General features: G+C 75.5%; 71 protein-coding genes and 1 pseudogene. 41 read left to right on the top strand and 31 right to left on the bottom strand.

Features of this window, described 5'->3' with window-relative positions:
* Window positions 1-136: 136 nt before the first annotated feature.
* Together AC069X_RS06390 and AC069X_RS06385 are read right to left on the bottom strand one after the other, a co-directional pair.
* Window positions 137-781: a class I SAM-dependent methyltransferase gene (locus AC069X_RS06390; RefSeq protein WP_478725695.1), complete on the bottom strand. Its 645-nt coding sequence runs from the start codon at window positions 779-781 to the stop codon at window positions 137-139.
* A gap of 69 nt (window positions 782-850) precedes the next feature.
* Window positions 851-2,395, bottom strand: a complete 1,545-nt coding sequence (locus AC069X_RS06385; RefSeq protein WP_478725788.1) for an IucA/IucC family protein — start codon at window positions 2,393-2,395, stop codon at window positions 851-853.
* A 112-nt stretch (window positions 2,396-2,507) separates the two neighbouring features.
* Here AC069X_RS06385 and AC069X_RS06380 point away from each other — a divergent pair, with 112 nt between their 5' ends.
* On the top strand, window positions 2,508-4,046 hold the full coding sequence (locus AC069X_RS06380) for an IucA/IucC family protein (protein WP_478725693.1): 1,539 nt from the start codon (window positions 2,508-2,510) through the stop codon (window positions 4,044-4,046).
* Window positions 4,047-4,181: 135 nt separating this feature from the next.
* Window positions 4,182-4,970, top strand: coding sequence for a GntR family transcriptional regulator (locus AC069X_RS06375; RefSeq protein ID WP_478725691.1), 789 nt, complete (start codon window positions 4,182-4,184; stop codon window positions 4,968-4,970).
* A gap of 89 nt (window positions 4,971-5,059) precedes the next feature.
* Here the strand turns inward: AC069X_RS06375 and AC069X_RS06370 are convergent, their stop codons facing one another.
* A complete protein-coding gene (locus tag AC069X_RS06370; RefSeq protein WP_478725689.1) occupies window positions 5,060-5,389 on the bottom strand; it encodes an AsnC family transcriptional regulator in 330 nt (109 codons plus the stop codon).
* Between the two features lie 205 nt (window positions 5,390-5,594).
* Between AC069X_RS06370 and AC069X_RS06365 the strand changes: the two genes are divergently transcribed.
* The 3 genes from AC069X_RS06365 (at window position 5,595) to AC069X_RS06355 (ending at window position 9,634) form a co-directional block, all read left to right on the top strand.
* Window positions 5,595-6,563, top strand: coding sequence for a SigB/SigF/SigG family RNA polymerase sigma factor (locus AC069X_RS06365; RefSeq protein WP_478725687.1), 969 nt, complete (start codon window positions 5,595-5,597; stop codon window positions 6,561-6,563).
* Window positions 6,564-6,779: 216 nt separating this feature from the next.
* Window positions 6,780-7,841 (top strand): quaternary amine ABC transporter ATP-binding protein, encoded by a 1,062-nt coding sequence (locus AC069X_RS06360; protein ID WP_478725685.1) that lies wholly within the window; start codon window positions 6,780-6,782, stop codon window positions 7,839-7,841.
* Complete coding sequence (locus AC069X_RS06355) at window positions 7,841-9,634, top strand: ABC transporter permease/substrate binding protein (protein WP_478725683.1); 1,794 nt, start codon at window positions 7,841-7,843, stop codon at window positions 9,632-9,634. Before AC069X_RS06360 ends, AC069X_RS06355 begins: the two co-directional genes overlap by 1 nt.
* An 87-nt stretch (window positions 9,635-9,721) precedes the next feature.
* Here AC069X_RS06355 and AC069X_RS06350 read toward each other — a convergent pair whose 3' ends face one another.
* On the bottom strand, window positions 9,722-11,878 hold the full coding sequence (locus AC069X_RS06350; RefSeq protein ID WP_478725681.1) for an MMPL family transporter: 2,157 nt from the start codon (window positions 11,876-11,878) through the stop codon (window positions 9,722-9,724).
* 304 nt (window positions 11,879-12,182) lie between these two features.
* Here AC069X_RS06350 and AC069X_RS06345 point away from each other — a divergent pair, with 304 nt between their 5' ends.
* From AC069X_RS06345 to AC069X_RS06330, 4 genes are all read left to right on the top strand, one after another.
* A complete protein-coding gene (locus AC069X_RS06345) occupies window positions 12,183-13,364 on the top strand; it encodes a sensor histidine kinase (protein ID WP_478725679.1) in 1,182 nt (393 codons plus the stop codon).
* Window positions 13,361-14,029, top strand: coding sequence for a response regulator (locus AC069X_RS06340; RefSeq protein ID WP_478725677.1), 669 nt, complete (start codon window positions 13,361-13,363; stop codon window positions 14,027-14,029). The genes AC069X_RS06345 and AC069X_RS06340 overlap by 4 nt, the downstream gene beginning before the upstream one ends.
* 142 nt (window positions 14,030-14,171) lie before the next feature.
* Complete coding sequence (locus AC069X_RS06335; protein WP_478725675.1) at window positions 14,172-14,423, top strand: hypothetical protein; 252 nt, start codon at window positions 14,172-14,174, stop codon at window positions 14,421-14,423.
* A 101-nt stretch (window positions 14,424-14,524) separates the two neighbouring features.
* A complete protein-coding gene (locus AC069X_RS06330; protein ID WP_478725673.1) occupies window positions 14,525-14,866 on the top strand; it encodes a hypothetical protein in 342 nt (113 codons plus the stop codon).
* A gap of 28 nt (window positions 14,867-14,894) precedes the next feature.
* Here the strand turns inward: AC069X_RS06330 and AC069X_RS06325 are convergent, their stop codons facing one another.
* The gene (locus tag AC069X_RS06325) at window positions 14,895-15,632 is read right to left on the bottom strand and encodes a hypothetical protein (protein WP_478725671.1); all 738 of its coding nucleotides are present in this window, start codon (window positions 15,630-15,632) and stop codon (window positions 14,895-14,897) included.
* A 104-nt stretch (window positions 15,633-15,736) separates the two neighbouring features.
* Entirely contained in the window at window positions 15,737-17,047 is a 1,311-nt protein-coding gene (locus AC069X_RS06320; RefSeq protein ID WP_478725669.1) for an MFS transporter, read from the bottom strand.
* A gap of 113 nt (window positions 17,048-17,160) precedes the next feature.
* Between AC069X_RS06320 and AC069X_RS06315 the strand changes: the two genes are divergently transcribed.
* The 3 genes from AC069X_RS06315 to AC069X_RS06305 all read left to right on the top strand — a co-directional run bounded on the left by AC069X_RS06315 (window position 17,161) and on the right by AC069X_RS06305 (window position 20,378).
* Complete coding sequence (locus AC069X_RS06315) at window positions 17,161-18,276, top strand: AI-2E family transporter (protein WP_478725667.1); 1,116 nt, start codon at window positions 17,161-17,163, stop codon at window positions 18,274-18,276.
* An 18-nt stretch (window positions 18,277-18,294) separates the two neighbouring features.
* Window positions 18,295-18,540, top strand: a complete 246-nt coding sequence (locus AC069X_RS06310) for a DUF6158 family protein (protein ID WP_478725666.1) — start codon at window positions 18,295-18,297, stop codon at window positions 18,538-18,540.
* A 314-nt stretch (window positions 18,541-18,854) separates the two neighbouring features.
* Complete coding sequence (locus AC069X_RS06305) at window positions 18,855-20,378, top strand: MFS transporter (RefSeq protein ID WP_478725664.1); 1,524 nt, start codon at window positions 18,855-18,857, stop codon at window positions 20,376-20,378.
* 30 nt (window positions 20,379-20,408) lie between these two features.
* Here AC069X_RS06305 and AC069X_RS06300 read toward each other — a convergent pair whose 3' ends face one another.
* Window positions 20,409-21,770 carry a helix-turn-helix domain-containing protein gene (locus AC069X_RS06300; RefSeq protein ID WP_478725663.1) on the bottom strand — a complete coding sequence of 454 codons (1,362 nt, stop codon included), beginning with the start codon at window positions 21,768-21,770 and terminating at the stop codon, window positions 20,409-20,411.
* A 175-nt stretch (window positions 21,771-21,945) separates the two neighbouring features.
* Here AC069X_RS06300 and AC069X_RS06295 point away from each other — a divergent pair, with 175 nt between their 5' ends.
* A complete protein-coding gene (locus tag AC069X_RS06295) occupies window positions 21,946-23,292 on the top strand; it encodes a M64 family metallopeptidase (protein ID WP_478725661.1) in 1,347 nt (448 codons plus the stop codon).
* Between the two features lie 114 nt (window positions 23,293-23,406).
* Here AC069X_RS06295 and AC069X_RS06290 read toward each other — a convergent pair.
* A pseudogene (locus AC069X_RS06290) lies at window positions 23,407-24,849 on the bottom strand (carboxylesterase/lipase family protein); the annotation flags it as partial.
* Window positions 24,850-25,219: 370 nt separating this feature from the next.
* Between AC069X_RS06290 and AC069X_RS06285 the strand changes: the two are divergent.
* A complete protein-coding gene (locus tag AC069X_RS06285; RefSeq protein WP_478725659.1) occupies window positions 25,220-26,443 on the top strand; it encodes a hypothetical protein in 1,224 nt (407 codons plus the stop codon).
* Window positions 26,444-26,519: 76 nt separating this feature from the next.
* Here the strand turns inward: AC069X_RS06285 and AC069X_RS06280 are convergent, their stop codons facing one another.
* The 3 genes from AC069X_RS06280 to AC069X_RS06270 form a co-directional block, all read right to left on the bottom strand.
* On the bottom strand, window positions 26,520-27,545 hold the full coding sequence (locus AC069X_RS06280) for a PHP domain-containing protein (RefSeq protein ID WP_478725657.1): 1,026 nt from the start codon (window positions 27,543-27,545) through the stop codon (window positions 26,520-26,522).
* Window positions 27,546-27,613: 68 nt separating this feature from the next.
* Window positions 27,614-28,420: a VOC family protein gene (locus AC069X_RS06275; RefSeq protein WP_478725786.1), complete on the bottom strand. Its 807-nt coding sequence runs from the start codon at window positions 28,418-28,420 to the stop codon at window positions 27,614-27,616.
* A gap of 104 nt (window positions 28,421-28,524) precedes the next feature.
* Complete coding sequence (locus AC069X_RS06270) at window positions 28,525-29,073, bottom strand: HPP family protein (RefSeq protein WP_478725656.1); 549 nt, start codon at window positions 29,071-29,073, stop codon at window positions 28,525-28,527.
* Between the two features lie 273 nt (window positions 29,074-29,346).
* Between AC069X_RS06270 and AC069X_RS06265 the strand changes: the two genes are divergently transcribed.
* From AC069X_RS06265 to AC069X_RS06220, 10 genes are all read left to right on the top strand, one after another.
* Window positions 29,347-29,847 carry a cupin domain-containing protein gene (locus AC069X_RS06265; protein WP_478725654.1) on the top strand — a complete coding sequence of 167 codons (501 nt, stop codon included), beginning with the start codon at window positions 29,347-29,349 and terminating at the stop codon, window positions 29,845-29,847.
* Window positions 29,848-30,028: 181 nt separating this feature from the next.
* Complete coding sequence (locus AC069X_RS06260) at window positions 30,029-30,994, top strand: isopenicillin N synthase family dioxygenase (protein ID WP_478725652.1); 966 nt, start codon at window positions 30,029-30,031, stop codon at window positions 30,992-30,994.
* Window positions 30,995-31,041: 47 nt separating this feature from the next.
* Window positions 31,042-31,575 carry a GNAT family N-acetyltransferase gene (locus AC069X_RS06255; RefSeq protein ID WP_478725651.1) on the top strand — a complete coding sequence of 178 codons (534 nt, stop codon included), beginning with the start codon at window positions 31,042-31,044 and terminating at the stop codon, window positions 31,573-31,575.
* Window positions 31,576-31,720: 145 nt separating this feature from the next.
* Complete coding sequence (locus AC069X_RS06250) at window positions 31,721-33,082, top strand: FAD-dependent oxidoreductase (protein WP_478725649.1); 1,362 nt, start codon at window positions 31,721-31,723, stop codon at window positions 33,080-33,082.
* Window positions 33,083-33,322: 240 nt separating this feature from the next.
* A complete protein-coding gene (locus AC069X_RS06245; protein ID WP_362458472.1) occupies window positions 33,323-33,526 on the top strand; it encodes a cold-shock protein in 204 nt (67 codons plus the stop codon).
* A 127-nt stretch (window positions 33,527-33,653) separates the two neighbouring features.
* Window positions 33,654-35,060, top strand: coding sequence for a VWA domain-containing protein (locus tag AC069X_RS06240; protein WP_478725784.1), 1,407 nt, complete (start codon window positions 33,654-33,656; stop codon window positions 35,058-35,060).
* A 135-nt stretch (window positions 35,061-35,195) separates the two neighbouring features.
* Window positions 35,196-35,960, top strand: coding sequence for a hypothetical protein (locus tag AC069X_RS06235; RefSeq protein ID WP_478725646.1), 765 nt, complete (start codon window positions 35,196-35,198; stop codon window positions 35,958-35,960).
* Complete coding sequence (locus AC069X_RS06230; RefSeq protein WP_478725644.1) at window positions 35,957-36,328, top strand: peptidase inhibitor family I36 protein; 372 nt, start codon at window positions 35,957-35,959, stop codon at window positions 36,326-36,328. The genes AC069X_RS06235 and AC069X_RS06230 overlap by 4 nt, the downstream gene beginning before the upstream one ends.
* An 85-nt stretch (window positions 36,329-36,413) precedes the next feature.
* Complete coding sequence (locus tag AC069X_RS06225) at window positions 36,414-37,058, top strand: HutD/Ves family protein (protein ID WP_478725642.1); 645 nt, start codon at window positions 36,414-36,416, stop codon at window positions 37,056-37,058.
* Window positions 37,059-37,112: 54 nt separating this feature from the next.
* Window positions 37,113-37,985, top strand: a complete 873-nt coding sequence (locus AC069X_RS06220; protein WP_478725641.1) for an RNA polymerase sigma-70 factor — start codon at window positions 37,113-37,115, stop codon at window positions 37,983-37,985.
* Window positions 37,986-37,989: 4 nt separating this feature from the next.
* Here AC069X_RS06220 and AC069X_RS06215 read toward each other — a convergent pair whose 3' ends face one another.
* Window positions 37,990-38,562 carry a YdeI/OmpD-associated family protein gene (locus AC069X_RS06215; RefSeq protein ID WP_478725639.1) on the bottom strand — a complete coding sequence of 191 codons (573 nt, stop codon included), beginning with the start codon at window positions 38,560-38,562 and terminating at the stop codon, window positions 37,990-37,992.
* A 217-nt stretch (window positions 38,563-38,779) separates the two neighbouring features.
* Between AC069X_RS06215 and AC069X_RS06210 the strand changes: the two genes are divergently transcribed.
* The 3 genes from AC069X_RS06210 (at window position 38,780) to AC069X_RS06200 (ending at window position 43,651) form a co-directional block, all read left to right on the top strand.
* Window positions 38,780-39,739, top strand: a complete 960-nt coding sequence (locus tag AC069X_RS06210; RefSeq protein WP_478725637.1) for a PLP-dependent cysteine synthase family protein — start codon at window positions 38,780-38,782, stop codon at window positions 39,737-39,739.
* A 91-nt stretch (window positions 39,740-39,830) separates the two neighbouring features.
* The gene (locus AC069X_RS06205) at window positions 39,831-42,389 is read left to right on the top strand and encodes an ATP-grasp domain-containing protein (protein ID WP_478725635.1); all 2,559 of its coding nucleotides are present in this window, start codon (window positions 39,831-39,833) and stop codon (window positions 42,387-42,389) included.
* Window positions 42,386-43,651 carry an MFS transporter gene (locus AC069X_RS06200; RefSeq protein ID WP_478725633.1) on the top strand — a complete coding sequence of 422 codons (1,266 nt, stop codon included), beginning with the start codon at window positions 42,386-42,388 and terminating at the stop codon, window positions 43,649-43,651. The genes AC069X_RS06205 and AC069X_RS06200 overlap by 4 nt, the downstream gene beginning before the upstream one ends.
* A gap of 119 nt (window positions 43,652-43,770) precedes the next feature.
* Here the strand turns inward: AC069X_RS06200 and AC069X_RS06195 are convergent, their stop codons facing one another.
* Window positions 43,771-44,676, bottom strand: a complete 906-nt coding sequence (locus AC069X_RS06195) for a carbonic anhydrase (RefSeq protein WP_478725631.1) — start codon at window positions 44,674-44,676, stop codon at window positions 43,771-43,773.
* A gap of 123 nt (window positions 44,677-44,799) precedes the next feature.
* A complete protein-coding gene (locus AC069X_RS06190) occupies window positions 44,800-45,033 on the bottom strand; it encodes a DUF6296 family protein (protein WP_478725629.1) in 234 nt (77 codons plus the stop codon).
* Between the two features lie 100 nt (window positions 45,034-45,133).
* Here AC069X_RS06190 and AC069X_RS06185 point away from each other — a divergent pair, with 100 nt between their 5' ends.
* Window positions 45,134-45,571: an MmpS family transport accessory protein gene (locus AC069X_RS06185; protein WP_478725627.1), complete on the top strand. Its 438-nt coding sequence runs from the start codon at window positions 45,134-45,136 to the stop codon at window positions 45,569-45,571.
* A gap of 81 nt (window positions 45,572-45,652) precedes the next feature.
* Here AC069X_RS06185 and AC069X_RS06180 read toward each other — a convergent pair whose 3' ends face one another.
* Entirely contained in the window at window positions 45,653-46,945 is a 1,293-nt protein-coding gene (locus tag AC069X_RS06180) for an amidohydrolase (protein WP_478725625.1), read from the bottom strand.
* 155 nt (window positions 46,946-47,100) lie between these two features.
* Here AC069X_RS06180 and AC069X_RS06175 point away from each other — a divergent pair, with 155 nt between their 5' ends.
* Entirely contained in the window at window positions 47,101-47,274 is a 174-nt protein-coding gene (locus tag AC069X_RS06175; protein WP_007268044.1) for a thiazolylpeptide-type bacteriocin, read from the top strand.
* A 132-nt stretch (window positions 47,275-47,406) separates the two neighbouring features.
* Here AC069X_RS06175 and AC069X_RS06170 read toward each other — a convergent pair whose 3' ends face one another.
* The 11 genes from AC069X_RS06170 to AC069X_RS06120 form a co-directional block, all read right to left on the bottom strand.
* Window positions 47,407-49,371, bottom strand: coding sequence for a TOMM precursor leader peptide-binding protein (locus AC069X_RS06170; RefSeq protein ID WP_478725623.1), 1,965 nt, complete (start codon window positions 49,369-49,371; stop codon window positions 47,407-47,409).
* Window positions 49,368-50,123, bottom strand: a complete 756-nt coding sequence (locus AC069X_RS06165) for an ABC transporter permease (RefSeq protein ID WP_478725621.1) — start codon at window positions 50,121-50,123, stop codon at window positions 49,368-49,370. The genes AC069X_RS06170 and AC069X_RS06165 overlap by 4 nt, the downstream gene beginning before the upstream one ends.
* On the bottom strand, window positions 50,120-51,088 hold the full coding sequence (locus tag AC069X_RS06160) for an ABC transporter ATP-binding protein (RefSeq protein ID WP_478725619.1): 969 nt from the start codon (window positions 51,086-51,088) through the stop codon (window positions 50,120-50,122). Before AC069X_RS06160 ends, AC069X_RS06165 begins: the two co-directional genes overlap by 4 nt.
* Window positions 51,089-51,138: 50 nt before the next feature.
* Window positions 51,139-52,227, bottom strand: a complete 1,089-nt coding sequence (locus AC069X_RS06155; RefSeq protein ID WP_478725782.1) for a peptidase M50 — start codon at window positions 52,225-52,227, stop codon at window positions 51,139-51,141.
* Between the two features lie 14 nt (window positions 52,228-52,241).
* On the bottom strand, window positions 52,242-53,297 hold the full coding sequence (locus tag AC069X_RS06150; RefSeq protein WP_478725617.1) for a lantibiotic dehydratase C-terminal domain-containing protein: 1,056 nt from the start codon (window positions 53,295-53,297) through the stop codon (window positions 52,242-52,244).
* Window positions 53,285-56,059: a lantibiotic dehydratase gene (locus AC069X_RS06145; protein WP_478725615.1), complete on the bottom strand. Its 2,775-nt coding sequence runs from the start codon at window positions 56,057-56,059 to the stop codon at window positions 53,285-53,287. Before AC069X_RS06145 ends, AC069X_RS06150 begins: the two co-directional genes overlap by 13 nt.
* Window positions 56,060-56,090: 31 nt before the next feature.
* The gene (locus AC069X_RS06140) at window positions 56,091-57,647 is read right to left on the bottom strand and encodes a SagB family peptide dehydrogenase (RefSeq protein ID WP_478725613.1); all 1,557 of its coding nucleotides are present in this window, start codon (window positions 57,645-57,647) and stop codon (window positions 56,091-56,093) included.
* A gap of 48 nt (window positions 57,648-57,695) precedes the next feature.
* Complete coding sequence (locus tag AC069X_RS06135; protein ID WP_478725611.1) at window positions 57,696-59,606, bottom strand: TOMM precursor leader peptide-binding protein; 1,911 nt, start codon at window positions 59,604-59,606, stop codon at window positions 57,696-57,698.
* Window positions 59,596-61,800, bottom strand: coding sequence for a TOMM precursor leader peptide-binding protein (locus tag AC069X_RS06130; protein ID WP_478725609.1), 2,205 nt, complete (start codon window positions 61,798-61,800; stop codon window positions 59,596-59,598). Before AC069X_RS06130 ends, AC069X_RS06135 begins: the two co-directional genes overlap by 11 nt.
* Before the next feature lie 88 nt (window positions 61,801-61,888).
* Window positions 61,889-63,598, bottom strand: coding sequence for an AfsR/SARP family transcriptional regulator (locus AC069X_RS06125; RefSeq protein WP_478725607.1), 1,710 nt, complete (start codon window positions 63,596-63,598; stop codon window positions 61,889-61,891).
* A 501-nt stretch (window positions 63,599-64,099) separates the two neighbouring features.
* Entirely contained in the window at window positions 64,100-64,720 is a 621-nt protein-coding gene (locus AC069X_RS06120; protein WP_478725605.1) for an L-threonylcarbamoyladenylate synthase, read from the bottom strand.
* Window positions 64,721-65,030: 310 nt separating this feature from the next.
* Between AC069X_RS06120 and AC069X_RS06115 the strand changes: the two genes are divergently transcribed.
* From AC069X_RS06115 to AC069X_RS06105, 3 genes are read left to right on the top strand one after another with little or no spacing between them, the layout of a single operon-like run.
* The gene (locus AC069X_RS06115) at window positions 65,031-66,464 is read left to right on the top strand and encodes a L,D-transpeptidase (protein WP_478725603.1); all 1,434 of its coding nucleotides are present in this window, start codon (window positions 65,031-65,033) and stop codon (window positions 66,462-66,464) included.
* 11 nt (window positions 66,465-66,475) lie between these two features.
* A complete protein-coding gene (locus AC069X_RS06110) occupies window positions 66,476-67,816 on the top strand; it encodes an MFS transporter (protein WP_478725601.1) in 1,341 nt (446 codons plus the stop codon).
* 10 nt (window positions 67,817-67,826) lie between these two features.
* Complete coding sequence (locus AC069X_RS06105; RefSeq protein WP_478725599.1) at window positions 67,827-69,011, top strand: anhydro-N-acetylmuramic acid kinase; 1,185 nt, start codon at window positions 67,827-67,829, stop codon at window positions 69,009-69,011.
* Here the strand turns inward: AC069X_RS06105 and AC069X_RS06100 are convergent.
* On the bottom strand, window positions 68,929-70,737 hold the full coding sequence (locus AC069X_RS06100) for an asparagine synthase-related protein (RefSeq protein ID WP_478725597.1): 1,809 nt from the start codon (window positions 70,735-70,737) through the stop codon (window positions 68,929-68,931). The two genes, AC069X_RS06105 and AC069X_RS06100, sit on opposite strands and share 83 nt — an antisense overlap.
* 5 nt (window positions 70,738-70,742) lie before the next feature.
* A complete protein-coding gene (locus AC069X_RS06095; RefSeq protein WP_478725595.1) occupies window positions 70,743-71,885 on the bottom strand; it encodes a 3-dehydroquinate synthase family protein in 1,143 nt (380 codons plus the stop codon).
* Between the two features lie 141 nt (window positions 71,886-72,026).
* Here AC069X_RS06095 and AC069X_RS06090 point away from each other — a divergent pair, with 141 nt between their 5' ends.
* The 3 genes from AC069X_RS06090 to AC069X_RS06080 all read left to right on the top strand — a co-directional run bounded on the left by AC069X_RS06090 (window position 72,027) and on the right by AC069X_RS06080 (window position 75,320).
* Window positions 72,027-72,695, top strand: coding sequence for a response regulator transcription factor (locus tag AC069X_RS06090; protein ID WP_478725593.1), 669 nt, complete (start codon window positions 72,027-72,029; stop codon window positions 72,693-72,695).
* Window positions 72,696-72,908: 213 nt separating this feature from the next.
* Window positions 72,909-75,011: a sensor histidine kinase gene (locus AC069X_RS06085; RefSeq protein WP_478725591.1), complete on the top strand. Its 2,103-nt coding sequence runs from the start codon at window positions 72,909-72,911 to the stop codon at window positions 75,009-75,011.
* A 51-nt stretch (window positions 75,012-75,062) separates the two neighbouring features.
* Entirely contained in the window at window positions 75,063-75,320 is a 258-nt protein-coding gene (locus AC069X_RS06080) for a hypothetical protein (protein WP_478725590.1), read from the top strand.
* Between the two features lie 76 nt (window positions 75,321-75,396).
* Here the strand turns inward: AC069X_RS06080 and AC069X_RS06075 are convergent, their stop codons facing one another.
* Both AC069X_RS06075 and AC069X_RS06070 read right to left on the bottom strand, forming a co-directional pair.
* Window positions 75,397-77,304, bottom strand: coding sequence for a glycoside hydrolase family 15 protein (locus tag AC069X_RS06075; protein WP_478725588.1), 1,908 nt, complete (start codon window positions 77,302-77,304; stop codon window positions 75,397-75,399).
* A gap of 160 nt (window positions 77,305-77,464) precedes the next feature.
* Window positions 77,465-78,571, bottom strand: a complete 1,107-nt coding sequence (locus tag AC069X_RS06070; RefSeq protein ID WP_478725586.1) for an ADP-ribosylglycohydrolase family protein — start codon at window positions 78,569-78,571, stop codon at window positions 77,465-77,467.
* A 204-nt stretch (window positions 78,572-78,775) separates the two neighbouring features.
* On the opposite strand from AC069X_RS06070, the gene AC069X_RS06065 reads away from it, so the two are divergent.
* The 6 genes from AC069X_RS06065 (at window position 78,776) to AC069X_RS06040 (ending at window position 88,063) form a co-directional block, all read left to right on the top strand.
* Window positions 78,776-80,248, top strand: coding sequence for a multicopper oxidase family protein (locus AC069X_RS06065; RefSeq protein WP_478725584.1), 1,473 nt, complete (start codon window positions 78,776-78,778; stop codon window positions 80,246-80,248).
* Between the two features lie 155 nt (window positions 80,249-80,403).
* On the top strand, window positions 80,404-83,592 hold the full coding sequence (locus AC069X_RS06060; protein ID WP_478725780.1) for an amidohydrolase family protein: 3,189 nt from the start codon (window positions 80,404-80,406) through the stop codon (window positions 83,590-83,592).
* Between the two features lie 73 nt (window positions 83,593-83,665).
* The gene (locus AC069X_RS06055; protein WP_478725583.1) at window positions 83,666-85,180 is read left to right on the top strand and encodes an alpha/beta hydrolase; all 1,515 of its coding nucleotides are present in this window, start codon (window positions 83,666-83,668) and stop codon (window positions 85,178-85,180) included.
* Window positions 85,181-85,269: 89 nt separating this feature from the next.
* Window positions 85,270-86,076, top strand: a complete 807-nt coding sequence (locus tag AC069X_RS06050; RefSeq protein ID WP_478725581.1) for an MBL fold metallo-hydrolase — start codon at window positions 85,270-85,272, stop codon at window positions 86,074-86,076.
* A gap of 26 nt (window positions 86,077-86,102) precedes the next feature.
* Complete coding sequence (locus tag AC069X_RS06045; RefSeq protein WP_478725579.1) at window positions 86,103-87,320, top strand: threonine synthase; 1,218 nt, start codon at window positions 86,103-86,105, stop codon at window positions 87,318-87,320.
* An 83-nt stretch (window positions 87,321-87,403) separates the two neighbouring features.
* The gene (locus AC069X_RS06040) at window positions 87,404-88,063 is read left to right on the top strand and encodes a DUF2278 family protein (protein ID WP_478725577.1); all 660 of its coding nucleotides are present in this window, start codon (window positions 87,404-87,406) and stop codon (window positions 88,061-88,063) included.
* Between the two features lie 29 nt (window positions 88,064-88,092).
* On the opposite strand, the gene AC069X_RS06035 is transcribed toward AC069X_RS06040, so the two are convergent.
* The coding region (locus tag AC069X_RS06035; protein WP_478725575.1) for an N-acetylmuramoyl-L-alanine amidase at window positions 88,093-88,822 on the bottom strand (730 nt) is incomplete at its 5' end.

Below are 88,822 nucleotides of genomic sequence, written 5' to 3'. Positions count from 1 at the left end.
CCCGGCCACCGTCCGGCCGGGGGGGGCCCCCCCCCCCCCCCCCCCCCCCCCCCCCCCCCCCCTCCCCTCTCCCCTCCCTCCCCCCCCCCCCCCCCCCCCCCCCCCCCCCGGTGCGCCGCGACCGCGGGCGGGAGACTCAGCCGGCCGGCTCCTTGCGGGCCAGCAGGAACCCCTGCGGGCCCGGCTCCCGCGCGCCCGCCTCCCGCACCATCCGGGCGGCCTCCGCCAGTCCCGCCCCCGCCAGCAGCGAGGCCATCAGCTCCGGCGGGGTCCGGTACACGTCGAGACCGGCCGGATGCACGTGGGCCTGCTCCGGCCGGTACCGGCCCTCCCCGGCGTCGAACGCCACCAGCGCGTGGCCGCCGGGGGCCAGCACCCGGGCGAACTCCGCGAAGACGTCGGGCAGTTCCTCCGGCGGGGTGTGCACGGTGGAACGCCAGGCCAGCACCCCGCCCAGCACCCCGTCGGCCACGTCCAGCCCCGCCATGCTGCCCACCTCGAACCGGAGTCCGGGATGGCCGCGCCGGGCCACGGCCACCATCGCGGGGGAGAGGTCGACGCCGAAGGCCCGTACGCCGAGGCCGTTCAGGTACGCCGTCACCCGGCCGGTACCGCAGCCCAGGTCGGCGACCGCCCCGCCGCGCACGCACTCGGCGAAGGCGTTCAGCATGGCCCGGTCCAGGGGCCGGCCCTCCAGGTCACCGCTCAGCAGCCGGGCGTGGTCGAGCGCCACGGCGTCGTAGGACGCCCGGACGGCGCTCAGGCGCGAGGTCTGTGTCATGCCCCTGAACAGTAGCCCGCCCGGCCGCCCCGCTCACCCCCGCCGACCCGCGCTCCGGCCGGCCCCCGCTCAGGCCCCGGCCGACGGCGAGGGCAGCTCCGCCCACTGGTCGCCCGGCACTCCGGGACTCAGCCGCATCAGCGTGAGGGCCTTCACCGGCAGCGGACCGGCGCGCAGCGCCCGCGCGTCGGCGGTCGGGGCCGTGCCGTCCAGCCCGGCCGCGAGGCACTCGGCGAACGCCCCCGCCGAACCCGCCGTCGAGGCCAGCGCCCCGGCCGCCAGGGAGCCGAACAGCTTGCGCCGCAGCACCGTCTCGTCGTCCGTGACCAGCCGCCCCGACAGCGGCGGCACCGGCAGGCCGTGCCGGGCCAGGCGGGCCGGGCTGATCCGGATGTCGGCCAGGTCCCGGTAGACCAGCCGCCGCGGGCTCCCGTCGGGCGCCAGCACCACCAGCAGGTTCTGCCCGTGGGCCTCCAGCGCCACCCCGAGCTCCAGTACCCGCAGGCACACCGACAGCGCCAGCCGGGCGAACTCCGCACGCCAGGCGGCCGACCGGGCGAGCTCGGTACCCGCGAGGGCCGCCACCGGGACGACCCGCTCACCGGACCGCGCGTACGCCTCCGGGGGCTCGCGGAGCACCGCCGCCAGGTCCGGGCTGTACGCCGTGGCAGCGCCCAGGGTCCGGGTGACGTGGAGCCGCCCGTCGAGCCGCTCGGTCAGCGCGTGGGCGAACGCGGAGACCACGGCCGCCGTCTCCACCGAGTACGCGGAGATGTCCCGGACGGAGGAGGTCAGACGGGTGCTCAGCGCCGTCTTCACGTGCGGGCCGCCCGCCGCGGGGGCCAGCGTGCGCAGCGCCATCAGCGGGTGCGCGGCGATCCCGGGCAGGACCTCCTCGCCCTTCAGGACGTGTTCGGCCTGCCACGGGTGCACCGGCACCAGGATCCGGTCGCCGTCGCGCAGGTGCCCGGGCCACTCGCCGGCCACCAGGCACTGCGCCGCCCGTACGGGGACCAGCCCGAGCTCCACCAGCGGCCGGTGCTCCGGCGCGTACGCCAGCTGCTCGGCCACCGTGAAACCGGGCCGGGAGCGGCAGTTGGGATGGTACGGATGCCCGTCCACCACCCGCTGCTCCCACTCCCACCCGGCCTCCGGCTCCGCGGCCTCCCCGTCCGGCTGCCCGGCCCGGGACAGGGCCAGGGAGGCGGTGCTGTCGTCGAGTTCGGCGGCGAAGGCGGCGCCGTGCGGCACCCGCAGCGCCTCGGCCAGCCGGGCGGCCTGCCGGTGCGGGCGCCCGTCCAGCAGCACCTCCGTGACCCGGTCGCCCGTCGCGTACGGGTCGCACCGCGGCCCCTCCAGCCGCCCGCCCCCGGCCAGCAGCAGCGTGAGCGAGTCCGGCCCGTGTTCCCGGCCCGCCACCCACGGCAGCGGTTCGAAGGCCAGCGCCCGCCACAGCCGGGTCAGCACGGCGGAGCGCGCACCGCCCAGCGAGGCCTCGTAGGCGGCGACCAGCCCCGGCCGTACGCCGGTCAGCGCGACGGCGACGGCCTCCTCGGCGGCGGTGGCGGGGGAGTGCCCGGGATCGGGCGCGGAAACGTGCCTGCTGCGGTCCAGGGGTCCGCTCCTTTCGAGTCGACCAACAGATGATCACGTCATCATCGCGGATACTGAAGATCACGGCCGGTGGTCCCTCCCGCGTACCTCCGGCACACCGGAGACGGACCGAATGGAACCAGTGGACCTCAACACCGCCGCCGACGCCCACAGCGCCGCACCCCTCCTGAACTGTCTGCTCAGGGAGGTGGCCGATGCCGAGGACGGGCGGGTCCACCGGCTGCGCGGAAGCGGCCGGCTGCTGCGGGTCCGAGGCGGGCGCCGCCCGTCCGGCGCGGAGCTGTGGACGGCGGACGGCTGGCACCCGCTCGGCCACGCGGAGCTGGTCAAGCTCGCCTCGGACGAACTCCACCGGTACACCGGCGTCTCCAACGACGAACTGCCGGGGGAGATCGACGACAGCCGCGAGGCCGTCGCCGCGCTGCTGGCGGCCCGGGCGGACGCGGAGGCGCCCGGGGACCCGTACCTCCTCTCCGAACAGGCCCTGGTGATGGGCCATCCGCACCATCCCGCGCCCAAGGCCCGGGGCGGCGCGCCCGCCGCGAGCTGGCTGCCGTACGCCCCGGAGGCCCACACCCGCTTCCCCCTCGTGGTGCTCGGCCTGCGCGAGGACCAGGCGGCCGAGGAGGGCGGCCCGGCCGCCGCCGACGCGGTCGACGCGCTGACGGCGATCCTCGACGGCCCCCGCCCGCCCGCCGGATACCGGGCGCTGCCCGCCCACCCCTGGCAGCTGGAGCTGACCGCCGGACGCCGGGAACTGCGCGAGGCCTTCGCCGACGGGCGCCTGCTGCGGCTCGGGCCGACCCGGCTGCCGGTGTGGCCGACCGCCTCCGTGCGGACCGTCTACGCCCCGGGCGCGGAGGCGGACCTGTTCGCGAAGTTCAGCCTCGACGTGCGGATCACCAACGACGTGCGCCGGCTGTGGCGCCACGACCTGCTGAAGCTGCGCCGCACCGACTCCGCCGTCGAGGCCGGTTTCGCCGAGATGCGCCGCCGAACGGGATCGGGCGCGGTCTGGCTGGCCGACCGCGGGTACCGCACCGCCGCCTTCGCCTTCGAGGAACTGGCCGTCCTCGTCCGCGACGGGCTGCGCGGCGCGGTGGCGGCGGGTGCGACGCCGCTGCTGTCCGCCGCGCTCGCCGAGGGTTTCCCCGGCAGCCCGCTCGACACCGCGCCCGACCCGGCCGGCTGGTGGCGGGCGTACCTGCGCCATGTGGTGCCTCCGGTCCTCGACCTGTTCGCCCGGCACGGGATCGTCCTGGAGGCCCACCTCCAGAACTGCCTGGTCGCCGTCGACGGCCGGGGCATGCCGGTGCAGGCCCTCTTCCGCGACGCGGAGGGCGTGAAACTCCCCGGGGACATGCCGCGCGAGGGCGCCTGGCAGCGGCTCGTGTACTGCCTGGTCGTCAACCACCTGGCGGAGGTGGGCGGAGCCCTGGCCGAACGGCACCCCGGGGCGGCCGCCGGGGTGTGGCCGGCCGTCCGCGGGGAACTCCTGCGCTACGACGCGGAGTACGGCCTGCCGGAGATCGCGGAGCTCCTCGACGCCCCCGCGCTTCCGGCCAAGACGAACCTGCTGCTGCGCTGGACCCGCGCCGACGGCGCCGACGCGCGCTACCTGCCGCTGCCCAACCCGCTGCGGGGGGACTGAGCGGGCGCGGCACGGGCGTGGGATTCGGCCAAGTACGGCCGGGGCCGCGGCAACCCCCGTACCGAAAGGTATAGACCAATGCTAGGTTGGTCGGGCAGACCGCGCAGTCCTTGACCACCCGTCAGAGGAGAAGTCATGCCCTCCCCTTCGCGGGGCGGCGGCCCGGCCGCCATGCCCAAGTACCAGCGGATCGCCGCACAGCTGCGGGACGAACTCGACCGCGCCGCCCGGACCGCCGGCGGCAGACTGCCCTCCGAACGCACCCTGGCCGCCCGCTACGAGGTCAACCGGCAGACCGTCCGGGCCGCCCTCCAGGAGCTGCGCGCCGACGGACTGGTCGTCACCGGCCGCCGCGGCACCCGCGCCCTGGCCACCCCCGCGCCGCGCCGGGAGGAGCCCGCGGGCGGGTACGCCACCCCCCGCGCCGGGGCCCGGACCGCCCCGCCCCGGCAGTCCGGCACCCACCTCACCCGGACCCGGCTCGCCCTGGTCACCGTGCCGCCCTCGCTGGCCGCGCTGTTCGGGATGGGCGGCGGGGAACGCACCCTGGTCCACCACAGCCACGTGTACGGCCCGGGCGGGCGGACCCTCCGGCACACCGTGACCTACCTCTGCCCGCGCGCGGTCGCCCGTACCCCGGAACTGGCGGCCTACCTCGACCGGCCGGACGGTTCCCGGGGAGAGGACCTGCGGCCGCTGCACCGCTGGCTGGAGCGGGCCGCCGCGCGCGGCCGGACCTCGGAGACCATCACCATGACCCGGACCAGCCACCCGGCGGCCGCCCCCGCCTGCGGGCTGTCCGTACGCCGCACCGTGCACGACGGCTCCGGGCGGCTGCTCGCCGTCACGGACCAGGCGTTCACCGGCTGGGACCGGCTCACCTTCCACCGCGAGCCCGAGGCGATCGGCTTCCGCGTCACCTAGCGCACACGGCGCGCGGCGCACGGCGTACACAGCGCGCGCGGCGCGCACGCGGCGGCCCGCGCGGTGCGGGCTACGCGGGGGTGGCCGGGCTACGCGGGGGTGGCCGGGGCGGGCGTGGCGGCCGGGGCCTCGTGGCCGGCCGCGATGCCCTCCGCGCCGACGGTCCCTCCGGGCCCCTCGGCGGCGGGTGCGCCGGTGAGCAGGGCGAGCAGGCCGGCCACCTCCACCCCGGCCTCGGCGGGGTGCCGGAACATGGCGCCCGCCGAGATCTCGTAGCGGTTGCGCCGCCCGTCCCGCACGCGCCGCAGGTACCCGTCGGATTCGAGGTCGGTCACGATCGCCTGGACCGTGCGCTCGGTGAGCGCGCAGATCAGGGCGACATCCCTCAGCCGCGCCGCCGGGTCCCGGGCGATGGTCACTAGGACGCGTGCGTGATTTGTGAGAAATGTCCAGTTCTGTCGGCGTGTCATGCTCCCCATGCCGACATGATGCGGCACAGGTTTCACGTGAAACAAGACACGAAAAGGGTTTCCGGCATTTCTTGACGTGTGAGCGGAATCGGTCCAGAGTCGAGGACAGTCAAGGTCCCGCGCCGCAAGCCGACCAGCCCAAGGAGCGAACCCCATGCCGGTCCCTGCCCACTCCTCCCGTACCGCCGATCCCGCCGCCGCCCACCCTCCGGTGCGGCTGCCCGGCCCCCGCGTCAGCGGCCGGGCCGCGGCCCGCGAGGCGGGTCTGCCCCGGATCGACGAGCCCAGGGAAGTGGCCCCGGCGGACGCGCGGGCGCTGTCGAAGGTCTTCTTCGCGCGGCTCCGCGAACTGCCCGAGGGCACCGCCGAGCGCCAGTACGTCCGCAACACCCTGATCGAGATGAACGCCTCACTCGTCCAGTACGCGGTCCGCCGCTTCCGCGGCCGCGCCGAGGGGGCGGCCGGGGACGTCGACGACCTCGTCCAGGTCGGCACCATCGGCCTGATCAAGGCCATCGACCGGTTCGACCCGTCCCTGGAGAACGAGTTCGCCACCCTCGCCATGCCGTACATCACGGGCGAGATAAAGAGGCACTTCCGCGACACCGCCTGGGCCGTCCACGTCCCCCGCCGGCTCCAGGAGCTGCGCATCGACATCGCCAAGGCGAAGGAAGAGCTGACGATCCGGCTCGACCGCTCGCCCACCGTCCACGACCTCGCCGCGTACCTGGACCTCACCGAGGAGCAGGTCGTGGAGGGCCTCGTCGCGGCCAACGGGCACACCAGCGGCTCCCTGGACGCCCCGCACGCCGAGCACGGCGACGGCCCCGTCGAAGGCCACACGCTCGCCGAGGTCCTGGGCGAGGAGGAACCGGCGCTGGAGCTCGTCGAGGACATCCAGACCCTCGCCCCGCTGCTGGAACGGCTCAGTGACCGCGAGCGCGACCTGATCCGGATGCGCTTCGGCGAAGAGCTCACCCAGGCCCAGATGGGCGCCGTGCTCGGCATCTCCCAGATGCAGGTCTCCCGGCTTCTGAGCCGGCTCCTCGGCCGCCTGCGCGCCTCCATGCTGGCCGACCCCGCGCCCGCCCCCGGGCCGGAGTCCGGGCGCCACCGCGGCTGACGCCTCCCCGGGCCGGACCTCCAGCCTCCCCCCCCCGGGGCGTGAGGTGGATCACTTCACCGTTTGCCCCGGTGAAGCCCGGGCAGGCGCGCCGCCGGAGCGGAACCACGCGCTCCGGCCGGTGGCCGGGGCGCGGGCCGCGCGGGCCGATCCCGCCCCGCTCCCCGGCCCGCGCCCCGGCGGCGGGCCGGACCCGGTACGTCCCGCGAGGTGTATGTGTCCACGCTCCAGGCCGAGCACGTCTACAAGGTGTTCGCCAGACGCCCCGACCGGCAGGAGGCCGCGGTCCGCGCGCTCGAACGCGGCGCCGACCGCGACGAGCTGCGGGCCGACGGCACCACGGCGGCGGTGATCGACGCCTCGTTCCGCGTCGAACCCGGCCAGATCTTCGTCGTCATGGGCCTCTCGGGCTCAGGCAAGTCCACCCTGCTGCGGATGCTCAACGGCCTGCTCGAACCCACCTCCGGACGCGTCCTCTTCGACGGCGAGGACCTCACCGCGCTGACCCCGCGCGAGCTGCGCCGCGTACGCTCCACCCGGATCTCCATGGTGTTCCAGCACTTCGCGCTCTTCCCGCACCGCGACGTCCTGGCCAACGCCGCCTACGGACTGGAGGTCCAGGGCGTCCCCCGGGCCGAGCGCGAACGGCGCGGCGCCGAGGCGCTGGCCCTGTGCGGGCTCGGCGGCTGGGAGAAGTCCTGGCCCGACGAGCTCTCCGGCGGCATGCAGCAGCGCGTCGGCCTCGCCCGCGCCCTGGCCACCGACGCCGACCTGCTCCTGATGGACGAGTCCTTCAGCGCCCTGGACCCGCTGATCCGCCGCGACATGCAGGACCAGCTCCTCGAACTCCAGCGCACCCTGAAGAAGACCATCGTCTTCATCACCCACGACCTCAACGAGGCCATGCGGCTCGGCGACCGGGTCGCCGTCATGCGCGACGGCCGGATCGTCCAGCAGGGCACCGCCGAGGACATCCTCACCCGGCCCGCCGACCAGTACGTCGCCTCCTTCGTCCAGGACGTGGACCGCAGCCGCGTCCTGACCGCGGACGCCGTCATGGACGAGCCCGTCGAGGGCACGGACGCCTGTGCCTGCCCCACCGTCAGCGCCGACACCCCGCTCGCCGACCTCTGCTCCGTCAGCGCCCGCGTCCCCCACCCGGTCGCCGTCACCGGTGCGGACGGCTCCGTCGTCGGCTCCGTGCCCAAGGACCGGCTCGTCGCCTTCATCGGCGACGAGCAACGGCCCCCGATGGCCTGCGCGGAGGTGGCCGCCTGATGCCCCGCCTGCACCTCGGCGCCTGGGCCGACAGCGCCGTCGACTTCCTCCAGCGCCACCTGTCCTGGCTCTTCGACACGGTCAGCGCCCTCGTCGGCGGCCTCTACGACGCCGTCGACGCCGCACTGTCCGCCCCGGCACCCCTGCTGTTCGCCGGCCTCCTCGCGCTCGCCGCCTGGTGGCTGCGCGGCCTGCTCGCGGGCCTGCTCTCCTTCGCGGCCTTCGCCCTCGTGGACTCCGTGGCCCTGTGGGACGAGGCCATGGCCACCCTGTCCCTGGTCCTCGTCGCCACCCTCGTCACGCTGGCGTTCGCGCTCCCGCTGGGCATCTGGGCCGCGCGCTCCGACCGGGTCAGCGCCGCCCTGCGGCCCGTGCTCGACTTCATGCAGACCATGCCGGCCATGGTCTACCTCATTCCCGGCATCATCTTCTTCGGCGTCGGCGTGGTCCCCGGGATCATCGCCACCATCGTCTTCTCGCTGCCGCCGGGCGTACGGATGACCGAACTCGGCATCCGCCAGGTCGACGCCGAACTGGTCGAGGCCGCCGAGGCCTTCGGCACCGCCCCGCGCGACACCCTCGTGCGCGTCCAGCTGCCGCTGGCGCTGCCCACGATCATGGCGGGCGTCAACCAGGTGATCATGCTGGGCCTGTCCATGGTCGTCATCGCCGGCATGGTCGGCGGCGGAGGACTCGGCGGCGCCGTCTACCGGGCCATCGGCAGCGTCGACATCGGGCTCGGCTTCGAGGCCGGCCTGTCCATCGTCGTCCTCGCCATGTACCTGGACCGGATGACCGGGGCGCTGGGCCGCCAGGTCTCCCCGGTCGGCCGCCGGGCGCAGGCCCTGGCCCGCTCCGCCGCGACCGGTGCCGCCCGGCTGTGGAACCACCGCCCGCAGCCCGCGTACGCCGTCACCGCGGCCGTCGTCCTCGCCCTCGTCGCGGGCGGGCTGAGCACCTTCGGCGGTTCCGGATCGCCGACGGCCGCGACCGGGGCCGAGAACACCGGCAAGGGCCGCAAGGTCAGCATCGGCTACATCCCCTGGGACGAGGGCATCGCCTCCACCTTCCTCTGGAAGGAGCTCCTCGAACGCCGGGGCTTCCGGGTGGACGCCCGGCAGCTGGAGCTGGGCGCGCTGTTCACCGGCCTCGCCGGCGGCCAGGTCGACTTCCAGACCGACGCCTGGCTGCCCGTCACCCAGGCCCGGTACTGGCAGAAGTACGGCAACGAGCTGGACGACCTCGGCTCCTGGTACGGGCCCACCTCCATCGAGCTCGCGGTCCCCTCGTACGTGAAGGACGTCCGCTCGCTGGAGGACCTCAAGGGCAAGGGGGCGCGTTTCAAGGGCCGCGTCATCGGCATCGAGCCGAGCGCGGGCGCCATGTCCGTACTGAAGGACAAGGTCCTCAAGGAGTACGGCCTCGAAGGCGAGTACCAGGTCGTCGACGGTTCCACCCCGGGCATGCTCGCCGAACTCAAGCGGGCCTACGAGAAGGAGGAACCCGTGGTGACCGTGCTCTGGTCCCCGCACTGGGCGTACTCCTCCTACGAGCTGACCAAGCTGGCCGACCCGAAGGGCGTCTGGGGCGAGGGCGACGGCATCCACACCCTGGCCCGCAAGGGCTTCGCCGACGACGAACCCGAGATCGCCGCCTGGCTGCGCTCGTTCAGGCTGACCGAGGCCCAGCTCACCGGCCTGGAGGCGAGGATCCAGGAGGCGGGCAAGGGCAGGGAACAGCAGGCGGTGCGCGCCTGGCTGGCCGACCACCCGGAAGTGGCCGACCTCAAGTGACCCGCCCCGCCGGCCCCGGCCGGCGAGCACGCCGGGGCGCCCGGGACCACCACGGCCCCGGGCGCCCCGGCGTCACGACGGCGCGGCTCAGCCGACCGGCACCCGTTCCGTCTCCGGCCGGGCCGGCAGCCGCTCCCCGTCCCGTACGCGCGGGCGCAGCGGCCACCACAGGGAACGGCCGAGCAGCGCGGCCAGCGCCGGCACCAGGACGGCCGACAGGACGAAGGCGGACAGCAGGATCCCGGCCGCCGTGGCGAAGCCCGTCTGCTGGGTCCCGGCGTGCGGGCTCACGGCCAGGCTGCCGAAGGACGCGGCGAGCACCAGCCCGGCCGTCGCGATCGCCGGCGCGGTGTGCCGTACGGCGCGGGCCACCGCAGCACGGGCCGGACCGGGCCGCTCCATCTCCTCCCGGAGCCGGTCGCTGATCAGGATGTTGTAGTCGGTGCCCAGGGCGACCACGAACAGGAACAGCACCAGCGGGAGGGTGAAGTCCACGCCCGGCCGCCCCAGCCCGTGCTGGAACACCAGCGCCGACGCCCCCAGCGTGGCCGCGAAGCCGAGCCCGACCGCGAGCATCAGCACCACCGGCGCCAGCACGCTCCGCAGCAGCACCAGAAGGATCACGGCGATCAGCACCGCCGCCACCGGGAAGATCACCTTCAGGTCCTTGTCGACGGCCACCGCGATGTCCGCGAACACCGAGGCCGTGCCGCCGACATGGGCCTCGGTCCCGGCCGGCGTGTTCGCCCGCACCGTCTCCCGGACCGGCCCGGAGACCAGGTCGCGGGCCTCCTGACCACCCGGCTCGACGCTCAGCATCAGGTCGATCCGGGCGGCCTTCCCGTCCTCGCTCAGCACCGTCGGCGCGACCCGGCCCACCCCCGGCACCCGGGCGAGCGCCCCGGCCAGCCCCGCCACCCCCGCCGGGTCCAGCTTGGCGCCGCCCTCCGCGGCGACCAGCACGCTCGTCGGGTCCGACACCCCGGCGGGCAGGGCGCGGGCGATCTCCTCGGCGGTCTCCACGGAGGCGGTCCGCTCGCCGCCCGCGCCGGACTGCCCGTAGTCCATCCGGATCCCCGCCAGACCCGCCGTCAGGGCACCGAGCAGGAGCAGCGAGCCGAGCACCAGCGCCACCGGACGCCGGGCCGTCAGCCGGCCGAGCCGGCCCGCCGCGCCCTCACGGGGTTCGCGCTCCAGGGCGCGCGAGGGCCAGAACATCCTCCGCCCGGTCACGGCCAGCAGCGCCGGCATCAGCGTCAGGCTGCCCAGCAGCATCACCAGCACCGACCCCGCGATCGCCGGACCCAGCACCCGGAACTGGCCGAACGAGGCGATCCCCAGAGTGGCGAACGCCGCGACGATCGTCAGCGCCGCAGAGGTGACGGCCGTGCCCACCCGGCCCGCGACCTCCGCGGCCGCCTCGCGTCCGCTCTGCCCAGGGTGGCGGCGCAGCTGCTCGCGGAAGCGGAACAGCAGGAAGAGGAAGTAGTCGATCCCGATGCCCATGAGCACCACGTTGATCAGCCCGGGGGTGGAGGGCGCCAGCCGGATGCCGCTGGCCATCGACGCCATCACCACCGCACCCATGGCCGCGCCGCCGATGACCGCCACCGAGACGAGGGGCAGCAGCGCGGCGAACGCACTGCGGAAGACCAGGACGTGGAGCAGCACGATCAGTCCCATCACCACGGCGCCGACCACCGTGGACCTGGTCTTCTCGGCGTCCGCGGTGTCCACCGTGGCCGCCAGACCACCCGTGAACCCCGTCCGCAGCCCCGCCTCCCGGAACGCGGCCCGGGCCTGCTCGCGGAACTCCTTGTAGGTGCTCTGCACCCCGGGGTCCTCCGGATTGCCCTTCAACTCGACCGACAGCAGCCGGAAGGACCGGTCCGGGGCCGTCATCCCCGCGCCGACGCGCGGCACCTGGGAGTGGTCCTCGGTGAAGGGCGGGTCCTCCTCCGTCCGGGGCATCACGATCCGCTGCCCGGCCAGCCTCCGCGACACCTCCTCGATCCGCCCCTCGTCGGACGCGGCGAGCGCCGCACCGTCCGGGCGGGCCACCAGGACCGTCAGCGGTTCGGAGTCGGGCCGGGCCCCGAAGCTCTCCTCGGACATCCGCAGCGCGGCCGCCGAATCGTAGGAGCCGGGCAGGAAGCCGTCGTTGCCGGGCTGGGTGGCGCGGAACACGAAGACCTGGCCGAGGATGGTCAGCCCGATGCCGAGCACCGCCCAGAGGGCGATCACCTTCCACGCGTTCCTCGTCGAGCATCCCGTCAGGGCGCGGATCACTGTTCTCCTCCGGTCTGTCATCCGTGGGGCGGCGGGGCGAACTGCCCGGCCCGTACCCAGACCATCAGCGGGCGGGCGGGAAAACGTCCTGGTGGAGGAGGAGAACGCCATCGGGACCACGGTCCGGGAACCGGCGGGAACCAGGACTGCGGTCCTGGTCGAGGCCGGTCCCCGGCGCCGGTGTCCGTGCCCCGGCCCGATGGGAGAATGGAGTCGTGAGGGCGGCCCGCCGGCGGTCCGTGGAGGAGGGGCCGAAACGATGGGCACGCGCGCCGACAGGCTGACGTGGACGCGGAACGACGCGCTGGTGGCGGTCGGCGCGGCGGCCGTGGACCTCACGGGCTTCGCCTTCGACGCCCAGTTCGAGGGCGCTCCGCTGGAGGTCACCGCCGCGTTCCTCGTGACGGCCTCCGCACTGGCCCTGCTCGCCAGGCGCCGCCATCCCGTGGTGACGCTCACGGCCGTACTGCTCCTCGGCGCGATGGCCAACCTGGCCGCCTCGCTCTCCCCCCACTTCGGACTCACCCCGGCCGTCGCCCTGTACTCGGTCGCCGTGGCCCGCGGACCCGTCGCGGTGGCCCTCGCCGCGCTCGCCACGGCACCGTTGGCCAGCCTCGGACAGGGCGGCCTGCCCTTCGACCCCGGCTACGGCCTCCTCGCCAACAGCGCCGCGACCCTGCTCGTCGTCACCACGGGCCTCGTCGCCCGGCGCTGGCAGGCGGAGACCGAGGCCAGGCGGGCGCTGCTCGCCGAACGGGCGGTGGCCGACGAACGCCGGCGCATCGCCCGGGAGCTGCACGACATCGTCGCCCACCACATCACCACCATGCAGCTCATGGCCGGCGGCGCCCGGGCCAACCTCGCCCACGACCCCGACGCCGCCCGCGAGGCCCTGGTGACCCTGGAGGACTCCGGCCGGCTGGCCCTCGGCGAGATGCGGCAGCTCCTCGACGTCCTGCGGGCCGGGGAGGAACCGGAGACCGCCGTGCCGGCCCCGCAGCCCGGGGCCGGGGACCTGGAGCGGATCATCACCGAGTCCCGGCTCGCCGGGATGGACACCGAGTTCACCGTCAGCGGCCCGGCCCGCCCGCTGCCGCCCACCATCGGCCTGACCGTGTTCCGGGTCGTGCAGGAGGCCCTGACCAACGCCCGCAAGCACGCCGGGAACGCCCGGGCCCGGGTACGGCTGACGTACCGTCCGGACGAGGTCGCCGTGGAGGTCTGTGACGAGGGCCCCGCCGACGGCCCCGCCCGGCGCCCGCACCGCGGCGGCGGGTACGGCCTGATCGGCATGCGCGAACGCGTCGCCCTGCACGGCGGCACCCTGGAGGCCGCGCCCCGCGAGGAGGGCGGCTTCCGGGTCGCGGTCCGCCTCCCCGTACCGGCGGCCCCCGACACACACCACCAGCCCCACCCGCGACGAGGGGAACTCCGCCGATGATCCGCGTGCTGATCGCCGACGACCAGCCGCTGGTACGGCGCGGCCTGGCCCTGATCCTGGCACCCCACCCGGACGTCGAAGTCGTCGGCGAGGCCGCCGACGGCGCCGAGGCCGTCGCCCTCGCCCCGGAGCTGCGCCCCGACGTGGTGGTCATGGACATCCGGATGCCGGTCCTCGACGGAGTGGCCGCCACCGAGCGGCTGGCCGAAGTCAGGCCCGCGTCCCGGGTGCTCGCGCTGAGCACCTTCGACATGGACGAGTACGTGGTCGCGGCCCTGCGCGCCGGCGCCTACGGCTTCCTGCCCAAGGACGTCTCCCCGGAGGAGCTGATCGCGGCCGTCCGCACCGTCCACGCCGGCGAGGCCGCCGTCGCGCCGAGGCTGCTGACCCGGCTGATCTCCACCTACGTACGGACCGCCCCGCGCGAGCCCCGCCCCGCCCCGGCGGCGTCCGGCGGACTCACCCCGCGCGAGCTGGAGATCGGGCGGCTGCTCGCCCGCGGCCTGGACAACGCCGCGATGGCCGCGGAACTGGACATCAGCGTCTCCACCGTCAAGAACCACCTCACCGCCGTCTTCGGGAAGCTCGGCGTACGGGACCGGGCCCAGGCGGTGATCGCCGCGTACGAGACGGGGCTGGTCGAGGCCGAACGGAGGAGCGGTTGATCACCAAGTGCCCGCAGAAACCCGGAATCCCCCTGGCCGTCGCACGTCTGACCAGCCAGAACACTGGATGATCCGCCGGTGCGCGGGAGGCTTCCCGCATGGCACAGTGCCAGGAGCACAGCCGCCGGACCAGGGAGCCCCCATGCGTGATCCGCACACCGCGCCGCCGGTACTCGTCGCGGCGCCCGAGTGCCGGACCGAACCGGGCCCGCCGCCCGCCCCGGCCTCCCCGCTGCCGCCCTGTCCCCAGTGCGCGGACGCGCCGCGGCGGATCTCCTGGCGCCAACGCCCGGGCGAACCCGTCGACCTGGTCTTCGAACCCTGCGGCCACCGCTGGACCTCCCCCGCCCCGCCCGTCCTGGCCGTCACCCCGCCCGGGCCGCTCACGCGCTGAGCAGCGCGGCGACCTCGTATCCTGCACCTGCACACACCTGTGAGCAGCATCGATGAGCCGGTCGCGCCGCGCGCCGACCCGGCGGGAACGGGAGAACCCTGATGGACGTGCAGCACTTCGAACGGATCACCGCGTTCATCGAGGCGCGGCTGACCCCGCTGTTCGACGCGGAGACCGGAAGTGAGCGCGGCTTCGCGATGGACGACACCTCCCGGGCCCTGCGCGCGCTGCGCAACAGCGTGCTGGAGGCCTCCGCGGTCAAGGGCCTCATCGCGACGCGGGAGACGGCCGAGCCGCTGCTGCGCAAGGTCATCGACCAGTCGGTGGAGCACCACTGGGACGTGCTGCGCGGGATCGCCCGCCAGTGGGAGGACCACGCCGACTTCCAGCGGGAGTTCAAGCGCCACGCGTGGGAGCTCGACGGGGCCCCCGCCACGGCCTGACGCGCGCCCCCCTCGGCGGCGCGCGCGGCTACCGGCTGGGCGCGCCGCCGATGAGGTGGCCGATGCGGCGCTCCAGTCCGCCCCAGCGCCGGTCGTGCCGGTACGCCCGCTTGAGGGTCCGGGCCCGGCTCCTGGGCCGGTGCCCGTAGAACCGGCGCGCCCACGGCGACGCCGGCCGGGCCAGCCGGACCGCCGCGAAGAGGGCGATCAGCGGCACGATCATCCCGAACACCGCCAGCCGGGGCTTCCCCTTGACCAGGGCCACCCCGGCCAGGAGCAGGTTGAACAGCACGCTGGACATGAGGAACAGACGGTTCTGCTGCTGGTCCTCGCTCAGGCCGTCCACGCCCAGCGGCAGGAACCCGCACAGCAGGAGCCCCGCCAGGGCCGAGGTCATCACCACCACCTCGACGCTGAGGGTGCCCTCCTCCGTCCAGTAGACGTCGCTCAGGTGCAGGATCAGCGCGAACTCGTCCAGGACCAGGCCGGTGCCCATCCCGAACAGCACGGCCGCCACCCAGGAGCCCCACCCCGTCCGGCCGCCGGCGATGGCGGTGAAGCCGCCTACGGTCATCAGGATCACCCCGGGGACACAGTGGTGGACGTGGAGACCGCCCGGCGTCACATTGCGGAAGGGGCCCCTCCCGGCCCGGATCATCCGGGTGATGACCCGGGTCACCACGAAGGTGACGACGAACGCCGACAGCGCCAGGAGCAAGGGCAGTTTCCCCGGCTCCAGGATGTTGCGGTACCACCAGTCGCCCATGCCGTCACCCTCCCGGGTCAGGCCGCCGCGCGCACCACGGACACCGCCGTTCGCAGGACGGGCCCGACGGGCCCCGGCAGGGTCAGGCCGCCGCGCCCGCCGGGTCAGGCCGCCGCGCCCGCCGGGTCAGGCCGCGGCTCGGCCCCCGCCTCGCGGGCGGCCCGGCGGCGCAGCGCGTCCTCGTCGGTGTCCGCGTCGTACGAGATCAGCTTCGGCAGCAGCGCGGCCAGCAGGGCCACCGACGCCACGCACGCCAGTCCGCCGCTCCAGAAGGCCGGCCGGGTCCCCGTCCATCCCGCCATGGTGCCCGCCCGTACCTGGCCGAGCTGCGGGCCGACGCTGTACGAGAGCACCTCGATCCCCGCGAGCCGTCCCCGCAGCTCTTCCGGGATCGTCTGGTTCCAGATCGTGGAGCGGCCCAGCGCGCTCAGCATGTCGCCGGCGCCGGCCGCCGCCAGGCACAGCAGCACCAGCCAGATGTTCGAGAACCAGCCCGCCGCCGCGATCGCGAGCCCCCACGCGGCGGCCCCGAAGACCACCAGCAACCCGTGCCGGCGCACCCCCGACACCCAGCCGCTCGTCATCCCGAGCACCAGTGAACCCACCGCGCCCGCCCCGTACATCAGGCCCAGGGCCCACACGGCGTCCAGCTCGTCGGCGAGGAAGGGGAAGATGGCGTTCGGGAACGCGAAGAACATCGCCGCCAGGTCGACGGCGTACGTCCCGAGCAGCACCGGACGGCTCCACGCGTACCGGGCGCCCTCGGCGATGCCCCGCAGCGAGGGCCGCTCCCCGCCCCGGACCGGCGGCGCCGGGGTGAGCCGCGCGCAGAGCGCCACCGACACCGCGAAGCCGGCGACCGTCACCGCGTACGCCGACGCGTAGCCCGCGTACGCGACGACCACGCCGGCCAGCGCCGGACCGGCGATCGCCCCGAACTGGTAGCGCAGCGCGTTGAGCGCGGCGGCGGCGCTCAGCTGGTCGTGCGGCACGATCCGCGCCATCAGCGAGTCCATCGCCGGACGCTGGAGCCCCGTCAGGGCCGACACCCCGGCGGCCACCACGTACAGCGGCCACAGCAGCGGACGGGACAGCAGGGAGTTCACCAGGAGCAGCAGCGCGAGCAGCCCCAGCCCGGCCTCGGTCAGCAGGATCAGCCGCCGCCGGTCCACCGCGTCGGCCAGCGCCCCGCCGTACAGGCCGCACACCACCAGCGGGACCAGCTCCACCGCGCCCATGGCCCCGACCGCCAGCGGGGAGTCCGTCAGGTGCTTGATCTGGAGCGGCAGGGCGATCATCGCCATGAACGAGCCGAAGAAGGTGACCGTCCCCTGGAAGAACAGCAGCCGGAAGTCACGGCTGGACCGCCAGGGGGCCAGGTCGGGCAGTACGGAAGACAGACGGGATGTGCTCACGGCGGACCATCCTGCGCCGCCGCCGGACGCGCGGGCAACGCATTTTCGCCCCGGACGGGTCAAAACGGGCCCCGGCGCGTGGCAGCCGCCGCGCCCGGTGGCACCCATGGGTCGTGCCGCCGGTGTCGCCGCTCCTGCGTACGGCAGCCGCCCACGCCTGGCGGCTGCTGGTCGTCGGCGTGGCCGTCTACGCCGTCTTCTCGCTGCTCGGCCGCTTCCACGAGATCGGGGTGGCCCTCTTCCTCGGCCTCGTCGTCACCGCGCTGCTGTCCCCGGCCACCCGGGGCCTGGCCCGGATCCTGCCCCGCTCCGCGGCCGTCGCGGTCAGCCTGCTCGGGAGCGCCGTCCTGCTGCTGGGTGTCTTCGCGCTGGTCGGCGAGGTGGTGGCGGGGGAGAGCGCCACCCTGGTGCGGGAGTTCCGCGAGGGCCTCACCAGCATCGAGAGGTGGCTGGAGCGCCCGCCCTTCCGGCTGGACCCCGGGGCGCTCACCGGCCTCCAGTCCAAGATCGGCGAGTACCTCTCGACGCACCGCTCGACCCTGCTCTACACGGCCCTGAGCGGAGCGGGCCACGTGGTGCAGGTGCTCACCGTGCTGGCGCTCGCGGTGTTCTCCTCGGTCTTCTTCCTGCACGGCGGCAGCCGCCAGTGGTCCTGGTTCTGCGCGCAGCTGCCCGAGCGGTCGCGCGGGCGGGTGGGCGTCGCCGGGAGCGCGGCCTGGCGCACGTTCACCGGGTACACGCACGGGATCGTGCTGGTCGCGGCGACCAACGCGGTGCTCGTCGGGGTGGCGCTGTACTTCCTCGGGGTGCCGCTGGCCCTCCCGCTCGCGCTGCTGGAGTTCTTCGCGGCCTTCGTCCCGCTGGTGGGGTCGCCCGTCGCGCTCGCCGTGGCCGCCGTGGTGGCGCTGGCGGCGCGGGGGCCGGTCGTCGCGGGCGCGGTGATCGCGCTGATCGTGGTGATCGGCCAGATCGAGGGGCACCTGCTGCACCCGCTGGTGATGAGCTGGGCGGTGCGGCTGCACCCGCTCGTGGTGGCCGTCTCGGTCATCGCGGGGGCCATCGCGGCCGGCGTGGTGGGCGCGGTGGTCGCCGTGCCACTGGTCTCGGTCGCCTGGTCGGTCCGCTGCGCCCTGCGCGCGGAGGCGGGCGGGCCGGGGGACGAGCAGGGGGACGAGCCGGGGCCGGAGCCCGGCCCGGACGGCTTATCCCCGCCGACGCGTCTACCGTAGGACCTGGAGGTGGTTGCCATGGCGGAGCACGCCGCCGGAGCGGCGGCGCGGAAGCTGGAGGACGGCCGGCTGCTCAAGGAGCTGGAGACGATCCACCGCACGCGCCACGAAACGCTGCTGCACGGCTCGGACGACGCGCTGGCCACGCACACCCAGCGGCTCAAGGAGCTGGAGGACGAGTACGTCCGCCGCCACCCGGACCGCGCCCGGACCGCGGCCCGCACCCGCTCGGGCGCCCGCGCCCGCACCCAGGGCGAGGACTGACACGCGCCCCCGGTGCCGGCGCCGTGCAGGCCCCCGGCACGCCCCGGCACGCACGCCCGCGGTGCGAATGCCCCCGGCACGCACGCCCCCGGCACGCACGTCCCCGGAAACTGGTCCGCCCCGCGAATGCGCGGGGCGGCAGTCGGCTTGTGCCCGGCGGCGGGCGGGTGAAACCCGGAGCGCGGGAAGCTCCCCGCGACCCCCGTACGAGGACCCGCGTTTGAGTCTTCATTGCTTCGAGTGAGACATCTTTGTATCATTCGGGGCGACGGAGACTCATCAAGGTGCCCAGGCGCCCCCTCGAACGGAATCCCATGCACACCCCCACGCGGGACCCTCGCCGCTGGATCGTCCTCGCGATCCTCTCCGGCAGCCTCCTGCTCATCTCGATGGACACCACGATCCTCAACGTGGCCTTCCCCTCGCTCGTCGCCGACCTCCAGCCCGGCGCCGTGCAGCAGCTGTGGATCATCGACGTCTACGCCCTCGCGCTGTCCGGGCTGCTGGTCACCGCCGGCGCCCTCGGCGACCGCTGGGGCCGCAAGCGGCTGCTCATGGCCGGTTTCGGCATCTTCTCCGCCGCCTCGCTGATCGCCGTCTTCTCCACCGATGCCTGGCACGTCATCGCCGCCCGCGCCCTCCTCGGCGTCGGCGGCGCGGCCATCATGCCCGCCACCCTGTCGATCCTGCGCAGCGTCTTCACCGATGCCAGGGAACGCGCCTTCGCCCTTGCCGTCTGGGCCGCCGTGTTCGGCGGCGGCATGGCCTTCGGGCCCGTCGTCGGCGGCCTCCTCGTCCAGGACCACGGCTGGCACTCCGCCTTCCTCCTCAACCTCCCCGTCGCCGCCGTCATCGTCGCGGCAGGCCTGCGCTACCTGCCCGAATCGCGCGCCCCGCGGGGCACCGGCGCCTGGGACTGGTGGGGCGTCGCCCAGTCGATCACCGGCATGCTCGCCCTCGCGGGCGGCATCAAGCAGCTCGGCAAGAGCGGCGTCGCCGACCCGCTGCCCTGGGCCCTGCTCGCCGTCGCCGCCGTCGCGCTCACCGTGTTCGTGCGCCGCCAGCTGCGCCTGGACAACCCGCTGCTCCAGGTACGGCTGTTCGCCAGGCCCGCCTTCAGTGTCGCGGCCACCGCGATCTTCCTGCCGATGGTCGGCATGGGCGCGGTCCTCTTCCTCGTCACCCAGTGGTTCCAGTACGGCCAGGGCTACACCCCGCTGGAGGCCGGGCTGCGGCTGCTGCCCGCACCGCTCGCCCTGATCTGCGCCTCGATGGTGGCGCCGGCGCTGATGCACCGCTTCCCCATCCGGCACGTGCTCGGCGCCGGGCTCGTGGTCCTCGCCGCAGGCATGGCGATGCCCTGGACCGTCCAGCAGTTCACCGAGCCCGGCTACCCCGCCTTCGCGGCGGGGCTCACCGTCATGGGCCTGGGCGCCGGCATCGCCACCACGGTGGCCTCCGTCACCCTGGTCTCCGCCGCGCCGGCCGACCAGGTCTCCAGCGCGGCCGCCATCGAGGAGACCTGCTACGAACTCGGCTCCGCCATGGGCGTCGCCATCCTCGGCAGCACCGCCGCCGCCCTCTACCGGGGCAACCTGCCGGCGCTCGGCCTCGACGGCCCCGCCGCGAGCGCCGTACGGGACTCCGTCGGAGAGGCGGCGCACACCGCCGAACGGCTCGGCGGCGCCGTCGGCCAGGCCCTCCTGGAAGCCGCCACGCACGCCTACACCCTGGCCATCACCCCCGCCTTCCTGATGGCGGCGGCCCTGGCCGTCACCGCCGCGGCGACCACCTGGGCGCTGATCCCGCGCGACCTCCAGCCCACCGAGAACCACTGACCCGCCGGCGCCGCTCCCGGCGCCGCCCCCTCAGCCGGGCGGCGCCGGGAGCGGTGCCATGTGCGCCGGGGCCGCCGGAGCCGGGCCCAGGGTGGTCGTGCCCGGCGCCGCGCGGTGCCCGAGCCCGGTGCGGTAGGCGTCCATCGCGGCCTCCGTGCGCCCCGCCCGGCGCAGCAGATCGCCCAGCAGCCGGCACAGGTCCGCCAGGTCGCCGCCCGCCCCGCTCCGCTCCAGCAGCGCCAGCGCCCGTACGTAGTGCTCCTCGGCGGCCTCCGCGTCCCCGCGCTCCTGCGCGATCAGCCCCAGCAGCCGGTGCGCGCCGCCCGCGTGCACCGCCCCCGGGCCGCCCGCCCCCTCCTCCAGCAGCCCCGACACCAGCTCCGCCGCCTCCTCGTGGCGGCCCAGCCGGCGCAGCACGTCGGCCAGCTCCACCTCCACCTGCGCGGTGTACAGCGCCGCCCGCCGCGCCGTCAGCATCTCCCGGGCGGTCCGCAGCTCCCGCTCCGCCGCCGCCAGGTCCCCGTGCTGCGCCTGGACGTAGCCGCGCATCCAGTGGCAGTGCGCCAGATCGGTCCGCAGCCGCAGCTGCCGGTAGACCACCTGCGCCTTCGCCAGCGAGGCGTCGGCGTCCGCGACGCGGCCCTCCGTCAGGAAGGTCCGCGCGACCTGCCGGTGCATTCCCGCCACCAGCGCCGGATCCCCGACCTGCGGGGCCAGCGCCAGCGCCAGCTCGGCGGCGTGGGCCGCGCGGGCGTGCGCGCCCATGTCGGTGTACGGGCCGATCACCGCCGAGTACAGCAGCACCAGGGCCTCAGGATCTCCGAGCCCGCCCGCGTTCAGGGCGTCGATCGCCGACTCCAGCAGGTAGCAGGCGTACCGCAGCTCCCCCGCCAGCAGATGGGCGACGGCACGGCCCCGGATCGGGCGGGCCCGGCGGGGGAGCGGCTGGTCCGCCAGCAGCCGCTCCGCCGCCTCGAAGTGCCCTGCGGCGGCGGTCAGTTCCCCGGCCTCCAGCGCGCAGTCGCCGAGCCCGAGCAGCGCCTCCGCCCGCTCGTCGGCCAGCCCCAGCCGCCCGGCCTCGGCCAGCAGCCGCCGGAACTGCGCCGCGGCCTCCTCCGCCGGGCCCGTGGCCAGGGTGCGCTGCGCGTCGGTCAGGGCGAGCCGCAGCTCGGTGGCCAGGTGGGGCGGACGTCCCGTGGCGAGTTCCTCGTACGAGGTGCCGAGCCGCCCGGCCAGGAAGCGCAGCGCGGTCTCCGAGGGGCGCACCTTGCCCGACTCCAGGGTGGACACGTACGCCGGGGTGTACGCCGGCTCCGCCAACTGCCGCTGCGTCAGCCCGCGTTCCGTGCGCAGCCGGTGCACCCTGCGGCCGATCTCGGCCGGTTCGTCCATGAAAGCTCTCCCTGCGGTCCCCTGTTGTCACCCTGATGTCGCAACTCCCCAGTATTGAACGGGAGTCGGGCATTGCGCGCGGCCGTGCGCGCCGCCTAGTTTAAGCAGCCGGTTCAGCAGGGTTAACCCCTCGCTTAACCGTCCGCCCGACTCCTTTACCCCACGGAGGAACCCCATGAGGCGAACCGTCCGGCCGGCCCTGCGCACGGTGCTCGCGGCGGCCTGCGCCGGCGCCGCGCTGCTGGCCGCCGCCACCGCCCCCGCGGCGGCCGCCGACCCGCCCCGCCAACCCGGCGTCCGCGTGGAGATACCCGGGCCGGAACACGGCGGCGACGCCGGATCCGGCCACGCCCTGGTACCCGCCGCCGGACGGGCGAAGGCCGCACCCAACCTCTCCGGGGCCGCGCGCGCCGCCGACGGCCGGGTCACCAAGATGATCGACAACGGGCCCACCGCGGACCGGCTGGACGTGGTCGTCGTCGGCGACGGATACACCGCCGCCGAACTCGACCGCTTCCACGCGGACGCCCGCGCCAAATGGGCCGAGGTCACCGCCGTCGAGCCGTACACCACCTACCGCGACCTCTTCAACGTCTGGACCGTGGACGCGGTCTCCGCCCAGTCCGGGGTCTCCGGGGACCCGGCCCCCGACACCGTCCGCGACACCGCCCTCGGCTCGTACTTCTGGTGCGAGTCCATCGAGCGGCTGCTCTGCGTGGACCAGCCCAAGGCCGACTCCTACGTCGCCAGGGCGCCCGCCGCGGACCTGGTCCTCGTCCTCGCCAACAGCGCCAAGTACGGCGGCGCCGGCTACAACGAGCCCAGCGCCACCCTCGGCTACGAGGGCATCGCCACCGCCTCCGCCGGCCACCCCAAGTCCGGACAGGTCGCCATCCACGAGACCGGCCACTCCCTCGGCAAGCTCGCCGACGAGTACTTCTACCCCGGCCTCCCCGGATACGAGCAGTACACCGGCCCCGAGCCCGCCGACCCCAACACCTCCACCCTGGACGCCGCCCGGATGGCCGCCGGGCACGCCAAGTGGTACCGCTGGCTCGGCGAGACCTCACCCGACGGCGGGACCGTCGGCGCGTACGAGGGCGGCGGCTACTACCTCACCGGCCTGTTCCGGCCCACCGACAACTCCCTCATGCGGGTCCTCGGCAAGCCCTTCAACCTCCCCGGCGTCGAGGCGATGACCGCCGGCTTCCACCGGCACGCCCGCCTGGTCACCCCGCTCACCCCGACCGACCGCACCCTGCGGCTGCCGCACACCGCCAAGGTGGCCGTGCCCCGGCTGCACGGCCCCGACGGACGGCAGCCGGACGTGCGCTGGTACCTCGACGGCCGCGAGCTCAAGCGGTTCGCCGGGCGGACCGAGGTCCGGGTGGCCGAGCTGTGGCTGCTCGACCTGCGCGGCCACCGGCTGTCCGTGAGCGTCCGGGACGACACCCCGACGGTCCGCGACCCCGAGATCGCCCGCACCCTGACCTCCACCGCCACCTGGGACGTCCGCCTCTGAGCCCGCCCGCCCCCGGTCCCCCGGCGCCGCGGCCGGGGGGAAGGGCAGGGCGTCCCAGAGGGCGCAGTGGTGGGCGGACGCCGCGTCGACCGGCCGGATCCCGCCCGCGCCCGGCGCCAGATGCAGCACCGAGGGCGCGGACGCCCCGAACCGGGGCCAGGCGGGGGAGCCCGGCGCGTTCGGCGAGCCGGTGCGGGCGAACCGCGTCCAGTACTCCGTCATCCGCGCGGACAGGGCCTGCTGAGGCACGGTCAGCTCCACCGTCGAGAACAGATAGGGCAGTTCGAAGCCGTGCGCCGCGCCGAACGGGAACCCGGGCCGCTCCGGCAGCCCCAGGAAGTTCGGCGCGCCGCTGTCGCCGAACAGGTAGCCGTACGTCGGCACGTGCCGCGCCAGCGCCCGGCTGTCCCGCAGCGCCGGACAGGTGAAGGAGGCGTCGGAGAGCACGGCCGCCCATGCCAGCGCGGGTGTCTCGAACCCGCCCGCCGGGTAGGCCGCCGCCACGGCGGCGGCCGCCGCGCCGAAGGAGGTCCGCAGCCGCTCCCGGTAGCCTTCCTCCCCGCTCACCGGATACACCGCCAGCGCCGACGAGAGGAAGAGCCGCATCTCGTCGCGGTTGGTCCCCTGCACCACCGGCACCCGGTGGAAACGGCCCGCCTCCAGCGCCCGGACCGGCTCCAGCGGCAGCAGGGCGTTGCCGTACGCGACCCCGGAGAACCGCTCGGCCAGCTCCGGGGTCGTCAGCCGGCCCGTGTCCAGCCCGCGCAGGCAGTCCAGCACCCGCCCCCGCGGCCGGCCGCCGCAGCCGAGGGCGGCCGCCGCCGCCACACCGGCCGAGACGGTGCGCTCCTGCGGCACGAACGGCTCGTACGTCCCCGCCGTCGGCAGCAGGGCGTACGGCGGCATCGTCGTCGAGCAGGAGCCGCTCTGCACGATCGCCCGTTGGAAGAGGCCCGCCGAGGCGGGGGAGACCAGGTGCGCGCAGACGCTGAGCCCGCCGGCCGACTCCCCGAAGACCGTCACCCGCCCCGGATCACCGCCGAAGCGGGCCGCGTTCGCCCGCACCCAGCGCAGCGCCGCCTGCTGGTCGGCGAGCCCGAAGTCCGGGGCGCCGCCCAGCTCCGGGTGGCCGAAGAAACCGAAGACGCCGAGCCGGTAGTTGACGGTCACGACCACCGCGCCGCCCGTCACCGCCAGCGGCTCCGGCCGGTACGCGTCCCCCCGGCCGAAGCGGAACCCGCCGCCGTGAAACCACACCATCACCGGCCGAGCCCGCCCCCGCCCCGCCGGGGCGGTGACGTTCAGGTACAGGCAGTCCTCCGAGCCCTCCGGCCCGCCCGGCCCGTACGCCGGAAGCTGCGGACAGGGGGAGCCCGGAGCCCCGGCGTCGAGCACCCCCGCCCGGCGCGGCGCGGGACGCGGCGGCCGCCAGCGCAGCGGACCCGTCGGCGCGGCCGCGTACGGGACCCCCTCGAACGTGTCGTACGCCCCGTGCGCGCGGCCACGTACCGGCCCCTCCGCCGTGGCGACGACGGGCCGCGCGGCGGTACCGGCCACCGCCACGGCGGCGGGCGGTTCCGACCCGGTGGCGCAGAGCAGCACCAGCACGGGCAGCAGAGCGGCCACCAGCCGACGGCGGAACCGTCCGGGGCGGGCGGCGGGGCTGGGGCTGGGATCCGGCACGGCTGCGCCCCCTCCTCGACGGGTCGACCGGCCCACTGTGGCCCGCCCCCGTCATCCCGGGGAGCCTTGGGACGCGGCGTGTCCGGCGCGGCGCCGGGACGCGCCGGGGAGACCCCCGTTTGCCCGCCCCGAATGGCGCAGTGGGGGAAGGTGCCGCTGAATGTAACAAAGCGTGCGATTCCCATGACGCACGATGACCGGCGCGCGATGTGTAGACCCCGCGCGTCGGCGAACGGAGCTTTCCATGAATGACCCCAGCACCCTCGCGGCGACGGACCACGGCGACCGCGACGGGCTCCCCGCCACCCCGCACCCCACCGCCGGCCCCCTCCACCCCGTGCCGCCCGCGACCCCGGACCTCCCCTCCGCCACCGCGGCCCTCCCCTCGGCGACCCCCGATCTGCCGTCGGCGACCGAGGGCGTCCCCCACGGGGCCCCGGATCTGCCGTCCGCGACGGCCGACACGCCGCCCGCACCCCCCGGCCTCCCGGCCGCGGCGGCCGACCCGCCGACCGGGGCCGCCGGCCCGAGCCCCGGAACGGACGGCCCGGCCCCGGCCGCGTCCGGCCCCGGGCCGCGCCCCGAACCCCACCCCGAGCCCATCCGCACCCTGCTGGAGACGGCGGTCACCTGCCGGCCCGTCGAGGAGGTCACCGCCCTGGTGAGCCTCCTCAAGGAGGGCGGCCCGCTCGCCAGCCCCGGCCGGGACGCGCTGCGCACCGCCGCGGTCACCCGGCCCGTCGACGACGTCCGCCACATGGTCGCCCTGCTGGGCGAGCACCCGCTGGAGGAGGCCGAGGCCGACCTCACCCTCCGCGCGGCCGCCGTCGGCCGGCCCATCGAGGACGTCGCCCTGCTGGCCAGCATCCTCGGCCCCGACGGCACCCCGCGCACCGACCGGCCCCCCGCGCGGGCGGCGCTGCCGCCGCCGCCCGAGGACCCTCCGGCCCCCGCCCCGCAGCGGGCCGCCGCCCCGGAACCGGCCGAGGACCTGCCCGCCCCGGCGCCCGCCCCCCTGGCCGTCGCCGTCGCCGCACCGGCGGCGGCGCCGCGGGCCGCGCGGGAACCCGCCGCGGCACCGGCGGCGGGCGCGCTGCGCCACGTACTGCGCTGGCCGACGGCAGCGGTCCTGCTGCTGTGCGGGGTGCTGCACCTGCCCGGTGACCTCGGCCGGCCCCCGGCCCCCGAGAGCCTCGCGCCCCTGGCCGTGTCCCTGCTCTGCCTCGCGCTCGGCGCCCTGCTGGCGGTACGCGACACCGCCGCCGTGTGGCGGGCCGCCGCCGTGGCGGCACTCGCCGTGGTCACCCTGCACATCGTGGGCGGCCTGGTGTTCTTCGACCCGCTGGACGGCGCCCTCGGCGGCCCGTACGCGTGGGCCGGGGTCACCGCCGTCCTGTGCGCCGGCGCCGGGGCGGTCCTGGCAGGCCTGGCCCTGAAGTACGGCCGGCCGGCCGGCACGGGAGGCTGACCCCGGTCCTCCCTGCGGGGCCCCGGCCGCTCACCGGGCGGCCGGGGCCCCGTCCCGTTGCCCGCCCGGCCGCGCCCTACCGGGAGTCCGTCCAGGCGAGCAGCCGGTCGGCGGGCCAGGTGTTGACGACGCGTTCGGCCGGCACCCCGCACTCCGCCGCCCGTACGCAGCCCAGGATCTGCCAGTCCAGCTGCCCCGGGGCGTGCGCGTCCGTGTCGACCGCGAAGAAGGTGCCCGCCGCGACGGCCAGCCGCAGCAGCCGCCGGGGCGGATCGAGCCGTTCGGGGCGGCTGTTGATCTCCACGGCGGTGCCGGACTCCGCGCACGCCGCGAACACGGCCTCGGCGTCGAAGGCCGACTCGGGGCGGGTCCGGCCGGTGACGAGCCGCCCCGTGCAGTGACCGAGGACGTCCATCAGGGGATTGCGGACGGCCTTGAGCAGCCGCCGCGTCATGGCGGGCGACTCCATCCGCAGCTTCGAGTGGACGGATCCCACCACCAGGTCGAGCCGGTCCAGCAGCTCCGGCTCCTGGTCGAGGGAGCCGTCGAGGAGGATGTCGCACTCGATGCCGGTGAGCAGCCGGAAGGGGGCCCACCGCTCGTTCAGTTCGGCCACCACCCGAAGCTGTTCGCGCAGCCGCTCCGGCGAGAGGCCACGGGCGACCTTCAGGCTCGGCGAGTGGTCCGTGAGCACCGCCCACTCGTGCCCCAGGGCGGCTGCCGCCCGTCCCATCGCCTCGATCGGGCTCCCGCCGTCCGACCAGTCCGAGTGCAGGTGGCAGTCCCCGCGCAGGGCGGCGCGCAGCGCGGTGGCGGCGGGCGGGGCGGGCGGCCCCGCCGGCATCGCCGCGGCCTCCTCCTCCAGGACGCCCAGGTACTCGGGGATCCCGCCGGCCAGCGCCTCGCGCACCACCTTCGCGGTCTTCGGCCCGATGCCCTTGACCGCCTCCAGCGATCCGGCGGCGGCCCGCTCGGCGGTCTCCCGCTCACCCATGCGGGCGACGGCCGCCGCCGCCGTACGGAAGGCCCGCACCCGGTAGGTCGGGGCCTGCGCGCGCTCCAGCAGGAAGGCGATCCGGTCCAGCGCCGCCACCGGCTCCATGACGCACCTCCTCCGGACACCCCCAGTCTCCCCGCGCCCCCGGGGACCGGCGAGCGGGCCCGCTCCCGTCAGCCGGCGGCGCGGTCCGCCCCGGATCCCGCGCCGGTGTCCGGGGCGTCCGGTCCGGCCCCCGCTCCCGGCGCCGCGATCCGCTCGGTGAGCGTGAAGAGGGCGCCGTCCGGGTCGCGGAGCGTCAGCGAGCGCTCCGCGGCGTCCGAAGTGATCACCGAGACCGTGCGCCCGCCGAGGTCCAGGGCCGCCTCGACGGCGTCGTCCAGGTCCGCCACCCGGAAGTGGACGTGCCAGCGGGGCCGCGTGTGCGGGGTGTACGCGCCCGGCTCCACCGGGCCGCCGTCCAGCCGTGCCACCGGCTCGCCGTTCTGCCGCAGCACGACCCGTTCCTCCTCGTACGAGACCTCGCAGCACCCCGCCCGGCCCGTGGCCCATTCCAGCACCTCGCCGTAGAACAGCGCGGCGTCGAAGGCGTTCCTGGTCCGCAGCTCCAGCCAGGCCGGGGCGGGTCCCACGCCGACCCGCCAGTCCGAGGAGACGGGCCCCTGCCAGATCCCGAAGACCGCCCCGTCGGGGTCGGCAACCAGCGCGGCCCGCCCGCCCCCGGGGAAGGAGACCGGGCCCACCGCCACCGTCCCGACGCGCTCGCGGATCCGCGAGGCGGCGACGTCGGCGTCGTCCACCGCGAAGTAGGGCGTCCAGGCGACGGGCACCGCCAGATCAGTGGCCAGCGCCCCGATGCCGGCCACCGGTACGCCGTCCAGCACGGCCACCGAGAAGGCCGAGCCGAGCCGGGCCCGGCGGAAGCCCCACCCCACGACCGCCCCGTAGAAGCGCTGGGACGCCTCCAGGTCGCGGGCCATCAGACTCACCCAGCACGGGGCCCCGAAGACGTCCTTCGCAGAAATTTCCACACACAAGGAGTAGCGTCCGTGCCCCCTCGCCACCGAGCAGGCGCGCCCGCAGGTCACCACCAGTACGCGGGGTACCTCGGCGCCGTACGGCGGATGCGGGAACCGGCGTATCCGGTGAGGACCAGCAGCACGGTGGATCCGAAGAGCAGCGGCACGAACCGGGCGGGCGCGGGCGTCTGGAGCACCGTCACCACGGCGGTGGCCACGGCCGGGGAGTGCGGCGTGCGGGCCAGCGTCAGCAGGGCCAGGGTGAGCCCGGCCGCGACGGCCGCGGCCCAGGCGCTGCTGCCCGCCACGGCCAGGACCGCGAAACCGCACGCCGCGCCCAGCAGGTGCCCGATGACCACCCCGCGCGGCTGGGCCAGCGGCAGGGTGGGGGCGCTGTGCACCAGCGCGGCGCTCGCCGCCAGCGGGGGTATCAGCACCGGCTCGTGGATGGCCGCGCCGATCGCGACGAGGCCCAGCAGCACGGTGGTCGCGGCGCTGACGCTGTGGAAGGCTGCCGCCGCGCTCGGCCGGGCGGGGGCCCGGGGCGAGAGCAGGCGCCTGCGGGGCGAGGGGACGGGAGCGGGAGCGGTGGCGGTGGTGGTGCGGGAGGGCATACGGGGGCAGGTTTCCGGTACGGGCGGGGGAGGGAGGCAGGAGCGGCCGCGCCCGTACGGTGATCGACCGCCGGCCGGGCCTCACGTCCGATCCGGGTGAGGACGGCGCAATCCGGACACGACCCTACCGCCCGCGCGTCCGGCGGCGGCGATGGGGGTGCAGGCCGGGGGAGTGCACGCAGTCGGGACGCAAAGAGCGGATCGGCCGGAATCGGCCGGGCTTGATCGTGTATGACTGCGGAGGCACGTGCTCGAGGCAGGGAAGGACCAGCAATGACGACACACCCCCACCTCACCGGGATCCTCACGGACCTCGACGCGGTGATCGCCGGAGCCCCCGCCGAAGCGACCGGCGCCCTGTGGCGGCTGACCGGAGCCGGGCGCGGCCTGGACTCCAACCTGATCCGGCTGCGTCCCGGCGCGGCCATCGCCGAGCACGCCGAGCCCGCCCTCGACGTCCTGCTCGTCGTGGTGGAGGGCGGCGGGCGCATCGAGACCGAGGACGGGGCGCACCGGCTGCGCCCGCACACCGCCTGCTGGCTCGCGCGCGGTGCCCGGCGCTCGCTGACCGCCGGCCCGCAGGGGCTGACGTACCTGACCGTCCACACCCGGCGCCCCGGCCTCGGCATCGGCGGCCCCGAGCGCACGCCCGGCCCCACCGAGGGCGGCGAGACGGCGTGCCTGTCGCACCGGGTCTGCCCGGACTGCGGCCGGCTCGCCACCGAGGCGGGCGCCCGCTACTGCTCCCGCTGCGGCACCGGCCTGCCGGACTGACAGGCCGCGCCGGCCCCGGGCGCGGGGGCCGCGTACCCGTCCACCGGGCGCGGAGGCCGCGTACCGTCCACCGGGCGCGGGTCCCCGTCCGGAGTACGCGCCGCCGTGCGCCTGCCCCCGCGGGCCCGGAAGCCCTACGCTCGGTGCCGGACGCCCGGCCCCTTCCGGAAGGCAGGTCCCCATGGCCACCACCCAGGTTCCCGTCATCGACCTCGGCCCGTGGCGCTCCGGTGAGCCCGCCGCCCGTGCACGGACCGCCGCACGCGTCGACGAGGCGCTCCAGGCGGCCGGCTTCCTCCTGGTCACCGGGCACGGGGTGGACCCGGCCCTGCCCGCGGCGATCCGCGAGGCCGCGCGCGCCTTCTTCCGGCTGCCGCCCGGGGCGAAGGAGCCGTACGCGGTCGGTGTCGGCGGACGCGGCTGGCTCGGCCCCGGTGCGGAGGCCAACAGCTACGCGGAGGGGACGGCCTCGCCGCCCGACCTGAAGGAGTCCTGGTCCTGCGCGGCCGAGGACCCGACGGGCGTGCCCTCGGTGGACGCCGAGTGGTTCCGGCCGAACACCTGGCCCGCCGAGGTGCCGCGGCTGCGGCCGCTGGTGGCCGAGTACCTGACCGCGATGCGGGCCCTCTCCGACGAACTGCTGGAGCTGCTGGCGGTGGCGCTGGCCCTGCCCGGGGACCACTTCACCCGGTACACCGGCCACCCCACCTGGGGGTTCAACGTCAACTGGTACCCGGGCGCCGAGGTGGTCGGCCCGCCGCTGCCCGGCCAGTTCCGCATCGGGCCGCACACCGACTTCGGGACGGTGACCGTCCTGGACCGGGAGCGGGGCGCGGGCGGCCTCCAGATCCACACCGACGAGGGGGGCTGGCAGGACGCCCCCTGGGACCCGGCGGCGCTCACCGTCAACATCGGCGACCTGCTGGCCCGGTGGACCGGCGACCGGTGGCGGGCGGGCCGCCACCGGGTGCTGCCGCCGCCCGCGCACGCGCCGGCCGAGGAACTGATCTCGCTGGTCTACTTCTACGAGTGCGACGCGCACACCCGCGTCGAGTCCCTGCCCGCCCCGGTCGGCCGGGTGGCGCACGAGCCGGTCGACTCGCACGTGTACCTGCGCGCGAAGCTCGACGCCATCAGCGTGTCCTGAGCCGGCCCGATTACCCCTGGTCGGACCGTGTTCGGCAGGATGTGCGCATGACCGAGATCCGTACCCCCCGCCTCCTCCTCCGCCGCTGGACCGACGACGACCTCGTCCCCCTCTCGGAGATCCACGCAGACCCGGACGTGATGCGCTGGATCGGCGACGGGTCCCCGCTCGACCTCGACCGGACCGCCGAGGCCATCGAGCGCTGGGAGGAGGAGTGGGACGACGAGGGCTTCGGCCTGTTCGCCGTGGAGCTCCTCGCCTCCGGGGAGCTGATCGGGGCCGTGGGGCTGTCCGCGGCGGACGACCTGCCCGAGACCCGGCACCAGGTGCAGGTCCTCTGGCGTCTGGGCCGGCCCTTCTGGGGGCAGGGCTACGCATCCGAAGCGGCCCAGGCCGCCCTGGAGTTCGCCCTTCAGGACCGGGGCCTGGACCGGGTCGTCGCCGTCAACCGCGTCGGCAACGAGGAGTCCGAGAACGTGATCCGCAAGCTCGGCATGGAGCGCGACGGGGAGACGGCGGACCCGGAGACCGGCGCCCGGCTCAGCCTCTACGGCATCGACCTCACCGAGTACGAGGCCTGAGCCCGCCGTCAGCCAAAAGTCAGGCTTTGGCAAGCCATAAGATTCGATTATGGGGTCATAACCCGGGGGCGGGTGCCGGGTTAGGGTGGCCTTAGTTTAGGGTTTCCTTGATCAGTCAGATTGTCGGTCGAAGGGAAACCCAGTCATGCCTCGCTCTCTGCGGGTAGCAATCGTCGGTGCCGGCCCCGCCGGGATCTACGCGGCCGACGCGCTGCTGAAGTCCGAGGCGGCGGCCGACCCCGGCGTGTCCATCGACATCTTCGAGCGGATGCCCGCACCCTTCGGCCTGATCCGCTACGGCGTCGCCCCCGACCACCCCCGCATCAAGGGCATCATCACCGCCCTGCACCAGGTGCTCGACAAGCCGCAGGTCCGCCTCTTCGGCAACGTCGACTACCCGAACGACATCTCGCTCGACGAGCTGCGCTCCTTCTACGACGCGGTCGTCTTCTCCACCGGCGCCACCGCCGACCGTGCCCTGCGCATCCCGGGCGTCGAACTCGACGGCTCCTACGGCGCTGCCGACTTCGTCTCCTGGTACGACGGCCACCCCGACGTGCCGCGCACCTGGCCGCTGGAGGCCGAGAAGGTCGCCGTCCTCGGCGTCGGCAACGTCGCCCTCGACGTGGCCCGCATCCTCGCCAAGACGGCCGACGAACTGCTTCCGACCGAGATCCCGGCGAACGTCTACGACGGCCTGAAGGCCAACAAGGCCCTGGAGGTGCACGTCTTCGGCCGCCGCGGCCCGGCGCAGGCGAAGTTCAGCCCGATGGAGCTGCGCGAGCTCGACCACTCGCCCAACATCGAGGTGATCGTCAACCCCGAGGACATCGAGTACGACGAGGGCTCGATCGCCGAGCGGCGCAAGAACAAGCAGACCGACATGGTCGCCAAGACCCTGGAGAACTGGGCGATCCGCGACATCGGCGACCGCCCGCACAAGCTCTTCCTGCACTTCTTCGAGTCCCCGGCCGAGATCCTCGGAGAGGACGGCAAGGTCGTGGGCCTGCGCACCGAGCGCACCGAGCTGGACGGCACCGGAAACGTCAAGGGCACCGGCGAGTTCACCACCTGGGACGTCCAGTCCGTCTACCGCGCCGTCGGCTACCTCTCGGACGAACTGCCCAAGCTGCCCTGGGACGTGGAGTCCGGCACGGTGCCCGACGAGGGCGGCCGCGTCATCGAGAACGGCGAGCACCTCGCCTCGACGTACGTCACCGGCTGGATCCGGCGCGGCCCGATCGGCCTGATCGGCCACACCAAGGGCGACGCGAACGAGACCGTCGCCAACCTGCTGGCCGACCACGCCGCGGGGCGCCTGCTGACCCCCGCCGCCCCCGAGCCGGAGGCCGTCGAGGCGTTCCTCGCCGAGCGCGGCACCCGCTACACGACCTGGGACGGCTGGTACAAGCTCGACGCCGCGGAGAAGGCGCTGGGTGAGCCGCAGGGCCGCGAGCGCGTGAAGATCGTGGAGCGCGAGGGGATGCTCGACGCCAGCGGCGCGTGAGACAGGGGTGGGGCCCGCCGGCGGCGGGCCCCACCGGCGTCCGGGCCGACGGGTTCCGCAGCCGATCCGAAGGATCCGTACACCCGATCGACGTAACGCTCTGCATCTGGGAGGTGGCCCTGTGCTACGGTCCTGGCAGTTGCAGGTGTGGTTCCCAGAGATCTTCGGACGGGTCAATCATCACGGCGACTCCGGATCCGCACAGTGCGGTTCCGGGTATGGCCCCGAAGGAGAATCGATATGGCGTCCGGCACCGTGAAGTGGTTCAACGCGGAAAAGGGCTTCGGCTTCATCGAGCAGGACGGCGGCGGCGCCGACGTGTTCGCCCACTACTCGAACATCGCCACCCAGGGCTACCGGGAGCTCCAGGAGGGCCAGAAGGTGGTCTTCGACGTCACCCAGGGCCAGAAGGGCCCGCAGGCCGAGAACATCGTGCCCGCCTGAGCCCACGCCGTCCCTTCGGCGTCACCCGGGGCCCGCACCTGTCGGTGCGGGCCCCGGCGTCATGCCTTCCCGGCCGATTCGGGCACGCGGGACGGGCCCACCGGGCAGACTGTCCGGCGTGACGACTATGAGCAAGGGCGCCAACCTCCCGGTGGCCGCCACCTCCGTCAGGGCCGTCCTCGGCTGGTCCGCCGGGCCGGGGGTACCCGACGTGGACGCCTCCGCGCTGCTCCTGGCAGCCACCGGACGGGTCCGCTCCGACGGGGACTTCGTCTTCTACAACCAGCCCCGGCACGCCTCGGGGGCCGTACGCCACCTCGGCAAGCGGCCCGGCGCGGACACCCTCGACGTCGACCTCGCCGCCCTCGAAGGGGACGTCGAGCGGGTCGTGCTCTGCGCCTCCGCCGACGGCGGCACCTTCGGCCGCGTCCCCGGACTGCACCTGTGCCTCCTCGACGCCGTCTCCGGTGCCGAACTGGCCCGCTTCGACATGGAGGCCGGCCCGGAGACCGCCTTCGTGAGCGGCGAGCTCTACCGGCGGGCCGGGGCGTGGAAGTTCCGGGCCGTCGGCCAGGGGTACGCCAGCGGACTCGCGGGACTCGCCACGGACTACGGCATCACCGTGGACGACGCGCCGCCACCGGTACCGGTCACCGAGCCCACCCCGCTGCCCGCGCCGGTGACCACGCCCACCCCCGCGCCGCGGCCCGTCCCGGCGCCCGTCCGGGCTCCCGCGCCGGCGCCCGCCGCCGGGGAGGCGGCCGTACGGCTGGTCAAGGGCGAGGAGTGGCTCCCCGAGGACATGCGGGGCCGGCTGTCGCTGCGCAAGAAGCAGGTCGCCGTCAGCCTGAGCAAGGCCGGGGCCAAGGGGGCGACCGCCCGCGTGGTCCTCGTCCTCGACGCCTCGGGATCGATGAGCACCCTCTACGCCCGCGGGACCGTCGCGCGCGTGGTGGAGCGGATGGCGGCCGTCGCCGCGCAGCTCGACGACGACGGCGAGATGCAGGCCTGGACCTTCGCCACCAACCCCGCCCGGCTGCCGGACCTCGCCATCGGCGATCTGCCCGAGTGGCTGCGCCTGCACGTACGCGTCGGCCAGATGAGCCTCTTCGGCCGCAAGAAGCCCCCCAGGGGCCTCGTGCCCGGCCAGGTGGACATGCGGCAGGTCGGCTTCCAGAACGAGGAGCAGAAGGTCATCGCCGAGGTACGGGACTTCGTACGCTCCCACCCGGCGTCGGCCCCCACCCTGGTCCTCTTCTTCTCCGACGGCGGGGTGTACCGCAACGACGAGATCGAGCGGGAGCTGCGGGCGGCCGTGGAGGAGCCGGTGTTCTGGCAGTTCGTCGGTCTCGGCCGGGCCGGCTTCGGCGTGCTGGAGCGCTTCGACACCATGCCGGGGCGCCGCGTCGACAACGTCGGCTTCTTCGCCGTGGACGACATCGACACGGTCTCGGACCAGGACCTGTACGACCGGCTCCTGTCGGAGTTCCCGTCCTGGCTGCGGGCGGCCCGGCAGGCGGGCATCCTGCGCTGACCCGGCCGTTGCCGCGCACCCGCCCGCGCCGCCGGGCCGGGTGTGCAGCAACGTTTCCCCGGGTGAAACCCGCCGCCAGTCGGGTGAGCCGGGGCGGCCCGCCCTGTCGCGCGGGGCCTCGGGCGACTAGACAGCGTGTCTGTGATCAAGGAACTGCCCGGGTCCCGTACGCGCCGCCGGTTACCCGCCGCCGGCCGCTCGCGGGCCGCCGCGGCGGCCCGGCCGGCCCTGACGGCCCCGACCGCCGTGACGGCCACCGCCGGGGCGGCGCCGACCGCCGCGGCGACCCCAGCCGTGGCGGCCCCTACCGTCGTGGCGACCCCAGCCATGGCGGCGCCGAGCGCCGTGGCGAGGCCCGCCCTTCGGGCGGCGGCCCGCGTTCTCCTGACGGCCTGTGCGCCGGTGGCGGCCTGCGCGTTGCTGACGGGCTGCGCCGGTGGGGACCGCCGGCCCGCCCCTGACCCGGACGAGCTGATCAAGGCCGCCACGCAGCGCCTCACCGACGCGTGCCTGACCCGCCAGAGGCTCGTACCGCCCCGCGGCGGGCCGGGCCGCCCGCAGGGCGCCGCGGACCCTCGGGTCAGTGCGGCCCTGTTCGGTGCGGGTCCGGCGGAGCTGTCGCTCGCGCTCCCCACCGGCCACGTCGTACGCGCCCACACCGACGGCTGCCTCGCCGCCGCGCAGCAGCGGCTCTACGGCGACCAGCCCGGCTGGTTCCGCGCCTCGGTCGTCGTCAACAACCTGCGGCCCGAAGCCGATCACACCCACCGCGACCTCGCCGAGGTCCGGGCCCGCCACCGCGCCGAGATCGCCGCCTGGGAGCGGCTGCGCGCCCGCGCCGTCACCGAAGCCACGACCGTGCTCACGTCACCACCACCGAAGGGAAACCCACCCGCATGAAGCGCCTCACCACCCTCCTCGCGACGGCCCTGATGGCCACCGCCGGGATCCTCGCCACCTCCGCCGCCGCCGAGGCGGCGGACTGCCGCAGCGGCTACTTCTGCGTCTGGACGAACGCCAACTTCGACGGTCTGAAGATCGAGCACAGCGGCGACGACCACTGGTGGGAGGGCGACATGTTCAAGTACGACTCCTCCTGGGCCAACCACGGCGTCTCCGGCCCCGGCGTGAAGGACCACGTCAAGGTGTACGAGGGCCGCAAGCTGCTGGGCCGGGTCACCCTCTGTCTGGCCCCCGGCCAGGAGGTCGGCTACCACGGAGGCGCCAACGACCAGGGCGGCTCCCACACCTGGACCAGCGGCTGCTGACGCCCCCCGGATAGGCTCGGCCTCCGCCGCCCGCGTCCGTACCGCCCGCCGGGCGGTACGGACCCGAGGGAAGGAAGACCCCGCCATGCCCGGCCCCGCCGAGATCCGCATCCTGCGCGCCGCCGACCGGACGGCCTCTGCCTGGAAGAACGGGGGCGGGGTCACCCGCGAGATCACGGCCCGTCCCGAGAACGCCGGGACCGCCGGCTTCGACTGGCGCGTCAGCCTCGCCGAGGTGGCCGCCGACGGCCCCTTCTCGCGCTTCCCCGGCATCGACCGGATCCTCACCCTCGCCGAGGGCGAGGGGATGGACCTCACCGTCGGCGACGTACGGCGGCGCGTGGACGAGCGGTACGCGCCCCAGCACTTCCCTGGGGACCGGCCCACCGGCTGCCGCCTGCTGGGCGGCCCCGTCGTGAACCTCAACGTGATGTACGACCGGGACCGGATCCGGGCCCGCGTCGCCGTCGTCCGGGGCGAACTCGCCCTCGCCGCACGGCCGGACGAGACCCTGCTGGTCGTCGCCCTCGAAGGCCCGGCGGCCCTCCACCGCCCGGACGCGCCCACCGCCCGGACCGAACTCGGCCGCTACGACGCCGCCCTGCTCCGGGCGGTCCCGAACTGTGTGATCAGCGCAGAGGGACGCGTGGCCGTCGTGGCAGCGCGGGAGACGGCCGGGAAGCCCGCCCGGCACGATCTCACCGGCCAGCGGCTGCGCCCCCTCGGCTGAGTCCGTGCCGGGGAGGGGTGGCAGGAGCCCGCGTACGCCGGGCAGAATCGAACGGTGATCACGACCGAATCCGAAGCGGACCCCTTCAACGAACACCGAAGGCTGCTGTTCGCCACCGCCTACCGCATGCTGGGGACCGTCAGCGACGCCGAGGACATCGTCCAGGACGCCTGGCTGACCTGGAACAAGGCCGACCGGTCGGAGGTCCGCCACCCCAAGGCGTACCTCGTGCGCACGGTCACCAACCTCTCCCTGAACCGGCTCACCTCCGCCCGGGCCACCCGGGAGGAGTACGTCGGCCCCTGGCTCCCCGAACCCCTGCTCACCGAACCCGACGTGGCGCAGGAGCGGGAGCTCGCCGAGAGCGTCTCCACGGCGATGCTGGTCGTCCTGGAGACGCTGGGCCCCGTGGAGCGGGCCGTCTTCGTGCTGCGCGAGGTCTTCGGCTACTCGCACGCCGAGATCGCCGGCTTCCTGGAGCGCCCGGAGCCGGCGGTCCGGCAGATCTCCCACCGCGCCCGCAAGCACGTCGCGGAGCGCCGCCACCGCTACGACTGCGACAGCGCGGAACGCGAACGGATCACCGAGCGCTTCCTGAGCGCCTGCGCCGGGGGAGACCTGAACGCCGTCCTGGAGATGCTCGCCCCCGACGTCACCGCCTGGTCCGACGGCGGCGGCAAGGTCACCGCCGGCCGCAGGCCGATCCACGGCGCCGACCACGTGGGCCGGTTCCTGCTCGGCGTGCTGGCCAAGCCGGACATGGCCGGGGTCACCGTCGTCCCGGCGGTCATCAACGGCGAGCTCGGCGTCCTCGCCCTGGCGGGGGAGGAGCCGATCGGGTCGCTCACCTACGACCTGGAGAACGGCCTGATGCGCAACATCCGCATCCAGGTCAACCCCGACAAGCTGGCGGGCCTGCGCCGCTGACGGCCTAGGGGGTGTTGCGCAGCAGCGTGTCGAGGGCCCTGCCGAGGCGGGCCCGGCGGGTCTCGGGGGTGAGGGCCTGGAGCAGGGGCAGCACCAGCTGGTAGCGGCCGGTGCTGCCGAGGGCCTCGAACGCGGCCCGGGCGCGGGGGTCCGCCTCCAGGGCGGCCGCCAGGTCGGGCGGGACCTCCGCCGTGCGCTGTGACGCGTACGCCGCCGCCCACCGTCCGTCGGCCTGCGCCCGGCGGACCTCCGCGAGCCCCGGCTCCCGCATCCGGCCGGCCGCCGTCAGCTCCGCGACCTTGTCGACGTTCACCCGCGACCACAGGCTCCGGGCGCGGCGCGGCACGTACTTCTGGAGGTAGTACCGCTCGTCGTACGAGCGACGCTGGCCGGAGATCCAGCCGTAGCACAGCCCGATGTCCACCAGCTCGTCGTCGGTGACCGACGGGATGCCGGACTTCTTCTTCGCCACCTTGATCCATACGCCCCCGGTGCGGGTGTGGTGCCGGTCCAGCCAGCCCTCGAAGGCGGTGGCATCCGCGAAGGCGATGACCTCCACGCCGTTGATCTCGTCCATGCGGCCAGGCTAACCGTGCCGGGCCCGTACCGCCCCGCCCCTTTCGCCCAAACCCCTTGTCTCCCCGGCCCGTTCGCCCCCGGGGCCGCTCTCCCGCGGCCGTGAACCGCGCGCGAGCGGGACCCGAGGGGGGCCCGAGCCGGGCACCAACCGCGCGCAACCCGGCCTGGCTACCTTGCAGGGACCCACCGCACGTCCAGCACCAAAGGGGACGCTCGTGAACCACGCGCGCACCACCCGCCGCATCGCGGCATCGTTCGACGACCTCGTAGGCGACACCCCGCTGTTCGAGCTCCAGCTCGACGGCCTGCCCGCGACCGCGCGGGTCCTCGCCAAGCTGGAGGCGGCCAACCCGCTGTCCAGCATCAAGGACCGCGCCGCCCTCTTCATGCTGAGGGCCGCCGAGGAGTCCGGCGCCCTCCGGCCCGGGGCCACCGTCATCGAGTCCACCTCCGGCAACACCGGCATCGCCCTGGCCGCGCTCGCCGCCGCCCGCGGCTACCGCTGTCTGATCGTGCTGCCCTCCAACTCCTCCCGCGAACGCGTCCTGACGCTGCGCATGCTGGGGGCCGAGGTCGAGTTCACCGACCACACCCTCGGCTTCGCCGCCTGCGTCGAGCACGCCGAGAAGCTGCACGCCGGGATGCCGGGCTCCTGGTACGCGCGCCAGCACGAGAACCCGGACAACGTCCGCGCCCACTACGAGACGACCGGCCCCGAGATCTGGCGCGACACCGAAGGCCGGGTCGACTACCTGGTGTGCGGCGTCGGCACCGGCGGCACCCTCACCGGCACCGCCCGCTACCTGCGCGAGCGCAACCCGGACCTGAAGGTGGTCGCGGCCGAGCCCGCCGGCTCCGCACTGCTCTCCGGCGGCGAGCCCGGCCCGCACCGCATCCCGGGCCTCAACGGCGGCTTCATCAGCCCCGTCACCGACGTGCACCTCATCGACGAGGTCGTCGTGGTCGGCGACGCCGACGCCGCCGCCACCACGCGCGCCATCGCCGCCCGCTCCGGGCTCCTCGTCGGGATCTCCGCGGGCGCGGCCGCGTACGCCTGCCTCGAACTCTCCCGTCGGCACGACCTGTCGGACGCGGTCGTGGCGACCGTCTTCCCCGACAGCGGCGAGCGCTACCTCAGCTGGTGGCCGGAAACGGAATCCGCCGGCTCCCGGTGAGCCCGGCCCACCCGCCCCGCCTTCCCACCCCCCGTCCCCACCCGAGCCCGAGCCCGAACATCCCTGCCGCCGCAGGGGGAGAAGAGAGAGAATGAACCCCGAGCGCACCCTGCTGCTCGTCGGTGCGACCGACGAGACCGTGCGGAAGGCCCACGGTCTGGGACTGAGCGTGCTGCTGCTCCAGCACCCGACCAAGGTCAGCGAGGAGCAGAACCGGCTCGCCGCGGCCGTCGAGGTCGTGGACTTCACGGAGTGGGAGCAGATCGAACCCCTGGTCCGGGCCTGGCACGAGAGCCCCGGCTTCGCCGCCGCCGTCTCCCTGACCGAGCCGGGGCTGGAGAACGCGGGCCGGATCAACGATCTGTACGGGCTCGGGGGTACCGGCTACGAGGTCACCGCCCGCATCCGCGACAAGGCCGCGATGCGCCGCTACGTCGCCGAGCACGACCCCGAACACGCCGTGGGCGCCCGCTCCCTGAAGGCCCGTGAGGAACTGGACGCCTTCGGCGCCGAGTACGGGTTCCCCTTCATCGTCAAGCCCGTCGACGCCACCGCGAGCATCGGCGTCATGCGCGTGGAGGGCCCGGAGGACGCCGACCGCGTCTGGGCCGAGGTCACCCGGCTCTCCGGCACCCGGACGGACCGGGTCTCCTCGCTGTTCGTCCTGAAGGACTTCCTGATGGAGGAATTCCTGGACGGACCGGAGTTCAGCGTCGAGTCCTTCAGCTTCGGCGGCCGCCACGTCATCGTCACGGTCACCGAGAAGTTCACCGCCGACGGCCACTTCGCCGAACTCGGCCACGCCGTCCCGGCCCGGCTGTCCGACGCCGACGACGAGGCGATACGCGAGGGCATACGCGGCTTCCTCGACGTGATGGGCCTGCGCGACGGCGTCTGCCACACCGAGGTCCGCCTCACCGCCCGGGGCCCGCGCGTCATCGAGGGCCACAACCGGATCGGCGGCGACTCCATCCCCGAACTGGTGCGCAGCGCCTTCGGCGTCGACCTCGTCACCCTCGCCGTCGGCCACCCCTTCGGCCTGGTCGAGGAGCTCCCCGACCGGCCGCGGGCCCACGGCGGCGCCAGCGTCCGCGCCATGATCGGCACCCCCGGCACCCGGGTCGAGTCCGTCGGCGGGATCGAGGAGGCGCGCGCCGCCGAGGGCGTCATCTCCGTCACCCCGAGCGCCAGGCCCGGCGACGAGGTGCGGGTCCTCAAGGACAACTGGGACCGGCTCGGCCTGATCGCCGTCGCCGCCGAGGACACCTCGGCCGCGATCCGCCGGGGCGCCGAGGTGATCCGCGAGCACGTCCGGATCACCCTCGCCGGCCCGGACGGGGAGACCGTCCTCGCCCAGCCGTCCGAGATCGCCCCCCGCGAGAACCTGCTGATCCTGCACCGCAACCCGCTGGAGCCGTTCCCGTACCGCTCCTGGCTGCCCGACCACACCGGCGACATCGTCGTCCTCGCCGCCCGCGACAAGATCGAGCTCGCGGGCGAGAAGGTACCGGACGGCGACCTCGGCTACACCCGCCTGGAGATCTTCGACGACTTCGACGCGGAGGAGGTCGACGCCCGCGCCGTCGAACTCATCGCCGAGCACGGCATCACGGGCATCACCGCCCTGCACGAGGCGGACATGCTGCGCGCCGCACGGCTGCGCGAGCGGTTCGGACTGCGCGGCGCCTGGCACGACGACGTGATGCCCTTCCGCGACAAGGCGCTGATGAAGACCCGCGCCCAGGCCTCCGGCATCGACGTCGCCGCCTGGGTCCAGGCCCGCACCGCCGACCAGGCGCGCGAGTTCGCGGCCGCCGAGGGCTTCCCCGTCGTCTTCAAGGAGCGGTCCGGCTTCAACGCCGTCGGCCTGCGGATCCTGCACGACGAGGCCTCCTTCGAGGAGTGCCTGACGGAGGTCTACGGCGCGGGCGAGCGCGACGACGTCCTCCTGGAGGACTTCGTCCCGGGCCGCATGTGCCACGTCGACGGAGTGGTGCGCGACGGCAGGGTCGCGATGGCCTGGCCCTCGCAGTACCAGTACGACCTGTCCTCCTTCGCCTCCGACCCGGGCCCCCGCATCGACCTCACCCTCGACGAGGACGACCCGGTCACCCCGCGCCTGCTCGACCTCGCGGAGCGGGTCCTCGCCGCGCTGGCCCCCGAGGGGTCCCGGCTGCGCGACCACGCCTTCCACATGGAGGTCTTCCACACCCCGGACGACCGGCTCGTGATGTGCGAGATCGCCTGCCGTCCCGGCGGCGCCAAGATCCGCGAGGTCTTCCACAGCCTGTTCGGCGTGCACCTCGGCGGGTACGCCGTGCGCGCCGAGGCCGGCCACGAACTCCAGCCCGCCGTACGGCGCGGAGGCGACGCCGCCGGGCTGCCCCGGCCGCGCCACATGGCCGGGCAGCTGCTGATGATGAAGCGTCCCGGACTCGTGCGCCGGCTGCCCGCGCCGCCGCAGGACGACTGGCTCGCCGGCTTCTGGCTCTACGCCGAGGAGGGCCAGGTCATCGCCCCGGCCTCCGGCTCCTCCGACTTCCTCGCGGCCGCCGTGGGCACCGGGCCGGACCGCGCCGAGGTCGAGCGCCGCCTGCGCGGGCTCGGCGAGTGGGTGCGCGAACAGAGCGTGATCGGCGACGCGTCATGACGGGGGCCCGCCTGTCGGCGAAGTCGCGGTACATGCTGGGCATGGTCGTCGACGCCACCGGCGCCGGCATGTACCTGCCCCTGTCCCTGCTCTACTTCCACCACGTGACGGGGCTGCCGCTCACCCAGGTGGGCACCCTGATGACGGCGGCGGCCGTGATCGGCCTCGTCAGCAACCCGGCGGCGGGCGTCCTCATCGACCGGTTCGGCGCCAAGGCCGTCGTCACCGGCGGGTACCTGCTGCGGGCCGCGGGCTTCTGCACGTACCCGCTCGTGGACAACGGCTACACGATGTTCGCCGTGATCCTGCTCGTCGCGCTCGGCGACACCTCGTACCCGCCCGCGATCCAGTCGTTCATCGCCGAGTTCGTCCAGGGCACCGAGCGGGACAAGCTGCTCGCCGCGCAGCGCAGTCTGCGCAACGCCGGTCTGGGCGTGGGCGGTCTGGTCGCGGGCGGGGTCCTGGCCCTCGGCAGCGACGCGTTCTACTACGTGATCGTGTTCGGGACCGCGGCCGGGTACCTGCTGGCGGCCGTCTGCTTCGGCTCGATCCCGATCTCGAAGTCGGCGGCCCCGGCCGCCCGGACCTCCCGCAAGGGCGGCTACCGGCTGGTGGCCCGCAACCGGCCGTTCCTCGCCCTGACCCTGCTGAACGTGCCGACCGCGTTCGGCTACACGGTCCTCGCGATCGGCATCCCGGCGTACGTCACCCAGGACCTGGGCGCCTCGACCTCCCTGGTCGGCGTCCTGTACGCCGTCAACACCGTCGGGATCGCGCTGCTCCAGATCCCGGTCACCCGGGCGCTCGTCGCCTTCCGCCGCTCCCGCGCGGTGGCCCTGGGCGCGGGGGTGTTCGCCGCCTCGTTCGTGGTGTTCGCCGTGCTCGCCGCGGTGGGCGACAAGACGGTCATCCTGATCGGCATCTTCGCCGCGACGGCCCTGTTCACGGCGGGCGAGCTGATGCACGGCGCCACGGCTTCGGCCCTGTGCGCGCAGGCCGCGCCGGAGGAGACGCGGGGCCGGCACCTCGCCGTGTACCAGCTCTCCTGGGCGGTCCCCAGCGCGCTGGCCCCCGCCGTCCTGACGGCGCTGCTCACCCTGTCGCCGACGGCGATGTGGGTGGTGCTCGCGGCGGGCGCGACCGTCTCGGCGCTGGGCGTCCTGCGGCTGGAGCCGAAGCTGCCCGAGGAGGCGGTGTACCCGCGTCCGCGCGCGGTGCCGAGCACGGGCACGAGCACGCCGGCCGAGCCCGCGGCGGCCTGACGCCGCCGGCACGGTCGTGGTCACGGTCCCGGTACCAGTACCGGGACCGTGCCCGAGCCCCTTGCCGGGCCGCGTTCCCCGCGGCCCGGCAAGGGGCTTTCCGCGCGTCCGGGGCTCCGTCAGGAGGGGCTGCCCATGGGCATGGTGCCCATCGGGGCGCGGGTCCCCGTCGGCTCCCCGCCGACCGGCGGGCTCACCGCGGGGCTCGCCGGGCGACTCGCCGACGGGCTTCCCGACGGACTCGCCGAAGGGCTGGGCGCGGCCGAAGCCGCGGGGGCACCCGTGAGGACCTCCACCTCGCCGGTGTCGAGGGAGTAGTAGCCGCCGACCACCACGACCGTCCCCTTCGCGACCATGGGGGCCAGGTCCGCGTTGGCGCGCAGGTCGTCCGCCGTCAGCTTCACCTGGGCTCGGATCATCCGGTCGACGGGGTCGCCCGAACCGCCCTCCCTGGCCACCTGCTCGTACGCCGGCCGCAGGGCCCGCGCGATCGCCTGGAGGTTGCCCGGCAGGGTCTTCCCGTCGCGCATCGCCTTGTACGCGGCGTCGATGGCGCCGCAGCGCTGGTGCCCCAGTACGAAGATCAGCGGGGTGCCGCCGGTCACCGGACCGAACTCGACGGAGCCGGTGACCACCGGGCCCACCGCCTGGCCGCCGGTGCGCAGCACGTACAGGTCGCCGAGCCCGGTGTCGAAGAGCAGCTCGGGCGGCACCCGTGAGTCGATGCAGGAGAGGACCACCCCGAACGGTTCCTGGCTCTGGGCGACCAGCTGACGCCGCGTGGGGTCCCGGTCGGGGTGCTGGAGCGATCCGCTGACCCAGCGCTCGTTGCCCTGCATCAGCCGGGCGAAGGCGGCGTCCGGCGTGGTGGGCGCCGCGTTCGGCGCGGCGGCCTCGGGCCGGCCCTTCGTTCCGGCGCCCGGTACGGTGCCCGGCGCCGCCGTGCACGCCGAGAGCGCGCCCGCGAGGGCCGTCAGGCCGCCCGCGAGCAGCGCCTTGCGGCGCGGAAGTCCTGCCCTGTCCATCGCCCGTTCCTCCGATCCGTCGTGACCCTGGCGACTATCGGACGGAACGCGGGGGGTACCGGCGCAGGCACGAGCGGGCGCGGCCCCGGTTCCCACCGTCGGCGCACACCCGTCCGCGACCGGTCAGGACTCGGGCAGCCGGCGCGCCCCGGTGGGGTGGGAGAGGGCCTGGTGGCCGCCCGAGGGCAGCATGCGGACCTCGTCCCGGTCGCTGATCTCCGCGCGGACGATGCCGGTGGCGTCGGCGTACACCGGGTGGCCGCCCGGTCCGGCCGACTCGGTGCGCTCCACGATCACCGTGTCCCGGCCCGTCCCGTCGCCGCCGGGAAACGTCAGCTCGTACCGTCGGACGCTCATGTCTCCATGGTGGGCCGCCGCCCTCCGCCCCGCCTTTTGACTTTACCTTTACTTTGCGATTGTGTACGGGGTGTCAGCTTGCACCATCCGAAGGACCACCGTGAACACGCCCCGCCTCGCCCGTACCGGCGCCCTCGCCGCCACCCTCCTGCTCGCCGTGACGGCCTGCTCCGCCTCGGAAGCGGCCGACGCCGCCGCCGACGCCGCCGTCGACCAGGTCGACAAGGCGGTGGACGAGAAGTACGAGGTCACGTACGAGGTCACCGGCAAGGGCGCCGCCTCCGTCAGCTTCGCCGCCGGTGCCGGGACCGCCACCGAACCGCAGCACGAGACGGTGGACGCCCCGGCCCTGCCGTGGACCCGGACCGTCACCCTGCGCGGCATCATGCCGCCCACCGTCCTGCCGGTCGCGGCGGAGGGCTCCGAGGGCCAGGTCACCTGCAAGATCACCTACAAGGGCAAGGTCATCGCCGAGCAGTCCGGCGAGGCCCTCACGGCCGCGGGCGGCTGCATCGCCGTCTCGCCCGTCGCCGGATAGCCCGCAGGCCCCGTACGCCCCCTGCCCGGCGGGCGCGCGGCCCCGCCGGAGCCGGGTGACGGTACGCGGCACCCGGGCCGTTCACCCCGTCGGCCCCGGCCCGGCCAGGCAGGCCAGGGCCGCCGCCGTCAGCGCCTCCACCCCCGCCGGAAGGGCCGTGCGCACGTCCGGGGCGAAGTCCGGGGCGTGGTTGGCGGGCAGGGCCGCCAGCTTCCCGGCCGCGCCCTCCCCGGGCGCCGCCGTCCAGGCGGCCGGCCCGATCACCCCCAGCATCCAGTAGGCGAGCCGCACCCCCGTCGCGCCGTGGACGGACGCCCCCGCGTCGCCGAAGAGCCCGAAGTCCTCCGTGGCCAGGGACGGCGGCCACATCGCCACCCGCTCCGCACCCAGCCGCGCCGTGTGCGCGGCGCGGACGGCCGCCGTCGTGGCCGGGTCGGGGTGCGTGACGGGGGAGGAGACCTCGCGGACGATCTCCGGCTCCCGGGGGCAGCCCGAGGCGGCGCACTCGGCGCGCACGATCCGCTCGACCGCCTCCGCCGCCCGCCCGAGCGCGGCCTCGCCGGCCGCCCGTACGGTGATCCCCAGCTCGGCCCGGTCGGGCACGACGTTGGCCCGCTCGCCGGCCCGCAGCGAGCCCACCGTCACGGCGACCTGTTCCGAGGGCGCCGCTTCCCGGGCCACCACCGTCTGGAGCCGCGTGACCACGTGCGCCGCCGTCACCACCGGGTCCACCGTCAGGTGCGGGGCGCCCGCGTGACCGCCGCGCCCGTGCACCACGACCCGGAACGTCACGCTCCCGGCGGTCATGGGCCCGTACCCGTGCGCCACCATCCCGGCGGGCAGCGGGGCGGCGTGCTGCGCGAGGACGGCGTCCGGGCGGCCGGCGCGCTCGTACAGCCCGTCGGCCAGCATCGCCCGTGCCCCCTCCAGGGTCTCCTCCGCGGGCTGTCCCACCACCACGAGCGTTCCCCGCCAGGTCCCGGTGTCCGCCGCCAGCAGCGAGGCCGTTCCGGCGGCGGCCGCCAGGTGGAGGTCGTGCCCGCAGGCGTGCGCCGCCGGGCCCTCGCTCGCGTAGGGCAGGCCCGTGGCCTCCCGGACCGGCAGCGCGTCCAGCTCGGCGCGCAGCATGACGGTCGGCCCCGCACCCCGTCGCAGTACCCCGGCCACGCCGTGCCCGCCGATCCCGCGCGTGATCGCGTACCCGGCGGACTCCAGCCAGCCGGCGAACCGGGCGGCCGTGCGCTCCTCCTCGCCCGAGAGCTCGGGGTGGCGGTGCAGGTCCAGGTACAGGGTGGTCAACGGCCGCAGCAGGGACGGGAGTCCGGGAAGCCCGGGCGCGGGGGCCGGCGCGGGCGCGGAGGCGGAGGCGGTCATGACGACCATGCTCGGCCACCGGCTCCGGTGGGGACTGTCAAGCCGCTGACACTTTCTGTCAGGGGAGTGTCAGGAGATGAGCAGGTGAAGTGAAGGCGCGACCGGGTTTCCTGAAAGGGCACCACAGACCGCCTGAACCAACGAAGGAGAGTCCCATGGAGAAGTCGCCGCTCGCCTCGCTCGCCGACGAGATCCTCGAGCTGGAGTCGGAGACCTTCGAGATCTCGGACTACTCGGACGCCAGCGAGGTCGTGCTCGCCGGTTCCACCAGCTGCAGCTCGACCTCGACCTGTTCCTCCACCACCAGCACCACCTCCTGCAGCGCCTGACACCCCGGCGCCGCAGCCGCAGACACCGGATGCCCCGGACCCCGCAGGAAGGGGTCCGGGGCATCCGGCTCGACGCGTGACGACCGTGCCGAGCGGGCCCCGGGGACACTGCCCGGGGCCCGGCGGACGGGATCAGGGGAAGGGGTGCGGCACCATCCGGACCTCCGCGTCCGTCAGCGGGGCGTCGCGCAGCCCCGCCCGCACGGCGGCCGTGCGCAGCCGGGGCATGTACGGGGCCCGCTGGCGCGACCACCCGAAGTCGATCGGCAGCAGCCCCGGCACGACGGCGCACACCGTGGTCAGCCCCATCCGGCGCTGCTCCGGCGTGGTCTGGTCGACGACGATCACGTCGTGCCCGGCATCCGTCAACTCCCTTACGCACAGCAGCAGATCATCCCGCAGGTCGCCCGTCCTCGGACGCCCGCCGGCCTCCCAACCCGCGTACAGCTCCGCCATCGGCCGGACGGCGAGCGGCTCCCGGTAGGTCCGCGCGTGCGGGGCCATCGCCGGCAGCCCGTACAGCTGGGCGTGGTCCTTCAGGTGCAGCACCCGCCCGAAGTCCCGCGACATCGCCTCCAGTTCGCCCCGCCGCTCGGCCACCTGCCGGGGCAGGTGCGGGATGTAGGTCAGCACCTCCGACAGCGCGGCCTCCACCGCCGCCGCCGGATCCAGCGCCGCGCCCGCGCCGAAGGAGTACAGCCCCGGACCGCCGTCGCGCCGCACGGCCAGCCCCGTCACCACCGGCACCGCGAGGTCGATCCGGTTGTCGAAGGCGTGCACGTCGTACCCCTGCAGGGCCGCCCGGTCCACCATCATCCGCACCGCCGGCCCCGGTACGGAGTCCAGGTCGATCTCCGTCAGCCGCTGGCCGCCGTACCAGGCGAGCAGGAACGCGTCCCGCTCGATCAGCTCCAGCAGCGCGCCGAGCAGCGCCTCCTCGGGGCAGCCGCCGATGGCGCAGCCGTTGGAGCACTCGAAGACGAAGTTGTCGGCGGCCAGGCCCGCGCTGTAGTACGCCAGCCGGGCCGGCACCAGCACCGGCCGGTCGTCGCGCAGCGAGTGCCCGTACACCCAGGGGATGGGCCGCTCCGGGTCGAAGGGCGACACCAGCGGGTCGTCCCGGTAGGTCCCGGGCGCGTAGAACCCGCACTCCGCCGGGTTCAGGGCCCGGTCGCCCAGCTCCGCGTACGAGGCGGTGAGCACCTCGCCGCCGGTCCGCCGGTGCGTGCCCGCGTACCGCTCCAGCCCCTCCAGGAAGGCCAGGTCGCGGCTGGCCGAGAAGCTGTTGGCCTGCCCGCTCCAGGTGACGTCCGTCAGCCCCGCGTAGCCGCGCATGAAGACGCTGCCCGCCACCGGAGCCGTGGTCGGGGAGGTCACGTTGATCCACGTGCCCCCGCCGAGCACCCCGGTCACCGGATTGGCCAGAGCCTCCCGCGGCACCGGGTACGAGGAGGCCGCGCGCAGCCGCTGCGCCTCCGGGGACGGCTTGGGCCGCGCCGCGGGGACGAACGGCCGCGGCGCGTCGGTGCCGCGCGGCCCGCAGTCGGGGCAGAGCGGGTCGGCGGCCAGCGGGTACGTGCGCACCTGGAGGGTCTCCAGGTCCAGCCGGGACACCTGCGGCAGGGCCCGGTCGGCGGCCACCGCGCCCGGGGCCCGCGCCGTACCGCCGGCGACGGCCGCGTGCAGCGCCGCGGCCGCGTCCAGCACGTACGGCGACAGCAGCGGCCACGCGGCCGACACCGGGGTGCGCGGCCCGGTCCCGGTCTCCAGCGCGTCCCGCTCGCTCTTGCTGCGCAGCCGCTGCCAGCGCATCGCCAGGCACTGCCCGCAGGCCGGGGCGGTGCCGTCGCCGCCCCAGGGGCCGACGAGTACGGCCTGGGCGCCGAGGTGGACGGTGGCGGCCGGGCGGACCCCGGCGAAGGGGTCTGCGGTACGGGGCCCGAGGGCGTCGTGCACCCCGAGCGTGACCACGTACGGCGCCGCCGCGTCCGGGGCGGCGGCGGCCAGGGCCCGCTCCAGCTGCCGGCGGGCCGTCTCCAGCGCGGTGCCGTCGGGGGCCGCGGCCGCCCGTACGGTCTGGGTCGCGGTGCCGGTCACGACTGGTTGCTCCAGCGGAAGGTCTTCAGCCCGATCCCGCCGAACAGGAGGGCGAAGCCGGCCAGCGCCGCGCACCCGATCCCGATCGCGGAGAGCGATCCGGATCCGGTGAGGGCCCCGGAGGCGGCGTCGTTGAGGTAGCGCAGCGGCAGCACCTGCGAGACCGTGCGCAGCCAGGACGGCATCATGTCGAGCGGCAGGAAGGAGCCCGACAGGAACGCCATGGGGACCATCATGCAGTTGGCGATGGCGGCGACGGCCTCGGGCGTCCTGGCGTAGTTGCCGACGATCACCCCGATCGCCATGAAGGCGGTGATGCCGAGCCCGAGCGCGGGCAGCACCAGCGGCCAGCGCCCGTCGAGTTCGAGCCCGAACCCGGGCAGCGTCGCCACGGCGACGAACACCGCGGCCTGGACCACGCCGACCACCAGGGCCAGTACGTAGCGCGAGGCCAGGACGGTGGTCAGCGGCGTCGGGCTGAGCCGGATGAGCCGCAGCAGGTCGTCCCGGCGCCACTGCATCAGGGTGAAGGCGATCCCGAAGACGGCGGCGTTGGCGACGCCCCACGACATCACGCCCGGCGCGATGTACGAGATGTAGGGGCGGCCGCTCTGCTCCACGTCCTGGCCGCTGAAGATCAGGCCGAAGACGACGAGGAACAGCAGCGGGAAGGCGAAGGTGAAGAACAGGGTGGCCTTGTCCCGGACCTGGGCCCGGTAGCCGGCCGCGGTCAGTGCCGTGTAGGCGCTCATGCGCGCGACTCCAGGGTGTGTGCGGGGGAGGGGCCTTCGGCCACGGCGTGGCCGGTCAGCTCCAGGTAGACGTCCTCGAGGGTGGCCGTGCGGGTCATCACCCCGTCGAGACCGGTGAGCGCGTCGACGGCCTGGAGCACCTTGCCGGGGACCGAGGTCTCCAGCACCAGCGAGCCGCCCTGCTCGCTGACCCGCTCCACCCCTTCCAGGGCGGCGGCCTCGGCCCGGCCGATCCGGCCCTCGGGCACCAGCAGCCGGGCCCGGGCCCCGGCGGCGGTGATCAGCTGGTGCGGGGAGTCCAGCGCGGCGACGCGCCCGCCGACGAGGATGGCGACCCGGTCGCACAGGGCCTCGGCCTCGTCGAGGTGGTGGGTGGTGTAGACGATGGTGCGGCCCTCGCCCTTGAGGGAGCGCAGCACCTGCCACAGGTCGCGGCGGGCCTGCGGGTCCAGGGCGGCGGTCGGCTCGTCGAGGAAGATCAGCTCCGGGTCGTGGACCAGGGCGGAGGCGATGGCGAGCCGCTGCCGCTGGCCGCCGGAGAGGTTCTCCACGAGCACGTCGCGCTGCTCGGTCAGCCCGACCAGCGCCAGCGAACGGTCCGCGGCCGCCGCGTCCTTGCGGTACAGCCCGGCGACGGTGGCGAGGTGCTCGCGCGCGGTCTGCCGGACGAAGAACGCCGAGGCCTGCGTCTGGACGCCGATCCGCGGCAGCAGCGCCGTGTTGCGCGGCCAGGGGTTGTGGCCGAGCACCTCGACCGTGCCCGAGTCGGCCTGGCGCAGGCCCTCGACGATCTCGATGAAGGTGGTCTTGCCCGCGCCGTTGGGGCCGAGCAGGCCGAAGAACTCGCCGCGACGCACGTCGAGGGAGAGCCCGTCCACGGCCTGGCGGTCGCCGTAGCGCTTGCGGACCTCCCGGACGGCGACGGCCACGGGCGCGTCGGGCGGGGGAGTACGGTCAGTTGTCATGGGCGTGCGGTTCCCTCGGTGTCGGAATCGGGTGGGGGGTCGGAAGGGGTTCAGGGGCTGACGGTGAGGACGACGGCGGCCGCGAGGCACCCGGCCAGGAGCAGGACCAGCACGGCCGAGCCGATCCCGTAGCCGAGGTACAGCCGCCGGGCCCGTACCGGGTAGGCGGTCGCCGCGTCCTTGTCCCGCATCCGCAGCCGCAGGTACGCCGAACTGGCGGGCGCCAGCCGGGTCACGCGCAGCGCGTGACCGAGCAGGGTGTAGCCGTCCAGCGGCGGCAGGGGGACGAGGTTGACCAGGGCCTGCGCGCTGCCGAGCAGCAGCAGCGCGCCGAGTACCCGGCGGGTGGGGTCGCCCGGCGGCAGCGCGGCCCACCAGGCGCAGAACGGCAGCAGGAAGAGCAGGTTGGCGAAGGCGCCCGCACCGGCCACGGCCAGCTGGTCGCGCCGGCGCGGCAGGTAGCGGTAGTTGTCGACCCGGCAGTACATGATCACCATCGGCAGCCGCCAGCGCAGCCCGATCTCCCCGACGGTGCCGCCCACGTGCCGGGCGGCGATCCCGTGCGCGAACTCGTGCAGGGCCGTGCTCAGCCACAGCAGCGACGCCACGGCCAGCAGCGGAGCCGGACGCGACAGCAGCCACCACAGATCGGCGGACAGCGCGCCCGCCGAGGCCGCCAGCCACACCTCCATGGCCAGGAACACCAGCAGCAGCGCGCCGAGCACCGCCGGCCGCAGCACCGGCCGCAGGAACCGGTGCAGCCGCGCCGTCGTGGCGTCGGCGTCCGCGACCAGCCGCAGCGTGCCGCGCAGCAGGGTCCCGGTCCGCTGCGGGACGGGACCTCCCTCCGGCTCCGGGAGCGGGCCGCCCGCCAGCAGCCGCCGTGTGCCGAGCAGCCCGAGCAGCTGCTGCCAGTTCCGCTCGCCCAGCCGGCGCCCGAAGGCCCGCCCGTACGCCTCTCCGATCTCGGCGAGGCTGCGGGAGCCGTCGAGGCGCGAGACGAGGAAGTACTCCTTCGGTCCGATCTCGAACGCCGCCCCGGACACCGGGTCCTTGACCAGGTGCACCACGGCGGGGCCGTTCAGCAGCGGCGGCGACAGCAGGACCCCGGGCCGCAGCGCCGGCCGGAGGTCCGGCATCCCGGCGGGCGCGGTCACGGCACGACCACCCCGCCGGTCCCCGCGCCCTCGCGCAGCACCCGGCCCAGCAGGTGGGACAGGTAGGCCTCGTCCCGGATCGTCACGTGCAGCCGGTTGTTGGTCATGTGCATGTACGGGGACAGCAGCAGCGGCAGCGCCACCGCCGGATCGGTCACGCGCTCGTCGCGGGTCCCGTCCCAGGAGCGGAAGACCAGCTCCCCGGCCACGGCCAGGGCCTCCGCGCGCCGCCGCAGCTCCCGGCAGTGCTCGGCCCAGCCGGCCAGGAACCCCGGCAGCCGGCCCGTCTCCCCGGAGCCCAGCGCCTCCAGCACGGCCTCGAACCGCCGCCCGAGACCCGGGCCGGTCTGCTCGTACGTGCGGTCGTACTCGGTCGAGCCGATGAAACCGGTGCCCGGGAACGCCCGGTGCCAGAACCGGTAGTAGCTGTCCAGGTAGTTCCCGAGTTCCTCCCGGTCGGGCAGGAACACCCCGGCCATCACCATCATCAGCTGCGCCGAGGTGCCCAGCAGCACGGTCCGCAGGTGCAGGTTCATCGAGCCCAGGGCGTCCATGACCAGGTCGCTGGAGTGCGCGAAGTGCCACTCCGCGAGCTCCACCCCGGCCGGGCCGCCGTACTTCCCGTACTCCGGCTCGTACGGCTCGTACGAGAAGGAGTTGTTCGGCCGCAGGTTCATCCGGCCGTCCTCGCCCATGAACGCGGCCCGGTCCCCTTCGGGGAACTCGATGTCGAACAGGGTGTTGTAGAACTCGTTGAGGAAGCCCGAGTCCACCTCGTACAGCGCCGGCCGGGCCTTCAGGAACGCCGACACGGCCTCCTCGGCCCGCCGGCGCACCTCCGGCTCCGCCTCCGGGCTCACCGGCCGCAGCCGCAGCCGTACGTGCGGCCCCTCCAGCCAGTAGTTGATGAAGAAGTGCCCCGCCAGCAGCCCGTCCGCCGTGAGGGAGGCGATCAGCGGCCGCACGCACTGCACCAGCAGCGGCTGCGGGTTGGCGGCGTAGAAGACGTGCATGGCCTGCCACGCGCCACGCGTCGGGGTCAGCTCTGGCATCGGGATGCGCCCTCCTCGGTCCGGACGGTCGTGGTGAAGGTCTCGACGGCGAGCTCCGCGACGTGCCCGCCGCGCGCCGAACTCACGTGCAGGCCGCCGGGGTCCGGGAGCATCTCCCGGAAGACGACCCGGTGGCCGGCCTCGCGCAGCAGCGGCTCGAACGCGGCCAGCGACAGCAGGCTGGAGAAGTCCACGTACTGCGGCTTGGCCCCGAGCGCGGACGGGCCCGCCGACACGGTGGCGAACACCCGCTCCGGCAGCCCGTGCGCCCGGCGCCACCGCTGCCACTCCAGGAAGTGCCCGGCCTCCCGCGCGCCCTGCGCCGGCAGCTCTCCCGCCGTCGTCGTCCAGCTGCGCCGGCTCAGCACCACGTCCCCGTGCACCACGCGCGGACGTGTGGTCACCCCGCCCTGCGCCACGCCCTCCGGCACGCCCGCCCACACGTCCAGCGGGGACATCGAGGACGGCGAGAGCAGCAGCAGGGTGCGCGGTACGGCGGGCAGCGCCAGCGGCACCAGGTACCCCAGGTAGACCGGGATGACCTCCAGGCCCAGCCGCCGCGAACGCAGCACCACCCGCCCCGTCTCCGGCACGTGCTCCGCGTACAGGTCGTCCAGGCGCAGCAGCCGGTCCTCGGGCAGGGTCCCGCTCTCGCCCGGGCAGACGATCTCGTACTCGGTGAGCCGCCCGTGCAGGTTCAGGTTGGTGGTCACGGCCCCGCCGGTGACCTCCGCGAACACCGCCCCGGGCGGGGTGACGCCGACGGCCGTCGCGCGCAGCCGCCCGTCGAGCCCGTCCGGCTCCGGGTAGAGGTGCGTGAACCGGCTGAACGGGAAGGACAGCCCCCCGTACGAGCGGTTCAGCACCGTCAGCTCCGCGCCCGTCTCCGGGTCCCGGGCGAGCTGGAGGTGGTGGCAGCGCGGCGCGAACCCGGGTACCACCGGCTCCAGTTCGGCCGCGACCGCCTCGACGTCCTGCGCCGACAGCCGCAGCTCGCCGCCGCCCCGTTCCCCGTACGCCGCCCAGTGCGCCCGCATCCGGCCCGTGAAGGCCCGCCGCGCCGCGTCCAGCGCCCGGATCCCCGGCAGGCCCAGCCAGTTCTCCTCGGGCACGTACTCGCCCCGCGCGTCGAAGGGCGTACGCCGCGCGGTGAAGGACAGGTACTGGTCGAAGAAGTCCTCGTGGAAGTCGTGCACCAGCCCCAGCAGGTCCTCGCAGCGGCCGCCCCGGCCGTAGCGGGCGGTGAAGAACCCCTCGAAGGTGATCCGCTGGGCCACCGTCAGGTCGAAGGCCGGCAGGATCCGCTCCACCGAGCGCAGCGAGCCGCCGCCCGCACCCGGCTCCGCCCAGGCGGGGGGAGCCGCCGCGAGCTCGCGGCCCGCGCTCGTGTCCTCGTACACCAGCGTCTGCGGCAGCGGCGCGTCCTCGGCCGCGCCCAGCTCCACCTGGATCCGGCGCAGGGCCGCGCGCAGCCCGGACAGCAGCTCACGGCGCCCGTCGCGTCCGGCGAGCGGATAGCGCTCCAGCAGCAGGGCGGGCTCCTCCAGCAGCGCGGCCAGCTCGTCGGCCCAGGGGCGCTCCAGGCCCGTCAGCGCCCGCTGGAAGGACCGGACCGGATCCCCGCTGTGCACCTCGGTGTCCAGGCACGGGACCCGGACCATGCCGAGCTGGAGCAGGGCCCCGATGTACGCCTCGCACTCCTCGGGGGCCGCCCCGTGCTCCGCCGCCAGCCAGTCGGCCAGCTCGTGGTGGCGCAGCTCGGGCCCGCCGCCGTCCGCGGCCCGCCCGGCGCCCTCGGCCCGCTCCGCGAACAGGGCGAGCAGCCGGTCCAGGGTGCCGCTGCGGCGAAGGAAGAACAGCCGGTCCTTGACCGCGTCGAAGGTGACGGCGGCCGTGTCGTCGCCCGCCGTGACCGAGCGGCGCACGTACCGGATCCGGTCCTCCTCCCGGCCCCAGCCCGGCGCCGGGCGCAGCGGCAGGTCCCGGCGGCGCACCGGGTCGGCGAGCACCAGCTCGGCGAGCCGGGCCAGCACCACCACGTTCAGCCGGACGTGGCTGCTCCAGGTGTCCTCCACCCGGATGCCGTCCGTCCCCGCCTCCGGGGTGAACCGGCCGGTCGCCACCCCGGTGAAGGTGCTGAAGGGGCTGGTCTTGCAGGCGGTGCGGTAGAGGTACGAGAGCACCGAGCGCTCGGCCTTGCGCGCCCGGCCGCCCGGCTCCCCGCCCCCGGCGGTGGCCGCCGCGTAGGCGTCGAGCTGCCCCTCCAGCACCGGCGAGGCCAGCAGCAGCCCGTGCCGCAGCCGGTCGTCCTCCAGCAGGGCGCGCAGCGCGGCCCGGCCCCGGCGCAGGTCGGCCGCGAGCAGCGGCTCCCCTTCGGCCAGCAGCTTCTCCCGCTCGCCCGTCCGCCGGAGCCAGCCGGCCAGACGGTCGCCCGCCTCCTCCTCCAGGCCGGACACCGCCCGCAGGGCGGCCTCCGGGTCGGCGGGCAAGCGCCCGTTGTGGATCTGGCGGCGCAGCCGCAGCAGTTCCCGCCGGTGCGCGGCGCCCGGCCCGCCCGGCTCCGGATCGGTCGCGCCGACCGCCCGGTGCAGTACCTCGCTCAGCCACTGGGCGTCCGCCCGCAGCGCGTCCTCGGCCGCGAGCACGTCGGCCGCCCAGCGGCCGGTGTCCTCACAGCGCAGCGCGTCGGCCGCGGCCAGGGGCAGGCCGGCGACGCGCAGCATGAAGCGCTCGCCGGTGTGCCATGCGGTGGTGGTGTCCATCCAGGTCCCCCTCGTTCCTCTCGTCGCCCGCTCAGGCGATCTCGTGGCGGAAGTCGGCGGGCCGCGGCCGCTCGTGGCCGAGCAGCATGATCAGCAGCGGTGCCTCGTCGCTTCCGGTCAGCCCGAGCCGCTCGGCGTACGAGACGTTGTCGAAGCCCAGCGCCACGCCCGCGCCCAGGCCGTGGGCGGCGGCCGTGGTGTAGAAGGTCTGCGCGACCGCGCCGACGGCCGCCCCCATGAGGCGGTAGCCCCGGTCGCCGACCGCGTCGAGGACCGCGGTGGTCCGTACGGTCGGCACCAGCACGGCGCCCGCCTGCTCCAGGTTGTAGTTGGACAGGAAGTAGTTGGCCTGGAGGAACGGTCCGGGCGGCCCCGGCACCACCAGCCGCAGCGCGTGCTCCGCCGGGTCGTAGGCGTAGCTCCCCGGCTCGATCCCCTCGACGTGGTTGACGAAGGCGTACAGGGAGGTCAGCGGCGGCCCGCCGGGGCGCTCCGCCTCACTGCCGGGCCGGGTCGCCGCGCAGTCCGCCAGCGCCGCCGCCAGCTGCTCCGCGCCCACCGCCCGGGTGGCGTCGAAACGGCCGAAGCTGCTGCGCCGGGCCCGCAGCGCCGCCGTCTCCGCCATCGGGGGTGCCGGCGGGGCGGGCAGGGGGACGGGCTTCCCGCCCCGGGGCGGGTACGCGGCGGCCGCGTCCAGTGCGTCCGGCGCCGGACGGTCCGCGGCCCGGCCGAGGGTGGCCCCGTGGATCCGCTCCAGCGTCTCGAAGGCCAGCACGGTACGGGAGCGCTCCGCGTCCCGGTGGCGGACCTCGGCACCCGTCGCCGGAGCCGGGGCCCGCCCGCCCGGGCCGGCCGCGCCGTCCTCCCACTCCAGGGGGAGCACCGCGAAGACGCCCTCCTCCTCGGGCGCCACGCCGAGCAGCCGGGCGAGGCGCTCCTCGTCGAACCAGAGCGCGGGCGCGATCCGCAGCCCGTGCGCCCGGGCCCACAGCCGCCAGGTCTGGATCAGGGCGCCCACGTCCATGCTGACGGCGTGGAAGGAGAAGCTGTTGTACTTGAAGGAGTTCTGCCAGTACTTGACGCTCAGCACCAGGTACTGCGTACAGCCCTCGCCCGGGCCCCCGCCCAGCGCCTCCCGGACGTCACCGGTGACGTCCCCGGCCAGCAGCCGGCGCAGCCCGTGCCGGTGCGGGGCGTAGTGGTACAGGCCCGGGGTCAGCGGCCCGCCCGCGCCGGCCGCCCAGTACACGCCGACCGGGTAGAGCCCGCCGCCCGAGGCGGTGCCGCGCGACCAGTTGGCCTGCGTGTAGTGGGGGAGCGCGGCCAGGTCGGTGTTGGCCTGCACGCCCAGGCGCCGGCCGGTCAGCCCGTACGACTCCTGGAGCATCCCGGACAGCAGCGGCAGGGTGAACCCCGGCGCGGGGCGGGGCGCCCCGGCCGCCGGGTCGGGCAGCGGCAGGGTCTCCGCGTCCGGGTAGTACTTCGCCTTGCGGGGCCGGTCGGCCCAGTCGGGGACGAAGTCGACGGGCTCCATGGGCACCCGGCCCCGGTACATGATGGCGCTGGCGTAGTCATGGGCGTAGCCCACGGGTCCTCCTCGGTTCGTGCGGCCGTGCCGGGCGAGCCGGCGGCCGGGTCAGGGGAAGGGGTGCGGGGCCGGGTTGAGGTCGGCGGGCTCCAGGTCGCGCTCGCGCAGCCCCGCCTCGCGCAGGGCCGTGCGCATGCGCGGCATGCCCAGCGCCCGCTGCCGCGACCAGCCGAAGTCGATCGGCAGCAGCCCCGGCACCAGCACGCTCACGGTGTGCAGGCCCAGCGCCCGCTGCTCCGGCAGGGTCTGATCGACCACCACCACGTCGAAGCCCCGGGCGGCGACGGCCTCCACGCACCGCGCCAGGTCCTCGGCCACGTCGTCCGAGACCCCCTCGGGGCCCAGCAGCGACGACACCGGCCGCAGCGGCCCCCGCGAGGGGCCCCGCAGCAGGAAGTCGGCGTGGCGGCCCATCTCCGGCACCCCGTACACCAGCGGGTGGTCGTGCAACGCGGTGACCAGGTCGAAGTCGGCGGCCATCGCGCGCAGCCGCTCCTCGTCCCGCTCGGTGCGCCCGGGCAGGTTCACGGCGTCGGTGGCGATCTCGCAGAGCGCGGAGTCCAGCGCCGACTCCGGGTCCAGCCCGGCCCCCGCCCCGAAGCACATCCGGCCGGTGCCGCCGTCGAAGCGCTCGGCGACCGCCGTCACCACCGGGATCGGGAAGCTGATCCGGGTGTCGAAGAACCGCGCCCGGTACCCGTACAGCGCGAGCCGGTCGACCATCGCCCGGGTGGAGGCCCGGGTACTGGTGGCCGGATCGATCTCGGGCAGCGGCTGCCGCCCGTACCAGGTGAGCAGGAACGCGTCCCGCTCGACGACCTCCATCAGCCCGAAGTAGGCGGCCTCGGCCAGACTCCCGCCCGAGGCACAGCCGTTGGAGCTCTCCTGCACGAACCGGTTCTCCAGACCCGGCGCGTGGTAGTACGTCAGCACCTCCGGCACCAGCCTCGGCTGCCGGTCGCGCAGCGACCACCCCCACACCCAGGGGATCTCCCGGTCCGGGTCGAAGGGCCGTACCCGGGGGTTGTCCCGGTGGAAGGCCTCGCTGTACAGGCCCACCCGGCGCGGGTCGACGGCCTCGGGCCCGAACCCGTTCAGCGAGCCGGTGACACTGGTCGTGCGCGAGCGCGAGCGCATCCCCGCGTACCGCTCCAGCCCCTCCAGCACGCCGACGCGGGCGCTGCGGTCGAAGGAGTCCGTGTGGCCGCCCCAGAAGGTCTCGCGCAGGTACTCGCCGGAGCGCATCGAGAAGCACCCGATGGTCGCGGAGGTGGACGTCGAGGAGACGTCCTGCACCAGCGAGGGCCCCAGGGCCCCGCACAGCGGGTTCGCGAACGCCGCCACGTCGATGGCGTACGCCTCCACGGGCCGGGTACGGAACGCCCCCGGCCGGTACTTGGGCGCCGGCTCCGGATCCAGTGCCCGGGCCGTGTCCGCCTCGGGCGTCCCGCACACCGGACACTCCGGGTCGGGCACCAGCGGGTACCCCCGCACGGTCCCGCTCCGCAGGTCCAGCACCCACACCCCGGGGAACACCCCGCGCACCGCCCCGGCGGTGCCGGAGCCCGCCGCGACCACCAGCGCGGCCAGGGCGTCGGCGGCGAACGGCTGCGCGTACGGCCAGCCGCCCGCCGCCCGGGTCTCGCCGCCCAGCTCCAGGGCGTCCCGCAGCGCGACCGACCGCACCGCCTGCCAGCGCCGCTCCAGGCACCGCGCGCACCCCGGCCCGTCCGCCGGGAGGGGGCCGACCACCGCCTGGTACCCGTACAGCGCCACCGGGACCGCGCCCGCCGGCACCTCCCGGTCCGGGGCCGCGAACGCGTCCCGCAGCCCCAGCGCCCGCACGGCCACCGGCGGCCCGTCCAGCGCGGCCACCGCGCGCTCCAGCAGCGCGGTGAACCGCCCGGCGGCCTCCCGCCCGAGCCCGTCCGCCACCGCGGCGGAACCGCTACGCGTCATCGCCGGACTCCCGGACCGCCGCCGCGGCCAGCAGCACCCGCACGGTGTGGACGCCCACCCCGGCCAGCTCCGCCGACCCGGTCGTCACCGCGTACGCGTCGAGCCCCGCCCCGGCGAGGCGCTCCAGCACCCGCTCCCAGGACGTGCCGGGCCCGGCCGCCAGGGGCGCGGCCGCCCCGGCGGACACCGCCAGCGCGCGCGGGTCCAGATCCCGCAGCAGGGGATCCCGGCCCGCGTCGGCCGCACCCGTGCCGTCCCCGGCCCCGTACTGCGCGGCGCCCAGCAGCTCCCGCAGCGCCGCCACCGCCGCCGTACGCCGGTCCAGGCCCTCGCCCAGGGCCCAGTGCCGCCCGGCGCGCGCCAGCAGCACCTCCACCCCGGACCGCGCGCCCTCCCCGAGGTCCAGCAGCTCCGGCTCCAGCCCCAGCCGGTCCGCCGACCGCAGCAGGAACCCGAGTTCGGCGTCCTCCCCGTCGCGGTCGGGCAGCGGCACCCGGCCCGCCGCCGCACCGCGCACCGCGCGCAGCAGCGCGGCGTGCCCGAGCGCCGACAGCAGTCCGGACGCGGCCGCGTCGGCGGGGGAGGGGCCGGCTCCGGCCCCGGCGCGGGTGCGCTCGAAGAGCCCCTCGGCGTTGTGCGGGCCGAACGGCCGGACGGCTCCCGCCGGGACCAGCGCGGGCTCCTTCGTCAGCAGGGACACCGCCCGCTGGTACGCGGACGCCCCGCCCGGAATCCCCGAGGCCGTCGCCAGCGCCGCCGGGGCGACCGCGCCCGGCTCCCCGGCACCGCCCGCCAGGTCGCGGGCCGGCACCACGTGCTCGGCGTACACCAGCGCCGCCGCGTCCAGGGCGCGCATCCGGGCCCCCGCCACGTGGTGGACGTCGAACGCGGCCACGGTGCGGGTCTCCCCGTGCCCGAGGCCCAGCTCGACCACCCCGGCCTTCAGCGGGATCTGGGTGAGCTCCTCGTCCGCGTACCGGGTGAACACCCCGGCGTACGGGCGCACCACGGCGGAGCGCCGGTTCAGTTCCTCGACCAGCTCGTCGGCGTCGCGCGCGGTCTCCAGTGTCGGCAGGCCGGGTGTGCCCGAGGTGCCGGCGGCCGCGAGGTCCAGGGGCGCCGCCTCGGGCTCCGCGGGCGCGCAGAACGGGCAGCGGGGGTGCGGGAACAGCGGTTCGGCGGTCACGTCCAGCGAGGCCATGTCCTGGACGAGGAGCCGCCCGGCGGTCTCGGCGGGCAGCGAGCCGGAGGTCGCGCGGAACACCTCGTACCCCAGCAGGTTGCCGATCATCGCGGCCAGCGGCCGCCCCGGCACCGGACCCGCCGCGAGGGGCGCCTCCGGCAGCGCGAGGGCGCTCCACAGCCCGGCCGCCGCCGGGCCGCCGCGCGCGGAGCCCAGCCGCAGGGCCGCGCAGGACCAGCAGCCGGCGGTGCCGTGGGCCATGAGCGGGCCGACGACCGCGTCGTTCCCGTACGACCAGGCGGGCAGCAGGCCGCGTCCTTCGGGGACCCCCGCGCGCAGCAGCGGCAGCAGCCGCGCCGGGGCCGCCGCCCCGCCCGTCACCACGACGAAGTCGTACTCCGTCAACTCGGTCCATCCCAGGGGCTGTCCGGGCAGCGTGCGGACCTCCACCGGGCAGCCGTCGGCGACGGCCTCGGCCGCCTCGGCCCTTACCTCGTCCGTGTCGGCGCCCGGCAGGACGCCGATGGCCGCGCAGCCGTTGCGCACCAGGCTGAGCGCGCACCAGCGGGCCACCGCGTCGTCGCCGACGACGGCGACCCGGGTGCCGCGGAAGCGCAGGAAGCGGGCCTCGGCGTCGTCGGCGTAGTGGTCCGCGTAGGCGATCTGCGGCGCGAATCTGCGGGCGACGTCCGGCGGCGGCGCGGCGGCCCGCTCCGGCTCGCCGGGCTCGGAGACCGAGCGGGCGAAGTCCCGTTCGTACAGGGTCTTCACGAGTTCGCCGACCATCGCGCGCTGCGGGTCGCCCAGCCCCTCACAGAGCTCCGTCACGGTGTGCTCGCCCGTCAGGTGCGGGACGATCAGGGTGGCGAACCGGTAGGCGGTGCGGGCGGTGAGGCGGAAGCCCCCGTCGGAGTTGTGGAACAGCACTCCGTCGGGCGTTTCGGTGAAGAGGACGTCGCGGCGGATCCTGGGACGGGTCGCGGCGACGAACTGATAGCTGTCCAGGGACATGGAACACCTCTGATTGCGGTCTGGTGGGGACAAGGCGTGAGGTGGGAAATGCCGGCGGGGAGGCGGCCGGGGCCTCCCGGCGGGGCGGTCAGGCCGCGACGCCGTCACGGCCCCGGGCCAGCCACCGCGCGCAGACGCGGAGGAAGGCGTGGATCCGGTAGGGCTCGCCGGGCGGTCCGTCCTCCAGCATCCCGGCCTCCACGAGCTGTTCGAGCACGCTCTCGTCCCCGGCTGTGGCGGGACCGGAGTGCGGCTCGAGCGCGCCCAGCCGCAGGAACGCCTCCCGCAGGTGGGGCGGGAGCGCGCCGACGGCCTGCCCGAAGACCTCGGGCACCGACAGCCGGGGGTCCTCGGCGAGGGCCAGCCGGCCCGGCGGGTCCTCCGCGAGCCAGGCCGCGCAGTCGGCGACGGACAGCCCCGGCCGGGTGAGCAGCCGCCCGGCGGCGATCCGCAGCGCGAGCGGGAACCCGCCGCACACGGCGGCCAGTTCGCGTGCCGCCGCCTCCTCGGCGGCGATCCGCCCGGTCCCGGCGAGGCCGGCGAGCAGGGCGAGCGACTCGGCCGGTGCGAGCACGTCGAGCCGGTGCACGAAGCCGCCGTGCGTGGCGACCGCCGCCGCGAGGGCGCGCCGGCTGGTGACCAGGACCGTGCTGCCGCAGGTCTCCGCCAGCAGCGGCAGCACCTGCCCGGCGCCCGCCGCGTTGTCGAGGATCAGCAGCCGCCTGCCGGTCCCGCCGTCGCCGTCCGGGCCGGGCAGCAGCTTGCGGGCCTCGTCGACGTCGAGGGGGTTCCCGTCGGGCCGGGCGAGGTCGACGGCGGACACCCCGCCGGGGAAGGCCCGGCGGACCTCGTACGCGCTCTGCTGCGCGAGCGCCGACTTGCCGATCCCGGGTGCTCCGGAGACGACCAGCAGCCGGGGCCCGTCGGCGTCGGAAAGCCGCGCCGCCAGGGCCCGCAGGTCGGCGGCGCGGCCGGCGAACCCGGGCACCGGCACCGGTCCGGCCCGCTCCGGCACCCGGTCGGAGACGGCCACCGCCGGCCGCGTCGGGGCCGGTTCGAGGTCCTCGGCGCGGGCGGCCGGGCCCAGCTCCTCGGCCCGCAGGATCGCCATCTCCAGGCGCCGCAGGCCCGGGCCGGGGTCGACGCCGAGTTCCTCGCGCAGCCGCTCGCGCACCGTGCGGTACTCGGCGAGCGCCTCGGCCTGCCGGCCGGTGCGGTAGAGGGCCTCGACGAGCTGCTCGGTGAAGCGCTCGCGGACGGGCTGGCGGCGGGCGCCGTCGTACAGGTCGATCAGTACCTGGTGGCAGTTCCCGGCGGCCAGCTCCAGGTCGCACACCCGCTCCAGGACCCGCAGCCGCTCCTGTTCGAGGGCGGGCACCGCGTCCCGCTGGAGCATGCCCGAGGCCACGTTGGACAGTGGCTGCCCCTGCCAGAGGGAGAGCGCCTCCCGCAGCCGGTACAGCTCCTCGGGGGTTCCGGCGGCGGCCCGCGCCTGCGCGGTCAGCAAGCGGAACAGGACGAGGTCGAGGGTCTCGGTGTCGTTGCGCATCCGGTAACCGCCCGGCACGGCTTCGATGGTGGTCGCGGATATACCGTATTTCGCGAATAACCTGCGAAGGCGCAGGACGCAGGTCTGGAGTGCGGCACGGGCGGTCGCGGGAGGCTCCTCGTCCCATACGGCACGCAGCAGATAACCGGTGGAAACCACGGCCCCCGGGTGGAGCAGGAGGGCGGCGAGGAGACTGGTCGGCTTGGAGGGTTTGAGAACTACTGTCTCGGGGCCGTGCGCAATACTCAAGGGCCCCAAAAGCTGGAACCGCATTGATGGTCCCCCGTGTCGGGTCACGTGTGCAGCAAATGAGCGTGACGGGGGCGTTGTTCCGCCGAGCAGTCGTGCCGGTCGTGCTCCGGAAAAGGTCCGGACCAGTGCCCGCGGCTGCTCGCCGCTCCCCGTTGGGCGGTGAATGACTGGAACCCTACAGAACGGATCTTGTGAAAGTCGAGCCGAGATCCGGATCAATTCCGGCACACCGGGCGTTCTTCTCCTCTCCGTCACCCCGTAATTCCGTGGAGTTACCGCCGGTCCGTCAATTCTGTTCACAGATAAACGAGTCCCGATGGATGGATCGCTCGAGTATCGATGGAGGGCGCATTAACGGAGGGTTCTCCGGTGGCCGGATCAAATGCCCCGGATGGCGGGTTCCCGCTGCGGTCCCGGCCTCGGAACGGCGAATTCCGGATCCCGAACCGGAATCCGCCGCCGGAGGCCGCCACGGGGCGCGGCGCGCTGCCCGGAGCGCTATTCGAAGCGGGCCGTGTCCCCCGCACCCCGGCGCAGGATCTCCGCCTCGCCGCCGGAGAAGTCGATGACCGTGGTCGGCCGGGTGCCGCAGTCCCCGGAGTCGACCACCGCGTCCACCACGTGGTCCAGCCGCTCCTTGATCTCCCAGCCCTGTGTCATCGGCTCCTCCTCGCCGGGCAGCAGCAGCGTGCTGGAGACCAGCGGCTCACCCAGCTCGGCCAGCAGCGCCTGGGTGACGAGGTGGTCGGGGATCCGGACCCCGACCGTCTTCTTCTTCGGGTGCATCAGCTGGCGCGGCACCTCCGGAGTGGCCCTGAGGATGAAGGTGTAGGGGCCCGGGGTCGCGGCCTTGACGGCCCGGAACACGTCGTTGTCCACGTACACGAACTGCCCCAGCTGGGCGAAGTTCTGGCACACGAGGGTGAAGTGGTGCCGGTCGTCCAGGTTGCGGATCGACCGGATCCGCGCGATGCCGTCCCGGTTGCCCAGCTGGCATCCCAGGGCGAAACAGGAGTCCGTGGGATATGCGATGAGCGAGCCCGAGCGGATGCCGTCGGCCACGCTGGTGAGGGTGCGCCGCTGAGGGTTCTCGGGGTGCACGTCGAAGTACTTCGCCATCCGCCGAGACTACGGGAGACCGGACCGGCGCGCTCCGCCCCCCGCTCCCCGGCTCCGCCCCCCCGCTCCCCGGCTCCGCCCCCCCGCTCCCCGGCTCCGCCCCCCCGCTCCCCGGTCCCGCCGCCCCCGCCCCCCTGCCCCGTCTCCGCCTCCCGCGCCCCGCGCGGCGCGCTCCGTGCCCCGCTCCCTTGCGCCGTCCGGGTTCACTTGGGACGCCCGTTCGGGCGCAGCGCCGAGTTTATGATCATCGTTTCGGCTTCCCGTCCTCTTTGATGCTGCCATCCGGCCGAAGGACAACAGGGAGGGCCGCGTGGCGAAGTCACGGACGAAGGCGTGGAGTGCGGTCGCCGCGGTGACGGGGGCCGCGCTGGCCCTCGCCAACGCACCGGGCCGGACGGCCGAAGCGGCGGCGGCCCCGGGGACCGCGTCCGGGGCCGCGGTCACCCTGCTGGTCGGCCACGCCGTGCAGGGGGTCGAGGGCGCGGACCGGGCGGACGCCCCCCGGTGGTGCGCCGCCGGAGCCTTCCGGGGCGGCCACTGCGGCACCTGGCAGGAACGCCGGGTGCTCGCCACCGCCCGGGGCGGCAGCGTCCTGTGGGACCCGGCGCTCGGCGAGACCGGCGGACTCCCCACCGACTCGCGCGCCCCACTGGAGATCGCCCTCGCCCGGCCCGAGGCCGGCCGCCTCACCGACGTCACCGTCACCGACGGACGCGGCCGCCACCTCGCCGGCGAACTCGGCCCGGACGGCGCCCACTGGCACAACACGGAACCCCTGCGCGCCGGACAGGACTACACCGTGCGCGTCGGCGCCCAGGACGGCACCGGCGCCCCCGTGGGCGTCGGCATGGTCTTCCGGACCGCCCCGCCCGAGGCGCCCGCCGACGGGGGCAGGCTCACCGCGGAGTTCGGCCCCCGCCCCGGCACGTACGGCGCGGGCGAGGTCGTCACCGCGGAACTCAGCCACCCCGTCCCCGCCGACGCCCCGGAAGCCCGCGCCCGCGTCGAACGGGCCCTCCAGGTCACCTCGCGCCCCCAGGTCGAAGGGGCCTGGCACTGGGTCGACGCCTCGACCCTGCACTTCCGCCCCCGCACCTACTGGCCCGCCCACACCGTCGTCCGCGTCCGCAGCGGCCTCGACGGGGTCGACCTCGGCGAGCACGGCCACGGAGGCCCCTCCGACCCCGTCGAGTTCACCGTCGCCGACCGGATCGAGGCCGTCACCGACTCCGCCGCGCACGAGATGACCGTACGCCGCAACGGACGCGTCATCCGGACCATCCCCGTCACCACCGGCAAGGCCGGCTTCCGCACCCGCAGCGGCGTCAAGGTGGTTCTCGGCAAGGAGTACAAGGTCCGCATGCGCGGCGACACCGTCGGCATCAAGAAGGGCACCAAGGAGTTCTACGACCTCCCCGTCTTCTACGCGACCCGGGTCACCTGGAGCGGCGAGTACGTCCACGCCGCGCCCTGGTCGGTCGAGGCGCAGGGCGAGGAGAACGTCAGCCACGGCTGCACCGGCATGTCCACCGCGGACGCCGCCTGGTTCTACAAGACCGTCCGCGAGGGCGACATCGTCGAGGTGGTCAACAGCGGCGGCGCGAGGATGGACCCCTTCGGCAACGGCATCGGCGACTGGAACGTGGACTGGCGCACCTGGCTGGCGGGCAGCGCCCTGACCCGCGCCGCCGCCCCCCACCAGCAGCAGCCGGACGGCCCCTCGCGCCTCGACCCCACCACATGAGGGGCTGAGCGGTGGCACCCCTCGCGGTGGGCCCGGCACCCTCCGCCGCCGTCCACCCCAGGCGGGCGCTGCTCGCCGGCGCGGCCGGGAACTTCACCGAGTGGTACGAGTTCGGCGTGTACGGTGCCTTCGCCACGGTCATCGCCGACCAGTTCTTCACCCCCGCCGCCGAGGCCGGCCGGGGCGGCGCGGGCCCGCTGGTCGCCACCTACGCCTCCTTCGCGGTGTCCTTCTTCTTCCGCCCCGCCGGAGCCCTCCTCTTCGGCCGCCTCGGCGACCGCGTCGGCCGCCGCCCCGCCCTCGTCCTCGTCATCGCCCTCATGACCCTCGCCACCACCCTGATCGGCCTCCTCCCCACCCGGGCCGCCATCGGGACCGCCGCCCCCTGGCTGCTCACCCTGCTCCGCGTCCTGCAAGGGCTCTGCCTGGGCGGGGAGTTCGGCGGTGCCGTGGCCCTGATGACGGAAGCCGCGCCCCCGGGCCGGCGCGGCCGCCACGGAGCCTGGCAGTCCTTCACCGTCGCCCTCGGCCTGCTCGCCGGCGCGGCCGTCGCCGCCCTGCTGGCCGCACTGCTCTCCCCGGCGGCCCTGCACGCCTGGGGCTGGCGGATCCCCTTCCTGCTGGCCCTGCCCCTGGGCCTGGCCGCGTACCGGCTGCGCACCGGCCTGCCCGACGAACGGCCGCCCGAGCCCGAGCCCGAGCCCGACAGCGCGCCCGCGCACGCCTCGGCGACGGCGGGGGAGGGGCCGCAGCGCCCCGCCGGCACCGCCCGGGCCGTCCTGCTCGGCGTCACACGCATCATGGGCTGGTCCGCTGCCGGGTACACCTTCCTCGTGGTGCTGCCCTCCTACCTCCAGGCCACGCTCGGAGCCTCCTTCCGTCAGGCCCTGACCGCGACCGCCCTCGCCAACCTCGGCTTCGCCGCCGCCATCCTGCCCGCCGGCGCCCTCAGCGACCGCGTCGGCCGCCGCCCCGTCATGCTCGCCGGAGCCCTCGCCGTCACCCTCTTCGCGTTCCCCCTCCTCCACCTCCTCCAGGACCCCGCCGCCCCCGCCGCCGCCCGGGCCGCAGCCGTGCTCGGCGCGGGCGCCACCGTCGGGCTGCTCGCCGGCCCCGGGCCCGCCATGCTCGCCGAGATGTTCCCCGCCCGGGTGCGCTGCACCGGACTCGGACTGGCGTACGCCCTCACCGGCGCGGTGTTCTCCGGCTGCGCGGGCCTCGTCATCACCGCCCTGACGGCCGCCACCGGCGACCACGACATCCCCGCCTACTACGCCGCCGGCACCTGCGCCCTCAGCGCCCTCGCCCTCGCCGGGCTGCGCGGCGACGACCACAAGAGGCCCCTGCGATGAGGACGGACGGATGAAGGTCATCGGCCTGATGTCGGGCACCTCCCACGACGCCGTCGACGCGGCCGCCGCCCGGCTGACCCTGGAGGACGGCGGCGCGACCCTGCGGCTGGTCCCGCTCGGCATGGTCAGCGACCCCTACGGGGCCACCCTGCGCGAGGCCCTCGCGGCGGCCCTGCCACCCGCGCCCACCACCCTGGCCGACGTCTGCCGGCTCGACACCCGCATCGGGCAGGCCTTCGCCGCGCTCGCCGGCCGCGCCGACCGCGAACTGTGCGCCGGCCGGGCCGCCCTGATCGCCTCCCACGGCCAGACCGTCTACCACTGGAGCGAAGCCGGACAGGTCCACGGCACCCTCCAGCTCGGCAACCCCGCCTGGATCGCCGAGGCCACCGGCCGGCCCGTCGTCTCCGACTTCCGGCCCCGCGACGTCGCGGCCGACGGCCAGGGCGCCCCCCTCGTCGGCCTGATCGACCTGATGCTGCTGCGCGGCCGCCCCGGCGCCCCCGCCGCCCTGAACCTCGGCGGGATCGCCAACCTCACCGCCCTGCCCCCGGCCGGCCCGCCCGTCGCCTTCGACACCGGCCCCGGCAACGCCCTGATGGACGCCGCCGTACGCGAACTCACCGGCGGGCGGCTCGGATACGACGAGGACGGAGCCCTGGCCGCCGCCGGCCGCGTCCACGAACCGCTGCTGCGGCGGCTGCTCGCCGAGCCCTACTACCGGCTGCCCGCCCCCAAGACCACCGGCAAGGAACTGTTCCACCCCGGCCACCTGCGCACCGTCCTCGACGGCTTCGCCGCCCTCCCGCCCCCGGACCTCCTCGCCACCCTCACCCGGCTCACCGCCCGCACCGTCGCCGACGCCCTGCGCCCGCTGCGCGTCACCGAGGTCATCACCTCCGGCGGCGGCACCCGCAACCCCGCCCTCATGGCCATGCTCCGCGAGGAACTGCCCCCGGAAACGGCCCTGCTGGACTCGGCGGCCCTGGGCCTGCCGGCCGCCGCGAAGGAGGCCTACGCCTTCGCCGTCCTCGGCTTCCTGACCCTGCACGGCCTGCCCGGCAACGCCCCCGGGTGCACCGGGGCCCGGGGCCCCCGGGTGCTCGGCTCCCTCACCCCGGGCCACGGGCCGCTGCGACTGCCGCCCCCGCCGGCCCGGCCGCCGGTACGGATCGCCGTGGGCCCGCCGCCGTGAGCGCGACGGCGCCCGCGGCGCGCGCCGGGGGCACGGGACGGCGTACCGCCACCGCGTACTCCTCGCGCCACAGCTCGAACATCAGCAGCGCCCAGACGGCGGTCGCCAGCCGGTCCGACGGCCGGGCGAACTGCGCGGCCAGCAGCCGGTGCACGGCCGCCGGATCCAGCAGCCCGGCCGTGCGCAGCCGCGCCGGGGAGAGCACCTCCCGGGCGAGGCCGGCCAGCGGGCCGTCCCGGCGGAGCAGGGCCGTCACCGGCAGCCCGGCCGGCCAGGCCCCGGCACCGGCCGCGACGGAACCCGGCGCCGTCGCGGGCAGGGCCGCCCAGGCGCGCCGCGGGGACAACGGCAGCCGCGCCCTGACCCCGTGGGCCGCGCTCAGGTGCGCCAGGCGCCGCAGCCCGCGCGCGGGCAGCAGCACCTCCAGCTCGAAGCGGGCCGCCGCACCGCCCAGCCCGGCACCCGAGCCGAGCCGCTCGGCGACCGAGCGGGCCGCGTCGCCCCGGCCGGCGAGGTACGCGCGGTAGTCGGGGCTGTAGAGGCGGGAGCGGGCATCGGCCGGGACGGGGCCCAGCGCGTCCGCGTACGAGGCCGCCGAGCCGGAGCGCACGGCCGCCGCGACGCGCAGCCGGCCCTCGGCGAGCTCCTCGACCGGATCCGTGGCCAGCACGGTACGGAAGCCGGCCCGGCGCGCGGACTCGAAGAGGAGGTGGCCGCTCAGCGCCGCCGGGTCGGCGTCGGGCTGTCCCATCCGCCAGGCCAGTACGGGCAGCAGCCCGGCGAGCCGCGCCGCGTCGAACCGGCCCGGCCCGGCGTCCTCCGGGCCGGCCGCGGACGACCGCCCGGACGGTTCCGCGGCCAGGCCTGCGGTCGGCAGGCCCGAGGGCCCCGCCGGAGGGCCCGCGGTCGGGCGGCCGGAGGGGCCCACCGAGGGCAGCACGCCCCCGGCCAGCCCCGCGACGAGCTCGGCCCCCGGCCCCCCGGACCCCAGCAGGCACACCGGCCCCGCCCCGCCCGAGCGCCGCCGCACCTGCTCCGCCAGCCGCTCCCGCGCCCCCGCCGCGTTCCCGGGCGCGGGCACCGTCCGCCGGGCGGGCTCCGCCCGGCGCACCAGCCGCAGCCCGGCGCGGCGCGAGCAGACGGCGGTCGTCCCGGGCGGCAGCACCCGCACCCCGTCGATCAGCGTCCGCCCGCCGAGCGGCGCCCCCGTGGTCAGGTACGCGTCCAGGCCGGGCTCCCACAGCCCCGGCCGGTCCGGCAGCAGCGCCAGCAGCGCCGGAACGTCCGAGGCGTAGTACAACGCGCCCCGGTCCGGCTCCCAGTGGTAGTAGAGCGGGACGCCCCCCGTCGCGTCGACGGCCAGCACCAGCACCGGCTCGGAGCGCGCGTCGACCACCGCCGCCGCGTACGCGCCCGCCAGGTGCTCCGCGCACTCCGCGCCGTCGAGCTCGTAGGCGGAGCGCGCCAGCGCCGAGTCGTTCCGGTCGGCGACCGGGAGGCCCCGTACCTCCAGCCGGGTGGCGAGGGCGAGCCGCCCGTCGAGTTCCCCGTCGAGGGCGGCCGCGATCCGGCCGCGGTCGGAGATCCGGCCCGCCGCCAGCGCCCAGCCCTCGCCGTGGCACAGGGCCGGGCCGTCGCCGGGAGGGCCGGTGCGCAGGTGCGCGGCGGCCGCGCGCAGCCGGTGCGCCGGGAGGCCGGCGCCGAGGTGGCCGAGGATTCCGTTCATGGTGATCACTTCCTTGTGAGGGTTCCGGTCCCCGAGGGCAGAGCGCCGTCCCGGCCGCCCGGGACCGCGACCCGTGCGCGGTCCCGGTCCGGTCCGGGGAGCGGCCCGCGGGCGGGCACGAGGTCCGCCAGCGCGGCTTCCAGGAGTTCGGCGGCGACCGGCGCGCGCAGCTCGCCGTGGTGGGCGTACGGGTCGCCCAGCCCGCGCAGCAGCACCATGCGGGTCTCCTCCCGGCCCCCGGTCACGGCCGCCGCCACCTCGCGCGGGCGGAGCCCGCCGGGCAGGGCCCGGGCGGCGCCGGCGCGGTCCAGGAGGTCCTCGTGGGCGGCCTCGTCCGCCGGGTCCAGGAGCCCCGACCGGCGCGAGACGCCCGCCGCGGCCCGCAGCCCCAGGGCGAGGGCGTCCCCGTACGGGAGGTCCGGGCCGGCCAGGCTCCGCACGGCCCGGGCGACGGGGTCGCCGTAGTGCAGGGCGGCGGCGGGGCCCCGTTCGAGGGGGTCGTGGAGGCAGAGCGCGGCCCGGGCCTCCAGGCAGAGGGAGACGGACGCCGCGAGGCCGCCGGGGTCGTGGCCGCCGCCGGGCCGCAGCCGCCCGGCGACGCGCCCGGCGGAGGCCGGAACGACGGCCAGCACGGTGCGCAGCAGCGGGCTCAGCCCGGCCCGCAGCCGGGCGGGGGGCAGGGTCCGCAGGAGCTCCAGCTGGATCCGGACCAGGACCGGGGCCGAGATCCTGCCGCCCGGTCCGGCCACCGACAGGGCCGTGTCCGTCATGGCCCGCAGGGTGGTGGGGACGCGGACCACGGGCGGCCGGGTGCCGTCGGCGTACCGGGCCCGGCCGGCCGCGCCGATCACCCGGCTGCCGCCGAGCGCGACGACGAGGGAGCCGTCCGGGACCGGGAGGGGGCCGTCGCCGTCGGGCCACAGCACCCCGGCGGGCGCGGCCGCGCCCAGCAGGCGCAGGGTGCGCGCCGCGTGCTCGCGCGGCAGGCCGGGGGAGGTGACGAGGACGATCCGGCCGGGGGCCGGTTCGTGCGGGAGGCCGCAGAGCCCGTCGGCCGGGCCGCCCCCGTGGCGGATCTGCACGGGGACGTGCACCGGGCCGCAGAGCAGGGACCGGTCGATGCTGACGGGGGAGAGGTGTGGGGACATGCCGCTCACGATCCGGGCGCCCGTACCCCAGGGGCATGAGGCCCAGACCCCGTCCGCGTCCCCCTCGCCCTGTCCCACGCCGTCCCGGCCCCACGGCATGGTCACCCAGGGTCGTCACTCCATGACTGTTAGTGTCGATCCGTGGACGAAGAAGACCGAACCATCCCCCGGGTCTTGATCGTCGACGACCACCCCCTGTTCCGCGAGGGGCTGCGGGCCGCCCTGGAGAGCACCCGGGGCGCGGTCGTCGTCGCCGAGGCCGAGACCGGCGGCGAGGTCCCGGACGCCGTGGACCGGCACCGGCCGGACGTGGTCGTGATGGACCTGTCCCTGCCCGACGTCTCCGGGATCGAGGCCACGCGCCGCCTCGCCGGCACCCATCCCGGGCTGCCGGTCCTCATGCTGACCATGTCCGACGACGACGGCAGCCTCCTCGCCGCCCTCCAGGCGGGGGCCCGCGGCTACGTGGTCAAGGGCGCCGGCTCCGAGGAGGTGCTGCACGCCCTGCGCACGGTCGTGGCGGGCGGCGCCGTCATCGGCTCGGAGATCGCCGCCCGGCTCTCGGCCCTGCTGGCGGGCGGCCACCGGCGTGACGCCGGACAGCTCTTCCCGGCCCTGACCTCCCGGGAGGTGGAGGTGCTCGAACTGATCGCCCGGGGCCACGACAACCGGCGCATCGCCCGGGAACTGGTCCTGTCCGAGAAGACCGTCCGCAACCACATCACCCACGTCTTCGAGAAGCTCCAGGTCACCTCCCGCGCCGAGGCCGTCGCCCGGGCCCGGGACGCGGGCCTGGGCGCCGACGCCTGACCGGAGCCCGGAGCCCGGAGCCCGGAGCCCGGAGCCCGGAGCCCGCAGCCGCGGCCCCGCGCCCGGAGTCCCGGTCCGGGACCACGGCCCGCAGGCTCTCGGGCCCCGCCCCGCCCCGCCCCGCACCGCGAACCGGGACACCCGCCCCATGCGCCCGGGACCGGGGGCCCGCCAGGCTGGAAACCAACGCACCGAGCGGCCGGGGAGGCCGACATGCGCACAGCGAACCGGACCACCGCGAGCACGCCCCGCTCGGGGCCGGAGATGCTGCCCGCCTACGCCGTCTGCGTCCTCACCATGCTCGCCGCCGTCACCTGGGGCGTCGTCACCCTCACCCACATCGGCCACCCCGCCCTGCGCGCCGTACGGCTCCACCTCGCCGCCGACCACGTGCTCGTGGGCCTGGGCATCGCCCTCACCGGCATGGTCTTCGCGGCCCGCCGCACGGCCCGCGTCCTCGGCTGGCTCATGCTGTGCTCCGGCTGCCTGCTGACCCTCGCCCAGGTGGTGCCGCAGACCGCCGTGGTGCACGGGGCGGGCCCGCGCCTGCTCACCGTCGTGTTCATCCTGGTGATGGTCGCCTTCACCCTGATCAACATCATCATCTATCCCATGCCGCTCTGGCTGCCCACCGGCCGGTTCCCGCGGTGGGGCGCGCCGTACGTGGCGTTCACCGCCCTCTTCAGCGCGGCCCAGCAGTACTACGTCTTCACCCGTCCCGGCTTCGTCTACTACGGGGTACCCACGCCCATCTCCGGCCCCGGATGGTCGGGCCCGGCACGCCTGCTGACCCCGTGGATGGACACCGCGTCACTGTGGGTGCCGCCCGTCATCGCGGGCGTCGGCATCCTGCTCATGGCCGTCCGGTGGCCGCGCACCGACAAGTCCGACCGCCCGTACGCGATCCTGGCGGTGCCGTACCTGCTGTGGATCGCGGTCATCGCCGTCAACCAGTACGGCGACCCGCCGATGGGCTTCGAGGTCGTCATCGTCTACCTCGCCGCCGCCTCCTGGCCGGCGACCGTCGGCTACGTCCACATCCGGGAGCGCACCTGGGCCCTGGACCGGGCCGGGCGCCGCATCCTGACGGCCTTCGTCCTCACCTTCGGCCTGTTCATGGCCTACGCGGGGGGCGCCTTCGTCCTCGACTACTTCGCACCCGGCTCCCTGAACCCGGAGTCCGGGCTGATGGCCTGCCTCACCCTGCTGGTCGGCGTCCTGCTGCGGCCCACCGCCCGCTGGGCCGCCCGGCTGGTCGACCGCTACTACTACGGTGAACGCGCCCAGCCGTACCAGGCCGTGCGGGCCCTCGCCGACCGGCTCAGCCACGCCCTCGACCCCGGCGACATGCCCCGCCTGCTCTGCGACACCGTCGTGCACACCCTGCGGCTGCCGGCCGCCCGCCTGGTGATCCGCACCCGGCACGGGGACCGCGAACTCGCCCGCCTGGGCAGCCCGGGCAGCGGGGACGAGGCCTTCCCCCTCGTCCACCGGGACAACGCCATCGGACACCTCTACGTCCCGCCGCGCGCGGGCGAACTCGCCCTCGACCAGCAGGACCGGGAGGCCGTGCGCATCCTGGCCGACCACAGCGCGCCCGCCATCGCCTCGCTCCAGCTGTACGAGGAACTCCAGTCGAGCCGCGAACAGATCGTCCTGGCCCGCGAGGAGGAGCGGCGCCGGCTGCGCCACGACCTCCACGACGGCCTCGGCCCCGCCCTGTCCGGGCTGCGCCTCCAGGTCGACGCGGCCCGCACGGCCATACCGCCCGGCTCCCGCGCCGCGGCCCCGCTGGCCGCCGTCTCCGAGGGGATCGGGCAGGCCATCGACGAACTCCGCCACATCACCGGCGGCCTGGCCCCCGCCGCGCTGGACGGCGCCGACCTGCCGCGCGCGCTGCGCCAGCTCGCCGAGCGCCTGGGCCGCGACCTCCGCATCACGGTGAGCCTGGCCCCCGAGCCGTTCCCGGGGCTGCCGGCGGCCGTCGAGGTGGCCCTGTACCGGATCACGGCGGAGGCCCTGAACAACGTGGTCCGCCACGCCCGGGCCGGCCACGCGCACGCGGCGGTGGTGCTGACCCCGGAGGCGGTGACGGTGGAAGTCGCCGACGACGGCACGGGCGTTCCCGAGGGAGCCTCCCGCGACGGCGGTGTCGGACTGCGCTCGATGGCCGAGCGCGCCGAGGAGCTGGGCGGCACCTTCGCCCTGGTCAGCACGGGGGCCGGGACCGTCGTCAGGGCGGTGCTCCCGCGTACGGCCGGGACCGGAGCGGGACCTGGGGACCATGTGCCCGGGACACGGGGCTCCGTACGTTGATGGTCCGAGGTCCGAACGGGCCCCGGGAGATCCGAGAGAAGAGGAACCATCATGTACGCGAAGATCGCTCGCCTCGCCCCGGCCGCACTGCTCACCGCCGGTCTCGTCCTGGCCGGTCCGGCCGCCCTCGCCGCCCCGCAGCAGTCCACCGCCGCGGTGTCGGTGCAGGAGCACAAGGCCACGGGCAAGAAGGGGCCCTACCCGAGCAAGGCGTCCTGTGAGTCCGCCGGGAAGAAGGGCCACTACAAGAAGTACACGTGCAAGCTCGAAGGCCACAAGAAGTGGTACCTGTACTACACCACGAAGTGACCGGAGGGCAGCTCCCCCAGCCGGGCCCGGGACTCATGTCCCGGGCCCGGCGCCTCGTGCGCGCGGGCGCCCGGGGTCACGTACGGACCGCGGGCGGCGTCGGCAGACCCGCACCCTGCTGCTGTACGAGGGTCAGCAGGACCAGCGCGTCCGTCCACGCCAGCGGTACGACGGCCTTCGGGAGGCCCTGCGCGTCCACCGTCTCCGGCAGTTCGCCGAGCACGTTGCGCTGGGCGAGCACCCAGTCGAGCACCGCCGCGCCCTTGGCCCGTTCGCCCGACGCCGACCAGGCGAGCGCGAAGAAGGAGGTGCTCGCCGTCCAGGTGATGTTCCCCCACCGGGTGTCCGGGTCACTGCCCGGCACCAGCCCGCCGTTGGGCCGCAGCAGCTCCCGGTACGTGGTGTCGAGCGCCCCCGGGAGGTCGGCGGGGGCCTCGTTGAACGGGGGCGCCATGAACGCCGCCGCGCTGTCGTGGCCGTGCAGCCCGTCGACGGTGCGCTGGTAGCCGAGCGGCGCGAACCGCTTGGCGATGCCCCGCTCCAGCTTCCCCGCCGCCAGGGTCCAGCGCGCGGCGTCCCGTTCCAGGCCCAGCCCGGAGGCCAGGTCGGCCGCCGCACGCAGCCCGGACAGCAGCGGCGCCGCGGTCCCGATGTTGGCGGTGTCCGTGGGCAGTTCCCAGTAGTCCGGGGAAGCCGGCGGCAGCCCCTCGCCGTCCAGCAGGGCGGCCGTGCGGTCGGCCGCCTTCAGGATCGCCGGGTACAGCACGCGCAGCCGCTCCTCCCGGTCCGCCGCGGGCGCCGTCCGGTACCACTGCCAGGTCGCCCAGGGCACCCAGCCGTTCGCGTCCAGCTGCCACGGCCGGGCGTCCGGCGGCCCCGACCCGTCCAGCCGGGTCCGTGCCTCCCAGGTGCCGTCCGGCCGCTGCGTCCGCGCGTTGTAGCGCAGGATCCGGTACGCCTCCTCGTCGTGCCCGGTGTGCGCGAACGCGGCCGCCGCGAAGGCGGAGTCGCGCGGCCAGGAGAAGTCCCAGAAGGGGTACCAGGCCGCCGCCAGCGCCCCGTTCGGCCGCAGCAGCGCCCGCATCGACAGCAGCGCCCGCTCCGCGCCCTCGCGCCGGGCCCCCGCGGACCCCGGCACCAGGCCCCGGGCCAGCCAGCGCCGCGACTCGGCGACCTGGGCCAGCGCGCCCGCGTCCCCCGCCTCGACCACCCGGGACTTCTCCGCGCCCTCCGGCAGGTACCGCCAGCGGCCCGACGGCAGCACCAGGACGTTGCTGCCCTCCACGTAGCGGGCGCCGACCGCGAACGCCGGGTCGACGGCCTCCACCACCCGCCCGTTGGAGAGCAGACCGGCCGTCCTGGCAGGCTTCATCGAGGCCGGGACGTAGCAGGCCTCGGTCTCCCCGCACCGCTCCGGCCCCGTCGGGTTCACGTAGAACGCCAGCCGGCCCGCCCCCGGCTGCCAGCCGCCCCGGTCCCGGTCGTACTGCGCCGCCGCCGGGGCGCCCGCCGCGGCCGCCCGCGTGCCGTGCCAGGTCACCGCCCCGCCCCCGGCGGTGGAGGCCTGCGCGAACAGGTGGTACCGGGCGCCGGGCCGCAGCGCCGCCGACAGCGGCACCTCGACCCAGCCCGCGCCCGGCCCGCCCAGGGCGGCCAGGTCGACGGAGGCCGAGGCGATCGCGGAGCCGGCGTCGCCCCGGGCGGTGCGCACCTGCACGCTCAGCGTCCCGGACGCGGCCGTGCTGCCGAGGAAGAGGGAGACCCGCGAGAGCCGGCCGTCGTCGGAGCTGAACTCCTGGACCCCGGCCCGGCCGCTGCTCCCCGCGCCCGTGATCCCGTACAGGGCCGCCTCGTGCCCGGCGTGCCCGTCGTACGCCGCCGGCGCGCCGGGGGAGAGGGGCCCGTTCGCGGCCGCCGTCCCGCCCGCCGTCTGCGACAGCGTCGCGAGCAGGGCGGTGGCCACCAGCACGGACCGTGTGCGCATCACGCATTGCCTCCACTGTGATGAAGCGTCAAGAAGCCTGGCAGAGCGCGTACGCGGCGCTATTCAGCCAATATCCCCGGCGGTGCCGCCATCGAGGGGACCTCGGCCCCGCAGCCGCGCCGGACACCCCGAACCACCGCCCGGACGGTCCAACGCCCCGTCACCAGCCGGGGTAACGGTCCAGCCAGGACGGGTCCCAGCCCTCCTCGTGGCCACCGCCGCCCGGGAACTCCTCGGCCTCCGACAGCAGGTCCCGGGCGAGCGCGTCCAGCACCCACGCCAGCTCGTGCCGGCTCACCAGCTCCACCGGCAGCGCCCGCTCCCCGTGCGCCGCCCCCAGCAGGGCCCCCGCCACACAGGCCACCGCCTCCCCGTCGGGCGCCCCCGCCGCGAACCGCAGCGCCCGCTCCACCTCCCCGCGCTCCGGGAACGAGGCCGCCGCGTACAGGCCCCCGAGCACTGCCGACCAGGCCGTCTGGTCCGGCGCGAGCCGCGCCAGCAGGGCCGGGTCCCCCGGCTGGGAGACGGCATCGCCGAGCGCACCCGCCAGCAGGCCGAGCTCCGCCCCCGGTACGCCGTCCACCAGGCCCAGCGTCGCCAGCGCGGCCCAGGCCGAGCCCCGCACCGACTCCCCGGCCAGGCAGTGCGCCGCCAGCACGGCCGCGCACGCCGCCGCCCACTGCGCCACGGGGTCCCCGTGCGTCAGCGCCGCCGTCTCACGGGCCCGCTCGACACCCTCCTTGGCGTACCTCGGGGAGCGGGCCGAGCCGATGAGCGCCATCGGGAGCGTCCGGCCCACCGCGTGCCAGCCCCGGCTGCCGGTCACCGCCTGCTCCAGGGTGCCCTGCTCCAGCCCCGACAGGGCCGCCACCGTGGCGGGGGCGCTGCCGCGCTGCTCCGCCAGCGCCGGCACCCCGACGAGCCAGCCGTCCGGCCACGTCCGGCCGTCGAAGCCGGTCCAGCGCTCGCGCACCCGTTCGCGTTCGACGCCCTGGAGGTACGCCCAGCGGCAGTACGCGTGCCAGAGCACGGACGGCGGATGGCAGATCCCCTTGTGGCTGCCGCGCACCGAGGCCCGTATCGAACCCTCCACCGTGAAACAGGCCAGCTGGGTGCACACCCCGGCCCGCACGGTCCCGGGCGGCAGCGGCCCGCCCCGCACCCCGCCCAGGGACTCCCCGACCGCCAGCCCCAGCAGCAGCCCTCGGGTTCCGGCCACCGTCCTGGCCCGGTCCGCCCGCTCCTGGCGCTCCGTCATCCTGTCCATAGGGCCCAGCCCCCTCCATCCGCTTCGAACACCAGCGGGCATCGTACGCAGGGTCTTCCCGGGCGCCTCAGCCGTGCTCCACAGCCGCACCAGCGGCACACCATCGGGTTCGAACACGCTCTCCCTGTCCACCGCCGCGCACGCTTTCGCGCCAATCCGACCCGACCGGCACACGAGGCGCCGGGCCAGACCCACGGGGGAACTGTGATCACTCGACGGACCGCACTCCGGGCAGGCGTCGCCGCCACCAGCATCGTCGGCACCGGCGGCATGCTGCTGCCCGTCGTGAACGCGGTCGCGACCGAGCCGGCGAAGACCGCCGGCGCGGCCGAGCTCGACGCCGCGAGCATAGCCAAGTTCACTCAGAGAATGCCCGTGCCCCCGGTCCTGCAGCCCTACAAGACCACCAGCTCCACCAGCTACTACCGCATGACCCTGAAGGAAGCCACCAAGGAGATCGTGCCGGGCCTGAAGACCCCGCTGCGCACCTTCAACGGCTCCTTCCCCGGCCCCGTCATCAAGGCCGAGTCGAACCGCCGCGTCGTCATCAAGCAGACCAACTCGCTCGCCGTCCCCACCTCGATCCACCTCCACGGCGCCCACGTCCCGCAGGACAGCGACGGCGCCCCGATGGACCTGATCCCGGCCGGCGGCGGCACCAAGACGTACACGTACCCCAACACCCAGCCGCACGCGAACCTGTGGTTCCACGACCACGCCCACCACATGGAGTCGGAGAACGTCTTCCGCGGGATGACGGGCACCTACATCCTCACCGACGACATCGAGCGCAGGCTGCCCCTGCCCGCGGGCCAGTACGACGTCCCGATCTCGCTGCGCGACGCCCGCTTCCTGGAGAGCGGCGAACTCGTGTACCAGATGGGCGACTTCATGAAGCGCAACGTCGTCCTCGCCAACGGCAAGTCCTGGCCCTTCTTCGAGGTCGCGGCCCGCAAGTACCGCTTCCGCCTCACCAACACCTCGAACCAGCGCTTCTTCGACCTGCACCTCGCCGACGACTCCGAGCTCGTGCAGATCGGCACGGACGGCGGCCTGCTCCCCGCCCCGCACCGCACCAACGTGGTCTCGATCAGCCCCGGCGAGCGCGCCGACGTCGTCATCGACTTCTCCCGCTACCCCGTCGGCACGGTCATCGAGCTGCGCAACAAGGACATCGCCCCCTTCGAGTCCGCGGACGTGGTCGGCAAGGTCCTCCAGTTCCGCGTCACCCGCACCGCCCAGGACCGCAGCTCCGTCCCGGACCGGCTGCGCACCCTGCCCGCGCTCGGCCAGGCCACCGTCAACCGCGAGATCGACATGCGCATGGACGAGGCCCCCGGCGGCAGCGCGTACATCAACGGCCAGACGTACGACATGGACCGCATCGACACCGAGATCGCCTACGGTGCCACCGAGATCTGGACCGTGACGAACAGCAACAAGGTGGCCCCGCACAACTTCCACATGCACCTGGTCCAGTTCCGGGTGCTGGAGCGCAACGGCAAGCCCGTCACCTCCGGCCCCGAGACCGGCCTCAAGGACACCGTGCCGCTCAAGCCGGGCGAGACCGTCAAGGTCCAGGCCACCTTCGACGGCTACCGCGGCACGTACGTCTACCACTGCCACCTCTTCGACCACGGCGCCATGGGCATGATGGCCAACATGCGCATCTCCTGACGCACCCCGCCTCCCCCCGGCGCCACCCTCCGCCCCGGCGGCCCCGCGGCCGCCGGGGCGGACCCGTCCCGTTGCCGGATCCGCCCCGTGATCGTTTGACCGCCTGACGGGCCGACGGGCGGGAACGACACACGAGGCGGGTGGCCGGGATGCGGATGGGGCGCAGGGCGGTACTGCGGGGGGCTTCGGCCGGGGCACTGACGGCACTCACCGGACTCCGGCCCCCGGCCCCGGCCGGAGCCGCCGGGCCCGCCGCCGGCCCGGACGGCCGGGCGGACGGCCGGGCCGTCCTCCGCTTCACCCGCGCCACCAACGGCGCCGCCACCGCCACCGCCGACGGGCGGCGCGTCATCGCCGAGGTGCAGAACGTCCTCTGGGCCCTGCCCGGCGACGGTTCGCCCGCCACTCCGCTCACCCCGCCCGACCTGGAACCGGGCCGCCCGGTGTTCTCCCCCGACGGGCGCAGCGTGGCCATGACCGGCTACCGCGGCGGCACCTTCCACATCTGGGTGATGCGGCCCGACGGCACCGGCCTGCGCCGCCTCACGTACGGCCCCTTCGACCACCGCGCCCCCGCCTGGTCCCCCGACGGCCGCACCCTCGCCTTCTGCTCCGAACGCGGCGGCGACCCCGTCTCCGGGAGCCCGTACCGGATCTGGACCGTCTCCCTCGCCGACGGCGGCCTGCGCCGCCTCACCGGAGCACCCGGACAGGACGGCCCGGCCCAGGGCGGCGCCTGGGAGGACCTCGACCCCGTCTTCTCGCCCGACGGCGGCCGCGTCCTGTTCCTGCGCGCCACCCAGACCGGCGAGACCCTCACCGCGCGGACCCTCGCCTCCGTCGCCGCCGACGGCAGCGGCCCCGTACGCACCGAACACACCGTCACCGCCGGCAGCCTGCTCGCCCCCGCCCTCTCCCGGGCCGGCCGCACCGCCTGGATCTCCGCCGCCCCCGGACCCCGCCGGGCCGAGCACCTCACCCTGTACGCCGACGGCCGCCCCGTCCCCCTCGACGGGGACCTGGCCCCCGCACCGCCGCGCTGGATCGGCGACGACCGGCTGCTCATCACCCTCGACGGCCGCTTCCAGGTGATCCGCCCGCACCGCGACGGCCCCGCCCGCGAGATCCCCCTCGACGCCACCCTCGAAGTGTCCCGGCCCCGCTACCGGGTCAAGGAGTACGACCTCGAAGCGGACCGGCCCCGCCCCGTCCGCGGCATCCACCTGCCGGCCCTCTCGCCCGACGGCCGCAGCGTCGCCTTCGCGGCGCTCGGCGCCCTGTGGACCGCGCCCGTCACCGGGGGAGCCCCGCGCCGGATCCTCCAGGCTCCCGCCACCGCCTACGTCCAGGGCCCGGTGTGGACCCCGGACGGCCGCGCCCTGCTCTACACCGACGACCGCGACGGGCTGAACGCCGTACGCCGCCGGGAACTCGCCGACGGCCGCGAGAGCGTGCTCTCCCCGCCCGGCCGCGTCTACGGCTCCCTCTCCCCGGACGGCACCCGGCTGGCCGCCCTCGACCTCGCCGGCCGGCTCGTCGTCCGCGACCTCGCCTCCGCCACCGACACCCCGCTCGTGGCCGCCCTCGGCGGCGGAGGACTGCCCAGCCCGCCCAGCTGGTCCCCCGACGGCCGCCACCTCGCCCTCTGCGACCGCAACCGGCTCAGCCGCCGCTTCCGCGAGGGCCACAACCTGATCCGGATCGTCGACACCGCCACCGGCGCCGCCCGCCTCCACGCCCTCGCCCCGCACACCTCCCTCTCCGACCGCTACGCCTCCGGCCCCGTCTGGTCCCCCGACGGCCGCTTCCTGGCCTGCGTCGCCGAATCCGAGCTCTGGCTGCTGCCCGTCACCCCCGACGGCACCCCCACGGGCCCCGCCCGCCGCCTCACCGGTGAACCCGCCGACCACCCCTCCTGGTCCGCCGGCTCCCGCACCCTGCTCTACCAGTCCAACGCCCGCCTGCGCCTGCTCTCCCTCCGCCCCGACGGCACCCCCGACGGCGCGCCCCGCACCGTCCCCGTCGCCCTGTCCTACCGCCGCCCCGAGCCCGTCGACACCGTCGTGCGCGCCGGACTGCTGTGGGACGCCACCGGCACCCCGCCCCGCGCCGACGTCGACGTGCTCATCAGCGGCGGCCGCATCACCGCCGTCGAACCGCACCGCCCGCGCCGCCGCGCCGCCCGCACCGTCGACGCCTCCGAGGGCACCGTCCTGCCCGGCCTGTGGGACGCGCACGTCCACCCGTACCCCTACACCTACGGAGCCCGCCAGGGCGCCCTGCACCTGGCCTACGGGATCACCACCGCCGTCTCCCTCGGCGGCTCCGCCTACGAACAGGCCCGCCTGCGCGAGGACATCCGCGCCGGCCGCCTCGCCTCCCCCCGGCTGCTGGCCGGCGGCGAACTCCTCGACGGCTCACGCGTCGCCTACAGCATGGGCCGCGCCCACCGCACCCACGCCGGACTCGCCCGCTCCCTGGCCCGCGCCGAGGCCCTGGACTGGGACTTCGTCAAGACCTACGTCCGCGCCCCGTACGCCTTCATGGAAGAGGCCGCCCGCTTCGCCCACGAGCGGCTCGGCGTCCGCGCCGGCTCCCACCTGTGCGCCCCCGGCATCCAGTCCGGCCAGGACCTGACCACCCACCTGATCGCCACCGAACGCGCCGAGTACGGCCACGGTGCCACCCCCGCCGGCCACACCCACCAGGACACCCTGGAGGTCTACACCCGCGGCGGCTTCGACCTCGTCGCCACCCCCTTCACCGCCCTGCCCCTGTTCGGCGCCGACCCCTCGCTCGCCGCCGACCGCCGGGTGACGGCCATGATGCCGCCCTGGGACGCGGCCGCCCTCAAGGCCGCCGCCGGACACCCGCCGACCCCCGAGCAGTACACCGCCCTGGAACGGGAGGTCGCCGTCTACCGCAGCGTCCTCGCCGCCGGCGGCCGCGTCGCGCTCGGCACCGACGCCCCCCTCACCCCCGTCGGCCTCCACCTCCACCTCGCCCTGCGCGCCCTGCACCGGTACGGCCTCTCGCCCGCCGAGGCCCTCACCACCGCCACCCTCACCCCCGCCCGCGTGTACGGCGCCGACGCCCACCTCGGCACCGCCGAACCCGGCAAGCTCGCCGACCTCACCCTCGTCGACGGCGACCCCTTCACCGACTTCGGCCACCTGGTCCGCACCCGCGCGGTCCTCCGCGCCGGGACCGTGTACGCACGCGCCGGCCTGGAAGCCGCCTACCCCGGCCCGGCCGCACCCGCCCAGGCCTGGCGGCCCGTCCTGCGCCAGCTGCACCGCGACTCCTGCTGCACCGCCCACCGCGTCAACGGACTCCTCCTGTAGGGGGGTTACCCCCACCCCCCGGCGGCCGGTCTGCCGGATGGGCCGCCGGGGCGCCCTCAACGAGGCTTGCCCCATGACGACTTCCCGGAACAAGGCCCTCTTGACCCTCCTCTCCGCGGCGGCCGCCGCCACCGCGGTCACCGCCGTCACCCTCCCCGCGCAGGCGGCCGGCGGACCCCGCACCGAGGTGCCCGCCCTCAGCTGGCACCCCTGCGCCAAGCCGGGCGGCCCCGCCACCCAGGAGTGCGCCGACCTCCCCGTCCCCCTCGACTACGACGACCCCCGGGGCCCGCAGATCAAGGTGGCCGTCTCCCGGATCCGCAGCGACCGCCCCGAGGCCCGGCGCGGCACCCTCGTCGTCATCCCCGGCGGCCCGGGCGGCTCCGGCGTACAGCGCCTCACCCAGAAGGGCGCCGCCCTCCGGCAGCAGCTCGGCGGCGCCTACGACCTCGTCGCCTTCGACCCCCGCGGCGTCGGCGGCTCCACCACCGCCAGCTGCGGACTCGCCCCCGAGGACCGCTTCCTGACCGCCCTGCGCTCCTGGCCCGCCGCGGACGGCGACATCACCGAGAACGTCGCCCGCTCCCGCCGCACCGCCGAGGCCTGCGCCCGCAACGGCGGACCCGTGCTGCGCAGCTTCACCACCGCCAACCAGGTCCGCGACATGGACCGCCTCCGCGCCGCCCTGGGCGAGCGCAAGCTTTCCGCCTGGGGCGTCTCGTACGGCACCTACGTCGGCGCGGTGTACGCCCAGACGTACCCCGGACGCACCGACCGCTGGGTCCTCGACAGCAGCGGCGACCCCGACCCCAAGCGCGTCGCCCGGGGCTGGCTCGCCAACATGGCCGAGGGCTCCGAGGACCGCTTCCCCGACTTCGCCGCCTGGGCCGCCCACCCCGACCGCGACAAGGACGGCCTGCGGCTCGCCCAGCGCCCCGAGGACGTCGAACCCCTCCTGCTGTCCCTCTTCGCCTCCCTGGACCGCACGCCCCGCCCGTCCACCACCCCCGGCGTGCCCCTGACCGGCAACGGACTGCGTCAGGCCCTGCAGAACACCCTCTACAGCGACTCCGCCTTCCCCGCCTTCGCCCGGCTCGCCGCCGCCCTGCGCGACCCCGCCCACACCCCGGCCCTCCCCCCGGAGCTCGCCCGGCCCCTGCGCGACGAGGACGCCGCCCAGCTCGTCGCGGTGCTGTGCAACGACGTGGCCTGGCCGGCCGGCTCCCAGGCCGACCGGCAGCGCGCCGTGGACGAGGACCGGGCCCGGCACCCGCTGACCGCCGGCATGCCGGTCAACGTCCTCCCCTGCTCCTTCTGGAAGGACGCCCCCGAGGACAAGCCCACCAAGATCACCAACCACGGGCCCTCCGGCATCCTGATGATCCAGAGCCGCCGCGACCCCTCCACCCCCCACTCCAAGAGCCTCAAGATGCGCGAGGCCCTCGGCGACCGGGCCGTTCTCGTCACCGTCGAGCAGGGCGGCCACGGCGTCTACCTCGGCAACGGCAACGCCTGCGGCGACCGCGCCGTCACCCGCTTCCTCACCACCGGACAGCGCCCCGCCAAGGACACGAGCTGCGCGAACTGACCACCGGCGCCGCGCGCCGCGCGGCCCCACCCGTACGGCGGCACGATGGACGTACAGCCCCCTCCTCCCACAGGGCCGTGGAGATCATCATGAGCACGCACAAGGCGGGGCCCGACACCACCGTTCTCGCCGACTGCCTGGAAGTCCCCGGGATCGGTTTCATCCCCGTCAACGCCTTCGTCCTGCACGCCGAGGAGCCCGTCGTCGTCGACACGGGCCTGGGCCTGCCCGACCGGGACTTCCTCGCCGCCCTCGCCGGCGTCATCGACCCGGCCGACGTGCGCTGGATCTGGCTCACCCACCCCGACCGCGACCACACCGGCGGCCTGTTCGCCCTCCTGGAGGCCGCGCCCCGGGCCCGCGTGATCACCACCTTCATGGGCGTGGGGATCATGTCCACCGAGTGCCCGCTGCCCCTGGACCGGGTGTACCTGCTCAACCCGGGCCAGAGCCTGGACGTCGGGGACCGCACGCTGCGCGCCTTCCGGCCGCCGCTCTTCGACAACCCGGCCACCGTCGGCTTCTTCGACGACCGCACCGGCACCTGCTTCAGCTCCGACTGCTTCGGCGCCCCGCTGCCCACGTCCGACCTGGCCACCTGCCCCGACGTCGCCGAAGTGGACCCGGAGGACCTCAGGGCCGCCCAGCTCCTCTGGGCGAGCGTGGACAGCCCCTGGGCCCAGACGGCCGACCCCGGCCGCTTCCTCGCCACCGCCGACCCGCTGCGCACCGCCGCCCCGGCCACCGTCCTCTCCACCCACCTGCCCCCGGCCCCCGGCCTGACCCCGCGCTTCCTCGACACCCTGACCCAGGTTCCGGGCCTCACCCCCTTCACCGGCCCCGACCAGGCCGCCCTGGAACGTATGCTCGCGGACTTCGCCCCCGGCCCCCGCTAGCGGGGGCGGCCGTCTACGATCGCCGCATGACGGCAGCCTCCGGACCCTCGCTCGCCACCTCCCAGCGGTCCATGGGCGACCCCTCGCAGGCCTACCCGCTGTGGCCGCCCCTGCCGCGCGGCTGCCCGCGTACGAGCACCCCCGCGACGGACTTCCCGCTGGAGGTCGACTACGCCTACGAGGACACCCCCGCCGGCCTCTTCACCCCCCGCCCCGCCCCCGGCGCGGGCGGCGGCCTGGACCGCTGGGCCCCGCTCCTGCCACCCCTGGCCGCACCGGGCCTGGGGGAGGGCGGCACCCCGCTGCTCCCCTTCGGCGACGGCCTCTGGATCAAGGACGAGTCCCGCAACCCCACCTGGAGCCACAAGGACCGGCTCAACCGCGTCACGGTGAGCGCCGCCGTCCACGAAGGCGCCCCGGGCATCGCCGTGGCCTCCTCCGGCAACCACGGGGCCTCCGCCGCCGCCTACGCGGCCCGCGCCGGCCTGCGCTGCGCGGTCCTCGCCTCGGCGGGCGCCCCGCCCGCCGTGGCCTCCTTCCTGAAGGCCTACGGGGCGGTCGTCCTGCCCGTCCCGGCGGAGCACCGCTGGCCCCTGCTGGGCGAGATCCGCGACCGGCTCGGCTACCACCCGGTCAGCAACCTGACCCGCACCCACACCGGCCACCCGTTCGGGTCCGAGGGGTACAAGACCATCGCCTACGAGATCCACGCCGATCTCGGCGTCCCCGCGGCCGTCTTCACCCCCGTCGGCTACGGCGAGCTCCTCTACGGCGTCTGGAAGGGCTTCGCGGAACTGCGCCGGCTCGGTGTCACGGACACCGTCCCCCGTATGTTCGGCTGCGAGCCGGCGGCCGGCGGACCGCTCGCGCACGCCCTGCGCACGGGCGTCCCGGCCGCCGTCGTCCCGGTCGGCCCCACCGACGCCTACGCCATCGACTGCGCGGCCGGCAGCCACCGCGCGGTGCGCGCGGTCCTCGACAGCGGCGGGGCGGCGCTCGCTGTCACGGACGCCGAACTGGCCCGGGCCCAGGCGCGGCTCGCCTCCCAGGGGATCTGGGCGGAGCTGTCGGCCGCGGCCGGACTCGCCGGGCTGGAGCAGCGCACCGCCGCCGGCGAGCGCTTCGACGGGCCGGTGGTGTGCGTGTCCACCTCCAGCGGGTTCAAGGGCCTCGGTGTCGGCGCGGAGCCGCTGGAGCCGGTCGAGCCCACCTGGGAGGCCGTCTCGCGGATCCTGCGCGGATGAATCCGGCCCCCGTACGGGGGCCGGGCAGGGGATCCCCCCGCGCGTCACACCCCCGTCCGCCGGGGCGGTGGTTGACTGGCCGCATGCCGCTCGACTCCTACGGGGTGCTGTCGGGAACCCTGCACCGCAGCTTCCGCGACCAGCCCGACGCCCAGGGCCGCTGGTTCCACGTCAACCTGGAGGTGGACGCGCCCGAGGGCCGGTACCGGTGCGCCGTCGACGTGGACAGCAAACAGTCCGCCACCGGAGTCCAGTGGAAGGCGTTCACCCTCGCCGCCTCCGTGCTCGACCCGGTCCCCGCCCTGGCCCCCGGCTACCACGAGCTCTCGACGAGCTCCGGCTCCGGCGCCCTCGACTACCAGCGCCACCCCGGGCTCCAGCACCGCCCCGGCTGCGCCTTCGCCGTCCGCCCGCCCGCCTGGCTCCGTGACCTCCTCGGCCGGCTGAACCCGCCCCGCCCCTGGACCTCCGGCTCCCACCTCGACGCCGCCCTGGCGCTGGAGCCGATCCTCCTGCCCGGCCGGGAGATCATGGTCTTCGGGGAACCCTTCGCACACGGCCTCGGCATGCACAACATCCACCAGAACCAGGGCGATCCGTACGGCAGCCAGTGGTGGGACGACAACGGCACCTGGCAGGACGGGGCCACCCTCACCCGTCGGCCCGACGGCCAGTACGACGTCTTCCTCAACAAGTTCACCAGCCAGGCCGACCACACCGGCCCCGACGGCCACCCGGTCTGATCCGCGCCGTCCCGCGCGGGCCCAGGTCGTCAGCGGCCGGCGAACAGGCTGCCGAAGCGGTCCGAGGCCCGCGCCCGGACCGCGGGGAGCTGCCGGTACAGGGCCTCTCCCGGGCACTCGGTGGCGAAGACGTCGCGGTGCCCCGAGATCCGCTCCACCGTCACCCGCTCGCCCGCCGTGAAGCGGCCGTTGCCGACGGAGGCGGTGAGGGCGACCCGGCCCGCGGGGTCGTGGCCGTAGCGGCCGAGGGCCCAGGCCGCGAGCCGCGCGACGGCCGCCACGGCCTCGGGCGGGGCCTCGGGCTCCGAGTAGCGGCCGATCACCGCGACGCCCATCGTGTCGATGTTGAAGCCGAGGGTGTGCGCTCCGGTGACCGGGCGTCCGGAGCCGCCGGCCCGGCCCTCGAAGACCGTGCCGCACTTGTCCACGACGTAGTTGTAGCCGAGGTCCTTCCAGCCGTTGACCCGCTCGTGGAGGGCCTGGAGGCCGCGTACGACGGCGGGGGAGTCCGCGCAGTCGTAGTCGTTGCTCTGGGCGGTGTGGTGGACGAACACGGCCGCCACGTCCCGCCCGTACGCGGCGGGGTCGTCAGGGTGCTCGGTCGCGCCCCAGCGGGCCCGGGAGACGATCCGGGGCCGGGCGGCGGCGCCCGCCACCTCGTGCGCCGCCACCTCGTGCGCCGCCACCTCGTGCGCCGCCACCTCGTGCGCCGCCACCTCGTGCGCCGCCACCTCGTGCGCCGCCACCTCGTGCGCCGCC

It is taken from the genome of Streptomyces sp. NPDC043896, assembly GCF_056435605.1.
The sequence above is the reverse complement of the archived record's forward strand: the minus strand, read 5'-3'. Positions and strand labels throughout refer to the sequence as shown.

Coding starts and splice junctions, on each gene's coding strand:
- AC069X_RS06070 (WP_478725586.1), bottom strand. CDS start 78,571: ATGGACAGGATGACGGAGCGCCAGGAGCGGGCGGACCGGGCCAGGACG.
- AC069X_RS06045 (WP_478725579.1), top strand. CDS start 86,103: ATGACGGCAGCCTCCGGACCCTCGCTCGCCACCTCCCAGCGGTCCATG.
- AC069X_RS06345 (WP_478725679.1), top strand. CDS start 12,183: ATGGGCACGCGCGCCGACAGGCTGACGTGGACGCGGAACGACGCGCTG.
- AC069X_RS06100 (WP_478725597.1), bottom strand. CDS start 70,737: ATGAACGGAATCCTCGGCCACCTCGGCGCCGGCCTCCCGGCGCACCGG.
- AC069X_RS06260 (WP_478725652.1), top strand. CDS start 30,029: ATGGCCACCACCCAGGTTCCCGTCATCGACCTCGGCCCGTGGCGCTCC.
- AC069X_RS06275 (WP_478725786.1), bottom strand. CDS start 28,420: ATGGCCCGCGACCTGGAGGCGTCCCAGCGCTTCTACGGGGCGGTCGTG.
- AC069X_RS06175 (WP_007268044.1), top strand. CDS start 47,101: ATGGAGAAGTCGCCGCTCGCCTCGCTCGCCGACGAGATCCTCGAGCTG.
- AC069X_RS06300 (WP_478725663.1), bottom strand. CDS start 21,770: ATGGACGAACCGGCCGAGATCGGCCGCAGGGTGCACCGGCTGCGCACG.
- AC069X_RS06050 (WP_478725581.1), top strand. CDS start 85,270: ATGAGCACGCACAAGGCGGGGCCCGACACCACCGTTCTCGCCGACTGC.
- AC069X_RS06105 (WP_478725599.1), top strand. CDS start 67,827: ATGAAGGTCATCGGCCTGATGTCGGGCACCTCCCACGACGCCGTCGAC.
- AC069X_RS06355 (WP_478725683.1), top strand. CDS start 7,841: ATGCCCCGCCTGCACCTCGGCGCCTGGGCCGACAGCGCCGTCGACTTC.
- AC069X_RS06255 (WP_478725651.1), top strand. CDS start 31,042: ATGACCGAGATCCGTACCCCCCGCCTCCTCCTCCGCCGCTGGACCGAC.
- AC069X_RS06060 (WP_478725780.1), top strand. CDS start 80,404: ATGGGGCGCAGGGCGGTACTGCGGGGGGCTTCGGCCGGGGCACTGACG.
- AC069X_RS06120 (WP_478725605.1), bottom strand. CDS start 64,720: ATGGCGAAGTACTTCGACGTGCACCCCGAGAACCCTCAGCGGCGCACC.
- AC069X_RS06340 (WP_478725677.1), top strand. CDS start 13,361: ATGATCCGCGTGCTGATCGCCGACGACCAGCCGCTGGTACGGCGCGGC.
- AC069X_RS06230 (WP_478725644.1), top strand. CDS start 35,957: ATGAAGCGCCTCACCACCCTCCTCGCGACGGCCCTGATGGCCACCGCC.
- AC069X_RS06095 (WP_478725595.1), bottom strand. CDS start 71,885: ATGTCCCCACACCTCTCCCCCGTCAGCATCGACCGGTCCCTGCTCTGC.
- AC069X_RS06040 (WP_478725577.1), top strand. CDS start 87,404: ATGCCGCTCGACTCCTACGGGGTGCTGTCGGGAACCCTGCACCGCAGC.
- AC069X_RS06160 (WP_478725619.1), bottom strand. CDS start 51,088: ATGACAACTGACCGTACTCCCCCGCCCGACGCGCCCGTGGCCGTCGCC.
- AC069X_RS06295 (WP_478725661.1), top strand. CDS start 21,946: ATGAGGCGAACCGTCCGGCCGGCCCTGCGCACGGTGCTCGCGGCGGCC.
- AC069X_RS06380 (WP_478725693.1), top strand. CDS start 2,508: ATGGAACCAGTGGACCTCAACACCGCCGCCGACGCCCACAGCGCCGCA.
- AC069X_RS06250 (WP_478725649.1), top strand. CDS start 31,721: ATGCCTCGCTCTCTGCGGGTAGCAATCGTCGGTGCCGGCCCCGCCGGG.
- AC069X_RS06055 (WP_478725583.1), top strand. CDS start 83,666: ATGACGACTTCCCGGAACAAGGCCCTCTTGACCCTCCTCTCCGCGGCG.
- AC069X_RS06245 (WP_362458472.1), top strand. CDS start 33,323: ATGGCGTCCGGCACCGTGAAGTGGTTCAACGCGGAAAAGGGCTTCGGC.
- AC069X_RS06165 (WP_478725621.1), bottom strand. CDS start 50,123: ATGAGCGCCTACACGGCACTGACCGCGGCCGGCTACCGGGCCCAGGTC.
- AC069X_RS06390 (WP_478725695.1), bottom strand. CDS start 781: ATGACACAGACCTCGCGCCTGAGCGCCGTCCGGGCGTCCTACGACGCC.
- AC069X_RS06280 (WP_478725657.1), bottom strand. CDS start 27,545: ATGGAGCCGGTGGCGGCGCTGGACCGGATCGCCTTCCTGCTGGAGCGC.
- AC069X_RS06155 (WP_478725782.1), bottom strand. CDS start 52,227: ATGCCGGACCTCCGGCCGGCGCTGCGGCCCGGGGTCCTGCTGTCGCCG.
- AC069X_RS06080 (WP_478725590.1), top strand. CDS start 75,063: ATGTACGCGAAGATCGCTCGCCTCGCCCCGGCCGCACTGCTCACCGCC.
- AC069X_RS06335 (WP_478725675.1), top strand. CDS start 14,172: ATGCGTGATCCGCACACCGCGCCGCCGGTACTCGTCGCGGCGCCCGAG.
- AC069X_RS06270 (WP_478725656.1), bottom strand. CDS start 29,073: ATGCCCTCCCGCACCACCACCGCCACCGCTCCCGCTCCCGTCCCCTCG.
- AC069X_RS06200 (WP_478725633.1), top strand. CDS start 42,386: ATGACGGGGGCCCGCCTGTCGGCGAAGTCGCGGTACATGCTGGGCATG.
- AC069X_RS06190 (WP_478725629.1), bottom strand. CDS start 45,033: ATGAGCGTCCGACGGTACGAGCTGACGTTTCCCGGCGGCGACGGGACG.
- AC069X_RS06375 (WP_478725691.1), top strand. CDS start 4,182: ATGCCCTCCCCTTCGCGGGGCGGCGGCCCGGCCGCCATGCCCAAGTAC.
- AC069X_RS06085 (WP_478725591.1), top strand. CDS start 72,909: ATGCGCACAGCGAACCGGACCACCGCGAGCACGCCCCGCTCGGGGCCG.
- AC069X_RS06180 (WP_478725625.1), bottom strand. CDS start 46,945: ATGACCGCCTCCGCCTCCGCGCCCGCGCCGGCCCCCGCGCCCGGGCTT.
- AC069X_RS06205 (WP_478725635.1), top strand. CDS start 39,831: ATGAACCCCGAGCGCACCCTGCTGCTCGTCGGTGCGACCGACGAGACC.
- AC069X_RS06305 (WP_478725664.1), top strand. CDS start 18,855: ATGCACACCCCCACGCGGGACCCTCGCCGCTGGATCGTCCTCGCGATC.
- AC069X_RS06310 (WP_478725666.1), top strand. CDS start 18,295: ATGGCGGAGCACGCCGCCGGAGCGGCGGCGCGGAAGCTGGAGGACGGC.
- AC069X_RS06075 (WP_478725588.1), bottom strand. CDS start 77,304: ATGCGCACACGGTCCGTGCTGGTGGCCACCGCCCTGCTCGCGACGCTG.
- AC069X_RS06130 (WP_478725609.1), bottom strand. CDS start 61,800: ATGTCCCTGGACAGCTATCAGTTCGTCGCCGCGACCCGTCCCAGGATC.
- AC069X_RS06325 (WP_478725671.1), bottom strand. CDS start 15,632: ATGGGCGACTGGTGGTACCGCAACATCCTGGAGCCGGGGAAACTGCCC.
- AC069X_RS06285 (WP_478725659.1), top strand. CDS start 25,220: ATGAATGACCCCAGCACCCTCGCGGCGACGGACCACGGCGACCGCGAC.
- AC069X_RS06145 (WP_478725615.1), bottom strand. CDS start 56,059: ATGGACACCACCACCGCATGGCACACCGGCGAGCGCTTCATGCTGCGC.
- AC069X_RS06265 (WP_478725654.1), top strand. CDS start 29,347: ATGACGACACACCCCCACCTCACCGGGATCCTCACGGACCTCGACGCG.
- AC069X_RS06215 (WP_478725639.1), bottom strand. CDS start 38,562: ATGGACGAGATCAACGGCGTGGAGGTCATCGCCTTCGCGGATGCCACC.
- AC069X_RS06150 (WP_478725617.1), bottom strand. CDS start 53,297: ATGCCAGAGCTGACCCCGACGCGTGGCGCGTGGCAGGCCATGCACGTC.
- AC069X_RS06365 (WP_478725687.1), top strand. CDS start 5,595: ATGCCGGTCCCTGCCCACTCCTCCCGTACCGCCGATCCCGCCGCCGCC.
- AC069X_RS06195 (WP_478725631.1), bottom strand. CDS start 44,676: ATGGACAGGGCAGGACTTCCGCGCCGCAAGGCGCTGCTCGCGGGCGGC.
- AC069X_RS06240 (WP_478725784.1), top strand. CDS start 33,654: ATGAGCAAGGGCGCCAACCTCCCGGTGGCCGCCACCTCCGTCAGGGCC.
- AC069X_RS06135 (WP_478725611.1), bottom strand. CDS start 59,606: ATGACGCGTAGCGGTTCCGCCGCGGTGGCGGACGGGCTCGGGCGGGAG.
- AC069X_RS06330 (WP_478725673.1), top strand. CDS start 14,525: ATGGACGTGCAGCACTTCGAACGGATCACCGCGTTCATCGAGGCGCGG.
- AC069X_RS06225 (WP_478725642.1), top strand. CDS start 36,414: ATGCCCGGCCCCGCCGAGATCCGCATCCTGCGCGCCGCCGACCGGACG.